The sequence below is a fragment of the Propioniciclava sp. LT294 genome, from assembly GCF_059516005.1.
The window spans coordinates 1-95,967 of record NZ_JCAKNG010000010.1 but is presented as its reverse complement, the minus strand read 5'-3'; the positions used below and the strand labels follow the sequence as shown (position 1 = coordinate 95,967).

Below are 95,967 nucleotides of genomic sequence, written 5' to 3'. Positions count from 1 at the left end.
CAGGAACGGGCTCACCCACCCGATCCTACCGGCCCCTTTAGTGCCCCAAACCCACGAACCAAAACTCTCCGACTAGCAGTGATATCGCCCGGAACCCCAGCAATCAGCTCAAGGTGTGCAAGTCAGGCCAGAAGAAGGCCGAAGCCTACGAGGCTGGCAAGAGTTCTCATGTTTTGTGACCTTCCTATACATGGGGGACCACCTGCTCAGCAACGCTATCGGGTCAGCCACTTTCTCGCCGTCTAACGTGAGCCTTCCTGTGATCGCCGAGGGAAAAGAGCCTCGGGCCTAGAGGTCGAACCAGCAGGAATTGGGATTGAGTAAGTCTGGCCCATGATCCGGTGCGTCGTCACTTTCCTTGCCGTCAGCCGTTGCCGTGGCGTACCAACTCATCCCAGAACCGAGAGGGGATAGCTCCACCAGTGGAAAGACTACGGACACCGTGCTGCCGTCCGCCACGACGACGCCGTGCAAGTTCTTGTTCTGCCTGTTCACCTGAGTTGGACCTCTTTAGTGACCCGCGCGGGCGAGCATTTCGGCGATGTCGTCGGGGATCATGGGTTCGGCTTGTAGGTGTTGGCCGGCCAGAGTGATGGTGACGTGTTGCAGGGGGCGTAGTGCCCGGACGATCCTCTTGATGCTCCAGCCGGTGCGGGCTTGCAGGTCGCGGGCGATCGCGAGGGCGGTGAACACGATGGTGAGGTGGGCCTCGATCGAGTCGCGCAGGTGGTGGTAGATCGGCCGGGCAGCCAGGTCGCTCTTGCTCATCCGGAAGGACTGCTCGACCTGCCACAGGTCGTGGTAGCTGCTGATGACCTCGGCCGCCGGCATGGTGCTGGCGGTGATGTTGGTGACGTAGCCCTTCAACCCGACCAGGTCGGTGGCGCGTTGTAGCGATGCTTCGTCCAGGCTGGCGGTCTGGCCGGTGGTCTTCACGAACCGGGCCTTCTTCGCCGGCCGTACTCCGTCCACGATCGCCATCGCCCGGTCGCGTTGTGCCGCGAGGGTCTTGCGGTCCCGGGCAGCCCGCTTGTGGGAGTACTGCCAGACGGCGCGCCACGCGGCCGGATGCGTTTCGGGTGTCCAGACGGGTTCGGCGCGGGTTTTCAACTGGTCGGGATCAGTCTTCTGTCGGCGCAGGGTGATGGTGTCGATGACCTGGCCATCAGCGAAGGCGTTGCCGTGCCAGTGGAAGTACTTGCCCAGGTCGTGCGGGGCGCGGGTGACGCGGGAGCCGACGATGAACCGCAGGCCGGCCTCGTCGATGGCTTCCAGGTTCGCAGTGGACAACATGCCCGCATCCGCGACGACGACCATGTCGGCCACCTGGTGCCGGTCCTGGAACGCCTTGACCACCGGGATGATCGTGTGGGTTTCGGCCTTGTTCCCCTCAAAGCAGGCGATCTCCAGCGGGAACCCGGTGCGGTCCACGAGCAAGCCCACCACGATCTGCGGATCGACCCGGCGTTCCTTGCTGAACCCCACCTTGCGGAGGTCGTCCTCGGTGTCGGTCTCGAAGTACAGCGTGGTCACGTCGTACATGAGCAGGGACACGTCCCCACCCCGGTCGGTCCACACGTGCTCGAAGCACGCGTGGGCGACCTTGCTGCGGTACTCCTTGTCAGCACACCGTTTCAAGCAACGCTTCACCGTGGACAGGTGCACCGCAGCGACGCCGAGGTCGGCCACCACGCGCAGACTGTCCACCTTCGAGGTCGGCTCCACCAGCCTGGCCAACACCAACTGGAAGAACGCCTCATCCTCGACCACGTCGAACCCGAGCCGACGCCAGGAGGCCCGCACCACGTCCACGAGCAGTTTCGACTGCTTGCCCTCGATCACCGCCGCCCCGGCCTGCACGCCGCCCTTGGTCGGTAGGTCCAGCAGGGGTTGGTTCGCGTGGAGCTTCTCCTGCCCCACCTGCAACAAGGCCGCCAACTGGGCCTCATCGTGCGCCGAGCCCAAGTGCTCCAGGATCGTGCGGACCCCGTGCTTCTTCTCCACGATCTGCACAGCCGTCGCACCCGAAGCGGTCTTCACCTTCCGCAGGAACGGGCTCACCCGCACGATCTTACCGCCTGGTTAGTGCCCCAAACGGGCCAACCAACCTTCGCTGACTACGACCGATAATCACTAGGACCCCCGAAATCGCCACCAGAGGTCCAACTCAGGACGACGACGCCGTGCAAGTTCTTGTTCTGCCTGTTCAGGAAGACGAAATGGCTGGACTTCTTCCCGTTGGCGAACTTGACTCCCGATCGTCCAGCCTTGGTCCCGTCGCTGGACGCCGCAGCCAGATACAGGCCAATGTCCCCTGAGGGCAGCGCATCTGCCAGTGTCCAAGTGGCGTGGAGCACGTTCGTAGAAGTTCTGGGCTCGACTGCGAGGAGGTCTGCTGTGCCCTCCGCGTCGCCCTTCGCGTCGGCAACCTTGTCCGCCGTTTCGGGACGTGCTGGCGGGCTCGCGGTCCTGGTGGCCGACGTCGCCGGCGAAGCGACCGCCGGGGTCGAGCTTGTAGGGGAGGCCCCGGCTGAGCAACCCCCAAGGCTGAATCCCAACATGACCAGCGCTGCCAGGTATTTCGTTTTCAACTGCCCATCCGCTTGCGGGCGGCCACGCTGCCGAGCCCTCTGGTAGAAGTATGCCCTCGGGGCACGCCGTGCCCCCTCTTACTGCGGGGCCGGGGGCCTTGTGGCCATCTGGCCTCGGGGCTCTAAAGAGTGGCGACGATTATGACCACCGCCAGCAAGACGAACGCCGGCAGGGCCAGCCACTTGAGGATCCGTTGGTTGATCCGCCAGCGGTAAGCCGCCTGGGTCAGCGTCAGGCTGTCTCGCGGAGCCCTCCAGGCCGCCCGCTTGTCCTCCGGTGTCGCCTGGGCGGCCAGTTCCTTCCTCTCCGCTTTGCTGTAGCCCGTGAAGTTGTGCCGTGGCTCCAGGGAGGCGCCGCCCGGCGGCGCTCCCGGCGACGGGGTGGCAGCCCGGCTGGACTTAGAGTTGCTGGACGTGTGGTGGATGCCCGTCCCGGGGATGCCTACTGTCTTCGTGGTCCGCCCGGTCGTGGACTTGGTGATCCGCGCCCCCTTGACGCCCACGCTGGCGCTCACCCCGGTCTTACTGAACGTCACGCGGCCCGGCCCGATCTTGATGCTCTTGCGGAAGTTCAATCCCATGCCAACCCCTCCAAGCGTGTCTCGTATAAACACACTAGCCCGCTTCAGGCGCTCGTGGTCCGGCTACTCCCGCGGCCTGCAGGTCACGCCCGTGGCGTGGATCGGGCAGTAGCCGTCCGGAACCTTGAACAGGTACTGCTGGTGGTACGGCTCCGCGAAGTAGAAGGGAGTCGGCTCGCTGACGACCTCGGTGGTGATGTCGCCGTAGCCGGCCTCCTTGAAGGCCGAGTTGTAGCGCTGCACCGCCGCTTCGGCAGCCTCCGCCTGTTCGGGGGAGGTGGCGAAGATCACGGAGCGATACTGGGTGCCGATGTCGTTGCCCTGCCGCATGCCTTGGGTCGGGTCGTGGTTCTCGAAGAAGATGCGCAGCAGTTCGTCATAGGTGATGCGCTGGGGATCGAAGGTGACCCGAACGGTCTCCGTGTGACCGGTGCGACCCGAGCAGGCCTCCTCGTAGGTCGGATTCGGTGAGAAGCCGCCCATGTAGCCGACCGCGGTGTTCGTGACCCCCGGGGTCGTCCAGTAGAGCTTCTCCGCGCCCCAGAAGCAGCCGAGGGCCAGGTAGGCGACCTCGGAGCCTGGGGGCGTGTCCTGCACGTTGATCCCGAAGATGTCGTGGACGGCTCCCCCCGGCAGGATCGGCTCCTCCCGCCCGGGCAGGGCCAACCGCGGGTCGACCAGGCGTGGTTGCATCATTCCCCAACGACCGAACATGCCCGCAAGGGTAGCTCGCACTACGCTGACCCCCATGACTGCTGCCTTCGCTCCCGGCTTCTACACCACCAAGGCGGACGCCGCATCCGTCTCCGGCGACTGGCGCCTCGGCGGTTGGGCGCCGAAGGTCCTGCAGCTGCCCGAGGACCTGGGGCGCGACCCGCGGCGGACCGTCCTCACCGAACTCGGGCTCGCCCTCGGGCTGGGCGACATCGTCACGCCCGCTGCGCTGGCGTCGCGCCTGGAGGGGGTCGCGCCGCAGACCGTGCTGGTGTGGGCACGTGGCACCGATTTCGCCGACCTCGAGCCCGGCGTGTGGAAGTCGCTGGCCGACGTCCTGGAGGAGCGTGCCAAGAACTTGCCGGCCTTCGCCGTGGTGCTGGCGGGGCGTGACAAGAAGTCCAAGGAGCGCGACCGCTGACCTGAGGCTCTGGGTAGGCTGTCCAGCGAATCGGCGATCGACAGGGAGACCCATGGCCAAGGCAGGAAAGCAGAGCAACGCGGCAGCGCAGGCGTCCGCGCGGGCGCGGCTCGCGGCGGAGCGTGAGAAGGCCGCGGCGACTGCTCGCCGCAACCGGATGTTCGGCATCGCCGCCGGCGCCGCGGCGCTCCTGTTGCTGGTCGTCGGCGTCATCATCGCGGTCGGGATGAATCGCCCGCAGGCCGCGGGTGGCTCGGACTCCTACGTCGCCGAGTTGAAGGACGTCCCCGCCGCGTCGCTGGACGCCGTCGGGCCCGGCTCGCTGACGATCTCCCCGGCCACCCCGATCCCGGGCGGCCAGGTGCAGATGGTGGACGGCAAGCCCCGCCTGCTCTACATCGGCGCGGAGTACTGCTCCTACTGCGGGTTCACCCGTTGGCCGCTGACGATCGCCCTGGAGCGGTTCGGCGACTTCGAGGGCCTCAAGGCCGCCACAACCCCGGCGGGCGGCGCGCTGGGCAGCATCCCGACCGTCTCCTACGTCGACTCGACCTACACGAGCGACTACCTGGTCTTCAAGGGCTACGAGATGAAGAACGCCCAGGGGCAGGATCTCGAGAAGCTCTCCCCCGAGGACGAGAGGATCGCCCAGGAGCACGGCATGACCGGTTACCCGTGGCTCTACTGGGGCACGCACACGAGCGGGACGCCCTTCCTGCAGCCGTTCACTCAGGGGGGCTACCTCCCCGGCAAGACCGGTGACTCCGTCGCTGCGAAGCTCGCCGACACCAACTCGCCGGAGGCGCAGGGGATCCTGGGTGCCGCGAACGTCACCACCGCGCAGATCTGTGCGCTGACCAACGACCAGCCCGGCGACGTGTGCACCTCGCCCGGTGTGGTCGCGGCCAAGAGGGTTCTGGGATGACCGACACGGAGGTGGCCGGAGCGCAGCGCGTCCGTCCAGCGGAGCCGAGCCCGATCTGGATCAAGATGCTCTGGCTCGCCGCCCTCGCCGTCTCCGCGTACCTGACCTACGACCACTACGCGGCGGACTCCGTCCTCGCGTGTGCCGAGGGTTCGTTCGTCAACTGCGCGTCAGTCACGAGCAGCCAGTGGGCCTACCTCTTCGGCGTCCCGGTTGCGCTGCTGGGCCTGCTCTACTCCGTCGGCGGGGTCGCGTTCGCGTTCCTCGGTCGTCGGCTGGGGCTGCCCCGCGGACGGTTGGTCGGGATGCTCTACACGGGCGTGGGGTTGCTGTTCGTCCTGTACCTGGTCTGGGCCGAATTCGTCATGATCGGGCAGATCTGCACGTGGTGCACGGTGGTCCACGTGATCACGGCGGTGCTGTTCATCTTCTACCTCACGACGTGGATGGTGGGTTCCCCGGACGAGGCCTAGAGTGCAGGGCCTCCGCCGCGCTACTATCTACGCATGAATGCAGATAGTGAGGCGGAACTCCCGGGCGAGGACGAGGTCGACCTTGCCGTCGGCGTGTTCCGCATGCTGGCCGACCCCACTCGGGTCCGGCTGCTGTGGGCGCTCACCAGGCGGGAGCTCACCGTGGGAGAGCTGGCCGTTCTGGTCGGGAAGCCTGCCCCGTCCGTCTCGCAGCACCTCGCCAAGCTGCGCATGGAGCGCTTGGTGCTGACGCGTCGGGAGGGCGTCCAGATCCACTACCGGGTCGCCAACGAGCACATCGCCCGACTGGTCATCGACGCCGTGCACAACGCCGAGCACGCGTTGCACCCCGACCCTGCCCATCACCAGCCGTCCGTCCAGGCCAGGGGGGCACTCGCGTGAGCGCCACCCATGACCACGGCGCCGCCCACGCCGCAGGTGGCCCCGACCGGCACCAGCGCCACGACCACGACCATGACCACGGGCACGACCATGACCACGGGCACGACCATGACCACGGGCATGGCCATGACCACGGCCAGGGGGTCTGGGCCAGGATCAAGCACGCGCTGATCCCGCACGCGCACGACTCGGTCGATGTGATCCAGACGGCGGAGGAGTCCACCCGGGACGGCATCCGCACCGCATGGATCGGCCTCGCGGGCATGATGGCGACGGCCGTCCTGCAGATCGTCATCGTCTGGCTGTCCGGTTCCATCGCCCTGTTGGCCGACACGATCCACAACCTCGGCCATGCCGCCACGACCATCCCCCTGATCATGGCCTTCCGGATCGGACGGCGGAAGCCCACCCAGCGTTACCCGTACGGTTATCGCCGCGCGGAGGACCTCGTCGGTCTCTTCATCACCGCCGTCATCGTCGCCTCGATCGTCCTGATCGTCGTCGAGTCGATCGATGCGCTGTTGAACCCGCGTCCGCTGACCAACCTCGGCTGGGTGTTCGCGGCCGGCATCATCGGGTTCCTGGGCAACGAGATCGTCGCCGAGTACCGGATCCGGACTGGCCGGCGCATCGGCTCCGCGGCCCTCATCGCCGAGGGGCAGCACGCGCGCGCCGACGGGTTCACCTCGCTGGCCGTGATCGCGGGCGTGATCGGTGTCTGGCTCGGCTTCCCCGGTGCGGACGCCGTGGCTGGGCTCCTGATCGCGGTCGCCATCGCGGGAATCCTGGTCAACTCGTTGATCATCATCGTCCGTCGCCTCATGGACGGCGTCGAGCCGGAGGTCCTCGACCGCATGACCGGGGCCGCGGCCGGGGTCGAGGGTGTCACGGAGGTCGGTCAGGTGCGCGCACGCTGGGTGGGCCACCGGATGGAGGGCGATGCCACGGTCCATGCCGATGCGGCGCTCCCACTCGCCGAGGTGGACGTCCTGGCCCAAGCGGTGGAAGGTGCCATCCGTGACCGGGTCCGCAACCTCGATCGGGTCCAGGTGCAGGTGCGGGCCACCGCCTCGTGACCGGTACGCCGCGAGTGAAGAGGTAACCCTTCCGTCGATGCGGGGCCCGAGGGCGTCCGATGCGAGGATTCCGGCGTGGACGTCCCTCTGCTCGTGCGCGCCTTCGGTGCCCTGTTCGCGGTCATGAACCCGTTCGTCGTGTTGCCGACCTTCCTCGCGCTCACCCACGGCATGGACCACGCACACCAGCGGCGCACCGTGGTGAGGGTCGTGCTGTACAGCCTGGTGATGGCCGCGGTGGTCATGGTGAGCGGGACGGCCATCCTCACGTTCTTCGGCATCTCCGTGGACCACTTCCGGGTCGCCGGCGGCATCGTCCTGGCCATGATCGGCCTCACGATGTTGAACGGCGGCAGCACTGCCCACGAGGGGACACCCCAGGAGAAGGCGCGACTCCGCGCCCGCGCGGCGCACCCGGGTGCAGTGGGGGACGACCCCGTTCCCGGACGCGGTGCGCCCCACGGCGGAGCCACCCCGGTCGACCCGGCTGCGGAGGCGGCCTCCGACGTGTCGTTCTACCCCCTGACGTTCCCCATGCTGCTCGGCCCGGGCACCATCACCTCGATCATCGTCTTCACGGGTCAGGCGCAGGACATCCAAGGACGCCTGTCGGTCGTGCTGGCCGCGGTGTCCGTTCTGGCGTTGCTGCTCCTGGTGCTGTGGTTCGCGCCGGCCATCGGGTCGCGGATGTCGCACACCCTGCGTGTCATCATGACCCGCCTGATGGGCATGATCATCGCGTCCATCGCGGTCGCGATGGTCATCGAGGGCCTGTTGTCGCTGCTGCCGGCGCTGCGCGGGTGAGCCTCAGGCCGGGGGCAGGGCCCGCGCCGCGGCCGCGACGGCGTCCCACACCTGCGGGCTGCGGGCTGCCAGGAGCTTCTGCGGCGAGGTCGAATCGGTGACATACGGCGTCCCGTCGAGGAACCGCACGACGCCGCCCAGCTCCTCCAGCACCAGGATGCCGGGCCAGTGGTCCCAGGGGTGCCGGCCGTTGTGGATCAGGTAGTCGCGCTGCCCGAGCGCGATCGCCGGGTAATCGCCGGTGCAACTGCCTGTCATCGGCCCGGGCTCGGCCAGGCCGGGGCCACGCAAGTGGGCGTACTCGCCCGTGACGCCGCCGACGAGCAGGCTGCGCGCGGGGGTCGGCGGGGGCAACCGCCCCCCGTCCACCCTGACGCCGGCGCCGCGCTCGGCCACCAGCATCTGCCGGACGACGGCGCGCCAGATCCACGATCGGACGGGGTCTCCGTCGACCAGTTCGGTCAGGAGCATGCCGAACTCGTCCCTGCCGGCGACGAAGTTGCCGGTGCCGTCCACCGGGTCGACGAGCCACACGTGCCCGACGTCGATCCGATGCAGCAGGGAGGGATCGGCGGCGACGGCTTCCTCGCCGATGATCGTCGCCGCCGGGAACGCGGCGGCCAGCGCGTCCGTCAGCACCTCCTCGGCCAGCCGGTCGGCGACCGTGACGAGGTCGCCCGGTGACTTCTCGGCCACGTCCTCGGCCCCCAGGCGACGGAACCGTGGAATAACCACCTCGTCGCAGGTGTTCACCAAGAGGCGGGAAATCTCGTCAGAAGCGAGCACGCGGGCAGTCTGCCACGCGCGCGGAAGAGACAACAGAAGAACAAGGGGGCGGGAGATCGATGGGTGGTCGCACCATCAAGCTGGCCGTGGTGGGCGTGGGCAACTGCGCGAGTTCGTTGATCCAGGGCATCGAGTACTACAAGGACGCCGCGGACGACGCCTTCATCCCGGGGCTCATGCACGCCAACTTCGGGGGCTACCACGTCCGCGACATCGAGATCGTCGCGGCGTTCGACGTCAACAGCGCCAAGGTCGGCCGTGACGTGGCCGAGGCGATCTACGCGGAGCCCAACAACACCACGGTGTTCGCCCAGGTGCCTCACACCGGTGTCCTGGTGCAGCGTGGCCCGGTGCTGGACGGTGTCAACAAGTACACCGCCGACGTCGTGCCGGTCGACGAGGCCGACCAGCCCATCGACGTGGTCGCCGCGCTCAAGGAGTCCGGAGCCGAGATCGTGGTGAACTACCTGCCCGTCGGCTCGCAGGAGGCGACCGAGTTCTACGCGAACGCCGCCATCGAGGCGGGCTGCGGCTTCGTCAACGCCATCCCGGTCTTCATCGCCTCGAACCCGGAGTGGGCGCAGAAGTTCGCGGACGCGGGCCTGCCCGTCGTCGGCGACGACATCAAGGCGCAGGTCGGCGCGACCATCGTGCACCGGACGCTCACGAACCTGTTCCTCGACCGAGGCATGCAGATCAAGCACACTTACCAGCTGAACACCGGTGGCAACACCGACTTCCTCAACATGCTGGAGCGTGATCGCCTGGCCGACAAGAAGACCTCCAAGACCGAGGCCGTCACGTCGATGATCGAGGCGCGCGGCCAGCGGATCGACCCGTACGACATCCATGTCGGGCCGTCCGACTACGTGCCGTGGCAGAAGGACAACAAGGTCTGCTTCCTGCGCATCGAGTCGACGCACTTCGGGGACGTGCCGATGAACCTGGAGCTCCGGCTCTCGGTGGAGGACTCGCCGAACTCGGCCGGCGTCGCCATCGACTCGATCCGCTGCTGCAAGCTGGCGTTGGACGCCGGCCTGTCCGGCGCGATCGTCGAACCGGCCGCCTACTTCAGCAAGCACCCGCCGGTGCAGATCGAGGACCGCGAGGCCCGTGACCTGGTCGAGAAGTTCATCGAGACCTACGGGCACGGCGCGGCCTGACGGTCCGTTCACCCGTTCCCGGCGCGTCCGCGCCCCGCCAGGGATGGCAGGGGGCGCGGACGTCCCATCTGTGCGGGGACGGGCCACCGCCGCGGGAATACCCCGGATACTCCCGGAGTTGAGTCTGGTGAACTCAACTTCCAGATTGAGTCTGCTAGGCTCAACCGCGAAGTCCCTTAGACCTACGGAGGAACCATCATGGCCCGCGCAGTCGGTATCGACCTCGGCACCACCAACTCTGTCGTCGCCGTCCTCGAGGGCGGCGAGCCCACCGTCATCCCCAACGCCGAGGGCGCCCGCACGACGCCGTCGGTCGTCGCCTTCGCCAAGAACGGCGAGGTCCTCGTCGGCGAGGTCGCCAAGCGTCAGGCCGTGACCAACGTCGACCGCACGATCCGTTCCGTCAAGCGCCACATGGGCACGAACTGGAGCGTCGACATCGACTCCAAGAAGTACACGCCGCAGGAGATCTCGGCGCGTGTGCTCCAGAAGCTGAAGCGCGACGCCGAGGCCTACCTCGGTGAGTCCGTGACCAACGCGGTCATTACCGTTCCGGCCTACTTCGGTGACGCCGAGCGTCAGGCCACCAAGGAGGCCGGCGAGATCGCGGGCCTGACCGTCGACCGCATCATCAACGAGCCGACCGCCGCCGCGCTGGCCTACGGCCTCGACAAGGGTGACGTCGAGCAGACCATCCTCGTCTTCGACCTCGGTGGCGGCACGTTCGACGTGTCCCTGATGGAGATCGCCGACGGCGTCTTCGAGGTGAAGGCCACCAAGGGCGACAACCGCCTCGGCGGCGACGACTGGGACCAGCGCATCGTCGACTGGCTGGCCAAGCAGTTCAAGAACGCGCACGGCATCGACCTGTCCAAGGACCGGATGGCCACCCAGCGCCTCCAGGAGGCCGCTGAGCGCGCCAAGATCGAGCTGAGCTCCGCGCAGGAGACCCACATCAACCTGCCCTACATCACGGCCGGCGCCGAGGGTCCCCTCCACCTGGACGAGAAGCTCACCCGCGCCGAGTTCCAGCGCCTGACCCAGGACCTGCTGGACCGCTGCCGCGCCCCGTTCAACAACGTCATCAAGGACGCCAACACCACCATCGGCAAGATCGACCACGTCATCCTGGTCGGCGGCTCCACCCGCATGCCGGCCGTCGTCGACCTGGTCAAGGAGCTGACCGGCGGCAAGGAGCCCCACAAGGGCGTCAACCCGGACGAGGTCGTCGCGCTCGGCGCCTCGCTGCAGGCCGGCGTCCTGAAGGGTGAGGTGAAGGACGTCCTGCTGCTCGACGTGACCCCGCTGTCGCTGGGCATCGAGACCAAGGGCGGCGTGATGACGCGCATCATCGAGCGCAACACCACGATCCCGACCAAGCGCTCCGAGGTCTTCACCACCGCCGAGGACAACCAGCCCTCCGTGATGATCCAGGTGTACCAGGGTGAGCGTGACTTCGCCCGCGACAACAAGTCGCTCGGCAACTTCGAGCTGACCGGCCTGATGCCCGCCCCGCGCGGCGTGCCGCAGATCGAGGTCACGTTCGACATCGACGCCAACGGCATCGTTCACGTCAACGCCAAGGACATGGCCACCTCCAAGGAGCAGTCCATGACCGTCACCGGCGGCTCGGCCCTCGGCAAGGAGGACATCGACCGCATGATGAAGGACGCCGAGGCCCATGCCGAGGAGGACAAGAAGCGTCGCGAGTCCGTCGAGATGCGCAACGAGGCGGACGCCCTGGCGTTCCGCACCGAGAAGCTCCTCAAGGACAACGAGGAGACCATCGGTGCCGACGTCAAGGCTCCGGTGAGCGAGGCCCTCGACAGGCTGAAGGAGGCCCTGAAGGGCGCCGACAACGACGACGAGGTCAGGGACGCGATGAACGACCTCAACGAGAAGGCCTCCGCCATGGGCCAGGCCATGTACGCCGCCGCGCAGGCCCAGCAGGGCTCCGGCGACGACCAGGCCTACACCACCGAGGATGCCCCTCAGGGCGGGTCCGCCGGTGACGACGATGTCGTCGACGCCGAGATCGTCGACGACGAGACCGACAACAAGTGACGTGATGGGTCGGCTGGGTAGGCTCCTTCCGCGAGTTCGGTGAACCTCTCTCCGGTTCCATCGGGCTCGCAGAAGGGCCACCCGCCGGCCCGTCCCGCACGAGGAGGAGATGACGTGAGCAACGATTCCGACGAATTCGCGCCCGACGACGAAGGCGTGGGTGACGGCAGCGAGGCCCAGTTCGAGGTGCCGGACGACCCGTCCGCCCTGGACGGTGCGGCTCCCGCACCGGAGGAGGGTGCGCGGCCCGAGGCGTCCGGTCGTGAGGCCGCTCTGGAGGCGCAGCTGTCCGAGCGGACCGCCGACCTCCAGCGCCTGCACGCCGAGTACGTGAACTACAAGCGTCGGGTCGACCGTGACCGCGACGTGGCGCGACTCAAGGGCGTCGAGTCCGTCGTCAAGGACATGCTGCCGGTCGTGGACGCCATCGAGGCGGCCGAACAGCACGAGGAACTCGACGGCGGGTTCCGGCTCGTGGTGGAGGCACTGCAGAAGGTGTTCGCCAAGCATGGACTCGTCGTGTACGGCGAGGTCGGCGAGGAGTTCGATCCGCACCGGCACGAGGCGCTCATGCACATGCCGATCGAGGGCGACCACACCACGACCGTCATTTCGGCGGTCCTCCAGAAGGGCGTCCAACTGGGCGACCACGTCATCCGGCCCGCTCGCGTGGGCGTCGCCGAGCCCAACTGATTCCGAGCACTGTTCGCAACCACTGAGAGGAGGCGCCGATGAGCACCAAGGACTGGCTTGAGAAGGACTACTACAAGGTGCTGGGCGTCTCCAAGGACGCCAAACCGGAGGAGATCAAGAAGGCGTTCCGCAAGATCGCCCGCGACAACCACCCGGACCAGAACCCCGGAAACGCCAAGGCGGAGGCGAAGTTCAAGGAGGCGTCCGAGGCCAATTCGGTGCTGTCCGATCCGAAGAAGCGCAAGGAGTACGACGAGCAGCGGTCGCTGTTCGGCAGTGGCTTCCGGTTCCCGGGCGCGGGGGGGACCCGCCCTGGGGGCTACGGGGCGACGACCGGACCCTCCATGGAGGACCTGTTCCGCAACGCCACGGCCGGCGACCAGAACATCTCCGACCTGTTCGGGGGTCTGTTCGGCGGCACCACCACGCGTCGTTCGCCCCGCAACCCGCGCCGCGGTACGGACATCGAGGGTGAGGTCACCATCGACTTCACCCAGGCCGTCGAGGGGACGACCGTCTCGATGCAGACGGTGTCGGACGCCCCGTGCCCCTCGTGTCGTGGGACCGGGGCCAAGGCCGGGACGGTGCCGAGGGTGTGTCCCACCTGCCAAGGGTCGGGCATGAAGGAGTCGCAGACGTCGTCGGGCTTCGCCATCGCCGAGCCGTGCCCGGACTGCCGGGGGCGTGGCCTGATCGTCGAGGCCCCGTGCCCGGACTGCAGCGGCTCCGGCCGCGCGCGCTCCACCAAGACCATGCAGGTCCGTGTGCCGGCCGGGGTGACCGACGGCCAGCGGATCCGCATCAAGGGCAAGGGTGGAGCGGGGGAGAACGGCGGCGCCCCCGGTGACCTGTACGTGCTGGTCAACGTGCGTCCGCACAAGCTGTTCGGCCGCAAGGGTGACAACCTCACGCTGGATGTCCCGGTCTCGTTCACCGAGGCCGCCCTGGGTGCCGACATCGAGGTGCCCACGCTCCAGGGCCCCCGGGTCCGACTGCGTGTCCCCGCCGGGACGCCGAACGGGCGCACCTTCCGGGTGCGGGGCAAGGGTGTTCGCAAGAACGACGGCGAGTCCGGTGACCTGCTGGTGACCGTGACCGTCGATGTACCCGCCACCTTGTCGCCGGACGCCGCGGAGGCGCTGAAGCGCTACGCGGACGTCCTGGGCGCCGGCAACCCGCGCGCGGGTCTGTTCAGGTGAGCGGCATGTCGGACTTCCTGCCCGCGCGCCTGGACGTGGATGCGCCCCTGTTCACGGTCACCGTGGCGGCCCGGTTGGCCGAGATGCACCCGCAGACACTGCGTGGCTACGACCGCCTCGGCCTCGTGGTCCCCCAGCGGGCCAAGGGCCGGGGCCGCCGGTACACCCTGCGTGACGTGGCCAGGTTGCGCCACATCCAAGTGCTCTCACAGGAGGAGGGCATCAACCTCGAGGGCATCCGCCGCATCCTCGACCTCGAGGCCCAACTGGACGATGCGCAGGGCCAGATCGTCCGCTTGGTCGAGATCATCCAAGCCGCCCAGGCCGGTGGCGAGGGCACTGTTTCCCGGACCTTCACCGCCGGTCACGGGACCGTCCACCTCGGCCGCACGGTCCGCTCCCGGTCTCCCCGGGCGCTGCCTCCGTCAGTGCTCTGACCCCAGCCCGCCCTGAAGAGGGGTGGCGCCCGCAACTTTGTGCAACCTGAGGGAAAGTTGAGCGAAAAGCGCACGTGTAATTCGCTCCAATGCTCTGTACTTGCGGCCGTCTCGGTGCCACGGTGGTCGCAGCACGTTTCGCCTCTAGTTCGGAGCACCCCCGTATGGCTGCGTCGCCGCCGGCCTTGCCCACCCCCCGTGGTGGCGATGCTGCGCGACGCTCGCACGGACGAACGCTGCTGAGGGGCGTCGCGCTCGTCACGTCCTTCGCGCTGACCGCCGGGATGCTCCTGTCCGGGACGGGGCGGGCGATGGCGGCCCCCCCATCGCCCCACGAAGCCGCCGACGCGGCCGCCGCGGAGCCAGTTCGGGACGGGGCACCCCTCGCCCCGGTCGCGGCGGAGCCCCTCGTGCTGCGGGAAGCCGACGTGGTGGTCCTCCAGTTCTTGCCGGCATCCGAAGCCCGGGCCCAGATCGACCGCGTGCTGGCGGCCCGGGAGGCCGAGGTACGCCGGGCCCAGCGTGTACGCCAGCAGGCGGCGGCCCACACCGTGCGCGTCCAGAAGCAGGCCGCAGCCCAGCAGCAGCGCCAGGCGCAGGCGGCCCGGGAGGCTCGGGCGGCCCAGCAGGCCAAGGCCGAGGCAGATGCCCGGCTGCAGGAGGCCCTGGCCGCGCTGGCCAAGGCGCTCTCCACCAGCCAGTGCACCACCGTCGGTGGCAGCGGCGGGACCCAGGCGTCCATCTCGTGCCCCATGGCCGACGGCGAGCAGGCCGGCATCTCCGGTGATGAGCAGGTGTCGGTGGTGACGCCTGCGACCGACACGGAGCCCGCGGCGACCGCGGACGGGTCGCCGGGGATGACCGCCGCCAGCCTGCCCGACACGCCCGTGACCGGCGCCGAACTCTCCTCCGCCGAACTCTCCTCCGCGCTCGCCCAGGCGAAGTCGGAGTGGACAGAGGCCGGCGCTGACACGTCCGGCATCAACGCGTCCGTCACCGACTTGGCGGGGGCAGGGCTGGGCTCGGCCTCCGGCCGATCGCTCGTGGTCGACGTGGACGCCGCCGGGTGGGGTTGGTCCTCGATGAGTCTGATGACCGTGGTCCGCCACGAGGTCGGCCACGCGTTGGGCCTGGACCACATGGGGTCCGGACTCATGAACGACACCCTCTCCCCGGGCGAGGCCCACGGGGTCAGCGCGTCGCTGCTGCCCCAGCCGGAGCCGGCGGCGGAGACCGTGGTGGAAACCGCCGTGGTCGAGACCGTGGTTCAGCCCGCAACCTCGGAGGCCACGGCCACGGAGCCGGTGGTTGAGCCTGCGGTGGTTGAGCCTGCGGTGGTTGAGCCTGCGGTGGTTGAGCCTGCGGTGGTTGAGCCTGCGGTGGTTGAGCCTGCGGTGGTTGAGCCTGCGGTGGTTGAGCCTTCGGTGGTCGTCGAGCCGGTGGTCGTCGGTCCGGTCTGGCGTCTGGACGGCTCCACCGCGACCCTGGTCCTCCCCGCCGGGACCATCGGCAACGGAACGGTCAGCTACGACAGCGCGGCCGGGCTCCTGGTCTACGCCACCTCCGACATGGTCGTGACGACGCCGGCGACGGGAGTCGTGTCCGTCCTCGTGCAGGGCGGCACGGCGGCCTCCTCCGTGACGGTCGACCTCCGCGGACTGGGCGACGGCTCCCCGGCCGACCTGGTCATCGACGGTGCGCCCGGCACCCTCACCGTGATCGGCAGCGGAGCGCCGCTGGTTCTCGGAAGTGACACGTCGCGCCTCGCCCACCTGCTGCTCACCGGACTGCGCGCGACCCTCTCGTTCACAGCCCCCCGTTTGGCCGCCGTGCTCGAGGCCGGCGACGGCACCGTCACGCTGACGGGTGAGATCCGGTTCACCGACACCGGGGCCGACCTCACGATCCGCGCACGGACCATCCGGGTCACCGAGGACACGACGATCGACACCCGCGGTGCGGGCCGGTCGGGCGCCATCACGCTGCTCGCCACCGATGATCGTGCGGACGGCGCCGCCGCGTCCGTCCGGGTCACGGGCGCGGCCCTGCTCGGCGGGTCCGTGACGCTGTCCGCCGAGGCCGTCTCGCGCGCGTCCACCGAATTCGCCTCCAGGGCGAGCGCGCAGGCGTCCGTCGTCCTTCGCGACTCCCGCGTCGAGTCCTCCGGTCCGGTCAGCCTGCGTGCGTCCTCCGACGCCGCGGGCTCGATCTCCGTGACCGCCGGTGCGCCGATGGCCGCCGTGAGTGCGGCGATCGCCGCGCTCACCCTGGCCAGCTCCGCCGCGGCCTCGGTCGAGGGTGCGACCACGATCCACACCCCCGGTGTCCTGTCGGTGACCGCACGCAACCGGACCCACGTCGTCACTGGCGCGGCGGCCGGTGCCGGCCTGGCCACCGCCAGCGTCGACCGGCTGACCCGTGCGCGGATCTCCGGCGCCCCCTCCGCGTCCATCACGGCGGCGGACGTCCTGGTGGACGCCTCGGCCGAGGGTCGGCTCACGGTCACGGCGTCCGGCATGGGCGGGGCCCTTGCCGCGGACACACTCGGGGTCCTCGATCCGACCCACGCCGCAGCGATCCAGCAGATCGCCCCGGCCATGGGGAGCCTGGCCCTCGGCCGGCTCCGCGGCCTGACGTCGGCGTCCGTGTCGGGGGAGGGGACCCTGACCACCGACGTCCTCCACATCGCCGCCACCTCGCGTGACGACGCGCACGTCACGGCCGACGGCGACGGCCGCGCGGGGGTCGCCGCCCTGGTCTCGAACACCGGCGCGTCCGCCACCCTCGAGGGGGACCTCGCCCTCACCGTGACCGACGTCACGCTGGCGGCCCACTCGACCGATGGCGCCTCGAGCCATGCCGACGGCACGCCCGGCTCGGCGCTGCTCGTGTCGTACGTGACGACGGGAGCGACCGTGGGCTCTGGAACGCCCCTGGTCCTCGCGGGCACCTTCGTGGTCGAGGCCGTCCAGCAGGCACAGGCGGACGCCTCGGCGTCCGGCCTGGCGCTCGTGATCGGCGAGCACCGGGTCGATGCCCAGGTGCTCCGCGGCGTCCGGGCCGACGGGATCAGGGTCGCAGCGACCGGCACATCCCGCTCCTTCGCGGACGCCGTCGCGGCCACCGTGCCCGCAGCGCCGCTCTCCGCAGCCCTGCTCACCGCGGCCGCCCTTCGCGCCGCTTTCACCGACGCACCGGTGACGGACGCCATGGCCGTCGTCGCGGGTGCCCGGCCCCTCGCGGTGACCGCGGTCAACATCCTCACCGCCCAGGTGTCGGTGCTGGTTCCGGCCGGCGGTCCGTTGTGGTCCGGCGGCCCCGCCAGCCTGCTCGCGGTCACCGCCGGGGTCGCCGCGGCCCACGCCGGGAGCAACGATCCCGGTGCCACCGTCCCCGCGCTGGCCGTCAACCTGGCCAGGTTCAGCAGCCTCGTGCAGGTCAACGCTCCCGTCATCGCCGACGGCGAGTTGACGATCCGGGCCGGGCGTGGCCCCCCGGCGGACGACGCCGACTCAACCGCCTCCGTCCCCTCCACCCCCCGCGGCTCGACCGCCGTCAACCTGGTCACCCGAACCACCACCGTCGAGCAGGCCGCTCCGGCCCCCACCACCGTCGAGCAGGCCCCTCCGGTTCCCCCGGGCGCAGTCCTCGTCACCGCAGCCCTCGGCGGTACCCTCAGCGCAGGCGCCGCCACCCTCACCTTCGCCCCCGGCTCCCTCCCCTCGGACGCGTGGGTCACCATCAGCCCTCGGGCCGCCGCCGTGGCCGGCCTCCGCACCGCCTCCTTGGTCTATGACCTGCGAGCCGTCGACGCACGCACCGGCGCGCAGATCACCACCTTCCGCATCGCCCCCGTGCTCACCGTGGTCGTGGCTGATGCGGCCGCGCGCATCTGGTACGTGGCGCCGGACGGCTCCGTGCAGGCGATCGACACGACAGCGGACCCGGCGGCGGGTGCCCTGCGAGCGAGCCTCCCGCACTTCTCCGACTACGTCGCGGGCTCGCCGCTGGCGACCGTCGTCGAACACATCGCGGCGATCCTGCAGCAGCACCTCGCCGACACCGGTCCGGTCACCCACGTGTTCGGCGACCTCACCCTCTCCAACGCCCTCACGCTCACTGGCTGGACGCTGACCTTCGCCGTTCCCACGGCCGGTTCGGGGGATGGTCTCTACAACGGCTCCGTCGCCCTGACGGGCGGGCTGGCCCTGGACCTCACGGTCGGCTCCTCGCGGCTCACCGCTGCGGCGACCCTGGCCGCGAGCTACGTGCTCAGCGATGACGCCCTCGACGCCGGCGTCCTCACCCTCACGGTCACCGGACTCGACATCCGGGTCTTCTCCGGCACCACCGAGGTGGCCGCCTTCACCGCAGCCCAGGCGGTGGTCAGCCAGTCCGCGGCGGACGTCACCATCACGGCGAGCACGGTCACCGGCAGCTTCGGGGCCGCCGACGAGCTCACCCTGTCCGCCGGGAGCCTGACGGTCGTCTCCCACGATGACACCGGCGACGTGTCCCTCAGCCTGGCCGGCGTGTCCGTCACCGTCGCCGGCAGCACCGGTGTCAGCCTCACCGGCGCCACCGTCACCTACGACGGCGCAACCGGGCTCACGGTGGCCGCGACCCTCGCCATCGCGGTCGGCACCCTGTCGCTGACCGGCCGGGCCACCATCACCCACACCGCCGCGGGGCTCAGCCTCGGGGTCACGGGCCTCTCCGCCACGATCGCGGCCACCGGGCAGAGCATCGTCGTCTCGGGCGGCTCCGGCACCCTCATCCTCGGCACCGCGGTCTCCGGCACGATCACGGCCACCCTCGTCACCACCGGCCACGTGAATGCCAGCCTCTCCGGCACCCTCACCTTCGGTGGCGGGGTGCTGCGCGTGGCACTGGCGGCGCGCACCCTGGTCCTCGACCTGGGTGGCGGGCTGACCGTCTCCGATGCCGTCGTCGGTCTCGTGCTGAAGGTCACGTCGACGGCGACCGCGTTCGCGCTGGACGCCCGCGGCAACGTCGCGCTGACGGGCTACGCGCATGTCCTGGTGCGCGGTGCGTTCGTCGCCCGGATCAACGGCTTCGATGCCCCCTTCACCGAGACGATCCCGTTCGCCGACGGTTCGGGCGACCTCACGATCGCGTTCACCACCGGCCAGGTGGCCAGCGGCACCGACCCCCACGTGTCGTTCAGCGGCCTCGACCTGACGGTCACGGTGCTCGGCCAGCAGTTCACCGCCGACCTCGGGTTCACCCGCACCGGCACGGGCTTCACGGTCACCGTCGCCAACCTCGGCCTCCGGTTCACCGACGGCGGCGTGCCCCTCGCGTCCTTCACCGGCGGGACCGGCTCGCTCACCTTCGTCGACACGACCGCCGCGATGACCGCGACGCTGTCCGGCACGCTGGCGATCACCGTCCCCGGCCTCGCGTTCTCGGGTGCCCTCAGCCTCGGCCTCAGCACCGTCAGCGGCAGCGAGTTCGTCCGCGTCACCGGCGGTCCGTTGAGCCTGATCGTCGGCGGCCAGTCGGTCAGCTTCACCACCATCACGCTCGCGCGCACGACGTTCGACGGCGTGACCAGCACCCGCATCCAGGCCTCGGGCGGCGCGGTCGCCATCAGTGCGGGAGCCACCTCCCTGCTGAGCGCCACCGGCATCGCGGGCGACCTGACGATCACGGCGTCCGGTGCGGCCGGCCGGCTCATCATCGGGACGTTGACCACCGCCGTCCCCGGCCTCTCCTTCGTCGGCCCCCTGCGCCTGGCCCTGAACACCGGAGCGGACGCGGCCGGAGACCTGCCCGCCGGGCCGTACCTGCGCGTCGAGGCGGGCGCCACCCTCAGCGTCGGCAGCATCAACCTCGGTGCCACGGTGACGGTCGAGCGCGGCAGCGGCGCGGACGGCGCGGTCGTCCTGCGTGTGGGAGTCACCAACGCCCTGGTGGACCTCGTGGCGGTGAGCCTCAGCAACGGGTCCGGTGTCCTGCTCGTCACATCGGCCGGGTTCGCCGCGAGCCTCACCGGAACGGTCGCCGTGGTGACGCCCGACGTCTCGCTCACCGGCACCCTTGTGTTGCAGGTGAACACCACGGGGTCCGACGTCGACACGACCATCGCCGTCGGTGGCGCGGACCAGAGCCTGGTGGTTCCGGCCGGTGCGACCAGCTACCTACGCTTCCACGGCGAGAATGTCCAGCTCACCGTGCTCGGCCAGCGCATCAGCGGCACGATCACCATCACCCGCTCCACCGACACCACCATCGCCGTCGCGGCCGGCTCGATGGATTTCGGCGACGGCGCCGTCACGCTGACGGGGATCACCGCCTCCTTGACCGTCACGACCTCCGGCGTGTGGGGCACCTTCACCGGGAGACCGTCGCTCGCCATCCCGGGGCTGTCGATCACCGCCACGACGTTCACCGTCGAGATCAACACGACGGCCGGCCTCCAGGGCGGGATCGACCCCCACACCCTCAGGGTGGGTGCCACGAGCCTCGCGGTCGCCTTCGCCGGCGTCACCGTCACCGGCGGGATCTGGGTGGAGAGGACCGCAGGGACCCTCAGCGTCGAGATCGCCGGCGGCACCGCCTCCCTCGGCCCCGTGGGGCTCACCTCGGTCAGCGGCAGCCTGATCGTCGAGCCCGGCGGCGTGGTCGGCGTGCTCAACGCGACGGTCACGCTGCCCGCGATCGGCGGCATCACCTTCGGCACCACGAGCTTCACCGTCCAGGTCAACACCACCCCCTCGCCGCGCACGGTTGCGGCCGTGGCTCTTCCGGCCGGTCCCTACCTGCGTGCGTCCATGCCGGGGCTCGTGGTCACCGTCGGCTCGAAGGGCAACCTCACCGCGGACGTCGCGATCACCCGCTCCGGCACCGGGCCCACCGCCGAGACCGTGATCGGCGTCACCAACGTCACCGCGACCATCACCGGCGGCGGCGGCCTCCATGCCGGTCAGGGCGTGCTCATCATCCGTGCCGGTGGCATCGCGGGCTTCATCTCAGGCCAGGCGTCCGCGGGCGGAAGCGGCGTGAGCATCGAGGGCTCCGTCCTGCTGCAGGTCAACACCATGACCACCGCCATCGACACCGTCGTCGACGTGGGGGGCACCCCCGTGGTCCTCAAGATCGCCGCGGCCCCGGCAGCCGGCGACCCGTTCTTCAGCCTGTCCGCCTCCGACGTCTCCGTCACCATCGGCGACTTCGTCACGATCGAGGGCAGCATCACCTACAGCGACGCCCTCGTCGGCGGCGCCCCCGCCCAGGTCTTCGCGGGCAGGGGCCTCACGATCTTCCTCGGCCGCGGCCCCGCGTACACGAGCGATGGCAGCATCAACCCACTCGCCGTCGGCGTGCTGCTGACCGACGCCACCGTCGGCGTGGTCCAGGTCGGCGCCGGACACGCGCTCGTGGCCTCGGGCACCGTGCGCCTCATCGGCGTCCCCGGCGTGACGCTCACCGGCACCACGAGCGTCCGGATCAACACCACCGGGCAGGCCGTCAGCGCGACGATCGAGATCCCGGGGAGCACCGAGCCCGGCGTCGTGGTGACCTTCGCCGCACCTGCCCAGCCCGGTGACCAGGTCAAGGAGTTCGTCGTGAGCGCCGCGACGCTCGCCTTCGCCGGACAGTCGCTGGCGGGCACGTTCTCGTTCGGCCGGACCACCGACGACATCACCCTGGGTGTGGCCTCCGGGGCCATCGCCCTCGGCGGCGCCGTCACCCTCGGCGCGGTCACCGGCGAACTCAGGGTGCGCCCCACCGGCATCGCGGGCAGCCTCGACGCCAGCCTCGACGTCCCCGCCGTCGGCCTCAACGTCGGCTCCGCCTCCATCGCTGTCAACACCAGCGCAGCCGCGGTCGTCGTCGGCTCGGTGACGCTGCCGGCCGGCCCGTACCTCCGCGTCGCGCTGACCCAAGCGACGCTCACGATCGCAGGGCAGGGCCTCACGGCCGACGTCGCGCTCGAGCGCCTCACCGCGGGTGGCGTCGCGACCACGATCATCGGGCTGGAGAACGTCGCGCTGTTCGTCGGCGACGACCGCGGGACCACGAGCGGCAGCCAGGCCGATCTCGCCGACGACCTCGGCGTGCGACTCACCGCCGGCTCCGGCCTCATCGTGCTCACCGACACCGGCGTCGCCGCACGCATCCGGGGTACGGTCAGCATCCAGCTCGGCGCCGCTGCCACCCTCACGGGGACCCTCGGCTTCGCGATCAACACCACTGCCGCCCGCGTGTCCACCTCCGTCGTCGTCGGCACCGAGAGCCGCAACCTCGACCTCGCCGCCGGCCCCTACGTCCGGTTCGAGGGGACGGGCCTCAGCCTCACCGTCCTGACGAGCCACGTCCTCACCGGGAACGTGTCCATCGAGCGCGTCACACCGCTCACCGCCAGCGGCACGCCCGACAGCACACGGACGATGCTGCGGATCGCGGCCACCGAGGTCGCCCTGAACCTCGACGGTTTCGCCAGCCTCACCCACGGCAGCGCCCTGCTGTTGCTGAGCGCCGCCGGCTTCGCGGGGCGGATCACCGGCGCGATCGCCCTGGCCGTCCCGCAGGTGAGCTTGTCGGGCGACATCGCGGTGGAGATCAACGCCACCGCCTCCCTCGTCAAGGAGTCGTTCACCATCGGCGGCGAGACCCTCGCCCTCGAACTGCCCGGGGGCGGTCCCAGCGGTTACGTGCGCCTCGCGGGCACCGGTGTCACCCTGACCATCGCCGGGCAGAGCCTGACCGCGGACGTCGTCGTGGCGAAGCAGGGCACCACCACGCGGCTCGAGGTTCGCAACGCCGCCCTGTCGCTGGGCGGCAACACCCCGCTGGTCAGTCTGACCCAGCCCGTGGCGGGGGAGACGGACGACGTCGCCTCCATCGTCCTGGACGTCGCAGGCGTCCACGGCGCGATCCGCGTCAACGTCTCCGTCGCCGTCCCCGGCGTGTCCATCACCGGCACCGCCACCATCGCCTTCAACACCACCAGCACGGCGCAGGCCGTCACTGGGTGGACGTCGCTCCCGGCCGGCCTGCTGCGCCTCGGCGGCCAGGGTCTCACGGTCTCCGTGCTCGGGCAGAGCCTCACCGCCGACGTGACGCTCGAGCGCCGCACCACCACGTCCGGGGCCGTCGTCACCCGGATCGGGATCGCGAATGCCACCGTCCGCCTCGGTCCGCTCGTCGCCCAGAACGGCACCGGCCTGTTCATCGTGTCGAGCGCGGGCCTGGCGGGCACCCTGAGCGTCGCGATCGACGCCACCGCGGCACCGTTCACGCTGGCCGGCACCGTGACACTTCAGGTCAACACCACCACCGCCCGGTTCACCGAGGCCCTCGTCGTCGGATCCGGCACCGTCGCGATCGACGTCCCGGCCGGGCCTTACCTGCGCCTCGCGGGCACCGGCGTCACCCTGGGCATCCTCGGTCAGAGCCTGAGCGGCGACGTCGCCGTGGAGCGGACCACCGCCGCGGGCGCCGACACCCTGCTGGGAACCGGCGACGACACCACGCTCACGCGCGTCGGGGTCGCGAACGCGCAGCTGACCCTGGCAGCGGGCACGGCCGCGGTTGCGCTCACCGGCGGCACGGCACTCTTGGTGCTCCCGTCGGCCGGAGGGCTGGCGGGCAGCATGTCCGGCTCGGTGGCGCTCACCGGTGTCCCGGGTGTCGCCATCTCGGGTGCGCTCACCGTCCAGGTCAACACCACCTCCGCCCCGGTGAGGGAGACCCTCCGGGTCGGTACCGTCAGCGTCAGCATCGACCTGCCGGCCGCCAGTGGGCCCTACGTGCGGTTCGCCGGCGCAGGCCTGTCGCTCGTCGTGGCCGGACAGACCCTCACCGCCGACCTCACCATCCTCAAGAGCGGCAGCGCCCTCTCGGTGACGGTGGCGAAGGGCACCCTTGCCTTCGGTCCGGCAGGGTCCCCCCTCGTCAGCGCCACCGCGATCAACGGCACCCTCACCGCGACCGGCGCCGGCATCGTCGGCTCCCTGGGCGCCACCGTGGTGATCAGCATCCCCGGCGTGAGCCTGACGGGCACCGTGGCCGTCGCCGTCGACTCGGCCGCGGGCACCCTCGCCGCCGACGTCACCGGAGCGAGTCTCACCATCGCCGAGCAGAGCCTGGGCGCGACGAAGGTCAGCGTGCGCCGCACGGCCACGGGCGACGTGTCACTGGTCGTGGACAACCTCACCCTGAGCCTCGGCACGTTCGTCGCGGTCACCACCGCGCACAACTGGGACGGTGCCCTGCTCATCACCGCGCAGGGCGTGGCGGGTGCGTTCAGCGGTGAGCTCAGCGTCGTCATCGACGGGCTCGCGACCCCCGTCTTCGATCTTCCCGGCATCACCGTCGCGGGCAGTGTGCGCTTCGCCGTCAACACCACGCCGGCGGCCGTCAGGCGCACGGACCTCGGCATCGACGTGCCCGCAGGCTCGTTCCTGCACGTCGCGATCACCGGTGGCTCGCTCGCCATCGCCGGCGGACCCACGTTCTCCGGCAGCTTCCTGCTCAGCACGAGCGGCTCGGACACCGTCATCGCCTTCACCGGCGTCTCGGTCACCCTCGGCACGGGGTCCAACGGGTTCAGTGTCACGGACGGCCGGGGCGCCTTCCTGCTCATCGACGGCACCGGGCTGAGCGGCGGTGTCGCCGGCCTCTTCACCGGTTCCGTCGCGGTCGCCGGGGGAGGGTTCCAGGCCGGCGCCGAGATCAGCGTCCGCTACAACGGCACCGACCAGGCCCTCAACCGGACCTTCAGCGTGGCCGGCGTCGAGATCCCGATCCTGTTCGTCGTCTCCGACGACGGCAACCCGGCCAACGACGAGATCGCCACCACCGCCGGCCCGTTCGTCGCGGGCTCGATCACCGGCGGCCTGAAGTTCGGCGACTTCGTCGAGATCAAGGGCACGCTGAACTTCGGCGGGGACCCGTCGGTGGCGGACCTGACGATCTTCGTCGGGCAAGGTCCCGGGTTCCTGGCGGACGGGTCGATCAATCCGCTGGCCAAGGGTGTCCTCATCACCAACGCGAACGGACACATCGGTGGATCCGGCGCGTCCCGGTACTTCGCGATCAGCGGAACCGTCCAGCTCGTCGGGTTCACCGGCCTCACGCTGGCCGGCACCCTGCAGGTGCTGTACAACGAGACCAGCGTCGAGCAGGTCCTGGGCAGCGGCGACTCCGCCGTCACGATCGCCGAGGGTGCCGCGGGCGCGCCGTTCATCCTGGTCGTCGGCGACCTCACCCTCGGCGTGGCGGGGCAGAGGCTGACCGGCACGTTCGCCATCGACACGCTCGCCGGCGCCGGCCTGAGGTTGACGTTCGGCACCTCCGCCCGCGACGGCGGCACCCCGCTCACCCTCGACCTCGGCGACGGAGTCGTCGTGGCCACCGTGCCCTCGGGTGAGCTGGAACTGACCCCCGCCGGGCTGGCGACCGTGCTGACCGCGACCCTCACCCTCAACGCGGGCGGCGGGTTCACCCTCACGGGCGCCATCGGGCTCCAGATCAACACCACCACCGCGGTGCGTACCCTTCAGGGCATCGCCTTGGCCGCCACCTCGCTGAGGGTGCAGGTCGGAACCCTCGCGGCTCCCGCCACGCTGATGATCAACGGGCAGGAGCTGAAGGGCGTCTTCCTCTTCACCCAGATCCTCGGCCCCGTCGCCCCGGGCGCCCCCCCGGGCACCGTCCCGCCGAGCAAGGCCGTGATCGTCGGCTCGGCACTCAGCCTGACCATCGGCACCGCGACGGCGGGTGTGAAGCTGTCCGACGGGTCCGCCCTGTTCGTCCTCAGCGACGGTGGCCTGGCCGGACGCGTGAGCGGCACCATCACCTTCCTCATCCCGGCCGGCATCGCGCGCTTCGGCGGCACCTTCACCGTGGCCGTCAACTCCGGGGTCGCGGTCAACGAGACCCTCACGCTCGACGGCACGACCGTCGTCCTCAACCTCCCCAGCGGCCCGTACCTGCGCGTGGAGGGCACGGGCGTCGCGCTCGAGGTGGCCGGGCAGCGGATCACCGGCGACTTCACGTTCACCCGACAGGGCACGTCGCCCACCTTCACGACACTGGTCACGCTCAAGAACGCGCGCGCCGCCTTCGGTGACGGCACCACGGAGTTCGCCGTGTTCACCATCACGGCAGGCACGTTCGCGATCGACGCGGCCGGCGTCACCGGCACCGTCAGCGGCACCGCCGCGCTCGCAGTGCCCGGCGTCGGCCTGACGGGGAACTTCGCCATCACCCTGGCCACCGCCACCAGCACCATCACGGTCACCATCAGCTCGGTGCAACTCACCGTCGGCGGCGTCGTGCTCAGCGGCGGCAGCCTGGTGTTCTCGCAGGCGACGGTGGGCGGCGCCAAGGTCGTCACCGTCGCGGTCACCGACCTCACGGCGAACTTCGGCGCCCCGATCAACACGCTCACCTTCAACGGCGCGTTCCTGATCGGCCGTGCCGGGTTCGCGGGCAAGCTCACGCTGGCGGCGAGCCCCATCGACCTCGGCGGCGGCCACACCGTGGCCACCACCAACCTGCGCCTCGAGATCAACCGCGCCACCCAGGCCGTCGCCCTCGCCGACGGCAGCACCCTGCCGGCAGGACCCTACCTGCGCATCGTGGGCGAGAGCATCGACGTGCAGCTCGGCGACATCAAGCTGACCGCCTCGCTCGCCTTCCAGCACGCCGCGAACTCGGTCGGCGCCACGCGCACCGTCATCGTGGTCGCCGGCGGCAGCGTGCAGCTCGGCAGCGACCCGGCGATCCTCACCGGCGTCGACGGCATCATCGTCCTGACCTCGTCCGGTATGGCGATGAGCCTCGCCGGCACGCTCGTCCTCGGCTCCCTGCTGCCCGACGGCGTCACCATCTCCGGCGCCTTCTCCCTGCAGATGAACCAGGCCACGGCGCCCGTCAAGGAGAGCGTCACCGTCGGTGGGCGCACCGTCGCGCTCGACCTGAAGGAGGGCTCGTTCGTGCGGGTGGGCGGCAGCGGCATCACGATCGCCTTCAGCGGACAGTCGCTCACCGGCGACGTCGCGTTCCAGCGCTCCGGCACGACCACGACGATCGTGCTGGCCAACATCAACCTCAGCATCGGCGACGGCGTGCTCGGCCTCACCGGCGGCGCCGGAACCCTGACGCTGGGCGCCACCGGCGTGGCGACGACGGCCGCCGGAATCGTCGGCACCGTGTCGCTCAACGTTCCGGGCGTCTCGGTGACCACCCAGATGAAGCTGGTCATCGACACCACGCCCGCGACGTCCAGGTTCGAGGTCAGTGCCACCGGTCTCGTCCTGAACCTTGCAGGGCAGCAACTGCGGGGCGACTTCACCTTCGCCCAGGCGGGCACCGGCGCTGCGCGGGTGGTCAAGGTGACCGCGCTCAACGTCACGCTGTTCCTCGGCGACGTCGGAGCCAACGGAGTCGTGGACGGGCCGGTCCGGATCGACGACGTGGGCCTCAGCCTCACCGGCGGCTCCGGGGTGTTCCTCCTCACCTCCGCAGGCTTGGCCCTCGACGTCACCGCCAATGTCGACCTCGTGGGGCTCGGGCACGTTCCCTTCACGCTCAACGGCGGCCTCACCGTCAGGCTCCAGGTCAACACGGGCCCGGCCCCCGTCTCCACCTCGCTGGGGGCCACCAGCATCACCTTGCCCGGCGGCCGGTTCGTCCGCGCCTCGATCACGGGCGGCGTCACCGTCTTCGGACAGAGCATCACCGGCACGTTCATGGTCGAGCAGGCCACCGGTGCCGGCACGGACCGCATGCTCGGTACCACCGACGACATCCGGATCCTGCGCATCGCCGCGACCAACGTGGCCCTGTTCGTCGGCGACAACGGCGGCACGGACACCGACCTCACCGACGACATCGGCCTGCGGCTCAGCGGAGGCACCGCTCTCCTCGTCCTCACTCCCGAGGGCTTCGCGGGCACGATCTCGGCCACCGCCGCGATCCGCCTGGGTGACGGCCTGACGGCCAGCGCCGTGGTGGGCGTCGAAATCAGCGACATCCGCCGGGTGGTCAACAGCAAGACCGTCGGCGTCGCCGTCGACGAGGCGTTCGAGGTGGGTGGGGAGACGCTGCGGCTCGCCCTGCCCGCAGGGCCGTACCTCAAGGTCACGGCCACCCGGATCAACCTGACCATCGCCGGCCAGACCCTCACCGCGGACGTCTCGTTCGAGAAGTCCACCGGACCGGGCGCCGACGGCACCCTGACCACCACGGGCGACAACGTCGAGAGCACCAAGATCCGCTTCGACAACGTCGGGCTCCGCCTCGGCACCGGCGACCGCGACCTCATCGTGGTGAGCAAGGGTTCCGGCGCCTTCGACATCGTCGGCAAGGTCGCCGACCCGGCGAGCAAGGGCGGGGTCGCGGGCATGCTGTCGGCCACCGTCGAGCTGTTCATCCCCGGCGTCACGTTCTCGGGAGTCCTCGAGGTCCGCCTCAACACGCTGACGGGCAGCCGCACCGTGAACACCGTCGTCATCAGCCCCGGCGTCACGGTGGCCGCCCACGACGTCTCGCTCGAGATCATGGGCCAGAAGCTCACCGGCGACTTCGCGTTCTCGAAGAACACGGTGACACAGGAGGTCACCCTGGCGCTCACGGACGTCTCCCTCCAGCTCGGCGACGGCAGCACCACCTTCGTCACCGCCACCGTCGCGTCGGGCCTCTTCGTGATCACGCGCACGGGCGTCGCGGGCGCGCTGGTGGCCGGCGTCACCGTCAACCCCGCCGCCTTGCCCAACGCGCTGGTCGCCGTCGACGTGGTGATCAAGGTCAACACCGGCACCACCCAGGTCACGCGCTCCGTGACGCTGAACGGCAGCACCGAGACCATCGACCTCGCCCCCGGCACGCTGCTGGTCCAGGTGGGCCTGCCCGGTAAGCCGGCCGCGGTCACGATCTTCGGCCAGGAGCTCTCGGGCGTGGCCGTGTTCGAGCAGCGCAAGACCGACTCGGGGGCGAAGATCGTGCGGATCGCGTTCACCGAGGTCTCCCTCTTCGTCGGCGACCCGGGGCCGACCAGCGCACTCACCGACGACACCGGCCTGCGCCTCACGGGCGGCCAGGGCGCCTTCATCATCACGCCCAACGGCACAGCCGGCGAGATCTCCGGCACGGTCGCCCTCGTCGGGTTGCCGCTCAGGATCTCGGCCAGGCTGACGCTGCAGCTCAACTCCATCCAGGTGGGTGGTCAGGGCGTCGTCGTCAACGAGGTCTTCCAGTTCGCCGGCGTGACGGTCGTCACCACCACGCAGGGCTCGGGTTCGGTCAAGGAGATCCAGGTCATCGACGTGCAGGCACCCTCGGGTACCTTCACCCTCTCCCTCGACGTCAACCTCAACGGTCGTATCGACGGCGGCGAGACCACCGCCGCGATCGCGGTGGGTGCCGCGGGCAGCGTCGTGGAGGCAGCGCTCGACGCCCTCGCGGGCGGCTCCGGCGTCGGCGTGACCGAGGTTCTCGACGGCTCGGTCGTCGTCGGCTACACCGTCACGTGGGGGAGCTTCGGCAACAAGGCCGCCCTCCAACCCAACATCCGGCTGCTCTCGCTGCCCAAGGGCCCCTTCCTGCGCGTCGCGGCCGACGACATCGCGATCACCTTCGTGATCAAGGACAACCCCGATCCGACGCCGGACGAGACGTTCCTCATCACCGCCGACTTCGCCTTCGAGCGCCTCGGCGCCGGCACGACCGCGATCACCCGCATCGCCTTGGCCGACCTCACCATGGCCGAGGGTCAGCAGATCGGCGCTGTCGCCGCGGCCGACAACCCCGGCATCGTCTCGGGCACCGGCTTCATCGTGATCTTCCCGGCGGGGTCCGACACCAACTCGGGTGCGCCGACCGTCACCACCGCCACCGGCGGCGTCGCGGGCATCATCACGGGCGAGGCGAAGAGCCCCGTGACCGGATTCACCGGTGGGGCCTCCTTGGGCTTCCGGTTCAACACGACGGGCGTTGCCGTCGCGCAGGCCATCGTGGTCGGCGGCGAGACCGTCAGCCTCAACGTCAGGGCCCCCCTCGCTTCGGAGACCACCGGCGTGTTCGAGTTCGTGGTGCAGAACCTCGACTTCAACTTCGGCGATCCCCCCATCCTGGAGATCCGGGCCGGCGAGTTCTCGGTCGACGGCAGCGGCAACTTCGACGGCACCGGACTCGAGATCTTCGTCGGCTCCGGCCCGTCGATGATCGACGGCGTCCTCAGCCCCAAGGCCATCGGTGTCCTGATCAGGAACGCCGCCGTGTCCTTCCGGAGCGACACCACCGGCTGGGCCCTGCGCGCCGCCGGCACCATCGCCCTGCTCGGCCTCGACGGGCTCGGCATCACCGGCACCGTCGCCTTCCAGGTCAACACCTCGACGTCGAACACCTTCTCGTCCATCGGGTCGCTGGGGGGCATGGTGGGTGCCATCGACCCCGGCAGCTTCAGCCTGAGCGTCCTCTCCGTCGTCATCACGGCGGGAGACATCGCCACCCTGAGCGGCAGCCTGCGGATCAGCCGCCAGCCGAACGGCACGCTGGACCTCGCGCTGCTCAATGCGGTGGTCACCCTCACCGTCGACACGAAGACCGTGGTGAGCCTCGGCGGCTTCGCCACCTTCACGATCTCCCCGGTGGCGGGATTCCAACTCGGCTCGTTCCGGGTCACCACCTTCAAGCTGTTCCCGACCAGCCCGGTGCCGGCGCCGACCGAGACGTTCCCCGTGCTCGTCACCGGGAACCTCGTCACCCCGCTCCGGGGCGCCGTCGTGTCCTCCGCCGCGGCGATCATCGTCCGGTTCAGCACCACGTCCGGCCGCATTCGCACCAACTCGGTCAACGGCGACGAACTCGAGGTCACCCTCAGCGGCAGCGGAACGCCGCTCACGCTCGGCGCGCCGGTCCCGGTGTCCGGAAGTGCCAACACCTGGAGCTACGGCGTCGTCATCCCCGCCGGAACGGCGATCGTCAGCGTGCGCTTCAAGGCCGGCACCGTCATCGCGGAGGACTCCGGCAGCCCCTCGCCGTCCACCGAGGTGGGTACGCTGGTCGGCTCGGTCGAGCAGTTCTACACGTTCCAGGCCACTTCGACGCAACAGAAGCCGGGTCCGGTGGCGTCGCTCGCGGTCACCAGCATCAGCCAGGCGCAGCTCAACGCGCAGGGCTACCTCGACATCACCTACACCTCGCTCGCGAAGGACGACCAGGGCGCCCTGCTGCCCATCGACCAGGACTTCACCGCCAACGCGTCCGGTGCGCCGTTCACCCTCAGCGGGCAGGACGGCGACCTCAAGTTCGTCGCGGGCACCACCAGGCCGGAACTCGTCGGCTCCCCGATCATCGTGGCCGGACAGGCGGCCGGGTCCACGTCGGTCACCTTCCGGTACTTCCTCAAGGACCAGAACGCGGCCAACACCCTCGGCATGTTCACCGGCTCCGGCCCCATCACGATCCAGCTTGCCGGGGCCGCGGCCCGCAGCGGCACCGGCAGCACCGCGCTGACGAGCCAGGCCCAGACGTTGGTGCTCACGCTCGCGGGGAGCACCGTCGGCGAGGCCACCTCCGGCGGTCCCACGACGCTCGGCCCCCTCACGCTGCAAGGGCCCACGGTCGGGCTGGGCGGCTTCGGGTTCTCCGACGGCAAGCTCATCGTCTCCGTCATCCTCGGCGTACAGCGCGCCTCCCTCTCCTTCGGCGGCAACCCGGCGACCGGTGAGCGGTCGACGGCGCAGACCGACTCCGGCGTGACCGTCGACCTGCTCGGCCTGACGGGCTCGTTCGAGCTCGCCGTCAACGTCTTCGGGCTGCTGAGCGGCGACGTCGACATCACTGCCACCGGCAAGTGGGGGATCCAGGTCGCGGCCCTCGACGCGCTGATCCCGAACGTGGCGCGCCTGCAGGCCAACGGCGTCCGGTTCGGCTACGACCCGAAGGGGACCGCCGACCAGGAGATCATGCGGATCAACACGGCCACGATCACGTTCCCCTCCTTCGGGGTCACCGGGTCGCTGCGCCCGTACGACCCGTCGCGGGGCTCGAACATCAGCCGGAACAACGAGGAGGCGCTGGACGCGGGCCAGATCCCGGGACTCACGATCTACGGCGACGGCTTCCGGCTCGGTACCGCCGAACTCGCCTACGGCCTGCCGTCGACCCAGCCGGGGCAGACGCCCGACCCCCTCGCCCCCGCCCAGCCGGACAAGAAGATCACGCTCGGCAGCATCCTCGAGTTGGACGACATCCGCATCGGCATCTCGGGCCTCGAGGTCCGGTTCCCGGCCGCCGGCGCCAGCGGCAGCGCGGGCTTCACCGGCGTCATCCACATCGCCACCGGCGGAGCCAAGCTGTTCCCGGGCAAGCCCTTCGGTGCGACGCTGTCCGACCGCCTGACAGCCGACGACAAGCGGTTCGACGGCACCCTGGACGACGAGGCCTTCCGGATCGCGCTGACGTTCTCCGACGGCAAGGTCCAGGCGTTCCAGCTCACGGTCGACACCTTGGAGATCCGGCTGGGCACGTTCGTGACGTTGACCGCGCGCGACTTCCGCCTGGACACCGGTGCGACGGGTTCCGCCCTCATGGCCAGTTTCGGTGCTGTCGGCGCCAAGGTGACCATCGGCTCCCTGGCCCTCGCCGGCGAGGGCCGCAACTTCGCCATCACCGGTGGCGGCTCGTTCAAGGCACTGCCGGGCTTCGGCGTGTTCCTCTCCATCGGCTCTGCCACCGGCGACAGCTTCAAGTGGCCGTCGTTCCTGCCCGTCCGGATCGACGCGATCGGCATCCAGTGGGACGACGTCGAGAACGCCCCCGAGGACTTCGTCCTCATCCTGTCGGCCAGCGTCACCGGCATCCAGGGCCTCAGCGGCCCGCAGATCACCGGCGCCATCCAAGGCATCCGCATCCAGCCGTCGCTGCTCGCCGAGGGCAAGTTCCCCATCATCGGCATCGACGCGCTCGGTGTCAGCGTCAAGGGCACGATGTTCGGCGGCGAGGTGTCGGCCAGCCTGGTGGGCGGCATCCTCAAGCTCGACTCGCTCTCCAACATCATCGGCGTCTTCGACACCACCACCGCGGTGGCCCAGCGCGTGTTCTATGCCGGCCTCGAGGGCACGATCTCCATCGCCGGGCTCGCCGGCTTCGGGATCCGCCTCGGTCTGTCCGAACTCGGCCCGCTGCAGGTGTTCCTGTCGGTGAACGTGCCGGGCGGCATCCTGCTCGAGCCCAACTCCGGCCTCGCGATCAACGACTTCTTCGGCGGCGTCGAGTTCTTCACCACGCTCCCGACGATCGACGACCCGTTCGCGTTGCGCTCCTCGGCGTTCCAGCTGCCGACGATGCTCACGGCCGACCAGTGGCTGGCCCAGCTGCAGACCCAGGTCGCGAACCAGGTCAAGGCCATCGCGGCAGATCCGGGCAGGAGCGGCTTCGCGGCCGCGTTCACCTCGCCCATGGTCATCACCGGCTCGGCGAAGATCTACTCGATCTACACGTCGCAGGCGGTGTTCAACGGCCAGGTGATCGTCAAGATCTCCACCGACGGCAAGATCCTCATCATCGGCAAGCTCAACTTCGCCGCCGACAACATCTCCATCAGCGGCCGGCTCTACGCCGACCTGTCGAAGGTGGCCTCCGGCAGCGTCACCATCCTGTTCCTCGCCGACATCCCGGACCAGGTGCGTCTGCTCACCCTGTACGGCAAGCTCAAGATGGGCTTCAGGAACTCGTCCGGGCAAGAGGTCACCTTCGACGTGGCCGACCTGCCGGACCCAATGGCGACCGCCACCGCACCCGCCGTCACGCTCGGTGCGCCGTCGGCCAACGGCGGAACCGTGCAGGCCACCGTCATCAACCAGACCGGACCCAAGTACGTCGACGTCGTCTTCACGCCGCCGCCGGGAGCCGGCCTCGACCTGGGCACCATCCTCGGCCAGACCGGCGAGTTCACCCTGACCGGCCCGGGTGCGGCGCGCACCATCGCCGCGCCGTCGCCGATTCTCGCCGTCACCACCGCCACGGGCATCGAGTTCCTCGCGGTCACGATGCTGGTCGACACCACGGGCGCCTACTACATGAGCGGCACCACACGCGTCGACGTGCTTCCGAAGGCCGACGGCCTGACCGACGAGCAGCTCAAGGTCGCCGCCCTCCGGGCCCTCGGCATCACCAGGTTCCGCTACGGCATCGGCTCGGACGACCTCGCCATGGGCACGTGGACGCTGACCTTCGCGGCCGACGCGGTCAGGAACGCCTCCATCACGACGGACGCCGGAACCACACCCGGCGCGGGAAACGCGCCCACGACGTTGACGTTCACGGTGGTGGGCACCTCGGCCACCATCGTCAACCCCACGCCGGGCGCGTCCATCGACATCAACGTCATCAACGGACGCGGCTGGATCGACGTGACGTTCACCAAGCCGGCCCTCCTCAGCATCGACCCGGCGTCGATCACCGATCTCGCCCCGGAGTTCACGCTCGGTGGCCCGGGCCTGGGCACCGTCCAGCTCGAGGGCGCGTTCGCCCCCTCGCTGGTGTCGAGCAACGCGACCACCATGACCTACCGCTTCTGGCTCACCGGCCGGTTCGCCCCGTCCGGCGACGTCAGCGTCACCTTCCTGGCCGGCTCGTGGTCGTACCTGTTCACCGTCACGGCGCCACTCACCGTCACCGATGCGCCCGACGAACTCGGCTCCGGCAGCGTCGCCGTCGTCTTCCCCGCGGGCGGCCAGTACGGCATCCCGGCCGGCTTCGCCGTCGATCCCGTCTCCGTCATCAACCGGCTCACCGGCCTCGTCTTCGGTGGCACGGGCTGGGCCCTGACCCGCGACAACACCGCCGCGATCACCGCCACCGGCGCGCCGGGGGAGTTCCGCATTCCGGTGCAGGTCACGGCCGTCGGCAGTGGCGCGCTGACCGCGAGCCTCACGTCCGCCCAGCTCGGTTACCTCGGCGTGGTGGTCGCCGGAACGCAGACCGGCGTGGTCACCATCACCCCGCGCAACTTCATCGACGTCGACTTCACCAAGCCCACCGCGTCCGGCGTGACCATCGACGTCGCCTCCATCCTCGACCCGGCTCCCGAGTTCGACCTCTACGGCGAAGGGCTGGGCAGCGTCCAACTGGATGGTCGCGCGCCCGTCCAGCTGACCAGCGGCGTCCCCGGCACGGTGCTGCGGTTCCGCTACTGGCTCACCGGGCAGTACGAAGCCGGCCTCTCGGTGTCGCTCACGGCGATCGCGGGCAGCTGGTCCTACCAGCTCGCCACCGTCAACCTCTCGGCGACCCCGACGGTCGCCCTCCCGATCGGTGCGGGCAGCCTCACCACCAGCCTCACCGCGACCCTGCCGACCATTCCCGCCGGCTACACCCTGGACGCGAGCACGGTCGAGAGCGCCGCCTTCCTCAGCGGCTTGACGTTCACCGCGGGCACGGCCGGCTGGACCGTCGTCGTCGACACGTCGGGCTCCATCGCCATCGTCGGCGACACGCTCGTGATCCCGGTTCACGTGTTCCGCGACACCACCACGGCCGCCGCGTCGAGCACGGTGCAACTCAACGCGACACGCCTCCCGCTGCTGGCCTCGGGCACCGGCGACCTGACCGACCGCACGTACACGGCGCCCGCACGCACCTTCGTGGACGTCCCGCTCAGCGCCCCGACGCGCCTCACCATCGACCAGACGAGCATCGGCACCGACGACATCACGCTCACCATCAACGGCACCCTCGTCGCCATCACCGGCGCCCAGGTCCTCGCCCTGGCCGACGGCGTCCTCTGGGTGCGCTACACCTTCGGAACCGCGATCGCGGCGGGCGACACCGTCGTGGTGACCGCGACGCGCAACTGGACGCTGCTGGACGCCTCCGGCGCCGCGTACACGGGCCCTGACGCGACCACCGGCACCCAGACCGGCATCGCTGTCGCCGTCACCTTCGGCGCCGAGTCCACGCCGGTGACGGCCCGCGTCTCCAGCCGCACCCAGAGCTACCTCGACGTCACCTACCTCCCGTCCGTCAACCCCGTCGTCGGTGCCCCGCCCTTCGACATCACGCCCTCCTCGATCGACCTCGACGAGTTCACCCTCAGCGGCGCCGGCACCGGGAGCGGCATCCAGATCCTCCAGGCCGTCTTCGTGGGGGGCACCACCTGGAGGTACCTGCTGTCCGGGACCTTCGCCGCGGGCGCCGTCGTCCTCAGGTTCGACCTGCACAACATCACCGACACGTCGGGCCGTGGACCGCCGCCCGTCGGCACCTTCCTCGCCAAGACCTTCCAGGTCGTCGGCGCGACGGGTGACGTCGTCCGCAGCGTCCCCGACAACCCGACCACGTCCAGCGTCGACGAATCCACCACCGTGCCCTTGGCCGGCGCCACGATCGGCCGCGACCTCCTCAACCAGCTCAAGTACCTCGAGATCCGCTTCCGCGGCACCTCCGGCTCCGCACTCGACCACACCACCATCGACGGCAACGAGGTCGAGTTCCGTGGGCCCGACGGCGCGCTCATCCCGCTCGGCGCCCCGGTCCGTGTGGGCACCTCCGACCTCTACCGCTACAGCTTCACCGCGACGCTCGCCGTCGGCACCCACACCATCACCTTCCTCGCCGGGCGCTTCGCCGACCTGGCGGGCAACCTGAACGCCGTCGAGACCGAGACGTTGTCCGTGGCGTCGCCCACGACGTCGATCACCAACCCCGGCGCAGGGTCCGTCGTCGACAAGGTCGACCTCGCAGGTCAGCTCGCCGGCCGCGGCTGGATCGACATCACCTTCGGTGCCATCGCGGGCACGGCCGTCGACCCCACATCGATCCTCGACGCCGACCCCGAGATCAGCCTCAGCGATGGCGCGGGCACCCTCACGATCACCGGCGCGCCGGTGCTGGTCAGCGGCTCCACCTACCGCTACTTCTTCTCCGGCTACACCTCCGGGACGCTCACCGTCACCTACCTCGACTTCTCGTGGGCCAACCTCGACGACGTCCTCTTCTCCGCAGCCGACCACACGGCTCCGACGCCCGAGGCACCCACCGCCGACGCCCTGGCCAAGCGCACCTGGCTGTCGGTCAACCTCACCCCGACCTTCGGGGCCACCGTGGACGTCTCCACCCTCGGTGCCACGGACTTCACCGTGACCGGCGCAGGGCTGGGTGGCCTCACGTTCGTGGGCGCCGGCTTCGTGCCCGTCGGCTCGCCGGACGGCCGGGGCGTCGCCTACTACGCCTACACGTCGGCGAGCGCCATCACGCTCACCGCCGGGACCCTCACGTACACCTTCGCGGCCAGCGCCTGGGCCGACTCGGACGGCAACCTCTCGACCGGCGACACGCAGACCGTCCGCGTCATCGAGCAGGGCACATCGTTCTTCATCGAGCTGTCCGGCGGCATCATGCTGAGCGCCGGCGACTTCCTGCCCGAGCCGCTGCTGCACCTCACCGCCGAGGTGATCCTGGAGATCGACCTGGGACGCAACGCGTTCATCCTCACGTTCCAGGGCCAGATGAAGGTCTACGGGCTCGGCACCATCGGCGCCACCGCCGGCCGCTTCGTGCTGGTCATCGGTGACGAGAGCACCAACCCGATGTACCCGGTGCCGCAGCTGTGGGGCGTTGCTTCGATCGAGACCAACTTCGAGGCGCTCGAACAGTACGGCCTGTACCTCTCCGGGTCGTCCCAGCTCCGGATCAACCTCACCAACGAGGTCAAGACCGAGACACTCACGCTCAAGGGCGTCGGGCCGGGCGGCACGGACCTGACCGAGACCTTCGTCCTGCAGCCGTTCAGCTTCGGCTTCCAGATCGTCGGGCAGGCCATCATCGCGCCCAGCGGCAACGAGCTCATGCGGGTCCAGGGCGGCCTTTACCTCAACATCTCGCTCAACCCGCCGACGCCGTCGCTGGACCTGTTCCTCACCGGCACCCTGTCCTTCGGCTCCGGCTCGGCCCGGCTCGAGTACGGCTCGGTCACCGGCGTGCTCATGATCTCCACCCGCACCACGGGCGGCGCGATCCCCGGCGTGGCCGGCAGCATCCGCGTGTCCAGCGGCGTGGGCATCGGCCTGCCGAACATCGGGTCGCTGTTCTCGGCGTCCGGCTCCGTGTCGGTGATCTTCAACACCACCCTTGTCGAACAGTCGTTCACCGTGCCGACGGCCTTCCTCCCGCTGCTGCTCCCCGGCCAGTCGCCGACGTTCGTCATCCCCGCGGCCCCGCCGGGGCTGGACGGTGCGCCCGATCCCCATGCCACCCCGGCCGTCTACATCAAGGCGATCATCGAGGCCGAACTCACCATCGGCGGCATCTTCACGCTCACCGGCATGATCGCCGTCACGGCAGCCGTCGACCCGTTGGGGTTCGCCTACCTGAAGATCGATGGTGCCGTCGGCACCACGATCCAGTACCTGGGCGCCCTCACCGGCACCATCAACCTCGCCGTCTACGTCGGCACCAGGACCGGCGTGGTCGGCCGCGTCCAGCTCACCCTGGGTGCCAACGCGATCCCGGGGGTCAGCCTCAACGGCCAGTTCCTGCTCGAGATCAACACGTTCACCAGCGCCCAGACCATCCAGTCCTTCGCGCTCGCCACGCGCGAGGTCAACGGCCGCCAGGTGTTCAACGGCTTCCAGCGCGACAGCCTCGACAAGCTGGTCGTGACCAACCAGACCATCGGCGTCGTCGCGGGCTTCCGTCTGGAGTTCGGTGGTCACCTGATCATCAGCAACCTGCTCGACATCGACGGTCACGTCGTGTTCTCCCTGGGCGCGAGCGGCATCACCTTGGTCGTCAACGGCGGCGCCACGCTGCCCGCACTGGGGTCGGTGCGCATCACCGACTCCGGCTTCTCCATCACGAGCAAGGGCCTCGTCGCGCGGATCGACATCGGCCTCGATGCCGGCTTCGGTGGCGGTGTCGGCCTGAACTTCAACGCCTCCGCGCTGCTCGAACTCAACACCACCGGCGCGGATGCGACGCTCGGATCCACCACCGTCGGACCCGGCTTCAAGCTGCGGATCGAGGGAACGATCAGCTTCCTCGGCTTCGCCAAGGGCAGCGGCTTCGCGGAGATCCGCATCGGCGGCGGCGCGTTCGTGATGAAGTTCGGCGTCGCGTTCGACCTGGCGGGGCTGAAGTTCAGCGCCAACGGCGTGGCCGGCATCTACACGTCCCCCAACTGCACCACCGGCCCGTGCGGCCTGGTGATGAGCGTCAGCGTCAGCGCCTCGGCGGATGCGTTCGTCTTCAGCCTCAACGCCTCCGGGACCCTGCAGCTCAACACCACCACGATGCGGCTCGAGGGTGTCGATCCCGGATTCAAGCTGCAGCTCACCGGCTCCGTGACCCTGATCAAGCTGTTCAGCTTCAACGCGGGCTTCACGATCGAGGTCGGGCGGGCCCGCCCCGGCGCCGACTTCCAGGCCGGCGACTGGTACCTGAAGGCCTACGCGAGCCTCGGCTTCTTCGGATTCGATCTCAGCGGCGACATCTTCCTCAGCTCTGACGGCGACTTCAGCCTCAAACTCTCCGGCAACATGCAGCTCGGCGGCAGCTTCATGGGCATCCGGGGCAGCTTCTCGCTCGAGGTGTCCTTCCTCAAGAACGTGGATGCCTGGGGCATCACGTACTACACGATGTTCATCGGCGGTTCCGCGAGCGTCGAGGTGTACTTCGACTTCAAGCTGTTCGAGATCTCCCTGGGGGTCGGCCTCGAACTCTCCGTCAGCGCGGACTCGCGCGACGCGGACATCGACGGCAACGTGCCGCTGAAGTTCAGGATCACCGTCCGGTTCAAGGTGCTGGGCTCCTGGTACTCGCGCAGTGACACGTTCACCATCGGCACCGTGACCTTCCCCGTCGTCCCGTACCTGGCCAGCAACGGCCGCACCGACTACGCGGGCGACGCCGGGACGTCGGGCACCTACCGGAACCTGCGCGCCTGGGAACCCACCGACACCCAGCTGTTCCTCAACGTCGGCGCCGAACCGCAGCGCCTCGCCCGCAACGTCTCCGGCACCGTGGAGAACGAAACGGTGCTCATCGAGCAGCTCGGCGCCCTGGACGGCTACGGGCGGGCCAGGATCAAGGTCACCGCCTTCGGCTACTCGAAGACCTACGACCACGTGAGTCGCGTCTACGGCTACTTCGGCAGCGGCGTCGACGCGGTCACCGTCGACCCGAGCCTCCTGATCCCGGTGGTGCTCGACGGCGGCGCCGGAAACGACGTGATCGTCCTCCACGGTTCGCCCGCCCTGCCTTCCGGGACCCAGGCCAGCGATTCCCTGCTGTGTGCGGTCCACACCCCGGCCAGCCCCGCCACCTTCGCGGGCAGCGTCCTCTGCGGCGGGGACAACGACGACACGATCACTGTCACCAACGCCGCGTCCGCGGTGGTCCAGGGCGGCGGCGGCGCCGACACCATCGGGCAGACGGGCACCGGTGACGTCCGCTTCTACGGCGGCGACGGCAACGACCTCCTCACCGGCAACGCGGCCGCTGCGAAGCTGTACGGCCAGGGCGACAACGACACGCTCCAGGGCGCGGCGGCCCTCTACGACGGCGGCTCCGGCGACGACCTCATCCGCGCGACCGCCGCCGTGTTCCAGAGCAGCGAGGCCACCCCGCTGGTCGGCGGAACCGGCACCGACACACTCGAATTCATCCTCACCGGCGACGGCGACGAGTACACGGTCAGCAACCCGTCGACCGGCGTGCTCACGCACCTCCTCGGGTCGGCCTCGAAGAACTCGTCGGGCATCGAGAAGCTCGTCGTCGACGCCGGCGCGGGCTCCGACCGGGTCACCCTGGACCACATCACGGGCAACGCCTCCGGCCTCACCGACATCGACATCGCGCTCGGCACCGGCGGCACGGACGTCATCAACGTCCTCGGCTCGGTCACGGGCGCCGACACGTTCACCATCGGCACCCTCGCCTCGCCGACCCGCACCACCGTCACGCGCGGCGGTCCCGGCGGGTACACCGTGCGGATCTCCGGCGGCGTGCGCGCGCAGGGCGACGCCCTCATCGTCGACGCGCGCGGCGGCGACGACACCATCGACGCGTCCGCGACCACGGCGGACCAGCTCGCGCTCACCCTCATCGGCGGCAGCGGCGGCGATCGGGTCATTGGCTCGCGTTACGACGACATCCTGGATCTCGGCTCGGGCGACGACACCGCCACCGGCGGCCTCGGCCGCGACACCTTCATCGACACCGGCGGCACCAACACCCTCGTCGAGTCGTTCGAGGGCGTCGATTTCGGGCTCTACGACAACCTGTTCGTCGTCGGGCTGGCGGTCGGGCTCAACTTCGGCGTCGGCTCCGTCGCCGAGACCCTGCACGACATCTTCGCCATCGCGCGCCTGACCTCCACCGGCAACCGCGCCACGACCATGCTCGTCGGCGACTTCGACGGCACCGTCACCGTGGCCGGCCTCGCCCTCACCGCCGACCCGTGGACCGGCACCGCCCACCTCGACGCCGGCCCCGGCGACGACCTGGTGCGCGTCGAACTCACGCGCTCCACCGGACTCGCCATCCACGTCTTCGACACCTCCGGCAGCGACCGCCTCGTCGTCCTGGGCACCACGGCGCCCGACGACCTGATCCTCGACGTCGTCGCCGCGCCGCCGACCGAGACGTTCGCCAACCGGATCCGCCGCGTGTCCTTCAACTCGGCGGGCGATATGGCCCTCCTGGGCACCGTCACCCACTCCGGCGTCGAGTCGGTCGAGGTCAACACGCTCACCGGCGGCGACCGCGTCGCCGTCCAGGCGCTGCAGGTGGAGACACTGATCGGCACCGGAGAACACACCGACCGGATCGCCGTCGGCTCCCACGCCGCGGGCAGCGGCACCACCAACGTTGTGTGGACCAACACCGGCGGCACCGTCAACGCGATCGACGCCAAGCTCACCGTCGTCGGCGGCACCGGTCCCGGCTCGGTCACCGGCAACGACCTGCTGGCCGTCGATGACACCGGCGACACCGCCGCCGACACCGGCGCCCTGACGTCCACGGCGATCACCGGCCTCGGCATGGCCATCGGCATCACCTACAGCGGGTTCGAACTGCTCACGGTCGACCTCGGTTCCGGCGCGGACACGTTCACGATCCACTCCACCCACGCCGGCAACACGGCCCTCACCACGCACGCCGTCAACACGCCGAACGCGGCCGGCGACGGCGGCGACACCGTCATCGTGCGCAGCGTCTCCGGCGTCACCTCCGTGGCCACCGGCGCGGGCGACGACACCGTGCGGGTCTCCTCGACGCTCACCGGCATCGGCGGCAACCTCGTCGGTGTCGCGGCACCCCTCAGCATCAACGGCGGCAGCGGCACCAACGACCGCCTCCACCTCGACGACGCGGGGACGACCTCCGATCGCATCGGCGTGCTCACCGGCACCAGCGTCTCCGGCCTCGGCATGACCGGCGGGGCACCGAAGCCCAGCCTCGTCCAGGTCGTCAGCGTCCTCGGCGCCACCGACGGACGCTTCGCACTCGTCGTCGCCGGCCTGGGCACCACGGGGCAGCTCGCCTTCGACACCTCCGCCGTCCGGATGCAACAGCTCCTCGAATCACTCGTCGGAGCGGGGAACGTCCTGGTCAGCAAGGCCGGCGGACGGTGGACCGTCGCGTGGACCGGTGCCCTCGCGGGCGTGGCCGGCTGGATCCACACCCTCTCCGTCGTCCCGGTGATCGGCCACGCCCTGACCGGCTCGGGCGGCACCACCGCCGTCCTCGCGATGACGGACGGGCGCGTCGCCTACGCCCTGTTCGAGACCCTCGACCTGTCCCTGGGCTCCGGCTCGGACGTCCTCAACGTCGACGGCACACACGCCCACGCCACCGCCGTCCATGCCGGCGCCGGTGACGACCGCGTCAACGTCGAGGCCCTGTCCGGCACCACCAGGATCGAGGGCCAGGCGGGTGACGACTGGCTGCTCGTCAACCCGGTCGCCGGCCCGGCCACGAACGCCATGGACGGACAGCGCCTGACGCTCGACGGCGGCGCGAACTCCGACACCTACGTCGTGGAGATGTTCGGCGTCGGCAACAGCCGCATCGACGTCGTCGACGTCACCGGCGGCGGCACCAACCTCCTCGGCGTGGGCGGGTCCTCCGGTGCGGACACCTTCCTGCTGCGCCGCGGCATGATCGCCCAGCTGTCGGCCCTGAGCGGCACCTTCTTCACCGCGGCCGAGATCGTCTCCTACGGCCCCAGCATCACGGGCGGCGTCGTCCTCGACGGCCGCGCGGGTGACGACACGTTTGCCTTCGACGACACCTCGTCCATCCTCACCGTCATCGGAGGCGCGGGCGACGACACCTTCCGCTTCGGCCAGCTGTACACGAACTACACCATCACGACGCCAGCGGCCGGCAGCCTGCAGGAGCACCTCGGCTTCGACGACTTCTCGATGCCCGAGCTGGAGACTGACGGCGACTTCGAGGACGTGTTCTTCGACTCCAGCCGCGGCTGGCTCACCAACGGCGTCTCCCACACCGCCTACGTCTACGGCGGCGAGGGCAACGACCGGTTCGACGTGTTCCGCAACGTCGCCACGCTGCACCTGTTCGGCGAGGCCGGCGACGACACCTTCATCGTGCGCTCGTTCATCTCCGAGTCCCAGGCCGCGCTGCTCAACGCCGGCGCCGGGAGCGACTACATCGAGTACGCCGCCAATGCCCCGGTCAACATCGACGGCGGCGACGGAGACGACATCGTCATCGTCATCGGCACGGAGGCGCCGGACGTCTACGTCATCACCGCCGACGGCGTCTTCGGCGCCGGCCGCGTCATCCGCTTCATCAACGTCGAGCGGGTCTCCGTCTACGGCATGGAGGGCGACGACGTCTTCCAGGTGCTGTCCACCAACCCGGCCATCCAGCTCACCCTCTACGGAGGGCTCGGCTCCGACCGCGTCGAGGTGGGCGGCCAGGCTCCGTACGTCCAGGCCAACGACCTGCTCGGACACACGGGTCTCGTCCGGCACTCGGTGGAGAGCACCGTGGGCTCGTGGAGTGGCGTGCCCGTCGACGGCATCGCGGCCGAGATCATGGACGACGACGAACCCACCGTGGTGCTCGCCCCCGTGGGCGGTTCACTCGTCCTCCTCGAGGGCGGCGCCTCGGGCCAGGTGTCCGTGCGGCTCACCTTCGCGCCCGCCCAGACCGTGACGGTGACCCTCACCGGCCCGCCGGTCAACCCGCTGTCGTCCAGCCGGGCCCGAGGGATCGAGTTCTGGAACGGCAGCGCCTGGCAGACCTCCATCACGCTGACCTTCCTCGCCGGCGACACCGCGAAGCGCCTCATCACCGTGCGGGCCACCGCCGACCTGGCCGGCGAGGGCGAGCGGATGCACGGCATCGATGCCATCGTGGCCGGCGGCAGCTACGCGCGTGCCTTGGTGGCCACCCTGTTCGTCCGCGTCCTCGACGACGACGCACCTGCGGTCAACGTCGTCGTGCCCGACGGCGGCGTCCGTGTCGTCGAGCCGAGCGCCGGCGTCGGCGGCGCCACCGCGACCTACACGGTGAGCCTCACCCGTGCGCCATCCGGTTCGGTGTCGGTGCTCGTGACTGCCCCGGCCGGCCTGAAGCTGTCGCTCAACGGCACGGACTGGTCCCAGTCGCTGACGCTGTACTTCTCCACGGTCGGCTCCCGCACGCTCCAGGTCCGCGCGGACGACGACTCGGCCGTCGAGGGCACGCAGGTCGCGCGGATCACCGCGACGATCACCTCGGTCGACGCCCTCTCCGGCACCGTCACCGGGCCCGGCGGGCTCCCCAGCGAGATCGCGGTCTCGACGCCGCTGACACCCGGCACCCTCAGGGGACACCTCGTGGCGGTCACCGACGGCTTCGGCGACGTGCACGTGCGGCGGATCTGGAACAACACCGCCAGCATGATCGAGATCGAGGGTGAGTGGAGCAGCGTCCCCGTGGCAGGCGCCACGTTCGTCGTGCTCGGCTACACCGATGCGTCGGTCAACACCATCGGGATCGCGGTCGCGCCCGTCACCGTCATCGTGCACGACGGCGACATCCCCGGCGTCGTCATCGCCCCCGAGGGCGGTCCGATCCGGCTCGTCGAGGGCGCGGTCACCGACCAGTTCGGGGCCACCGGCACGTACACCGTGCGCTTGACGATGGCGCCGTCCGCGAACGTCACCGTGACGCTCACCGCGCTCGCGACCCGGACCCTCAGCGCCACCGGGACCTGCGGCCACGGCGCGGGCGGCTGCACCACCTTCCCGCAGGTGGAGTTCCAGGACGGGGCCGCGTGGGTCGGGACCCTCACGCTCACCTTCACCCCGACCGACTGGCACGCCGCGCAGACCGTGACGATCCGCGCCCTCCCGGACACCCGCGTCGACGGCAGCCTCGTGCAGGAGTTCGCCGACTCCGCCCGCCGCACGCACCTGATCCAGGGTCCGTTGTTCGTCTCCGGTGGCGACGACCCCACCCCGCCCGAGGCGCTCGATCTCTCGACCTACCTGCCCATCGCGATGCCGGGCGAGACCTCGGGTCACCCGCTGGGCATCACCGCCAGCACCGCACAGGCCATCGAGACCGCCCAGGTCGACACGCTGATCGTCCACAACGAGGACAGCCCGGCCGACGAGACCGGCACCCTGACCTCCACCCGCATCACCGGGCTCGGCATGGCGCCCACCGGCATCGAGTACACGCTGTTCGAGGACCTGCAGATCCTGCTCGGCTACGGCGACGACACCTTCACCGTCGAGACCACCCACGCCGGCACCACGACGATCAACGCCGGCCTCGGCAGCGACATGATCACCGTGCTCACCATCGACGGTCACACCCGGATCATCGGCGGGCCGGACGCGCTCGGCCTCGGCCGCCTCGACGACGACACCTTCACCGTCGGCACCGCGTCCGGTCTGCTCGACCTGCTGCGCGCGCTGCTCGTCCTCGAGGGCGGCGTCGGGACCGACGTGGCGACCCTGCGTGACTTCGGCGACGACAACCACAACCTCGGCTGGCTCACCCAGGACACCGTCACCGGGCTCGACATGGCACCGCGCCCCGGCGTCGACGAGGTCGGCCGTCCGCTCGACCGCCTGTACTCCGTCACCCCGCTGGCCGGAGCCACCCAGTTCACGATCCTGCTGTCGCAGGTCGTCGGCGGTGCGGCCAGCGGCATCGGCGCGGTGACCTTCGCCGTGACCACCGCCGCCGACCAGGTCCGCGCCGCGCTCCAGGCCCTCCTGTTCCCGCCGAATCCCGGATTCGCCGGCTCGTGTGGCCTCGACGACAAGAGCGCCTGCTCGCTCAGCGTCTACGTGTGGAAGGTCGGGGGTTCGTTCCTCATCGGCTTCCGCGGCGAGGTCAACGAGTCCACCACCCTGCCGATCACCATCCAGCTCACCGCGCTCGGGGCCGGAGCGGCCGCCGTCGACGCCGACTCCCGCGCCGGCATCCGCTACCTCGGGCTCGAGACGCTGACCCTGCAACTCGGCTCCGGCTCGGACGTCCTCAACGTCCGCGGCACGCTTCCGGTCACCAACGTCTCCTTCGGGGACGGCAACGACCGCGTGTACATCTCCTCGCGCGCCGACGTCGGCCTCGCCGAGACGCCCCAGTTCCTCGCCGGCCACCTCGACGACATCGCCGGCACGCTCAACCTCGACCTCGGCACGGGACGGCACACCCTGCTGCTGAGCGACGAGGGCGCCGGCGCAGGCGACTCGAACGTGCTCATCACCGACGTGGTCGCCGCGGCCCGCGCCCGCGACGCCGCGCTGGCCACCACCGGCGAGATCTTCGTCGTCGGGCTGGCACCCGCAGGCATCTCGTGGGCTGCGGCGGCCACCGGTACCTTCGCCGACGGCATCCGCATCTGGACCTCGGGGCTCGCCGACACCGTCGTCATCGACGGCACCCACGAGCGCGCCGGCGTCCGCACCACCACTTGGCTCAACACCGGGCTCGGCAACGACCACGTGACCGTCACCTTGGCCGCGGGGCAGGACGGTTTCTTCGTCCTCAACACCCAAGGTGCGTTCGACACCGTCATCGGCCTCGGCCCCGTCACCGATCTGCGCGAGGGCGACGAGCCGGTCGCCGCCGACCGGGTCGTTCAGGTCAGGATCAACGGCGTCACCATCGACCCGAGCCGATCCAGCATCGACCCGTTGCGCGACCTCGTGGGCCTGTTCGACTCCTACCTGCCCGGTGACAGTGCCGTCGTGACGATCCGCCTCGTCAGCACCGTCGTCCAGAGCGCCGGCTCCTTCGGCCTCGGCACGCTCGACGGCCTCGTCGGGTACCGAGTCTGGGTCAACGGCCGCCTGCTCGACGTGCGCGACGTGACGCTGACGGGCACCACCCTCACGTTCGCGGCCCCGGCACAGCGCGACGGCTCGGCCGCCCACGTCGTCGTCGAGGTCACCCGTGAGGTGACCCGGACGATCACGCTCACCGCACTCGGCGACGACGACACCGTCGTCGGCACAGGCTCGACGCGTCCGCTGATCATCTTCGGCGGCCAGGGCGACGACGACATCCGCGGTGGCCAGGGCCAGGACGTCATCTTCGGCGACCGTGGCGTCGTGCGGTGGTACGACGGCCAGACACTGGTCGCGCAGTCCGGGCACGGTGGCGTCGACGACTTCACCGACGGCGTGGCCCGGCCCGCGCTGGTCATCACGGTCCGCGACAACAGCATCGGAGGCGCCGACACCATCCGCGGCCTCGACGGGGAGGACGTCCTCATCGGCGGCAGCGCGGGCGACCGGATGGACGGCGGAGATGCCCGCGACCTCATCTTCGGCGACAACGTGCTCCTCGACCGCCGCGCCACCCTGGACAACCACACCAACCCGCGGTTCCGGGTTCTCAGCGGTACGCAGATCTACTCCACCGCCGGCGGCCCCACGAACGGAGCCTCCCAGATCACCGGCGCTTGGCAGAACGACCCGGCCGGTGCCACGGCCTGGAGCGACTTCCGGATCACGCTGCTCGACCACGCCGACGACACGGCGGCCGACCTCTTCGGCGACGACCACATCGCCGGCGGCGCGCATGACGACGTGATCTTCGGCCAGCTGGGCAACGACGTCGTCCAGGGCGACGGCTCCATCGACCTCGTTGTCCGCGCGTCCCGCAGTTCGGCCGGTGACCTCGTCGTTGCGCCTTCCGTCGAGGCGGCCTCTGACGGCGACGACTACATCGAGGGCGGCGGCGGCAGGGACGTCATCTTCGGCAACCTCGGCCGCGACGACATCATCGGCGGCAGCTCCAACCTCTTCTCCCTCACTCTGACGAGCCAGCGCCCGGACGAGGCCGACCTCATCTTCGGCGGTGCGGGCACCCGCATCGACCGCAACGAAGACACGCCCGGCCACGGCCGCGACTCCGACACCATCGTGGGCGACAACGGGAACATCCATCGGATCGTCAGCGTCTCGACGACGGGTGTGATCACCTACCGCACCTTCAACTACGACACCTACCGCGGCCCCGCGAACGAGCGGCTCATCCCGCGCGCCGTCGACCTGCTCGACTACACCCCCGGTGGCCCGGACTTCGACCCCGCGGCGGTCACGAGGGACATCTACGGCGCCGACGAGGTGCACGGCGAGGCCGGAGACGACACCGTCCACACGGGTGGCGGCAACGACGCGATCTTCGGCGACGCCGGCGACGACGACCTCATCGGCGGCTGGGGCCACGACTGGATCTCCGGTGGCACCGGTGTCGACGGCATCCTCGGCGACGACGGCCGCATCTTCACCGCTCGCAACGGCACAGCGGAGCCCCTGAACGGCATCGCGGCCACCACGCAGGTCGAGATCGCCACACCGGGCCGCGTCCAGGTCGCGACCCTGTACCCGACCGGCAAGCTCAACAAGGCCGTCGACCTCACCCCGTTCGCCGCCGACGGCGACTGGGCCAACCCGCTCAACGTCATCGCGTACGCCAACGACATCGTCTTCGGCGGTTGGGACGACGACTTCATCCACGGCGGCTCCGGCGACGACGCGATCTCCGGCGCCGAGGCGCTGGTCGAGGGCTACGGCGTGGGCCGCATCCGCAGCGACTTCACCCGCCCGTTCAACGACGGCAGGCTCCTCGGCTTCGACACCGTGTCCGGCACGTTCGCGCTGTACGACGAGTACGACCCGATGGTGAAGGTCATGCTCGGCGGCGGCGAGTGGTTCCTCAACTTCTCGCACCTCGACGGACGACCCGTGGATGGCGGCGTCTTCACCGACGGCAACGACGCGATCTTCGGCGACCATGGCAACGACTGGCTCGTCGGCGGCACCGGTCGCGACACCCTGTGGGGAGGCTGGGGCAACGACCTCCTGAACGCCGACGACGTGCTCACCACCAACCTCGGCCTCAACGACGCCCCCGACACGCACACCACCTACGAGGATCGGGTGGTCGGCGGTGCCGGGCTCGACGTCCTGATCGGCAACACCGGCGGCGACCGCCTGATCGACTGGGTGGGGGAGTTCAACAGCTACCTGGTCCCGTTCGCCCCCTTCGGCCTCGGCACGGTCAGCAGGCAGGTGCCCCCGGGCCTGTTCGACTTCCTCTACCAGTTGTCGGCCGCCCAGGGCGCGGACTTCACCGTCGCGCAACTCGCCGGCGAGATGAGCGCGGCGCGCCACGGCGAGCCGTATGGAGAGATCGGCCTCGTCACCCAGCAGGACGACTTCTGGCAGCGCCAGACCGGCGGCCCGCGCGACCCGCAGCCCGGCAACGTGCCCGGCGGCCAGCGAGACGTGCTGCGCAGTGCGGACTTCAACACCGGCGCGCAGGCGTTCTTCGCCGACTCGGGCGTGTTCACGGTGCAGGGTGGGACCCTCACCGTGACCGCCACGTCCAACACCGGCGACGCGGCGGCTGTGTACTACATCGACGAGTACCTGCCGGTCTACTACGAGATCCACGCGCAGGTGTACCTGACGAAGCCGACGGCGGGCTGGAAGGCCAACGCCTACGTCATCTTCGACTACTTCGCCCCCGACGACTTCAGGTTCGCCGGCGTCGACCAGTCCACCAACAAGCTGGTCATGGGACGGCGCACCCGCGCGGGGTGGATCGTCGACGTCCAGGCCAGCGTCTCCGGCGGTGTGAAGCACAACACGTGGTACGCGATGCTCGTGGCCATCAACGGGACGACGGTCGTCGTCCAACTGGGCGGCGTGGTCGCCTTCACGCACACCTTCGAGCCGCGCATCATCGACGGTGTCGCCGTGTCGCTCAACAGGGGCTTCGTCGGCGTCGCGTCCAACCAGGCGCGCGGGAGGTTCGACAACGTCTCCGTGGCCGTCCTCCCGCCCCAGGTGACCTACGACCGGTCGACGGCCCTGTCCTCCTCGACCGGCCCGCTGGACCCGCCCAGCAGCGGCACCTGGACCCAAGGTGCCCAGGGCTACACCGGCACCGGGACCGCGAGCGAGGACGCGCTGGTTCTCGCCGACCTGGGCGGACCGCTGAGCTCCACCTCGTGGCTCGAGGTCACGGTTTCGGTCCGGACGGGCTCGGTGGCGGGGATCGCCTTCGACGCCCACAGCACCGGTGAGTTCAAGTTCGTCGCCGTCGACGTGGTCGGACAACGCGTCCTGCTGGGCCACCTGGACCCGCGGCGGGGCTGGGTGGTCGACGCGTCGGCGCGCTGGGCGCTGTCGTCCACCGAGCTCCACACCCTGGTGTTGACCCTGAAGGGTGCGTCAGCCGGCCTTCAGGTGAACGGGCGGTTCGCGGTCAGCTTCGGCTTCAACGGTGGGCTCGTCGACGGTCGGTTCGGCCTGTTCGGACGCGCGGGGGCCGCGACGTTCGCCACCCTCCGGATCCGGTCGGACGACACGTCGCTCGCCTCCGTGGAGGCCACGCTGCGATCGTCCTCCGTCGGCGGGGACACGCTGGCCGTGACGGTCACGCAGGACCAAGTGGCGGCCGCGGCGGCCGAAGCACGGGAGTACTGGATCGCCCAAGGGGCTTCCGCCGACCTGCTCGCCGCCGTCACGTTCTCGGTGGCCCACCTCGACGGCGACCTGCTGGCCCGGGTCGACGGCACCGCGGTCACCATCGACGCGGACGCCGCGGGCTGGGGCTGGGCGAGGTTCGACCTCGTCGCGGCCCTGATCCACGAGCTCGGCCATGTCCTGGGCCTGGGCCACACCGATGACGGCGTCATGGCCGAGTACGTCTCACCCACCCCCGGCCCCGGCCCGGCGACCCCTGGGTCGCCGGGCCGCCGCGGCCCGGCGCGGCCCGGTGGCGGGGTCTCGGCCACGCCCCATGGTGCGGTGTAGCTTGCTCGCCATGAGGACCCCCCGACGGTCGACCGCCGCCTCGCTCGTCGCTGCATGCCTCCTTCTGGCGGGCTGCGCCACCCCCAGCGCCTCCTCGCCGTCACCCACCCCCACCCCGTGGTCGGCGCAGGCGTGTCGTGCGGTGGCGACCGAGGTGGGAGCCGCCCTGCAGCGACTGGTCGACCCGTACAACATCGCGGCCCCGTCCGTCCTCCTGCCCTCGGCGCGGCCCTTCGAATCCGAGGGCACGACCGACGTCACCGCCGCACTGGACGCCGCCGCCCGCGCCATCTCCGAACACGGCTGCCCGGCCGCGGACGTCCAGACGGAGGTCGGCCGGGCCCTGGGCGCGGTCGAGGCGCGGGGCCCCGTCGGTGAAGCCGTCCGGGACAGGGTGCTCGCCGGCATCGAGGGCCGGATCGCCGGTGGTTCCGCCGAGCGCACGGTCACCCCGGGCGACGACCTGGCCGAGGCGCTGGCCGAGGCGCCCGCGGGAGCGACCCTCCTCCTGGAGGCGGGGGAGTACCGGCTGTCGTCCGCACTGGTCCTGCTGGACGCCGTGACCATCCGTGGCGCCGGTCGGGACGCCACGGTCCTGGCCTCCAGCGCCCATCAGGCGTCGATCCTCGTCGTCGCCGACAAGCCCGTCCGCATCGCGGACCTGGCACTGGCCCGGGATCCGGGATCCCTCGGCTCCGGCATCGTGGCCGGCGGGGAGGCGTCCCTCGTGCTGGACGGCGTCAGGCTCACCGGGGCGCGGCGCGGCCAGGATCAGGGCGGTGCGGGTGTCCTGCTGGCGGACGCCGGGGCCCGGGCAGCGGGGCGCGGCACCACCCTCCAGGCGGACGCCGTGGAGTTCCGCGACAACGACTGGGCGGGGCTGGCGGTGACGGGGGCACACCGCGTCAGCGTGCTGGACGCCACCTTCGCCGGGAACGGTCAGTGCGGGGTGTGCTTCTTCGACTCCGCATCCGGATCCATCCGCGACTCGACGTTCACCGACAACCTCGTCGGCCTGGCCATCACGGGCGGTGCCACCCCCCAGGTGGCGAGCAGCACCGTCACCGGGGGAGAGGTCGGGTTGCAGGCGGACGGGGACGCCGCCGCCACCGTGGACGGGCTCCGGATCGAGCGCGCGACGCGCGCGGCGGTCATCGTCACGGGCGCTGCGACGGGGGCCATCGCGCGCACCACCTGCGACTCCGTCCCCTTCGGCATCGTCGTCGGTGACAAGGCGGCGCCCACCCTGACCGACAACACCTGCACCCTCGTCCGCGGCACCTGACGGGTTGGGCCGGATACGGCGCCCGGAGGCGGGCCTTCTTCCCGACGGGCCTCCCACGCCTCACACCATGACGCACGATGGGTTCATCGGTGTGGTTCAATCAGCGGGTCGGCAACCTTGGATCTCGACAGTGAAGAGAGGTGTCCATGAGCGGAACCGCGGCGTCCACAAAGGTGTGGCGACGGATCGGCGTCCACGCGCGAGAGGCTCTGTTGCGTTCGTTGAACCCCGTGGAGTTGCGCACCATCCTGGCCGACGTGGCCCGTACCCGGGCCGCCGACCAGACCGCTGCCGACCTCATCAAGCGGTGGCGCGAGGACCGGCTCCTCATGCCGAGCCTGCTCGATCCGCGCGAGTACCTCCCGGTGACCTCGGCGCTGTGGGAGTCCGTACCCGCGGAGTTCATCGGGGTCACCCTCAGCCAGCTCACGTCGCTGGGTACGGGCATCAACCTCGGTGGGCGGGGCCAGAACCGCGTCGTGACGACCATGCGCGGCTCGGAGGTCCTCGCGGATCCCGCCCACGGGTTGGCGCTCGAGGCGTCCCGCCGTCGTCGCAACGGACACTCTCGCGTCCACCTCGCCACACACGCCCGCTGCACCCACGCCTGGGACCAGAGTGAGGAGTCCTCGCACGAGCTGCGCTTCTCGCTGGTCTCCAGCTCTCCGGACGGCGGCGGCCTGAGCACCGAGGCCGACCTCCTGGACCTGCACCTGGACTACTGGCGCGAGGTGATCGGGAAGCTGGTTCCGAGGGGCCGCATCGAGCTGACCGTCTGGGACAGCACCTTGGCCGGCCTCGTCGACTCCCGCGGTACGCGCGACGGCATCATCGTGGTCGAGGGGTCCTCGGACGAGCGTCGTCCGTGGCGGAACCCCTACACCACGGCCGCGTTCCGGCTCATCGTCGACGGCGAGGAGCCCACCGAACTCGGCGACGGCGGCTTCGTCACCTGGACCCAGTCGCTCACCCGGAACCGCAAGGACCGCTGCCTGGTCTCGGGCATCAGCGTGGACGCGTTGGTTCCGCACACCTGGCGCGACGAGCACGCCGAGTAGGCGTCCGAGGGGTGGCTCGGGGCTTCCCTGCCCGACCGCCCTCCGTCACGCTGGGCCTGCCGACCCCCACGAAGGAGTGCCCATGTCCCGGCAACACGACCGTGTCGACCCCGAATCGCTGGTCAACCTGAAGGCGTTCTTGGCGGCCCTCCCCGGTGGCTTCAACGCCATCCCCGACATCGTCGCCCGCCGCGCGGCGTCCGCCCACCTCAGCGCCGCCACACGCGAGGCGGCCGGCGGGCCGGACCCGTCGGTCTCCCGGGAGGATCGCAGCGTGCCGGGGCACGACGGTGATCCCGAGGTGGACGTCCGGATCTACCGTCCGGTGGACGCCGAGGCCGGCTCGCTCCTGCCCGGCATCTTCTTCATCCACGGGGGCGGCATGATCATGGGCGACCTCGACGGTGAGGACGCCATGGCCGCGCGGTACGCCCGTGAGGTGGGCGCCGTTGTCGTGTCCGCGGGCTACCGCAAGGCCCCCGAGCACCCGCACCCGGCCCAGTCGCGTGACTGCTGGGCGGGTCTGACCTGGATGTCCGCGCACGCCGAGGAACTCGGCTACGACCCCGACCGGTTGGTCATCGTCGGCGGTTCGGCGGGCGGGAACCTCACGCTGGCGACCGCGCTGCGCGCGCGCGACGAGGGCGGTCCGGCGTTCCGGCTGATCCTGGCCGCCTACCCGATGCTCGACCCCTCGAACACCACGCCCGCGAGCCGGGCCGTCACCGAGGTGGGCATCTGGGATCGCGCCGGCAACATCGAGGCCTGGGAGTGGTTCCTGGCCGGCGCCGAGCCCGACAAGTACGCCTCCCCCCTGCTCGAGACCGACTGGAGCGGCCTGGCGCCGGTCTTCATCGACGTCGGCACCGAGGACATGTTCCGCGACGAGGACATCGCGCTGGTCGCCGCGTTGGCCCAGCAGGGCAACCCCGTCGAGTTCCACCTCTACCCGGGCGCGTACCACGCCTCCGAGGTGATCGCCCCGGAGGCCCAGCTGTCCCAGCGCATCATCGCGAACCGACTGGACGCCGTCCGGCGCGCGGTCGCCGGCTGAACAGCTCTTCGCCTACGCGGCCAGCCAGGCCGCGTAGGCGTCGAAGTCGTAGGGACGGCCGAGGAACTCCTCGACGAGGTCGGCGGCGTCCTTGGTGCCGCCCTGCGCCAACACGATGTCGCGGTAGCGGGTCGCGGCCCGGGCATCGAACAGGTCGTCGGGGTCGAAGGCCGAGAACATGTCCTTCGCGATGACCAGCGACCACATGTACGTGTAGTAGCCGGAGCTGTAGCCGTCCAGGTGTCCGAAGGAGGTGGGCATGCACGTGCCCTCGACGTAGGGGAACATCGAGTACTGCTCCTGGAGTTCCCTGGTCCGGGCGACGAGGTCAGCGGGGTTCTCGAGGTGGAGCCGATACGACAGGGCCGCGTAGAACATCTGGGTCCGGGCGAAGAAGCCCTTGCCGAAGTCGTCCGCGGCACGCATGCGGTCGACCAGGTCCGCAGGGATGGCCTCCCCGTCCGCGTTCGTCGCGAACGACCCGAGGACGTCGGCGTCCCAGGCCCACTCCTCCAGCATCTGGCTGGGGGCCTCGACGAAGTCCCACTCGGTGGCGACCCCCGAGAACTCCGCCCAGTGCTGGTGGCCGCCCACGAGGTGGTGCACGAGGTGACCGAACTCGTGGAACAACGTCACCACGTCGCTGTGCTCCATCAAGCCCGTCGGGAGGTTGCACACGAGCGTGCCCTCGGGCAGCTGGCGGCCGGCGACGCCGTTCATCAGCGTGAACTGGGCGGCATGCTTGAACTTGCCCTCGCGGGGGTGCAGGTCGAGGTAGATCCGGCCCTGCGGGGCGCCGTCCGACGTGCGCGTGACGTCGTAAGCAGTCACGGACTCGTGCCACACCGGCACGTCCACGGGCGTGTAGGTCAGCCCGAACAGTCGTCCGGTCACCGCCAGCAGGCCGGCACGGACCTTGCCGAACTCGAAGTACGTCCGGACGCGCTGGGCGTCCACGTCGAGCTGTTCCTTGCGGTGGAGTTCGGCGTAGTGGGCGGTGTCCCACGACTGGACGCGCTGGGCGTCGGGCCGGTCCTGGCGCAGGCGCTCCAGCAGGACGGCGACGTCGCGCCGCGCCGGCTCCAGGGCGGCGTCCGCGATCTTGTCGATGAACGCGCCGATCGCGTCACCCGACTTGATCATCTTCACCTCGGCGTCGAAGTCGGGGAACGAGGCGTACCCCAGCAGCGTCGCGAGCTCCGCCCGCAGGGCGAAGATCTCGTGCAGGACGTCGACGTTGTCGGGGTAGCCGATCGTCAGGGACGCCACCAGGAGATCGCGGCGGGCCCTCTCGTCGTGCGCGAAGGTGCGGAACGGGACGGCATCGGGGTAATCCGTGGTGATCGTGACGAGGCCGTCGTCGCCGACGGGGTGGGCATCGATCCAGTCCTGGGGGAGGCCGGCGAGTTGGTCGGGGGTGACCTTGATCGAGCGCGTGCCCTCGCGGATCGTCCGTGCGAAGGACTGGCCGAGCACCGTCAGCCGGTCGCGGATCTCCTTGATGCGCGCACGGGTCGGTTCGTCGGCGGCCACGCCCGAACGGCGGAAGGCCCTGAGGGTCTTCACGAGCAGCCGGGAGGCCTGCTCGTCGAGCCCCGCCGGGTCGAGGGCGGCGAAGACCGCGTAGAGCTCGGTGTCCAGGCCGATCTCGGTGGACAGCTTGCGGGCCTCCAGCGCAGCGCGCTCGGCGGCGGCCCGGACCTCGGCGTCCGGATGGACCTCGCTGAACAACTCCGCCGGTGCGGTGGTGCCCAGGGCGATGTCGATCCCGTTCCAGGCCTCCAGGGTCGCGAGTGCCGTGCTGGGCGGATTCGACTTGAGCGCTTCGACACGCGCGCGGGCGTCCGTCAGGGCGGCCTCGGAGGTGGAGACGACCCACGGGAGGTAGGCGTCTGCGGGGGGCAGGGACAGCGGCGTGGGTTCGGGCATGCGGGCCAGCCTAGCCAGCCCCTGATGCATTTCCGGGTGGAGAAACCCCAAGAATTCTCGGGGTTCCTCCACCCGGAAATGCATCAGGGGGGCCCCCTATCCCGTGATGTCGAAGGCGGCCATCCGCTGCTTGTCGCGCTGGGTGCCGGACTCCTGCAGCGCGAGGAGCTCGGCGTAGATGCCGTCCGTGGTGGCGAGCTGCGCCGGGGTGCCGACCTCGTCGATGCGTCCGTCGCGCAGGGTGATGATGCGGTCGACCGTGCTGATGGTGGACAGGCGGTGGGCGATGATGATGCTCGTCCGGTGGGCCATGAGCTCCTCGAGACCGGCCTGCACCAGGCGCTCGGAGCGCGAGTCGAGGGCCGAGGTCGCTTCGTCGAGCACGAGCAGGGGGGCGTCCTTGAGCATGGCGCGGGCGACGGCGATGCGCTGCTTCTGACCGCCGGACAGCTTCACCCCGCGCTCGCCGATCATCGTGTCGAAGCCGTCCGCGAGACGCGCGATGAACTCGTACGCGTTGGCGCGCCGTGCGGCCTGCTCGAGTTCGGCGTCGGTCGCGCCCGGACGGCCGTAGGCGAGGTTCTCGCGGACGGACCCGGAGAACAGCGATGCGTCCTGGAACACGACACCGATCTGCGCGCGCACCTGCGCCAGCGGAGCCGTCGCCGTGTCCGTGCCCTCGATGGAGATCGCGCCCGAGTCGGGGCGGTAGAGGCCCAGCAGCAGGTTCACCAGGGTCGTCTTGCCGCCGCCGGACTCACTCACCAGCGCCACGCGCTCGCCACGCGCGACCTCGAACGTGATGTCGTGCAACACCTCCGCGTCGGAGTCGTAGCCGAAGCTGACGTGCTCGAACGCGATCATGGCGGCGTCCGGCACGACCGGCCAAGCCCCGTAGGGCCGGCTGTCGGCACCGGAACCGCCGGCCGGCGTCGAGGTCGTCAGCGAGAGGTCGGGCGAGCGGACGGGACCCACGGCGGCCATGGGTTCGGGGATCTCGTCCATGACCTCGAAGTAGCTCTTCGAGCCCGCGATGGCGTGCTGCGAGGAGTCCACGAGGAAGCTCATCATGGTGACCGGCGTCCGCGCCATCGCCACCAGCTGGATCAGCAGGACCATGTCGCCCAGGCTGAACGCGCCAGCGGCGGTCTGGGCGAAGATGATCAGGTAGATGCCGAAGAAGATGACGTTGAGGGAGCCGCGACGGGCGACGTCCATGCGGTGCCACCAGGACGACTGGATCCGCGTCGTCGCGACGGCGCGGCGGTAGTGGTCGTCGAAGGTGTCCAGTTCGGAACGCTCGCGCACGAAGCTCTTGGTGACCTTGATCTGCCCGATGACCTCGGCGAACCGGCCGCCCGCGGAGTCCAGCTCGGCGTTCTTCTCCCCCTCGAGCGCCTGCCAGCGCCGCGACGTGAGCGCCGTCAACCACGTGAACAGCGGGTAGATCACCAGCAGGAGCAACGCCAGCGGCCACGAGTAGAAGAGGGAGATGCCGAGCACCGCGAAGACCGTGATGAGCGTGGGGAAGAAGTTGTTGCTGAACATCTGCACGAACTGGGTCACCTCGGTGATCGAGCGGTGCAGCTTGTTGATGACCGTACCGGTGAGCTCGCCGTCGAAGTAGCGCTGGGGGAGCGACAGCAGCTTGGCGTAGTACCGCGAGCCGAGGATCGCGCGGAGCCGCATCGACATCGTGTCGCCGAGGTAGCCGCCGACATTGCTCAGGACGGTGTTCAGGAGCTCCGCCACCAGGAGCGCAACGGTCAGGACGACGAGCGCGGTGAGCCCGCCTCCGCCGCCATTGATCTGCGCGACGACCTCGTCGGTCGCGCGGGCGATGATGAACGGGGTGGCCAGCGCTGTGGCGGCCACGAAGACCGAGGTGGCGATGATGCCGGCGTACCACGGCCAGAGTTCACGGGCGGCGGTCAGCACGCGCAGGAGGGTGCGCACGGCGATCCTTTCGTCGGGTCGGAAGGGATTATATGCCCTGGGGGGTATCAGCGGTGCCGCTGGAGCAGGTGCCGCAGGTGCGCCCGGACGGCGGGCCATTGCGCATCGGTCAGCGAGTACTGTGCGGTGTCGGTGACCGTCCCGTCGCGCAGGACGCGGTCGTTGCGGATACGTCCCTCGAACTCGGCGCCGAGGCGCTCGATCGCGGTGCGGGACGGCTGGTTGAACCACGTGGCCCGGAAGGCCACGCGACGGCACCCCCACGCCTCGAAGGCCTGCTCGAGCATCAGGAGCTTGGCCTCGGTGTTGATGCCCGTGCGCCGTGCGGACGCCGCGTACCAGGTCGAGCCGATCTCCACCGCGGGGACGGCCGGCAGCGGGTTCAGGAAGGTCGTCACGCCGACCACCTCGCCGTCGCCGAAGCGGCGGGCCACGAAGGACAGCCGCCGCCCCGCCGCCGCGTCCGCGAGTTTGGCGGCGATGTCGCTCTCCACCTCGTGGGGTGAGGGTGCGCTGGTGTACCAGAGCTCCCAGACGCGGCCGTCGAGCGTGGCGGCGCGCAGTGCGTCGGCGTGGGACGTGTCGAGGGGTTCGAGGCGGACGTGCGCCCCGTCCAGTGTGATCGGGTCGAGGAGGGCCACGTGCCGTCACACTACGCCGTCACACTACGCCGTCACACCACGCCGTCACACACCGCTGGGCGACGGTGCGGGCCACCCTGCCCGTCGCCGGAGGTGCCCGAATGGGGTTTGTCGGCGGAATGGGGGAGAATGTGCCTTCTCCAGAAAGGTCCTCCCATGCTGCAGCGCACCCATGCGGCCGACGTCGGCCAGCGCATCCTGACGTTCTCCCTTCCCCTCGAGTGGGCCGGTCGGGCCAGCGTGGTCGGCAACTTCAACGACTGGACGCCGGGCGCGCTCCCGTTCGCGGCGGTCGGGGATGGGGCCGAGGCGTCCGTCAGCCTCCCCGACGACTACACCGCGGTGTTCCGCTACCTGGGCGAAGGTGGCCACTGGTTCGACGAGCCGGAGGCAGACCACATCGACGGCGGTGGCAGCGTTGTGTGGGGCTTGGAGCGGGACGAGGTCGCGTTCGCCGTGGCGGTGCCCGAGCCGAGGGAGGCGGCCTGGGTCGCGACGCCCGCGGGGCAGGTCGACGCCGAGGCGTCCGACCCCCGACCACCGTCCCCGGCGGAGCGCTCCGTGGCGGTCGCCGAGAAGAAGCGCAGGAAGATGGCCGAGCGGGCCGAGAAGGCCGCCGAGAAGGCGCGCCGGAAGGCCAGCGACCTGGCAGCGAAGGTGGCCAAGGCGGGCGACAAGCAGCGCAAGGCGGCCGCACGCATGGCGAAGGAGGCCGAGCGCCGCGCCCAGAAGGACGCGGAGCGCCGCTCGGCGAAGAAGGCCAAGAAGAAGTGATGCGGTGATGCGGGCCTCCGCGCGGCTGTGGTGGGGCGCCATCGCGGTCGTGCTGCTGGCCATGAACCTGCGTCCCGGCGCGACCTCGGTGGGCCCGGTGCTGGCGGAGGTCCGCGGGGGCCTCGGCATGGACGCGGCCACGGCGGGCCTGCTGACCGCGGCCCCGGGTCTGGCCTTCGCCGTGTTCGGCGTGTTCGCCGTCTCGATGGGGCTGCGCCTGGGCCTGGCTGGGGTGCTGTTCCTCTCCGCGGTCGGCGCGGCGGTCGGGCTGCTCGGACGGACGTTCACCTCGTCCGTCCCGCTGTTCTTCCTGCTGACGTTGGTCGCCTTCGCGGGCATGGCGATCGGGAACGTGCTCATCCCGGCCTACATCAAGAGCCACTACCCCAACCGCACCTCGGGGCTCATGGCTGCCTACACCGTGAGCCTCTCGATCGGCGCCACGTCGGCCAGCCTGCTCTCCGCCCCCCTCTCGGACGTCGCGCCCGGCGGGTGGCGGTCCGCGCTGGGGGTGTGGGGGCTGTTCGCCCTGCTGGCCGCAGTCCCGTGGGCGGTGGTCGCGGCGTCCGAGCGCAGGCGGCGCCTGGAGTCCCTGGAGTTGACGAAGCGCCCCTCGGGGTCGGTGTTCGGCGTCGTCGGGTCGCGGCGCGCCGTGGCGTTGGGCGTCTTCTTCGGCATGCAGTCGATGCAGGCGTACGTCCAGTTCGGCTGGTTGGCCCAGATGCTGCGGGACGGTGGGCTGTCCGCGGCCCATGCCGGGGCGATGGCTTCGCTGCTCGCGGCGTTCGGCATCCCCGGCGGCTTCATCATGCCGCTCGTCGTCGCGCGTGTGCGCGATCCGCGCTGGGTGGTGGTGGTGCTCGGCCTGCTCCTGGGGGCGGGCTGGCTGGGCGTCTGGCTCGCGCCGACCGTGGTGCCGTGGGTGTGGGCGACCCTGCTGGGGATCTCGGGCTTCGCGTTCCCCATGGCGTTGGCGCTCATGACGGCGCGGACGCGGTCCCCGCACGTGACGGCCCAGCTGTCCGGGTTCGCCCAATCGGTCGGCTACCTCTTCTCGGCGGCTGGCCCGCTGCTGGTCGGCGTCCTGTTCCAGGTGACCGGCGGTTGGCGGGTCCCGCTGTGGTTCCTGCTGGGCAGCGTCGTGGTGTTCGTGGTCTCCGGCCTCGTCGCGTCGCGGCCCGGCTTCGTCGACGACGACCTCGTGGGGTCCCGTGCGTGAGGACGCCGTGGGTCGCGTCCTGCTGGCCGTCGCCCAGGTGCCGGCCGGACGGGTGGCGTCCTACGGGGACATCGGAGCGCTGACCGGGATAGGGCCGCGCCAGGTGGGCTCGATCATGCGCGAGCACGGGGACTCCGTGCCGTGGTGGCGCATCGTGTCGCACGACGGCGTGCTCGTGCCCCTGGAGAAGGCGCGCCCCCGCTGGGCGGCCGAGGGCATCGACGTGCGCCCGGACGGGCGCGGGTGCCGGATGGGGCGGTTCCGAGCCGACCTGGCCCAACTCGCGGACGACTACCGCATGGCCGTTCTCGACGTCGGGGGCAACATCACGGAAATTGGTTGATACTTCAACCACGGTGCCCGTATGCTGGTGGGAACCCAACGAGCGAAGGAACCACCCATGAGCGAGCGCCAGCCCGTCTTCTTCCTCAGCCACGGCGCCCCGCCGCTGGCCGACGACGCCACGTGGACGCGTCAGCTCCACGCGTGGTCCGCCCGGGTCGAGAAGCCCCGCAACGTCCTGATGGTGTCCGCGCACTGGGAGAACCAGCCGATCACCGTCTCCTCCACGCGCCCCGGGACGCCCTTGGTCTACGACTTCTGGGGCTTCCCCCAGAAGTACTACGAGGTCACCTACGACGCGCCCGTCGCTCCCGAGCTCGCGCAGCGGGTCGCCGGGCTCGCCGGCTCCGACGTCTACCAGGACCAGGGTCGGGGCCTCGACCATGGTGCCTACGTGCCGATGGTCGAGTTGTTCCCCGAGGCCGACGTGCCCGTCGTGCAGATGTCCCTGCCGACGCTCGACCCGCAGGGGCTCTACGAGCTCGGCAAGCGTCTCGCGCCGCTGCGCGACGAGGGCACCCTGATCATCGGCTCGGGATTCACCACCCACAACCTGCGGTGGTTCAAACCGCGCGAGGGCGCGGACGTCACCCCGCCGGCGCCGTCGTCCGAGTTCGACCACTGGGCAGCCGAGGCGCTCGCGCGCCGCGACATCGACGCGATCCTGAACTTCGAGACCCAGGCCCCCGCCGCGCACGAGGCGCACCCGCGCACCGAGCACTGGGCGCCCCTCTACGTGGCGCTGGGCGCCGCCGAGGCGACCGGACACGAGAACGAGGTGTCCGTGGACGGCTTCTGGTTCGGCCTGTCCAAGCGGTCCTGGCAGTTCGACTGATCAACCCACGGGGTGGGTGGTCTCCGGCCCGGGGTCGGCGCCGCCCGTGGCGGCGTCCTCATCCCACAGTGAGCGCGACTCGGCCAGTGAGTCGAGGATGAGGGCTCGCGCCTCGCTGCGGGCCCGGTCGGGGTCGCCCCTCTGGATGGCACGCATCACCGCCATGTGGCGCTCCAGGGCTTCGGGGGAGGGGTGCACCTTCGCCAGGCCGTGCTCGGCGCGGCCCTGCAGGAGCGCCGCGATGATGGGGCCGTACTGGGTGTACATCGGGTTGCCCGACGCTTCCAGGACCGTCCCGTGGAACGTGATGTCCAACGCGAGAAAGCCCTCGGTGTCGCCGCGGTGGGCGGCCGCCCAGAGTTGGGCGCCGGTGGACAGGACGCGTTCGATGTCGTCCGCGTCGTGGCGGTGGGCTGCAAGCGCGGCCGCCTCGGGCTCGAAGCCGACGCGGAGTTCGGCCAGTTCCCGCAGCTGCCTCAGGCGGTCCGGCGACCCCAGTCGCCACTGGATCACCGACGGGTCGAACAGGTTCCATGCGGCCAGGGGCTGGGTGGTCGTCCCCACGCCCCGCTTCGCGGCGACCAGTCCCATCGAGGACATCACCCGCAGGGCCTCGCGGACGACCGAGCGCGAGACGCCGTGGCGTTCGCACAACTCGTCCGCCGAGATCACGGTGCCGGGCGGCATCTCGCCGGAGCAGATCGAGGTGCCCAGGAAGTGGATCAGCGTGGCGTGACGATCGCCTGTCGCCCGTCGCCCCGTTGCTGAACTGACCATGTGCAGACACTATCGACACTTCATCTGAACATGTGCCCCGCATCGAGGCTTGCAAGTCTGACTTTCGTGCTTAGATGGTGCACCGAGGCGGACCAAGGGCGTCCGCTGACATGCCGCGGCAGGACGCGGCAGACACGCAAGGGAGGGTGTCACATGTCCCCATTGAGCCGTCGTACTTTGCTGTTCGGCACCGGCGCCGTCGCGCTGGTCGCCGCCACTGGCTGCAGCACCGGTGGATCGGGTGGAGGGGGAGCGGCTCAGGCCCCTTCGACCACGGTGCGGGTCACCTTGGCCAACCACGTGTGGACCGAGAACGTGAAGAAGGCGATCCCCGAGTTCGAGAAGGCCACGGGCCTGAAGGTGGAGATCACCCAGCTCGCGGAGGACCAGCTGTCCGACCAGTACAACGTCAAGCTCAACGCCGGCACGTCCGAGATCGACGTGATGATGTACCGGCCGCTGCAGGAGGGGCGCCTGTTCGCCCAGAACAAGTACCTCGCCGACCTGACCCAGCAGGCCAAGGGCGACTCCGCCTGGAACCTGGCCGACTTCCAGGCGAGCCCGCTGTCGGCGACCACCTACCAGGACAAGGTCGTCGGCGTCCCGATCATCACCGAGCGCGAGGTCCTCTACTACCGCAAGGACATCCTGGACAAGCTCGGCATCAGCGTCCCCAAGACCCTGGACGAGCTCGAGGCCGCGGCCAAGAAGATCAAGGAGTCCGAGGGCATCGCGGGCTTCGTGGCGCGCACGGGCAAGAGCCCGGCCGTCACGCAGTTCTCCAGCTTCCTCTTCTCCTCCGGTGGCGACTTCGTGGACGCCGCGGGCAAGGCCGCGGTGAACACGCCGGCCGCCAAGTCCGCCTACGAGCTGTACGGACGCCTCATCCGCGAGTACGGGCCGGCGAACGTCTCGACCGACATGAGCTGGCCGGAGGCCATGGCGGTGTTCACCCAGGGGCAGGCCGGTTTCTACACCGAGGCCGACTCGCTCTACAAGAACGCCACCGACCCGGCCAAGTCCAAGGTCTCGGACACGGTGGGCTTCGCACAGTTCCCGGCCGGCGCCGCCGGCTCGAAGCCGTACAACATCCCGTCGTGGGCCCTGGGCATCAACGACGCCTCGAAGAACCGGGAGAACGCCTGGAAGTTCGTGCAGTGGGCCACGAGCAAGGAGCAGGTGCTGGCCCAGCAGAAGTCCGGCATCCCGGGCGCACGCACGTCCGTCTGGGACAGCCCCGACGGGACCGGCAGCTACCCCAAGGACCTGGCGCAGGCCATCAGCGAGTCGGCCAAGGTGGGCGTCGACCACGACCGTCCGGTCGTGGCCCAGGTCGTGAAGGCGCGCGAGGCCGTGGGCCAGCCCATCGTCGACTCGATCACCGGCGGTGACGTCGCCGCGTCCGTCGAGAAGGCGCAGACCGCGTTCCAGGCGGTCCTGGACGGCGAGAAGAAGTAGTCGACACCAAGGGTGGAGGGACGCACCGCGTCCCTCCACCCTTCACCGCACGAGGAGGTGCACCGCCTTGTCCACGGTCGTCATCGGGGGCCCGCGCCCCCAGTCCGCGTTCTCCCGCTGGGCCAACCGGCACCGGCGCTGGCTGTTCGCCGGACCCGCCATGCTGTTCATCGTCCTGCTGATCGTCTTCCCGATCGTCTGGACCTTCTGGCTCAGCCTCACCGACGCCTCGGGCTCGGTGCGGGCCGAGGCCTCCTTCATCGGCCTGGACAACTACGCCCAGGTGCTCACCGACACCCAGCGGTTCTGGCCGGCCGTCGGGCGGACGGCCCTGTTCACCGGGGTCGTCCTGTTCTTCGAGATGCTGTTCGGCCTGGGCATCGCCCTGCTGCTGTGGCGTCCGTTCCGCGGTGAGAAGTGGGTGCGCGTCGCGATCCTGCTGCCGCTGGTGGCCACCCCCGTGGCCGTCGGCATGATGTGGCGGCTGATCTTCGACCCCAACATCGGCCCCATCAACAAGATCATCGGGCTCGTCGGCATCCCCCCGCAGCCGTGGCTCGCGGGTGAGGCGACGGCCCTGCCCACCACGATGTTCATGGACATCTGGCAGTGGACGCCGATGGTCGCCCTCATCATCCTCGCCGGCCTGACGTCGCTGTCGGACGAGCCCTTCGAGGCCGCCCGAGTGGACGGCGCCAGCTCCTGGCAGACGTTCCGCCACATCACGGCGCCCATGCTCCGGTCGACCCTCGTCGTGGCCCTGCTGTTGCGGGGCATCGATGCCCTGAAGACCTTCGACATCCTGCTCGCGGCGAAGGGCAAGGGTGGGGGGTCCTTCCACGAGGTGGAGACCCTGAACCTGTACGCGTACGGGCTGAGCTTCGACTACAACGAGTACGGCGCCAGCTCCACCGTGCTGATCCTGTTCTTCATGATCATCGTGGGCAGCATCTTCGTCCTGACCCGCAAGCGTGAGGAGGCGGCGCGGTGATCACCTCGCGTGGCTACAAGATCTTCCGCTTCAGCATGCTCGCCCTCGTGGTCGCCGTCCTGGTGCTGCCCATCGTCTGGATGGTGCTGGCGGCGCTCAAGACCAACGTCGACATCTACGACGCGTCCAAGACGATCATCTTCACGCCGACCTGGGAGAACTTCGCGAAGGTCTTCGCGCAGGGCAACTTCGGGGAGTACATCATCAACTCCGGCCTGATCGCGCTGGTGGCGACGGGCGCCTCGATGGTGCTCGGCGTCCCGGCGGCCTTCGCGATGTCGCGGTTCGTGATGAACAAGTCGGCGCTGGTCGTGCTGATGGCGCGCGTCATCCCCGGGGTCTCGCTCCTGGTGCCGTGGTACTACCTGTTCAGCCAACTCCGCATGGTGGGCGGCTACGGGGTGCTGATCCTCTCGCACATGTTCGTCTCGCTGCCCCTGATCGTCTACATCATGATGGGCTTCTTCGACGGCCTGCCGGTCGAGCTCGAGGAATCCGGCGAGGTCGACGGCCTCACGCCCATCGGGTCGTTCTGGCACCTGATGCTGCCGCTGTCGACGCCGGGCATGGCGACGGCCGGGATCCTCAGCTTCATCTTCAGCTGGAACAACTTCATGTTCGCCCTGGTGCTGTCCGGCGCCAGGACCAAGACGCTGCCCGTCGCCATCTACGACTTCATCGGCTACGCCGCGATCGACTGGGGTGCGTTGATGGCGGCGTCCACGGTGGTGACCGTGCCGATCATGGTCATCGCGCTCTTCACGCAGAAGTACATCGTGTCCGGCCTGACCGCCGGCGCGACCAAGGGGTGACAGATGGAAACCATCACTCGGGTCGAGACCTTCCTGGTCCCGCCCCGCTGGCTCTTCGTGCGCATCGAGACCTCCGGGGGGCTCGTCGGCTGGGGTGAGGCCTCCTGCGAGGGCCGTTCCGAGACCGTGCGCACGGCCGTCCACCAGCTCGCCGAACACCTCGTGGGCGCGGACCCGTTCCGCATCGAGGACCACTGGCAGGTGCTGGCGAAGGGGTCCTTCTACCGGCACGGGATCATCCTGTCGTCCGCCGTGGCGGGCATCGACCAGGCGCTGTGGGACCTCCTGGGCAAGTCGCTGGGTGCGCCCGTCCACGTCCTGCTGGGCGGGCCGGTGCGCGACCGCGTCCGGGTGTACGCCTGGGTGGGCGGCGACGAGCCGGACGAGGTGGCCGACCAGGTCTCCGCCCAAGTGGAGGCGGGGATGACGGCGGTCAAGATGAACGCGTCCGGACGCATGTCGCCCCTCGCGACGCGAGCCGAGCTCGCGGGGGTGGAGCGCCGGGTGGCGGCCGCCCGGGACGTCCTGGGCGACGATCGGGACGTGGCCGTCGACCTCCATGGTCGCTTTGCGCTGGCGGACGCCCGCCGGGTGGCCCGGCTGCTGGAGCCCTACCACCCCTTCTTCATCGAGGAGCCGGTCATCCCCGAGAACAGCCACCTGCTGCGCCAGGTCGTGGAGAGCACGACCGTGCCGATCTCGACAGGCGAGCGCCTCTACAACCGGCAGGAGTTCCTCCCGGTCCTCCAGGCCGGTGTGGCCGTCGTGCAGCCCGACCTCGCCCACGCCGGGGGGATCTCGGAGGTCCGGCGCATCGCAGCCCTGGCCGAGGCCTACGACGCCCAGCTGGCGCCGCACTGCCCGCTGGGGCCGCTGGCGCTGGCGTCCAGCCTGCAGGTGGCGTTCGCCTCGCCCAACCACCTGATCCAGGAGCAGAGCATCGGTATCCACTACAACGTGGGCGCCGAGGTCCTGGACTACGTGGCCGACCTCGCGCCGCTGGCCTTCGTGGACGGGCACGTGGAGCGGCTCACGGGCCCGGGCCTGGGCATCGAGATCGACGAGGACGCCGTGCGTGAGGCCGACCGCCGTGGCCACGCGTGGCGGAACCCGGTGTGGCGGCACCCCAACGGCGCCTTCGCGGAGTGGTGACATGGACTTCCTCGCCCTGTTGACGACCCGCCGCGTGGTGGGCATCATCCGCGGTTCCTCCCCGGACGCCGCGGTGGCGGCCGGCCGCACCCTGGTGGAGGCGGGTGTGTCGCTCATCGAGGTCTCCCTGGTGACGCCGGGGGCGCTGGAGGCCATCGCGGAGTTGGCGCGCGTGCCCGGTTGCACGATCGGGGCCGGCACCGTGCTGACCGAACAGGACGCCGCGGCCGCAGCCGGGGCGGGGGCCCAGTTCCTCGTCACCCCGGCCATCGCCCCCGGGATCGCTGCGGGAGTCCGACTGGGACTGCCGGTGCTCGGCGGCGCCCAGACGGCATCCGAGGCCTGGCAGGCGATGGCCCTGGGCGCCGTGGCGGTGAAGCTCTTCCCGGCCTCGGTCGGCGGGCCGGCCTACCTCAAGGCCCTGCGTGACCCCTTGCCCACCCTCCCCTTCGTGCCCGTGGGTGGCGTCGACCTGGCCCGGGCTCGCGAGTACCTCCGCGTGGGTGCGGTCGCCGTCGGCGTCGGCGGCCCCCTGGTGGGGGACGCCGCGTCCGGGGGCTCGCTCGCCGCCCTGGCGGAGCGGGCGGCCGACTTCGCCGGCTTGGCCGAGGAGTTCGCATGACCGACCTGGTGACGTTCGGTGAGGCGTTGGTGTCCTTCCGGACACCGGCCGTCACGGCGGGGTGGCAGGCGTCCGCGCACGTGGCCGGCGCGGAGGCGAACGTCGCCATCGGACTGGCGCGGTGGGGGCACACCGTCCGTTGGGTGGGCCGGGTGAGCGACGACCGGCTGGGCCAGTGGGTGGTCGAGACCCTGCTGGAGGAGGGCGTGGACGCCTCGTTCGTCGTGCGCGACCCGCACCCGGCCGGTGCCATGGTGCTCGAGTCGCCCGCGGACCACCAGCGCCGGGTGACCTATCTCCGGCGAGGGTCGGCCGGCTCGCACCTCGCGCCCGAGGACGCCCTCGCCGCCCTGCCGGGCTGCGCGAGGGTGCACCTGACCGGCATCACCCCGGCGCTGTCGGCCTCGGCGGCAGAGACCTGCCTGGCGGTGGCCGAACGTGCCAGGGCAGAGGGGCTCCCGGTCTCGCTCGACGTCAACCATCGGCCGGCGCTGTGGTCGAGCGAGGACGCGCGGGTCGCGCTCCTCGCGTTGTTGCCGTTCGTCACGACCCTCATCGCGTCCGAGGACGAGCTGCCGATCGTCGCCGCGGGCAGTGAGGCGGACGCCGTGGCCCGCCTCCTGGCCGGGGGGGTCGAGGAGGTCCTCATCAAGCGGGGCGAGCACGGGGCGTCCCTCTTCACCACCGAGGGAACGGTGGACCTGCCCGCCAAGCCGGTGGAGGTCGTCGACGTGATCGGCGCAGGCGACGCCCTGTGCGCCGGCTACCTCTCGGGCCGCATCGACGGCCTGGACCCGGCGGAGGCGCTCGCCCGCGGCATCGACGTCGCGGCCGCCTGTGTGGCCGCACCGGGGGACTGGGAGGGGTTCCCCCGGCGGGGCCTCATGCACTGATGGCGGCCCCCGATGCGGGGATCCAGGGTCGCGTGCACTAGAATGAGCCACGCGATCCGCACAGTCTTGCCTCGGATCGCAGGTGATGCGGCTCATCGGAGCCGCTGGCCGCGCCGCACCGGTCACTCGGATCGGATCCAGCACGAGCGCGCCCGGGCGAGACGCCCAGAAAGAAGCAACGTGACTTCAGATTTCGCACGCCTCGGCGTGCCCAGCCCGCTCGTCCAGGTCCTGGCCGACCGCGGCATCCACACTCCCACCCCGATCCAGGCGGCCACGCTGCCCGACTCGCTGGCCGGACGCGACGTCCTCGGCCGCGGACGTACCGGGTCGGGCAAGACCTTCGCCTTCGCCCTCCCCGTGGTCGCGCGCCTGGCGGCGAACCGCCGGCGTCCGGCCAGCGGTCGCCCGCGCGCGCTCATCCTCGCCCCGACCCGCGAGCTCGCGGCGCAGATCGCCGAGTCCTTCGAGGGACTGGCCAAGGCGTCGGGCCTCTCCGTGCTCACCATCTTCGGTGGGGTGAACCAGAACCCGCAGGTCCGGACGCTCAAGATGGGCGTCGACGTCCTCGTCGCCACGCCCGGGCGCCTGCTCGACCTTCGCGACCAAGGCGCCCTGTCGCTCGACGCCGTCGAAGTGACCGTCATCGACGAGGCCGACCACATGAGCGACATGGGCTTCCTGCCCGGGGTCAAGAAGATCCTCGCCGCGACCCCCTCCCGCTCACAGCGTCTGCTCTTCTCGGCGACGCTCGACAACGCGGTGAACGTGCTCGTCAAGCAGTTCCTGCACGACCCGGTCGTCCACGAGGCCGACTCCGCCGAGTCGCCGGTCGCCACCATGGAGCACCACGTGCTCACGGTGACGGCTGCCGAGCGCACGGACGTCATCGCCGACCTCGCAGCCGCCCCCGGCCGGACGATCCTGTTCACCCGCACCAAGCACGGGGCCAAGAAGCTCGCCAAGCAGCTCAACGGCCGAGGGATCCCCGCGGTCGACCTGCACGGCAACCTCTCCCAGAACGCCCGGGTGCGCAACCTCGAGGCGTTCGACTCCGGCCGCGTCGAGACCCTCGTCGCGACCGACATCGCCGCCCGTGGCATCCACGTCGACGACGTGGCGCTGGTCGTCCACGCCGATCCGCCCACCGAGCACAAGGCGTACCTGCACCGCTCGGGTCGCACCGCGCGGGCCGGGTCGTCGGGCACGGTCGTCACCATCGCCACGCCGGAGCAGCGCTCCGACGTCCAGGGGCTGATGCGCGCGGCCAAGATCAAGCCGACGGTCACGTCGGCATCCGACCAGGTCCTGCGCGACCTGGCCCCGGGGGAGCGTCGCGTGCTGTCCGCCGAGGAGGTCGCAGCCCGCACACCCGTGTCCGCCGAGCCCACGCCGCCGCAGCACGGGTCGGGTCGCGGGCGTCGTCCCGCCGGCGGGGGCCGCTCCGCCACCGGTTCCTCGCGCCAGTCGAACGGTTCCTCGCGACAGGGCAATTCCCGTCCGGCCAACGGCACGGGGCGTCCGGCCCAGTCCGACGGACGCCCCGCGCGGGCCCCGCGCACAGCGTCCGGCGCCTCACCGGCGGGCTCGACCCGTGGTGCAGCCGCGTTCTCCGCGTCCGCCGGCCGCAGTGCGGGACGGCGTCGCGTGCGCTGACGCCCTCCGCCGCACGTCCCGGGACAATCCGCGCTCGATCCATCGAGCGCGGATTGTGCTGTCACGGGTGAGTTCGGCAGGGGCCCGACCGCGACGCCCACCCTGCGGCCTTCCCGCGCCTACGACGGGTCGTAGTGGAAGGATGGCGTGGGCAGCGAGGCCCAAGCACACGTGAAAGGCAGGACATGTCAAAGGTGACGTTCTTCCGCGGGGAGCAACTCCCGCTGGAAATGCACAAGGTGCGCATCATCCAGAAGCTCACGCTGTTGCCCGTGGAGCAACGGCTCGAAGCGATCCGGGGTGCGGGCCACAACACGTTCCTCCTGCAGAACTCCGACGTGTTCCTCGACATGCTGACCGACTCCGGCGTCAACGCGATGAGCCAGGAGCAGCAGGCGGCCATGTTCCGCGCGGACGACGCCTATGCCGGATCGGCGACCTACACACGCCTGTACGACAAGCTCGTCGAGATGTTCGGCATGGAGTACTTCCTGCCCGCCCACCAGGGCCGCGCGGCGGAGAACATCATCGGACTGGTCTTGGTGCGTCCGGGCACCGCGGTGGCGATGAACTACCACTTCACCACCTCGAAGCAGCACGTCGTCGTGCACGGCGCCGAGGTGTTGGAGCTGATCCATCCCGACGGCTTGAAGGTCACGTCCGACCATCCGTTCAAGGGCAACATGGACACGGACGCCCTGCGCGCCGTCATCGCCGAGCGCGGCGCCGAAGGCCTGAGCTTCGTCCGCATGGAAGCCGGCACCAACCTCATCGGCGGCCAGCCGTTCTCGCTGGACAACCTGACCGAGGTTTCCCGGATCTGCCGCGAGCACGGCATCCCGTTGGTGCTGGATGCCTCGCTCCTGGCCGACAACCTCTACTTCATGAAGATCCGCGACCCGCGGTGCCTGGACCTGGAGATCTCCGACATCGTCCACGCGATGGCGGACCTGTGCGACATCATCTACTTCTCCGCCCGCAAGCTCGGGTTCGGACGCGGCGGCGGCATCTGCATCCGCGACGAGGACATGTACAAGCGGATGCGCGGCTTCGTGCCGATGTTCGAGGGCTTCCTCACCTATGGCGGCATGTCCGTGCGCGAGATGGAGGCCATCACCGTCGGGCTCGACGAGACGCTCGACTTCGACATGATCAACCAGGGCCCGCAGTTCATCGACTACATGGTCAACGAGCTGGATCGTCGGGGTGTCCCGGTGATCACCCCGCCCGGCGGGCTCGGTGCGCACGTGGACGCGATGCGGTTCCTGGACCACGTCGAGCAGCGGCAGTACCCGGCCGCCGCGCTGGCGAGCGCGGTGTACCTGGCCGCGGGCGTCCGGGGCATGGAGCGCGGCACCATGTCGGAGGCCCGCGACATCAACACCGGCGAGGAGCCGCTGGCGCACATGGAACTCGTCCGCCTGGCCCTGCCGCGCCGCGTGTTCACGCTCTCGCAGGTCAACTACGCGATCGACCGCATCGACTGGCTGTACCAGAACCGGCACCTCATCGGTGGCATGCGCTGGGTGGAGGAGCCGGAGATCCTGCGGTTCTTCTACGGACGTCTCGAGCCCATCGGCGACTGGACCACGAAGCTCGTCGAGCAGTTCCGCGCGGACTTCGGCGACAGCTTGTGAGTCCGGGGGGAGCAGATCCCGTGATCAGGCGGTCCGCGGCGCGTACATGATGACGGCCACGCCGGCCAGGCACACCAGCGCACCGATGACGTCGTAGCGGTCGGGGCGGAAGCCGTCGACGGCCACGCCCCAGAGCAGCGAGCCCGCGACGAAGACGCCGCCGTACGCGGCGAGGATCCGGCCGAAGTTGGCGTCCGGTTGGAGGGTCGCGACGAAGCCGTAGAGGCCGAGCGCGACCACACCGGCGCCGATCCACAGCCAGCCGCGGTGCTCCCGGACGCCCTGCCACACCAGCCAGGCGCCGCCGATCTCGGCGAGGGCGGCGGCCATGAAGAGGATGATCGAACGCAGGGTGTCCATGCGCCCAGTTTCACAGGGAGGCCCGGAATACCGAACACCGTGACATAGTTGAGTCAGGTGAACTCAACTTTGATTCTCCACAGGAGGCACCCCGCATGGACACCGCGAAACTGACCACCAAGAGCCGGGACGCCGTCACCGCCGCCCTGCGCAACGCGCTCACGTCCGGCAACCCCAACGCGGAGCCGAGTCACCTCCTGCACGCGCTGCTGATGGTGCCGGACAACACCGTCGGTGCTCTGCTGCAGGCCGTCGGCGCAGACCCCGACCAGATCGACCGGGCCGCCCAGACGGCCATCAAGAAGCTGCCGAGTTCGACCGGCAGCTCGGTGCAGCAGCCGCAGCTCTCGGGCGCGTTCGCGCGCGTGCTGGCGGAGGCCGAGACCCGCGCCGAGCAGATGGGCGACGAGTTCGTCGCGACCGAGCACCTGCTGATCGGCCTGGCGGCGGTGGCGTCCGATGCGCAGCCCGTGTTGCGCAGCGCCGGCATCACACCCGAGAAGCTCACCGAGGCGTTCAACGCGGGCCGCGGTGGCAAGCGGGTGACCTCGGCAGAATCCGAGGGTGGCGAGTCGGCGCTGGACAAGTACTCCGTCGACCTGACCGAGAGGGCCCGTGAGGGCAAGCTCGACCCGGTCATCGGACGTGACCAGGAGATCCGTCGCGTGGTGCAGGTGCTGAGCCGTCGCACCAAGAACAACCCCGTCCTGATCGGTGAGCCGGGCGTCGGCAAGACCGCCGTCGTCGAGGGCCTCGCGCAGCGTGTCGTCGCGGGGGACGTACCGGACAGCCTGAAGGGGCGTCGCGTCGTCTCGCTCGACCTCGCCTCGATGGTGGCGGGGGCCAAGTACCGCGGCGAGTTCGAGGAGCGGCTCAAGGCCGTCCTGAACGAGATCAAGGAGTCGGAGGGGCAGGTCGTCACGTTCATCGACGAGCTGCACACCGTCGTCGGCGCGGGGGCGTCCGGCGAGGGCGCCATGGACGCCGGCAACATGCTCAAGCCCATGCTGGCGCGCGGCGAGCTGCGCATGATCGGCGCCACCACGCTCGACGAGTACCGCGAGCGCATCGAGAAGGACCCGGCGCTGGAGCGTCGTTTCCAGCAGGTGTTCGTGGGGGAGCCCTCCGTCGAGGACACCATCGCCATCCTGCGGGGTCTGCGGGAGCGGTACGAGGCCCATCACAAGGTCCGCATCACGGACGGCGCCCTGGTCGCCGCCGCGCAGCTCTCGAACCGGTACATCACCAGCCGTCAGCTTCCCGACAAGGCGATCGACCTGATCGATGAGTCGGCGTCCCGCCTGCGCATGGAGATCGACTCCAGCCCCGAGGAGATCGACGCCCTGCGCCGCACCATCGACCGCATGACGATGGAGCAGTTCGCGCTCGAGAAGGAGCAGGACGCCGCGAGCAGCGAGCGCCGCGAGCGGCTGGCGTCCGAGTTGGCGGACGCGCAGGAGACCCTGCGCGGCCTGGAGGCGCGGTGGGAGGCCGAGAAGCAGGGCCTCAACCGGGTGGGTGACATCAAGTCCGAGATCGACCGCCTGCGCGCGGAGGCCGATCGTGCCCAGCGTGATGGGGACCTGACGCGGGCCTCCGAGATCCTCTACGGACGGATCCCGCAGCTGGAGGCCGAACTGGGGCGCGCGTCCGAGGAGGACGCCAACCGGACGCCCATGGTCGCCGAGGAGGTGTCGGCCAACGACATCGCTGAGGTCGTCAGCGCGTGGACCGGCATCCCGGTCGGCAAGATGCTGCAGGGCGACGCCGAGAAGCTCCTGACGATGGAGGCCCACCTGGGTCAGCGCCTGGTCGGCCAGGAGCAGGCGGTCGCGGCCGTCTCGGACGCCGTCCGCCGCTCGCGCGCGGGCATCTCGGATCCGAACCGTCCGACCGGGTCGTTCCTGTTCCTCGGGCCGACGGGCGTCGGCAAGACCGAGCTGGCCAAGTCGCTCGCGGACTTCCTGTTCGACGACGAGCGCGCCATGGTCCGCATCGACATGAGCGAGTACGGCGAGAAGCACACCGTCTCCCGTCTCGTCGGTGCCCCTCCGGGCTACGTGGGCTACGAGGAGGGCGGCCAGCTCACCGAGGCCGTGCGCCGGCGTCCGTACTCGGTCGTGCTGCTGGACGAGGTCGAGAAGGCTCACCCGGACGTCTTCAACATCCTGCTGCAGGTGCTCGATGACGGGCGGCTCACCGATGGCCAGGGCCGCACGGTGGACTTCCGCAACGTGATCCTGATCATGACCTCGAACCTCGGTTCGCAGTTCCTGGCTGATCCGAACCTGAGTGCCGAGACCAAGAACGAGGCCGTGATGGGCGTCGTCCGACAGGCGTTCAAGCCCGAGTTCCTCAACCGGTTGGACGACGTGGTCATGTTCCAGCCGCTGACGCAGGACGACCTGTCCCACATCGTCGGCATCCAGCTGGCGCGGGTGGCCTCCCGCCTGACCGATCGTCGGATCACCCTCGAGGTCACCGACGCCGGCAAGCAGTGGCTCGCCTCGACCGGCTTCGACCCGGTCTACGGTGCGCGTCCGCTCAAGCGGCTGATCCAGACGACCATCGAAGACGCCCTCGCACGCCGCATGCTGGCCGGGGACCTGCATGACGGCCAGACGGTCACCTTCGACGTGAGCGAGGACCGCTCGGGCCTGGTGGTCTCCGTCTGACGCCATGGCGCCGAGAGGTGCGGCTCCGTTCACTGGCCTGCAGCCGACGCGTCCCGGCGCGTGGGCTGCAGGCCGCGGACGGCGCGCGTGGAGGACGGCTCGTGCATTCGGGAACCATTCCTGTCCACCGGGCCGCTGGGCACGGATCTGCCGCTGAGCGCTCGACGCTCACGGAAGGGCGCAGTACGCGCGCGTCAGTCCTGGATGACGACCGCCTGTGCGGTGACCCGGTCGATCCGGCCGAAGTTGTAGTACGCGGCGCAGGCGCCCTCGGGCGAGACCATGCAGGTGCCGATGGGGGTCGCCGGGGTGCACGCGGTACCGAACACCCGGCACTCCCAGGGCTTGATGCGTCCCGTCAGCACCGAGCCGCACTCGCAGGCGGGGGGATCGGGCACGCGGACGCCGGGCACGGCGAACTTCCGCTCGGCGTCCCAGGCGGCGTAGGCGTCCGCAATGCCCAGACCGGAGCGCTCGATCCAGCCAAGGCCGCGCCACTCGAAGGTGTCCCGCACGGTGAAGACCCGCGCCAGCAGCGCGAGCGCCGCCGGGTTGCCCTCGGGACGCACCACCCGCGCGTACTGGTTGCCGACCGAGGCCTCGCCCCGGGCGACGGCGCCCGACGTGAACTGGTCGAGCAGCATGGCCACCGCCTGGAGGATGTCCAGCGGCTCGAAGCCCGTCACCACCACGGGCAGGTTGTACTCGCGCGGGAGGAACTCGAACGCCCGCGTGCCGACGACCGTGGCGACGTGCCCCGGCCCGATGAACGCGTCGACGCGGGTCTCGCCGCCGTTCACGATCGCGCGCAGCGGAGGCTCGATCGTGACGTGGTTGCTGAACACGCTGAAGTTCGCCACGCCCTCGGCGCGGGCCCGCTCGAGCGTCACCGCAGTCGACGGTGCGGTCGTCTCGAAACCGACCGCGAAGAACACCACCTCGCGGTCGGGGTTGTCGCGCGCGACCTGGAGGGCGTCGAGGGGGGAGTACACGAACCGGACGTCCGCGCCCTGCGCCCGGGCTTCGAGCAGCGAGTCGTGCGACCCCGGGACGCGCATCATGTCGCCGAACGTCGTGAGCACCACGCCGGGCTGGCGCGCAAGCCACAGGGCGTCGTCCACGCGGCCCATCGGGATGACGCAGACCGGGCAACCCGGCCCATGGATCAGCTCGATGGTCTCGGGCAGCAGGTGCTCCAAGCCGTGCCGGTAGATCGTGTGGGTGTGCCCTCCGCACACCTCCATGACGGCAATCGGACGCCCCAGGCGTCCGGCCTGTTCGTGGATGCGCCGGACCAGCACGCGGGCGGCGTCCGGGTCGCGGAACTCGTCGACGTACCTCACGATGTCGCCGTCGTGGAGAAGGACTGGAGCTCCTCGTCGAAGGTGCCCAGCCTGCGGATCTGGTCCAGGGTCGCGGCCGCCTCGTCGGCGTCGATCCGCGACAGCGCGAACCCCACGTGCACGAGCACCCAGTCACCGACGGTCACGGGCTCGTCAAGGAGCAGGTCGGTCGACACCACGCGCTCGACACCGCTGATCGCGACCCGGGCGCGCGGGACCGCCGGGTCCGCGATCTCGACAACCTCAGCGGGGACGCCCAAGCACATGGTCGACTCCTTCGTCGTGGGGCGAAACCATCGTAGCGCCGCGCGAGTGCGCCTATCATCGCGGCGTGGATCCCAAGAACCGGCTCAACGACGACGAGAGTCGCGTCAACGCAACCATCGCCCAGGTCCGGGCACGGCGTCCGCGCCTGCTTGACGAGCGCGTCACGCTCGCCCACGGCGCGGGCGGGAAGGCGTCGGCCGCTCTGGTCGACCAGATCTTCATCTCCGGCTACGGCAACGAGGTGCTCGCCGAACTGACCGACGCCGCCGTGGTCGACCTGCCGCCCCTCGGACAGGGGCGGCTCGCTGTCTCGACCGACAGCTATGTGGTCAGCCCGATCGAGTTCCCGGGAGGGTCCATCGGCGAGCTCGCGGTGAACGGGACGGTCAACGACCTCGCGGTGTCGGGGGCGGTCCCGCACGTTCTGTCGGCGGCGTTCGTGCTGGAGGAGGGGCTTGAAATGGCCGTGCTGCGGCGCGTCGTCGAGGCGATGCGCACGGCGGCGGACGCGGCGGGCGTGCGGATCGTCACCGGCGACACCAAGGTGGTGCCGCGCGGCGCGTGCGACCGGCTCTACATCACGACGACGGGCGTCGGGATCGTGCCGTCAGGCCGGGTCCTCGGCGCAGCACAGGTGCGACGCGGCGACCGGTTGTTGCTGTCCGGAGCCATCGGCGACCACGGCATGGCGGTCATGTTGGCCCGCGGCGACCTCGCGATCGACGCCCCGATCCGCAGCGACACGCGCTCGGTGCGCGGCCTGGTGGCGACGCTGCTCGACGCGGCCCCCGGGACGCGCTGGATGCGCGACGCCACCCGCGGCGGGCTCGGCACCGTGCTCAACGAGCTGGCGCGCGCGTCAGGTCTGGGGGTCGTGGTCGACGAGGAGCGCGTGCGGGTGCACGACATGACCCGTGCGGCCTGCGACATGCTCGGGATCGACCCCCTCTACGTGGCCAACGAGGGCACCTTCGTCGCCGTCGTACCCGCCGACGAGGCGGACGCCGCCCTGGCAGCCGTCCGGACACTGCCCGGCGGCGAGGAGGCGGAGCTCGTCGGGCGCATCGTGGCCGAGCTGGCGGCGTCCGTCGTCATGGTGACGGGCTTCGGCGGGACGCGGATGGTCGACATGCTCGTCGGCGACCCGCTGCCGCGGATCTGCTGACCCGGATCTGCTGCGGCGGATCAGCCGATCAGGCGAGGCGTCCCGCCCAGGCCTGGCCGAGGCTGAGGCCGCCGTCGTTCGGCGGCACCGTGCGGTGGGTGAGCACCGTGAGTCCCCGCTGGTCGAGCAGCCGGACGAGGTGTCCGGTGAACAGGCGGTTCATCGCCACGCCCCCGGTGATGCCCACCGTCGAGGTGCCGGCGCGGGCGGCCTCGGCGCCCAGCACCTGCGCGAACGCGTCGGCCAGCCCCACGTGGAACCGCCACGCCCGCTCGCCGACCGACCGGGAGTCGTCGAGGAGGTCGCTGACCACCGCAGCGAGCCCCCCACCGCCTCCCCGTGTCCCCCCGGTCCCGGCATCGGGCGTCGAGGTGGCGCGCCGTGGTGAGCCGTGGGCCCAGGCCGCGGCCGTCCGCTCGAGCTCCATGGCCGCCTGCGCCTCGTAGGTCGCCTCCAGGCAGATCCCGAGCAGCGCGGACGCCGCATCGAACAGCCGTCCCGCCGACGAGGTCGCCACAACCCCCACCCCCGATGCCAGCTGGGAGTCGACCAGCCGCAACTCCGCCGGCGGGGCCAACCGCACCGCGGGCGTCGGGTCGATGTCCAGCGCCCAGGCGGCAGCGAGGCCGCGCGCCACGCGCCACGGGTGCCGCACCGCGCGGTCCCCGCCGGCCAGGCCGAATGTGGGCACGTGCCAGGTGCGTTCCCAGCCGTCGGGGCCCACGCGCAGCACCTCGCCGCCCCAGATCGTGCCGTCCGTGCCGTAGCCGGTGCCGTCCAGGGCGGCGACGACGGCCGTCCCCGTGAACCCGTGCTCGACGAGCAGCGACAGCGCGTGCGCGTGGTGGTGCTGGACGCCCACGAGCGTGACGTCCGGGTGGGCGTCCGCGTAGCGCTCCGCCCAGGCGGTCGTCGCGTAGCCGGGGTGCAGGTCGCACGCGACGACCTCGGGGGTGACCCGGTGGATGCCCACCAGTTGCGCCACGGACGCCTCGAAGGCGCGCTGTGACGCGAGCGAGCCCATGTCGCCGAGGTGGGCCGACACGAACGCGAGGTCGCCGGTCGCGAGCGCGAAGGTGTTCTTGAGCTCGCCCCCGACGGCCAGCACCACCGGACCGTCCGCCGGCAGTACGACCGGCAGGGGCGCGTACCCCCGCGAGCGCCGCGAGGGCACGGTCACCTCACTGCCGAGGAACACCGAGTCCTCGACCGGGACGTGGATGCCCCGGTCGTGCAGCAGGAACGCGTCCGCGAGGCCGCCGAGCCGGACGAGCGCATCGGCGTTCGTGAAGCACAGCGGTTCCTCGGACAGGTTGCCGGATGTGGCCACGACCGCCAGCCCCGATTCGAGCAGCAGCGTGTGGATGGGCGTGTAGGGCAGCAGCAGGCCGACGTCCGCGAGACCGGGGGCCACGGAGTCCGCGAGATCGTAGGTGGACGCCATCGGTGCGATCACGATCGGGCGGGCCGGGGACGCCAGCAGTTCGGCCTGGGCGTCGGTAAGGGCGGCGAGCCGTCGGGCCTCGGCCAGGTCGCGCACCATCACCGCGAATGGCTTGCCCGAACGGCGCTTCCGCTCGCGCAGCCGCGCGACGGCGTCCGGGTCACGGGCGTCGCACATGAGGTGGAACCCGCCCAGCCCCTTCACCGCCAGCACCTCCCCCGCACGGAGCCGCGCCACCGCGTCCGCGAGGGCGGCGTCCTGCCGGGCGCGCCGGTCCCCGGCCGCCCGCGGCGGCTCGGCCGTGGCCCCGGCCGGCGCCAGCCAGAGTCGCGGCCCGCAGTCGTGGCAGCTGATCGGCTGCGCGTGGTAGCGGCGGTCGCCGAGGTCGGTGTACTCGGCCCGGCAGGCGTCGCACATCGGGAACTCCCGCATTGTCGTGGCGGGGCGGTCATAGGGCAGGTCCTCGATGATCGTCAGCCGCGGCCCGCAGTTGGTGCAGGTGGTGAAGGCGTAGCGGTGGCGCCGGTTGCCGGGGTCGGCCATATCGGTCAGGCAGTCGGGGCAGGTCGCGACGTCGGGCGGGACGAGCGTCCGAGCCCCCGGGGCGCGCCGGCTCCCGACGATCCGGAACCCCGCCTCGCCGTGCACCACCGGCAGGTCGCGGACCGCGGTCGAGATCACGCGGGCCAACGGGGGCAGCGTGGCGAGCAGGTCGGCGATGAAGGCGTCGAGGCCTGACGACTTCCCCTGCGCCTCGACGAACACCTGGAGGTCATCGTTCCCGACGAAACCGGTCACCGGGTGGCGCGCGGCCACGACGGCCACGTGCGGGCGGAAGCCGACGCCCTGCACGACACCCCGGAGCAGGTACTCCCTGCGGATCGCCACGGGGCGCACTGTAGTGAAGCGATGTCCCTGAGGGAAACGCTTGGCCCATCGGTGGGTGGGCTCGCCGGGTGGTGAGTGTGGTGGCCGGGGTCGGCGGAGGCGGGGGTGGGGTGGCCCTGTCGGGCTTCGGGCCCCGGTGTGGGGGTATCTGCCGCGGCGCCGCTAGTCTGGCGCGCGCCGGAACCACCGAGGGGACCCCCATGCACGAACTGGCGCTGTCGCGACAGGTTGCGCGCATCGTGTCGCGCGCCGCTGCCGGACGCCGCGTCGTGACGGTGCACGTCCTGGTCGGCCACCTGCGCCAGGTGGTGCCGGAGGCCTTCGACCACGCGTGGCACGCCACCGTGAGGCGGACCGACCTGGCCTCGGCTGAACTGGTGATCACTGCGGTCCCCGCCGTCGTCGCGTGCGACGCGTGCGGCGCCGAGACCGTCCTGGGCGCCGAACCCCGCTTCGACTGCGGCGCCTGCGGTGGCACCGCGACCCGGGTCGTGCGCGGCGAGGAGTTCCGGGTGTCCGCGATCGACGTCGACGACCTCCCGGACGCGGTAGCGTCCCCCCCGACGACCACCCAAGGAGGGTGACCATGGGACGCTTCCACCGCCATGACGACGGCACAGCCCACGAGCACGACCACGACGGCCCCGCCCACGAGCACCACCACCACGTCGACCCGGACCTGATCGGCGACCACTCGGGCTACGCGACCGGGCGCCAGCGGGTCGAGGTGCTCGAGGACATCTACGCCGAGAACGACCACCTGGCGGCGCACAACCGGGCCGCCCTCGACGCGGCGGGTGTCCGCGCCATCAACCTGATGAGCTCGCCTGGGTCGGGCAAGACGACGGTGCTGCAGCGCACGCTGGCCGCCCTGCAGGGTCGCCTGCGGGTCGGCGTCATCGAGGGGGACATCGAGACTCCTCTGGACGCCGAACGTCTGGCCGGGCTCGGGGCCCAGGTGAGCCTGCTGAACACGGGCAACGGCTTCGGCGGCGAGTGCCACCTGGACGCCCCCATGGTCGCGCGGGCACTCGCCGGGCTCGACCTGACGACGCTCGACCTCGTGCTCATCGAGAACGTCGGCAACCTCGTGTGCCCGGCGGAGTTCGATGTCGGCGAGCACGCCAAGGCGATGGTGTACGCGATCACGGAGGGCGAGGACAAGCCGCTCAAGTACCCCGTGATGTTTCGGGCGGTCGACGTCGTCGTCATCAACAAGCTCGACCTCGCCCCCTACCTCGACTTCGACATGGCGCTGTTCCGGCGCAACCTCGAGCAGGTGAACCCCGGGGTGACCACCTTCGAGGTGTCGGCCCGGACGGGCGAGGGGGTGGCGGCCTGGGTCGACTGGGTGGCCGCCGCGGCCGGCTGAACGAGACGATCGCGCGGCCTTCTCCGGGTTTCCCCTGACAAACCCCGACCCCGGGCAATACGATGCGACCACCCTGGGTGTGCGGCCTCCCGTTCGCCTTGGGTGGTGCGGCAACGACGCCGCGCATCCGGCACGGCATTGAGGCAGGCCACCATGACTTACGAGGTGAACGGTTGGCAGCCAGGTACGCTCGGGGAGAACCTCGCGCGTGCTGGGGTGAGTCGACGCGATTTCATGAAGTTCTGCGGCGGACTCGCCGCCATCTTCGCGGTCGGAACCCCCACGGTCGCCGCTGCGGAGCCCACCCCGGACGCCGTGCGCATCGCCGATGCGCTGGCGGCCGTGAAGAAGCCGAACGTGGTGTGGCTGCAGCTGCAGGAGTGCACCGGCTGTATGGAGTCCACCATCCGGTCGGGCGGCACGACGGTCGAGGACGTGGTGCTCAGCCTGCTCAGCGTCACCTACAACGAGCTCGTGATGGCGGCGGCGGGCGAGGCCGCCGAGAAGGCGCTCCACGACACCAACGCCGAGCCGCACATCCTCGTGGTCAACGGGTCGGTGCCCACCAAGGACGGCGGCATCTACTGCATGATCGGCGGGAAGACCGCCGAGCAGGTCCTGCGCGAGTCGGCCGAGAAGGCCACCGCCATCCTGGCCGTGGGCGCGTGCGCGGTGTACGGGTCGGTGCAGGCCGCCAGCCCGAACCCGACCGGCGCCGTCGGGGTCGACGAGATCATCAGGAACAAGCCCGTCATCAACGTGTCGGGGTGCCCGCCGATCGGTGAGGTCATCACGGCCACCATCGCCTACATCCTCACGCACAACGACCTCCCGAAGACGGACGCCGAGGGCCGCCCGCTGTTCGCCTACGGCCAGCGGATCCACGACAGCTGCCCGCGGCGGGCCCACTACGACGCGGGCCAGTACGTTCGCACCTTCGACGACGCCGGGGCGCGCGAGGGCTGGTGCCTCTATGACGTGGGATGCAAGGGCCCGAGCACGTTCAGCCCCTGCCCGATCGTGCAGTGGAACCTCAAGACCAGCTGGCCGATCGAGGCCGGGCACCCGTGCATCGGCTGCACGGAGAAGCACTTCTTCGACCGGTTCACCCCCTTCTACAGCCGCCTGCCCCTGGTGCCGGGGCTCGGCGTCGAGGCGACCGCCGAGAAGGTGGGCTGGGGCCTGCTGGGCGCGGTGTCGGCCGGCGTTGCCGTGCACGCGGGCATCACCGGAGCCCGCCAGCTTGCCGAGCGACGGGCGGCCGAGACCACCCAGCCGCTGTCGGCGTTCGGCGAGGCCCCACCACCGGCCCCAGAAGAGACAACCACCACCGAGACTGGACCGAAGGGGGAGTGACATGGCCACCGAACGCGTCGTCATCGACCCCATCACCCGCATCGAGGGGCACTTGCGAATCGAGCTCGAGGCCGAGGGCGGCTCGATCAAGAAAGCTTGGTCCGAGACCACCCAGTTCCGCGGCATCGAAACCATCGTCCAGGGGCGCGACCCGCGCGACGTGTGGGCGTTCGTCCAGCGCATCTGCGGCGTCTGCACCACCGTGCACGCGATCGCCTCCATCGCGGCGGTCGAGAATGCCGTCGGATCGTACCCGCCCGAGCAGGCGCGCCTCATCCGCGACATCATCCAAGGGAGCCAGGAGGTCCAGGACCACGTCATCCACTTCTACCACCTGCAGGCGCTCGACTGGGTGAACGTGGCGAACGCCGCCAAGGGCGACCCGGCCAAGGCGGTCGCCTTCGCGCACGCCATCGGCAGCACGTGGAAGGGCAACACGGTCGAGCGGTTCACGCAGGTCAGGAACACAATCCAGGGGATCCTCGACTCCGGGCAGCTGTCGATCTTCACGGGCGGCTACTGGGATCACCCCGACTACCGACTGCCCGCCGAGGCCGACCTCATGGCGGTGTCGCACTACCTGGACGCTCTGGAGTTCCAGCGCTCGATGATCCGCATCCAAACGGTGTTCGGTGGCAAGAACCCCCACCCGAACTTCCTCGTCGGCGGCATGGCCTGCTCCATCGACCCCGACAGCCCGGAGTCGATCAACCAGGTGCAGACCGACCGGGTGGCGGACTGGATCGCTGAAAGCCTCGAGTTCGTCCGCGACTGCTACTACCCCGACGTGGTGGCGATCGCCGGCGTCTACAAGGACTACTTCGACATCGGCGCCGCGCAGCCGAACTTCCTCGCCGTGGGGTTGGCCGGCGCGACCTTCGCCGGCGACCCGGCGGACACGCGCACGTCGTCTCCGTTCTACGCCGTGAAGCCCGGCGTGATCCTCGACGGTGACCTCGCGACCGTCCACCCGTTCGACCCGGCCAAGATCAGCGAGTACGTGTCGTCGGCCTGGTACTCCTACGCCGCCGGCGACAAGGTCGGCCTCACCCCCGACAAGGGCGAGACGACGGTGAAGTACACCGGCCCCAAGCCCCCGTACACGTGGCTCGCCGACAACGAGAAGTACACGTGGTCCAAGGCGCCGCGCTACGACGACAAGGTCGTCCAGGTCGGCCCGGTGGCGCGCGTCGTCATGGCGTACGCCCAGGGGCACCCCCGCACGAAGGAACTGGTGGACGCCGCAGCGTCCAAGCTGGGCATCACCCCGCTCCAGATCAACTCGACGATGGGACGCATCTTCTCCCGCGCCCTCGAGGCGCTGACGTCGGCCGAGATCCTCGCCAACGACACGTTCCCCACGTTCATGAAGAATCTCGCGGGCGGCGACCTCAAGGTGTTCGACGCCACGCGGTGGGAACCGAGCAGTTGGCCCAAGGAGGCGTCCGGCTTCTCGCTGGTCGAGGTGCCGCGTGGCAACCTCAGCCACTGGGTGACCATCAAGGGCGGCAAGGTGGAGCGCTATCAGGCCGTGGTGCCCACGACCTGGCTCGGCAGTGGCCGGGACGCCCTCGGGCAGCAGAGCCCGTACGAGGAGGCCCTTGCCGGCAACGGCACGCACCCGCTGGCTCGCAAGGAGCAGCCGATCGAACCCCTGCGGACGATCCACTCGTTCGACCCATGCATGTCCTGCGCCGTGCACGTCCTCGACCCCCTCGGGGGGGAACCGTTCAAGGTCGTGACGCCATGACCGCCCCGTCCGATCAGCGCTCCCTCTCCGGCGGTTCGCGGCCGGCCGAGGGCGTCACCGTGGTGGACGCGTTCAGCGTCGGCACCCTCAGTTCTCGACGCCTGATGTTGCTCGCGGCCGCGGCGCCCGCCGGCACCACCGATCCGGTCGACCTCGCCCTGGCCGACATCCTGGCCCAGGAACGCCCCGACCTGCGCGTCAGCGAGGTCCTGACCGGCGAGTTCGACCCCGCCAGCCCTGACCGCCGCTACTCCCTCGCCCGCGTCCGCGAGTTCGCCGACACGGAGGGCGTGATCCGCGACGTCATGGTGATGCGGGGCAGCCTCGAAGCGGTGATCACCGCCGTCAACCCACCGCGTGAGGTGCGCACGGTGGTGCGCCGCAACGCCCACATGGTGGGGATGCGCGGGTACCGGCCGCTGGCGGTGGCGTCCGCCCGGGTCGAGCCCGACGGGTCGCTCGGCCCCTACCAGATGCAGGGGTACGTCGTACTTCGGCCCCCGGGCGTGCGCGGGTTCGCCGAGGACGCCGCCAGCAGGCCGGGCGACTGGGTGCGCGTCAACGTCTGGTCGGCGCTGCTGCGCTGGCTCCACTGGAGCAACGTCGCCGTCATCGTCGTCCTCAGCGCCACCGGGTACTACATCATGGACCCCTTCTTCGGGGACCAGGCCCACGCCGGCATCGAAACGGGCTACCTGATGGGGTGGATCCGGTTCATCCACTTCACCGCCGCGTTCCTGTGGATCGCGATCGGGGCGACCCGCGTCGTGCTCGCGTTCAGGTCGAAGGACCGCTACATGCGGTGGCCCACCTTCTGGCCCCTCAAGAAGTCCGAGGACGTCAGGAACCTGGGCCGCGTCACCGCCTACTACCTCTTCCTCCGCAAGCACGCGCCGCTCTACCTCGCCCACAACCCGCTGCAACAACTCGCCTACACGGGCGTCTACGCCATGGGCGTCCTGCAGATGGCCACGGGGCTGTCCCTGTACGCGCTCTACCACATGAGCAACCCCTTCTGGAGGTTCGTGGCGTTGCCGGCGAGCTGGATCGGGGTACCGGCCCTTCGGCTGATCCACGCGATCTTCATGTTCGTGCTGTGGGCGTTCGTGATCGCGCACATCTACCTCGCGATCCGCGCCGACTCGCTCGAGCGCCACGGCGGGGTCTCCAGCATGGTCAACGGCGGCGTGTGGCTCCGCCGCGGCTCGAAGCCGGCCGACGCCCCGGAGATCGGATGACGACGCCAGCGGTGACCGTGCTCGGCGTCGGCAACCCGATCATGGGGGACGACGGCGTCGGGCTCGAACTTCTGGCCCTCCTGCAGGCGCGCCGACCGGATGCCCGGGTCGCCTACGTGGAGGGCGGGACCTCCGGCATGGAGTTGGTGCCCGTCGTCCAGGACGCCTCCCGGCTGCTCGTCCTGGACGCCGTGGCCTCGCGCCAGGCGCCGGGGACGGCCGTCCGGATCGGCGGGGACCAGGTGCCGCGGCTGCTGGCGTCCAAGCTGTCGCCGCACCAGGTGGGGCTGCTGGACGTCCTCGCAGCGGTCCGCCTGCTGGGCAGCGAACCCGAGGCGGTCGAGGTGGTGGGCGTCGTGCCCGCGTCCGTCGACCTCCGGCTGGGGCTGAGCGACGAGGTGTCGGACGCGTTGCCCGCCGCCATCGACCTCGCGGATCAGGTGCTGGACGAGTGGCTGGGCTGACCGGGCACGTCCCACTCGACCCAGGCGATCTCGAACTCACGGCCCTGGGCCAGGTGGCCGGTCGGCGTCCCGCACACGGGGCAGACCAGCGCGAAGAACTCGTCGACCGGCTGCTGCGCAGCGCAGGCCGGGCACCAGACCGCGGCCTGGACCTGCTCGACCACGAGCGCTGCCCCGGCGAGGGGCGTGCCGTGGGTGGCGATCGGCCACGACCCTTCGAGCGCCTCGGGGACGGTGTCGCTCAGCGACCCGACCCGCAGCGCCACGGCGCTGACCCGCGCGCCCGCGTCGGCCGCGGCGCGCTCGACCGCGGCGACCACCCCGGTGAGCATCCCGAGTTCGTGCACCGACTCATTCTCGCAGGTGCGGCGTGACGCGTATCACGCTCAACGAGGTGGTCGACCCCTTCGGCGCCCGGGTGGTGGTCGAGGTCGACGAGGACGGCCAAACGCGCGAGGCCTGGTTCGACCTCGTCGGCCTGCCGCGGGTCGACGGGCTGCTCGTCGGCCAGCCGGTCACCTCGGCACCGGGCGTGGTGGAACGGCTGTGCGGCATCTGCCCGGCCGCCCACCACCTCGCCGGAGTCCGGGCGCTGGACGCGTTGGGCGGGCTCGTGGTGCCCCCGCAGGCGGAGGCCGTCCGCCGGCTGCTGCACCACGGGTCGGTGCTGGAGGGCCACGCGCTGCGGCTCGCGTCCGTCGATCGCGACGCCGCGGTGCTACTGCGCCGCGTCGGCAAGGCCGCGATGGCGGCGTCCGGATCGCCGGGGCACTTCCCGACGACGGCGGTGCCCGGCGGCGTCCGGGGTGGCGTCGACCCGGCAGCCGTTGCCACGCTGGCCGCGCAGGTCCCGGACGCCGTGGCCGCGGCCCGGTCGGTGGCCGACGCGCTCACCGGCGCGTCGGGGGCCGTCGACGACGGGTTCGCCGGCCCGGACGTCGCGCTCGTGGACGCCGACGGCCGTCCCGACCTACTCGGGGAGCGGCTGCGGGCGGTGTCCGCCGACGCCACGGTGCTCGTGGACGCCGCGGCGCCTGACGCGTGGCCGAGGCTCGTCCTGGAGGAGCGTCCCGGCGCGCCGGCGTCCCGGCCCTACCTCGCGGTGCTCGGCCCGGGCGCGGGGTTCTACCGGGTCGGGCCGGTGGCCCAGCTGCGCGTCGGCGCCCCCCGGACGCCCCTGGCCGCGGAACTCCGCGAACGCTGGCTCGCCACCGATGGGGGCGCCCGCGCCGCGCGGGCGGTGGTCACCCTGCACGCCGCCGAGGTGGTCGGGGAGATCCTCGCCGCGCTCCGGGGCCGCGCCAGCCGGCAACCGGGGCCGAAAGACGCCCCTGACGTGGCGTTCGTTCCGGGTCCGCGCGGGTCGCGGGTCGGCACGGGCTGGGTCGACGGGCCCCGAGGCCTGCTGGTCCACACGTACACCGCGGACGCCGAGGGCCTCCTCACCTCAGCGCGCATCGTCACGCCGACGGCGCAGAACGAGCCCTGGCTGGCCCGGCTGCTCACGGCCGCGGCGGCCGTCCCGGACGCCGACCGCGCCGCCCGGCTCGAGGACTCGATCCGCGAGGCGGACCCCTGCCTGCCCGTGTCCTCGGCACCGCCGGGCGGCATGGGGCTGAGGGTCGACGTCGTCGGACCCGATCGCGGGACGCAGGAGGTGCGCTGATGTGCATGGGAGTGCCGTGCCGGATCCTGACGATCTCGCCGGGGCCGATGCCCATGGCGCGCATCGACTTGGCCGGCCAAGAGCAGGATGTCTGCCTCGCTTACCTCCCCGAGGCACAGGTCGGCGACTTCGTCCTGATCCAGGGCGGGTTCGTGATGACGTTGCTCACCCCCGAGGAGGCCGAGGACTCGCTGAGGACCTGGGCCGCGCTCGGCATGCTGGAACCACCGACGTAGCGACCGGCACGTCAGGAAGGTGGCCGAACGTGTCGCACGAGGCCCACCTCTGTCGCCGATGGTGCGTTCTTGAACCCTACGAACCGACCGAGGCCGATCTGTCCTTCGCGCAGCGGTTCATCGACTGGAACGACATCGAGCACGGGATCCAGCGCGTGGATGCCTGCCGCACACGGTACGGCGGCCTCCTCCTCGTCGAGCTTGAGGACCTCAACCCGTACCTGTCCCTGGATCGAGTCGGTCCTGCCGTTCTGGATGCCTTCGTCCGGGACATGACGTCATCCATTGCGGCCTTGGCCGGGGTGTCCCAGCCTCAGCGGCCGGGTCCATGCCACGGTCGGGTTGACGGCGCCAGACCAACCTCACCCGTCAGCAGTGCTCGTGCGACCCCGGCGTCCGGGGTGATCGACGGGCGACAGTTCGGGTCGCAACTGATCAGGCCGGTGTGGGCCGCCAGCGCGCCCTCGGGGCCAGGTGTCAACGGCCGAACACCCTGATCAGGTCTCTGCCCCCGGCATCAACTCCACGGTCGCCGGCGTCTCCCACCCGACGCCGGAGGAGCCTGGTCCGCCCAGCGGCGCAATCGGGCCGGCCCGGCTACCTGGCGATGGGTCCTAGCGGTCGCCCGGGAGGCCGGACGCCCCAGCCGCGGCGTCCGCGCGGTGCAGCCCGCGCAGGGCGAGGAGTGCGATCCCGGCGGCGGCCCCGGCGAAGACCGCGACCACGAGCAACCCACCGCTGTAGCCGGATGCGTCAATGAACGCCCCCGCGAGGCTGGAGCCGACCGCGACGCCGATCCCGAGGCCGGTGCTCATCCAGGCCAGGCCCTCGGTGAGGTTGTGGCGCTGCACGAGGCGTCCGATCAGGGTGTTGCCGTTGATCAGGGTGGGGGCGATCGTCGCCCCGACCAGCAGGCCGGCCCCGGCCAGGGCCCATTCCGAGCGCGCGAAGACGAGTGCCCCCGTGGCGACGAACATGGCCACGACACCCCAGACGAAACGCCCGGGCACAGGCGAACGCCACGCGCGAGTACCGTAGGCGAAGCCGGCGATGCCCGAGGCGAACGAGAACACCGCGAGCACCATGCCCGCTGCGGGCCGGACGCCCCAGTCGCTCGTGGCCGCGACGACGCTGACGTCGATCGAGCCGAACACGCCTCCGATCAGCACGTTGATGGCGACGACGGCGGCGACGCCGGGCGTCCCGAGCACGAATTGCCGCGGGGCGCGCGAGCGATCTGCGGACGTCCTGGGGTGGAGGGGTGGCTCGGTGCTCCGCTGCGAGTAGAACAGGTGCGCGCCGAGGAGGCCCAGCACGACGGGAGCGGCGACCCCGGCCGCCGGGTGCACGCCCGTCGAGAGGGCGGTGGCGGCGACGGGGCCGACGATGAAGGTGATCTCGTCGAGCGTCGACTCCAGCGAGTAGGCCGCGTGCAATTGGTGCGGGTTCGAGGTGAGGTGGTTCCAGCGTGCCCGGACCAGTGCGCCCGGCGCGCCAGCGGTGGCCCCGCTCAGGATCACCGGTGCGAACAGGGTCCACGCGGGAAGCCCGAGCACGGCCAGGGTGACGACCACGGACAGCATCACCGCCGAGGTGATGGCAGCCGGCCACATGACCCGCCGCTGCCCGTACCGGTCGACGAGGTTCGACAGCACGGCGGTGCCGGCGGCCCAGGCGATCGCGTTCGCGGCGGCCAGCCCGCCCGCCAGCGCATAGCTGCCGTAGAGCGCCGACACCATCATCACGATGCCGAGCCCCATCATCGCGCCGCCCGAGCGGGCCAGCAGCCCAGCGGCGCTGAACTGCCAGGCGCCCGGCAGGCTCAGGACGTCCCGGTACATGCGCATGCGGGCAATTCTCCCCTTGGCCAGGGGAGAGTCCACCATCGTGCCGCCTGTTCGCAGCGAGTTGCCGGGGCCGGCCGGTCACGGCTTCAGCCCGTTGGGTCGTTGCGTCCCGGATTCGTCGGATCCGGCCCGGCCAGTCCGTCAGGGGAGTCCTCGGCCACGTGGTGGTCCCCCAGCGAAGGGAATCCCGACTTCCGCAGTGGTTCGCGGACGAGAAAGCAGCCGTCCCCGTCACGGGCGGCTGAGGCGTGGCGATCGCTGGCGCATGGCAGTTCCGCGGCGGCGAACGGGATGCCTTCGCCGTAGGCCAGGTGCTCCACTCCATACGCGTGGCAGGGCGTTCCGTCGGCGACTAGGCTCGTTGCGTTCAAACGATGGGCAGCCAGGTGTTGATCATCGGTCGCATCGCTCCAAGGGGGGGCCATGACGAGAGCTACTACCCCGCAGGCGGGCAGCCGCCCCACGGCCGCAACGCTGGTCGGAGAGGCGCTGCGGGGCCTGCGCGTCGTGACGCCGCAGCTGGATCTGGCCTTTTGGGATGGTTCGAGCATCCCGGGGTCGGATCCGGTGGGAACGCTTCGATTCGCCTCCCCCGACGCGCTCCGGCGCATCGTGCGGGCTCCGAACGAGCTCGGCTTCGCCCGGGCGTACGTGGCCGGGGAACTGGAGGTCGAGGGCGACCTCTACGCGACTGTCAAGGCGTTGCGCGACATCTTCTATGGGGCCGCTCCCTCACCGGGGCGGAGGATGCGCTCCATCCCCGCGTTGGTGTCAGCGGCGCGAACGCTCGGCGCCGGGCGCTCGCTGACGCCTCCCCCGGAAGAGGCGCGACTGCGCGGTTGGCGGCACACGCTCGGGCGTGACCGGGCCGCCGTCACCCACCACTACGACATCGGCAACGATTTCTATCGGCTCGTGCTTGGGGAGTCGATGACCTACTCGTGCGCCCGCTACGTGGACCTGACCGTCGACCCGGTTGTGGGGCTGGCCGACGCTCAGGTGGCCAAGCACGAGTTGATCTGTCGCAAGCTCGGGCTGGCCGAGCGGCCGGGAATGCGCCTGTTGGACGTGGGCTGTGGCTGGGGATCGCTGGCGATTCACGCAGCCGTGCACCACGGAGCGTCCGTGGTGGGCGTGACCCTCAGTAGGGAGCAGGCCGCCCTGGCCGGGCAGCGGGCGCGTGCCGCCGCAGTTCAGGACAGGGTCGACATCCGAGTCCAGGACTACCGCCGACTCGACGGTGAGGTGTTCGACGCGATCGCGTCGGTGGGCATGTCCGAGCACGTCGGACACCGCAACCTGGACCGGTACTACGCCACCCTGCGCGCGGCGCTGCGGCCCGGGTGCCGGCTGCTCAACCACGCCATCTCGGCACCTGGCGGCGGGAAGATCGACCGTAACTCGTTCGTCGGGCGCTATGTGTTTCCCGACGGGGAGTTGATCGACGTGGGCGAGTCGGTGCTGGCGATGGAGCGCGCCGGATTCGAGGTGCGGGACGTCGAGTCACTTCGCGAGCACTACGCCCGCACGCTGCGGGCCTGGGTCGCCCGCCTGGAGGCATCCTGGGACCGCGCCGAGGAACTCATCGGCCGCCGACGCGCCCGGGTCTGGCGGCTCTACATGGCGGGTGCGGCCGTTGGCTTCGACGAGGGGGCGATGTCCCTCCACCAGGTGCTCGGCGTCCTCCCGACCGCCGACGGCGCCTCCCACATGCCGGCCACCAGGCGCGCCTGGGACTGACGCAACGCACTGGCATGTGTCTTGCGCAGTGCTCCATCGCCGTCAGCCGACCGGCGGGCAGCTCACTCTCGGGTTGTGGTCGGCGAACAGGCCGGACGGATTGTGCTTCCAGAGCCAGACGTGGATCTGGTAGAAGCCCGGCAGTTCGTACCGGTTCGGTTCCATGACCTCCGTCATGGCGCGGCCGAACAGGTGGGGCACGGTCGGGCCGTTCTCCGCCTCCCAGGCTTCCTTGAAGACGACGTACTCGAGTGCCACGAGACGCATGGCGCCATCCGGCTTCTTCTCGTAGACGAGCACCTCCGGTGTCGCGGGGTCGAGAACTGCGTCTCCCACGGCGGGACCGTTGATGAGGTGGTACCCCATCCCGCCGGGGTGCAGGGGATCACGCGAGGCGATGCACTCGTGCAGCGGCCCCACCGGCGGGAGAACGTAGCCGTCCGCCTCGGCAAAGGCCGTGTTGTGGTCTCGCGCTGAGGTCGCCCGCGCGATCGAGAGGTCCCCCCCGCCCGCGCCCAGGTCCTCATGAGCGGCGGCTCCCGAGGCGAGGGCGGTGAGGAGTACGGCTGTCGCGGCGATCGTGGCTGCGGCTGGCCTTGTCCTAGTTGGCATCGGGAGTCCTGTAGAAGTAGGGCGTGAGCTCCGAGACCTCGGTGATGGAGTCGACCGGGAGACCGGTGGAGTTCGCGGCCGCGCGGATCGCCTCGGGGGTTGTCGCTTGCCAGCGTGATGGGACCACCGTGTTGCCACGAGCATGGGACCACTTGGAAGTGTTATCGAGCATGGCGGACCTCGTTTCTGGGGTCAACGGTGACGCGCCCGCGTTGGCGGTAGGAGGGGCCTTCGACGACGAGGGTGTGCGCGCCTGAGGTGAGTCGATCGATGGCGGATTGGGCGAGGAGGGCGTCGGTGGTCAGGCCGAGCCATTCGGCGGGTTCTCGGTTCGACACCCAGATCGTGGCGGCGCGGCGGTGACGTTCGACGACGATCTCGTAGAAGTCGTTGGTTTGGGTGGCGTCGAGGGCCCGCAGCGCGAAGTCGTCCACGATGAGCAGGTCGATGCTGGTCAGGCGTCGGAGCTCGGCCTCGAGGGTGTTGTCGAGCCGGGCCGCCCGCAACCGGGTGAACAGTTTGTCGGCGCGGTGGAAGCCGACGGTCAGGCGGCGACGGATGGCGATGTGCCCGAGCGCGGTGGCGAGGTGGGTTTTGCCGACGCCGACGGGGCCGAGGATGAGGACGCCGGTGCCGGCTTCGGCGAACCGCAGGGTGGTCAGGTCGGACCACAGGTGCCGGTCGTAGGTGAGGTCGGGTTGGTCGTCGAAGGTGTCCAGCCGCATCGTGGGGTCCAGGCCGGCCTTGGCGGCGCGGAGGGTCGCGGAGCGGCCCTCGCGGCGGGTGACCTCGTCGGACAGGACGAGTTCGAGGAACGCGGCGTGGCCCAGCTGTTGCTGGCGGGCCAGGTGGAGCCGTTCGGGCAGGGTGTCGGCCATGCCGCCCAGCTTCAGGGCGCGCAGGGTGCGGGTCAGGTCGACGCCGACCGGGTCGACCGGCGCCGGGGGTCTGGTCATGGTGGTCATCGGTGCTCCTCCTCGAAGAGGGTGTCGGGTCCGTCGTCGCGGACCAGGGTCAACGTGGCGACCGGACCGCCGGCGGTGGGGGTCCGGTGACTGGCAGGGGTGGTCCCCTGGATGGCAGCGGGGCTGGTCCGGTCACTGGCGAAGGCCGTCGGCCGGGTGGCGAACTCGGCGGGTTGGCGGGCGAACCGGCCGCCGGGGATGGTGCCAGTCGGTAGCAGCGGCAGGGTGTCCTCGGTGGCCCGCTCCAGCATGGAGGCGATCTTGGTGACCGACACCACGTCGAGGTCCAGGGCGCGGGAGCAGGCGGCTTCGACCGGCCCGTTGCCGTAGCGGCGGACCAGCCCAAGGAGCCGGTACACCGCGCGCATCCGCGTCCACGGCAGCGGGTCGTCCAGGAGCCGCTCGGCGTAGATCCCGATACTCGACCCGTGGACCGCGCACGTGCTGATCAGGCGGGTCAGGTCCCGTAACGCGTAGCCGGACCTCTCTGCGGGCAGGTCGTCGCGGTCGGTGGATCGGCCCCCCGGCGCTTGGCGGGGGTGGGTCTTGACCAGCCGGCCCCGGTGGTACAGCTTGACCAGTTCCCGGTCGGCGCGCACGTCCAGCTGGTGGCCGAGGTAGGCGCCGGGCACCGAGTAGAGGGCGCGGGCGACCTCGACGTGGAAGTCGCGGTGCACCTTCACGGTCTTGAACACGGGCACGTCATACGCCGGCGGGACGGGCAACAGCACCCCGGCCTCGTGCTCGTCGAACACCTCCGCCGGGCGGGCCTGCAGGGTGCCGTGGATCCGCATCCCGGCCCGCTCGGCGCACCACACCGTGGCGCGTTGTTGGGCTTCCTCCAGGCTGGTGAACACCTCACCGGCCCAGAAGTTGCCGCGGACGTACTGCACCGCCCGCTCGACCTTCGGTTTGTCCTTCGGTGATCTGACGCGGGCCGGGTCGGTGCCGAACCCGGCGTGTTGGGCGTAATCGAGCCAGCCTTGGGACAGGCGCGGGTTCACCGGATCGGGGTCGGTGACGATGGCCTTCATGTTGTCGGGGATCAGCACCTTGAACACACCCTGGAAGAACGCCCACGCCGCTTCACAGCCGGCGATGACCGCCACCAACGTCTGCGAGTACGTCAACCAGACGAACAGGTGCCGCGAGTAGCAGGCGGTGAAGATCAGGGCGTGGACCTTCCGCCGGCGACCGTCTTCGCCGGTCAGGTAGCCCAGGTGTCCGAAGTCGACCTGCAGCTCGACGCCGGGCTCGCCGTCGGCGACCCGCACGGTGGTGTCCTTCACGCGGAACCCGCACCGTTCGGCGGCGAACCGGTGCAACGTCCGATACGGCACCACACACCCCTGCCGCGCCAACAGTTCGTGGACCTTCACCACCGACAACGGCTTGGCGTCCTTGCCGTCACCGGCCAACCACACCGCGATCTGCTCCTGGCGGGCTTCCAGGGCCTCCCACGCCGTCCCGTGCCCGTTCGGGCGGGCCGGACGCACCGCCGACACCACCTGAGCGACCAGGTCGTCATCGACCGCCGTGAACCCCGCGTCCCGCTGCAGACCGGCCTCCTGCGCGGCGGCCACATAGCGGCGGGCCGTCTTGCGGTCCACCCCCGCCCGCTCGGCGACTGTCCGCAGCCCGGCGCCCTCGAGCCAGCCGCGGAGTACTTCCCTGACCTCAACCACACTGACCTCCCTGAATCCCACGCCCGTAGACCTCCATGACGGCGACACCGACACGGCGATCCAACGAGCCGACCCAGGACCCACCGGCAAGACACGCCGGGTGGTCCCATGACTGGCAATCCAAGTGGTCCCATGAACCTGGCAGAAAACCCGCTACCCCGGTCCCATGCTCATGGCAGGCGACA

General features: G+C 70.5%; 57 protein-coding genes. 39 read left to right on the top strand and 18 right to left on the bottom strand.

The window, feature by feature from the left end; genetic code table 11:
* Positions 1 to 510: 510 nt before the first annotated feature.
* The 3 genes from AC5YDA_RS12480 to msrA form a co-directional block, all read right to left on the bottom strand.
* Complete coding sequence (locus AC5YDA_RS12480; RefSeq protein WP_496193040.1) at positions 511 to 2,061, bottom strand: IS1634 family transposase; 1,551 nt, start codon at positions 2,059 to 2,061, stop codon at positions 511 to 513.
* A gap of 652 nt (positions 2,062 to 2,713) precedes the next feature.
* Positions 2,714 to 3,172 carry a DUF4236 domain-containing protein gene (locus AC5YDA_RS12475; protein ID WP_496189287.1) on the bottom strand — a complete coding sequence of 153 codons (459 nt, stop codon included), beginning with the start codon at positions 3,170 to 3,172 and terminating at the stop codon, positions 2,714 to 2,716.
* Positions 3,173 to 3,235: 63 nt separating this feature from the next.
* Entirely contained in the window at positions 3,236 to 3,886 is a 651-nt protein-coding gene (gene msrA / locus AC5YDA_RS12470) for a peptide-methionine (S)-S-oxide reductase MsrA (protein ID WP_496193039.1), read from the bottom strand.
* Positions 3,887 to 3,920: 34 nt separating this feature from the next.
* Here msrA and AC5YDA_RS12465 point away from each other — a divergent pair, with 34 nt between their 5' ends.
* The 6 genes from AC5YDA_RS12465 (at position 3,921) to AC5YDA_RS12440 (ending at position 7,987) form a co-directional block, all read left to right on the top strand.
* Entirely contained in the window at positions 3,921 to 4,307 is a 387-nt protein-coding gene (locus AC5YDA_RS12465) for a hypothetical protein (RefSeq protein ID WP_496189289.1), read from the top strand.
* Positions 4,308 to 4,359: 52 nt separating this feature from the next.
* Positions 4,360 to 5,232 carry a DUF929 family protein gene (locus tag AC5YDA_RS12460; protein WP_496189290.1) on the top strand — a complete coding sequence of 291 codons (873 nt, stop codon included), beginning with the start codon at positions 4,360 to 4,362 and terminating at the stop codon, positions 5,230 to 5,232.
* A complete protein-coding gene (locus tag AC5YDA_RS12455) occupies positions 5,229 to 5,705 on the top strand; it encodes a vitamin K epoxide reductase family protein (protein WP_496189291.1) in 477 nt (158 codons plus the stop codon). Before AC5YDA_RS12460 ends, AC5YDA_RS12455 begins: the two co-directional genes overlap by 4 nt.
* A gap of 33 nt (positions 5,706 to 5,738) precedes the next feature.
* Positions 5,739 to 6,107: an ArsR/SmtB family transcription factor gene (locus AC5YDA_RS12450; protein ID WP_496189292.1), complete on the top strand. Its 369-nt coding sequence runs from the start codon at positions 5,739 to 5,741 to the stop codon at positions 6,105 to 6,107.
* A complete protein-coding gene (locus AC5YDA_RS12445) occupies positions 6,104 to 7,183 on the top strand; it encodes a cation diffusion facilitator family transporter (RefSeq protein ID WP_496189293.1) in 1,080 nt (359 codons plus the stop codon). Before AC5YDA_RS12450 ends, AC5YDA_RS12445 begins: the two co-directional genes overlap by 4 nt.
* Positions 7,184 to 7,258: 75 nt before the next feature.
* Positions 7,259 to 7,987, top strand: coding sequence for a MarC family protein (locus AC5YDA_RS12440; RefSeq protein WP_496189294.1), 729 nt, complete (start codon positions 7,259 to 7,261; stop codon positions 7,985 to 7,987).
* A 3-nt stretch (positions 7,988 to 7,990) separates the two neighbouring features.
* On the opposite strand, the gene AC5YDA_RS12435 is transcribed toward AC5YDA_RS12440, so the two are convergent.
* Positions 7,991 to 8,773, bottom strand: coding sequence for an inositol monophosphatase family protein (locus AC5YDA_RS12435; RefSeq protein ID WP_496189295.1), 783 nt, complete (start codon positions 8,771 to 8,773; stop codon positions 7,991 to 7,993).
* Between the two features lie 59 nt (positions 8,774 to 8,832).
* Between AC5YDA_RS12435 and AC5YDA_RS12430 the strand changes: the two genes are divergently transcribed.
* The 9 genes from AC5YDA_RS12430 (at position 8,833) to AC5YDA_RS12390 (ending at position 55,015) form a co-directional block, all read left to right on the top strand.
* Positions 8,833 to 9,936: an inositol-3-phosphate synthase gene (locus tag AC5YDA_RS12430; RefSeq protein WP_496189296.1), complete on the top strand. Its 1,104-nt coding sequence runs from the start codon at positions 8,833 to 8,835 to the stop codon at positions 9,934 to 9,936.
* 198 nt (positions 9,937 to 10,134) lie between these two features.
* On the top strand, positions 10,135 to 12,000 hold the full coding sequence (gene dnaK / locus AC5YDA_RS12425; RefSeq protein WP_496189297.1) for a molecular chaperone DnaK: 1,866 nt from the start codon (positions 10,135 to 10,137) through the stop codon (positions 11,998 to 12,000).
* A gap of 114 nt (positions 12,001 to 12,114) precedes the next feature.
* Positions 12,115 to 12,693, top strand: coding sequence for a nucleotide exchange factor GrpE (locus AC5YDA_RS12420; RefSeq protein WP_496189298.1), 579 nt, complete (start codon positions 12,115 to 12,117; stop codon positions 12,691 to 12,693).
* 38 nt (positions 12,694 to 12,731) lie between these two features.
* Positions 12,732 to 13,892, top strand: a complete 1,161-nt coding sequence (gene dnaJ, locus AC5YDA_RS12415; RefSeq protein ID WP_496189299.1) for a molecular chaperone DnaJ — start codon at positions 12,732 to 12,734, stop codon at positions 13,890 to 13,892.
* Between the two features lie 5 nt (positions 13,893 to 13,897).
* Positions 13,898 to 14,329 (top strand): heat shock protein transcriptional repressor HspR, encoded by a 432-nt coding sequence (locus tag AC5YDA_RS12410; protein WP_496189300.1) that lies wholly within the window; start codon positions 13,898 to 13,900, stop codon positions 14,327 to 14,329.
* Positions 14,330 to 14,493: 164 nt separating this feature from the next.
* Positions 14,494 to 51,618: a hypothetical protein gene (locus tag AC5YDA_RS12405; protein WP_496193038.1), complete on the top strand. Its 37,125-nt coding sequence runs from the start codon at positions 14,494 to 14,496 to the stop codon at positions 51,616 to 51,618.
* A gap of 10 nt (positions 51,619 to 51,628) precedes the next feature.
* Positions 51,629 to 52,903, top strand: coding sequence for a right-handed parallel beta-helix repeat-containing protein (locus AC5YDA_RS12400; protein WP_496189301.1), 1,275 nt, complete (start codon positions 51,629 to 51,631; stop codon positions 52,901 to 52,903).
* Positions 52,904 to 53,049: 146 nt separating this feature from the next.
* Positions 53,050 to 53,961, top strand: a complete 912-nt coding sequence (locus AC5YDA_RS12395) for a hypothetical protein (RefSeq protein WP_496189302.1) — start codon at positions 53,050 to 53,052, stop codon at positions 53,959 to 53,961.
* 82 nt (positions 53,962 to 54,043) lie between these two features.
* Positions 54,044 to 55,015, top strand: a complete 972-nt coding sequence (locus AC5YDA_RS12390; RefSeq protein WP_496189303.1) for an alpha/beta hydrolase — start codon at positions 54,044 to 54,046, stop codon at positions 55,013 to 55,015.
* A gap of 12 nt (positions 55,016 to 55,027) precedes the next feature.
* Here AC5YDA_RS12390 and AC5YDA_RS12385 read toward each other — a convergent pair whose 3' ends face one another.
* The 3 genes from AC5YDA_RS12385 to AC5YDA_RS12375 all read right to left on the bottom strand — a co-directional run bounded on the left by AC5YDA_RS12385 (position 55,028) and on the right by AC5YDA_RS12375 (position 59,541).
* The gene (locus AC5YDA_RS12385; protein WP_496189304.1) at positions 55,028 to 56,944 is read right to left on the bottom strand and encodes a M3 family metallopeptidase; all 1,917 of its coding nucleotides are present in this window, start codon (positions 56,942 to 56,944) and stop codon (positions 55,028 to 55,030) included.
* A gap of 96 nt (positions 56,945 to 57,040) precedes the next feature.
* Positions 57,041 to 58,900 (bottom strand): ABC transporter ATP-binding protein, encoded by a 1,860-nt coding sequence (locus tag AC5YDA_RS12380; protein WP_496189305.1) that lies wholly within the window; start codon positions 58,898 to 58,900, stop codon positions 57,041 to 57,043.
* Positions 58,901 to 58,947: 47 nt separating this feature from the next.
* Entirely contained in the window at positions 58,948 to 59,541 is a 594-nt protein-coding gene (locus AC5YDA_RS12375) for a GNAT family N-acetyltransferase (protein WP_496189306.1), read from the bottom strand.
* Between the two features lie 156 nt (positions 59,542 to 59,697).
* Between AC5YDA_RS12375 and AC5YDA_RS12370 the strand changes: the two genes are divergently transcribed.
* The 4 genes from AC5YDA_RS12370 to AC5YDA_RS12355 are packed head-to-tail and all read left to right on the top strand — an operon-like array spanning position 59,698 to position 62,711.
* Entirely contained in the window at positions 59,698 to 60,315 is a 618-nt protein-coding gene (locus AC5YDA_RS12370; RefSeq protein WP_496189307.1) for a hypothetical protein, read from the top strand.
* Positions 60,316 to 60,322: 7 nt separating this feature from the next.
* On the top strand, positions 60,323 to 61,534 hold the full coding sequence (locus tag AC5YDA_RS12365) for an MFS transporter (protein WP_496189429.1): 1,212 nt from the start codon (positions 60,323 to 60,325) through the stop codon (positions 61,532 to 61,534).
* Positions 61,527 to 61,877 (top strand): MGMT family protein, encoded by a 351-nt coding sequence (locus AC5YDA_RS12360; protein WP_496189308.1) that lies wholly within the window; start codon positions 61,527 to 61,529, stop codon positions 61,875 to 61,877. The genes AC5YDA_RS12365 and AC5YDA_RS12360 overlap by 8 nt, the downstream gene beginning before the upstream one ends.
* A gap of 57 nt (positions 61,878 to 61,934) precedes the next feature.
* Complete coding sequence (locus tag AC5YDA_RS12355) at positions 61,935 to 62,711, top strand: dioxygenase family protein (RefSeq protein ID WP_496189309.1); 777 nt, start codon at positions 61,935 to 61,937, stop codon at positions 62,709 to 62,711.
* Here the strand turns inward: AC5YDA_RS12355 and AC5YDA_RS12350 are convergent, their stop codons facing one another.
* On the bottom strand, positions 62,712 to 63,488 hold the full coding sequence (locus AC5YDA_RS12350) for a FadR/GntR family transcriptional regulator (RefSeq protein WP_496189310.1): 777 nt from the start codon (positions 63,486 to 63,488) through the stop codon (positions 62,712 to 62,714). It abuts the gene before it with no gap.
* Between the two features lie 153 nt (positions 63,489 to 63,641).
* On the opposite strand from AC5YDA_RS12350, the gene AC5YDA_RS12345 reads away from it, so the two are divergent.
* The 8 genes from AC5YDA_RS12345 to AC5YDA_RS12310 all read left to right on the top strand — a co-directional run bounded on the left by AC5YDA_RS12345 (position 63,642) and on the right by AC5YDA_RS12310 (position 72,709).
* Entirely contained in the window at positions 63,642 to 64,946 is a 1,305-nt protein-coding gene (locus tag AC5YDA_RS12345) for an ABC transporter substrate-binding protein (RefSeq protein WP_496189311.1), read from the top strand.
* 67 nt (positions 64,947 to 65,013) lie between these two features.
* On the top strand, positions 65,014 to 65,937 hold the full coding sequence (locus tag AC5YDA_RS12340; protein ID WP_496189312.1) for a carbohydrate ABC transporter permease: 924 nt from the start codon (positions 65,014 to 65,016) through the stop codon (positions 65,935 to 65,937).
* Positions 65,934 to 66,749, top strand: a complete 816-nt coding sequence (locus AC5YDA_RS12335) for a carbohydrate ABC transporter permease (protein WP_496189313.1) — start codon at positions 65,934 to 65,936, stop codon at positions 66,747 to 66,749. Before AC5YDA_RS12340 ends, AC5YDA_RS12335 begins: the two co-directional genes overlap by 4 nt.
* Before the next feature lie 3 nt (positions 66,750 to 66,752).
* A complete protein-coding gene (gene dgoD, locus AC5YDA_RS12330) occupies positions 66,753 to 67,901 on the top strand; it encodes a galactonate dehydratase (protein WP_496189314.1) in 1,149 nt (382 codons plus the stop codon).
* A 1-nt stretch (position 67,902) separates the two neighbouring features.
* Entirely contained in the window at positions 67,903 to 68,523 is a 621-nt protein-coding gene (locus tag AC5YDA_RS12325) for a bifunctional 4-hydroxy-2-oxoglutarate aldolase/2-dehydro-3-deoxy-phosphogluconate aldolase (RefSeq protein ID WP_496189315.1), read from the top strand.
* Positions 68,520 to 69,416 (top strand): sugar kinase, encoded by an 897-nt coding sequence (locus AC5YDA_RS12320; RefSeq protein ID WP_496189316.1) that lies wholly within the window; start codon positions 68,520 to 68,522, stop codon positions 69,414 to 69,416. The genes AC5YDA_RS12325 and AC5YDA_RS12320 overlap by 4 nt, the downstream gene beginning before the upstream one ends.
* Before the next feature lie 180 nt (positions 69,417 to 69,596).
* On the top strand, positions 69,597 to 71,072 hold the full coding sequence (locus tag AC5YDA_RS12315; protein ID WP_496189317.1) for a DEAD/DEAH box helicase: 1,476 nt from the start codon (positions 69,597 to 69,599) through the stop codon (positions 71,070 to 71,072).
* Between the two features lie 185 nt (positions 71,073 to 71,257).
* Positions 71,258 to 72,709, top strand: a complete 1,452-nt coding sequence (locus tag AC5YDA_RS12310; protein ID WP_496189318.1) for a tryptophanase — start codon at positions 71,258 to 71,260, stop codon at positions 72,707 to 72,709.
* Between the two features lie 24 nt (positions 72,710 to 72,733).
* Here AC5YDA_RS12310 and AC5YDA_RS12305 read toward each other — a convergent pair whose 3' ends face one another.
* Positions 72,734 to 73,069 (bottom strand): YnfA family protein, encoded by a 336-nt coding sequence (locus tag AC5YDA_RS12305; protein WP_496189319.1) that lies wholly within the window; start codon positions 73,067 to 73,069, stop codon positions 72,734 to 72,736.
* A gap of 95 nt (positions 73,070 to 73,164) precedes the next feature.
* Here AC5YDA_RS12305 and clpB point away from each other — a divergent pair, with 95 nt between their 5' ends.
* Entirely contained in the window at positions 73,165 to 75,744 is a 2,580-nt protein-coding gene (gene clpB / locus AC5YDA_RS12300; RefSeq protein WP_496189320.1) for an ATP-dependent chaperone ClpB, read from the top strand.
* 194 nt (positions 75,745 to 75,938) lie between these two features.
* Here the strand turns inward: clpB and hypD are convergent, their stop codons facing one another.
* Positions 75,939 to 77,087: a hydrogenase formation protein HypD gene (hypD, locus tag AC5YDA_RS12295; RefSeq protein WP_496189321.1), complete on the bottom strand. Its 1,149-nt coding sequence runs from the start codon at positions 77,085 to 77,087 to the stop codon at positions 75,939 to 75,941.
* Complete coding sequence (locus AC5YDA_RS12290) at positions 77,084 to 77,353, bottom strand: HypC/HybG/HupF family hydrogenase formation chaperone (protein ID WP_496189322.1); 270 nt, start codon at positions 77,351 to 77,353, stop codon at positions 77,084 to 77,086. Before AC5YDA_RS12290 ends, hypD begins: the two co-directional genes overlap by 4 nt.
* A 65-nt stretch (positions 77,354 to 77,418) precedes the next feature.
* Here AC5YDA_RS12290 and hypE point away from each other — a divergent pair, with 65 nt between their 5' ends.
* On the top strand, positions 77,419 to 78,519 hold the full coding sequence (gene hypE / locus AC5YDA_RS12285) for a hydrogenase expression/formation protein HypE (RefSeq protein WP_496189323.1): 1,101 nt from the start codon (positions 77,419 to 77,421) through the stop codon (positions 78,517 to 78,519).
* A 28-nt stretch (positions 78,520 to 78,547) separates the two neighbouring features.
* Here the strand turns inward: hypE and hypF are convergent, their stop codons facing one another.
* A complete protein-coding gene (gene hypF / locus AC5YDA_RS12280; RefSeq protein WP_496193037.1) occupies positions 78,548 to 80,851 on the bottom strand; it encodes a carbamoyltransferase HypF in 2,304 nt (767 codons plus the stop codon).
* 200 nt (positions 80,852 to 81,051) lie between these two features.
* Here hypF and AC5YDA_RS12275 point away from each other — a divergent pair, with 200 nt between their 5' ends.
* From AC5YDA_RS12275 to AC5YDA_RS12250, 6 genes are all read left to right on the top strand, one after another.
* Positions 81,052 to 81,435: a hydrogenase maturation nickel metallochaperone HypA/HybF gene (locus tag AC5YDA_RS12275; protein WP_496189325.1), complete on the top strand. Its 384-nt coding sequence runs from the start codon at positions 81,052 to 81,054 to the stop codon at positions 81,433 to 81,435.
* A gap of 2 nt (positions 81,436 to 81,437) precedes the next feature.
* On the top strand, positions 81,438 to 82,223 hold the full coding sequence (hypB, locus tag AC5YDA_RS12270; protein WP_496189326.1) for a hydrogenase nickel incorporation protein HypB: 786 nt from the start codon (positions 81,438 to 81,440) through the stop codon (positions 82,221 to 82,223).
* Positions 82,224 to 82,376: 153 nt separating this feature from the next.
* Entirely contained in the window at positions 82,377 to 83,579 is a 1,203-nt protein-coding gene (locus AC5YDA_RS12265) for a hydrogenase small subunit (RefSeq protein ID WP_496189327.1), read from the top strand.
* A 1-nt stretch (position 83,580) separates the two neighbouring features.
* The gene (locus tag AC5YDA_RS12260; protein ID WP_496189328.1) at positions 83,581 to 85,329 is read left to right on the top strand and encodes a nickel-dependent hydrogenase large subunit; all 1,749 of its coding nucleotides are present in this window, start codon (positions 83,581 to 83,583) and stop codon (positions 85,327 to 85,329) included.
* Complete coding sequence (gene cybH / locus AC5YDA_RS12255; RefSeq protein ID WP_496189329.1) at positions 85,326 to 86,567, top strand: Ni/Fe-hydrogenase, b-type cytochrome subunit; 1,242 nt, start codon at positions 85,326 to 85,328, stop codon at positions 86,565 to 86,567. Before AC5YDA_RS12260 ends, cybH begins: the two co-directional genes overlap by 4 nt.
* Positions 86,564 to 87,031 (top strand): HyaD/HybD family hydrogenase maturation endopeptidase, encoded by a 468-nt coding sequence (locus tag AC5YDA_RS12250; protein ID WP_496189330.1) that lies wholly within the window; start codon positions 86,564 to 86,566, stop codon positions 87,029 to 87,031. The genes cybH and AC5YDA_RS12250 overlap by 4 nt, the downstream gene beginning before the upstream one ends.
* On the opposite strand, the gene AC5YDA_RS12245 is transcribed toward AC5YDA_RS12250, so the two are convergent.
* A complete protein-coding gene (locus tag AC5YDA_RS12245; RefSeq protein WP_496189331.1) occupies positions 87,004 to 87,378 on the bottom strand; it encodes a hydrogenase maturation nickel metallochaperone HypA/HybF in 375 nt (124 codons plus the stop codon). The two genes, AC5YDA_RS12250 and AC5YDA_RS12245, sit on opposite strands and share 28 nt — an antisense overlap.
* A 23-nt stretch (positions 87,379 to 87,401) precedes the next feature.
* Here AC5YDA_RS12245 and AC5YDA_RS12240 point away from each other — a divergent pair, with 23 nt between their 5' ends.
* Genes AC5YDA_RS12240 through AC5YDA_RS12230 form a run of 3 tightly spaced genes read left to right on the top strand, consistent with a single transcriptional unit; the run spans position 87,402 to position 89,430 of the window.
* A complete protein-coding gene (locus AC5YDA_RS12240) occupies positions 87,402 to 88,697 on the top strand; it encodes a nickel-dependent hydrogenase large subunit (RefSeq protein ID WP_496189332.1) in 1,296 nt (431 codons plus the stop codon).
* A gap of 5 nt (positions 88,698 to 88,702) precedes the next feature.
* Positions 88,703 to 88,933: a HypC/HybG/HupF family hydrogenase formation chaperone gene (locus AC5YDA_RS12235; protein WP_496189333.1), complete on the top strand. Its 231-nt coding sequence runs from the start codon at positions 88,703 to 88,705 to the stop codon at positions 88,931 to 88,933.
* Between the two features lie 29 nt (positions 88,934 to 88,962).
* Positions 88,963 to 89,430 (top strand): hypothetical protein, encoded by a 468-nt coding sequence (locus tag AC5YDA_RS12230; RefSeq protein WP_496189334.1) that lies wholly within the window; start codon positions 88,963 to 88,965, stop codon positions 89,428 to 89,430.
* A gap of 117 nt (positions 89,431 to 89,547) precedes the next feature.
* Here AC5YDA_RS12230 and AC5YDA_RS12225 read toward each other — a convergent pair whose 3' ends face one another.
* Positions 89,548 to 90,780, bottom strand: coding sequence for an MFS transporter (locus tag AC5YDA_RS12225; protein ID WP_496189335.1), 1,233 nt, complete (start codon positions 90,778 to 90,780; stop codon positions 89,548 to 89,550).
* A 423-nt stretch (positions 90,781 to 91,203) separates the two neighbouring features.
* Between AC5YDA_RS12225 and AC5YDA_RS12220 the strand changes: the two genes are divergently transcribed.
* Entirely contained in the window at positions 91,204 to 92,520 is a 1,317-nt protein-coding gene (locus tag AC5YDA_RS12220; RefSeq protein ID WP_496189336.1) for a class I SAM-dependent methyltransferase, read from the top strand.
* A gap of 42 nt (positions 92,521 to 92,562) precedes the next feature.
* Here AC5YDA_RS12220 and AC5YDA_RS12215 read toward each other — a convergent pair whose 3' ends face one another.
* From AC5YDA_RS12215 to istA, 4 genes are read right to left on the bottom strand one after another with little or no spacing between them, the layout of a single operon-like run.
* Complete coding sequence (locus tag AC5YDA_RS12215; RefSeq protein ID WP_496189337.1) at positions 92,563 to 93,132, bottom strand: hypothetical protein; 570 nt, start codon at positions 93,130 to 93,132, stop codon at positions 92,563 to 92,565.
* Positions 93,122 to 93,304, bottom strand: coding sequence for a hypothetical protein (locus AC5YDA_RS12210; protein WP_496193036.1), 183 nt, complete (start codon positions 93,302 to 93,304; stop codon positions 93,122 to 93,124). Before AC5YDA_RS12210 ends, AC5YDA_RS12215 begins: the two co-directional genes overlap by 11 nt.
* Positions 93,294 to 94,097 (bottom strand): IS21-like element helper ATPase IstB, encoded by an 804-nt coding sequence (gene istB, locus AC5YDA_RS12205; protein ID WP_496189084.1) that lies wholly within the window; start codon positions 94,095 to 94,097, stop codon positions 93,294 to 93,296. The genes AC5YDA_RS12210 and istB overlap by 11 nt, the downstream gene beginning before the upstream one ends.
* On the bottom strand, positions 94,094 to 95,803 hold the full coding sequence (gene istA, locus AC5YDA_RS12200; RefSeq protein ID WP_496192733.1) for an IS21 family transposase: 1,710 nt from the start codon (positions 95,801 to 95,803) through the stop codon (positions 94,094 to 94,096). The genes istB and istA overlap by 4 nt, the downstream gene beginning before the upstream one ends.
* Positions 95,804 to 95,967: the final 164 nt, after the last annotated feature.

What these genes read in the sequence shown, in the direction of transcription:
- dnaK (WP_496189297.1), top strand. Translation starts at nt 10,135, where the DNA reads ATGGCCCGCGCAGTCGGTATCGACCTCGGCACCACCAACTCTGTCGTC.
- AC5YDA_RS12465 (WP_496189289.1), top strand. Translation starts at nt 3,921, where the DNA reads ATGACTGCTGCCTTCGCTCCCGGCTTCTACACCACCAAGGCGGACGCC.
- AC5YDA_RS12455 (WP_496189291.1), top strand. Translation starts at nt 5,229, where the DNA reads ATGACCGACACGGAGGTGGCCGGAGCGCAGCGCGTCCGTCCAGCGGAG.
- dnaJ (WP_496189299.1), top strand. Translation starts at nt 12,732, where the DNA reads ATGAGCACCAAGGACTGGCTTGAGAAGGACTACTACAAGGTGCTGGGC.
- AC5YDA_RS12475 (WP_496189287.1), bottom strand. Translation starts at nt 3,172, where the DNA reads ATGGGATTGAACTTCCGCAAGAGCATCAAGATCGGGCCGGGCCGCGTG.
- AC5YDA_RS12430 (WP_496189296.1), top strand. Translation starts at nt 8,833, where the DNA reads ATGGGTGGTCGCACCATCAAGCTGGCCGTGGTGGGCGTGGGCAACTGC.
- AC5YDA_RS12265 (WP_496189327.1), top strand. Translation starts at nt 82,377, where the DNA reads ATGACTTACGAGGTGAACGGTTGGCAGCCAGGTACGCTCGGGGAGAAC.
- AC5YDA_RS12305 (WP_496189319.1), bottom strand. Translation starts at nt 73,069, where the DNA reads ATGGACACCCTGCGTTCGATCATCCTCTTCATGGCCGCCGCCCTCGCC.
- AC5YDA_RS12345 (WP_496189311.1), top strand. Translation starts at nt 63,642, where the DNA reads ATGTCCCCATTGAGCCGTCGTACTTTGCTGTTCGGCACCGGCGCCGTC.
- AC5YDA_RS12370 (WP_496189307.1), top strand. Translation starts at nt 59,698, where the DNA reads ATGCTGCAGCGCACCCATGCGGCCGACGTCGGCCAGCGCATCCTGACG.
- AC5YDA_RS12325 (WP_496189315.1), top strand. Translation starts at nt 67,903, where the DNA reads ATGGACTTCCTCGCCCTGTTGACGACCCGCCGCGTGGTGGGCATCATC.
- AC5YDA_RS12390 (WP_496189303.1), top strand. Translation starts at nt 54,044, where the DNA reads ATGTCCCGGCAACACGACCGTGTCGACCCCGAATCGCTGGTCAACCTG.
- AC5YDA_RS12250 (WP_496189330.1), top strand. Translation starts at nt 86,564, where the DNA reads ATGACGACGCCAGCGGTGACCGTGCTCGGCGTCGGCAACCCGATCATG.
- AC5YDA_RS12220 (WP_496189336.1), top strand. Translation starts at nt 91,204, where the DNA reads ATGACGAGAGCTACTACCCCGCAGGCGGGCAGCCGCCCCACGGCCGCA.
- clpB (WP_496189320.1), top strand. Translation starts at nt 73,165, where the DNA reads ATGGACACCGCGAAACTGACCACCAAGAGCCGGGACGCCGTCACCGCC.
- AC5YDA_RS12410 (WP_496189300.1), top strand. Translation starts at nt 13,898, where the DNA reads ATGTCGGACTTCCTGCCCGCGCGCCTGGACGTGGATGCGCCCCTGTTC.
- AC5YDA_RS12395 (WP_496189302.1), top strand. Translation starts at nt 53,050, where the DNA reads ATGAGCGGAACCGCGGCGTCCACAAAGGTGTGGCGACGGATCGGCGTC.
- msrA (WP_496193039.1), bottom strand. Translation starts at nt 3,886, where the DNA reads ATGTTCGGTCGTTGGGGAATGATGCAACCACGCCTGGTCGACCCGCGG.
- AC5YDA_RS12210 (WP_496193036.1), bottom strand. Translation starts at nt 93,304, where the DNA reads ATGCTCGATAACACTTCCAAGTGGTCCCATGCTCGTGGCAACACGGTG.
- dgoD (WP_496189314.1), top strand. Translation starts at nt 66,753, where the DNA reads ATGGAAACCATCACTCGGGTCGAGACCTTCCTGGTCCCGCCCCGCTGG.
- istB (WP_496189084.1), bottom strand. Translation starts at nt 94,097, where the DNA reads ATGACCACCATGACCAGACCCCCGGCGCCGGTCGACCCGGTCGGCGTC.
- AC5YDA_RS12215 (WP_496189337.1), bottom strand. Translation starts at nt 93,132, where the DNA reads ATGCCAACTAGGACAAGGCCAGCCGCAGCCACGATCGCCGCGACAGCC.
- AC5YDA_RS12310 (WP_496189318.1), top strand. Translation starts at nt 71,258, where the DNA reads ATGTCAAAGGTGACGTTCTTCCGCGGGGAGCAACTCCCGCTGGAAATG.
- AC5YDA_RS12235 (WP_496189333.1), top strand. Translation starts at nt 88,703, where the DNA reads ATGGGAGTGCCGTGCCGGATCCTGACGATCTCGCCGGGGCCGATGCCC.
- cybH (WP_496189329.1), top strand. Translation starts at nt 85,326, where the DNA reads ATGACCGCCCCGTCCGATCAGCGCTCCCTCTCCGGCGGTTCGCGGCCG.
- AC5YDA_RS12260 (WP_496189328.1), top strand. Translation starts at nt 83,581, where the DNA reads ATGGCCACCGAACGCGTCGTCATCGACCCCATCACCCGCATCGAGGGG.
- AC5YDA_RS12365 (WP_496189429.1), top strand. Translation starts at nt 60,323, where the DNA reads ATGCGGGCCTCCGCGCGGCTGTGGTGGGGCGCCATCGCGGTCGTGCTG.
- AC5YDA_RS12400 (WP_496189301.1), top strand. Translation starts at nt 51,629, where the DNA reads ATGAGGACCCCCCGACGGTCGACCGCCGCCTCGCTCGTCGCTGCATGC.
- AC5YDA_RS12350 (WP_496189310.1), bottom strand. Translation starts at nt 63,488, where the DNA reads ATGGTCAGTTCAGCAACGGGGCGACGGGCGACAGGCGATCGTCACGCC.
- AC5YDA_RS12450 (WP_496189292.1), top strand. Translation starts at nt 5,739, where the DNA reads ATGAATGCAGATAGTGAGGCGGAACTCCCGGGCGAGGACGAGGTCGAC.
- AC5YDA_RS12460 (WP_496189290.1), top strand. Translation starts at nt 4,360, where the DNA reads ATGGCCAAGGCAGGAAAGCAGAGCAACGCGGCAGCGCAGGCGTCCGCG.
- AC5YDA_RS12275 (WP_496189325.1), top strand. Translation starts at nt 81,052, where the DNA reads ATGCACGAACTGGCGCTGTCGCGACAGGTTGCGCGCATCGTGTCGCGC.
- AC5YDA_RS12320 (WP_496189316.1), top strand. Translation starts at nt 68,520, where the DNA reads ATGACCGACCTGGTGACGTTCGGTGAGGCGTTGGTGTCCTTCCGGACA.
- AC5YDA_RS12405 (WP_496193038.1), top strand. Translation starts at nt 14,494, where the DNA reads ATGGCTGCGTCGCCGCCGGCCTTGCCCACCCCCCGTGGTGGCGATGCT.
- AC5YDA_RS12385 (WP_496189304.1), bottom strand. Translation starts at nt 56,944, where the DNA reads ATGCCCGAACCCACGCCGCTGTCCCTGCCCCCCGCAGACGCCTACCTC.
- hypB (WP_496189326.1), top strand. Translation starts at nt 81,438, where the DNA reads ATGGGACGCTTCCACCGCCATGACGACGGCACAGCCCACGAGCACGAC.
- AC5YDA_RS12290 (WP_496189322.1), bottom strand. Translation starts at nt 77,353, where the DNA reads ATGTGCTTGGGCGTCCCCGCTGAGGTTGTCGAGATCGCGGACCCGGCG.
- AC5YDA_RS12355 (WP_496189309.1), top strand. Translation starts at nt 61,935, where the DNA reads ATGAGCGAGCGCCAGCCCGTCTTCTTCCTCAGCCACGGCGCCCCGCCG.
- AC5YDA_RS12225 (WP_496189335.1), bottom strand. Translation starts at nt 90,780, where the DNA reads ATGCGCATGTACCGGGACGTCCTGAGCCTGCCGGGCGCCTGGCAGTTC.